Source organism: Pseudoalteromonas sp. 19-MNA-CIBAN-0066 (assembly GCF_040308705.1).
GTDB classification, from domain to species: Bacteria; Pseudomonadota; Gammaproteobacteria; order Enterobacterales; family Alteromonadaceae; genus Pseudoalteromonas; species Pseudoalteromonas nigrifaciens.
Window position 1 is genome coordinate 57,672 of record NZ_JBEONZ010000002.1, and the last position, 115,343, is coordinate 173,014.

At 39.6% G+C, this 115,343-nt stretch carries 108 protein-coding genes and 3 pseudogenes (2 of these 111 cut by a window edge); 60 read left to right on the forward strand and 51 right to left on the reverse strand.

The window, feature by feature from the left end:
• Positions 1-452 carry the final stretch of a lysine-sensitive aspartokinase 3 gene (gene lysC, locus AAEZ18_RS01685; RefSeq protein WP_172459232.1) on the forward strand. Its footprint begins 940 nt before the window's first position, so only the last 452 of its 1,392 coding nucleotides appear in the window; its start codon lies off the left edge, out of view; the stop codon is at positions 450-452.
• Here lysC and AAEZ18_RS01690 read toward each other — a convergent pair.
• Positions 429-1,172: a 4'-phosphopantetheinyl transferase family protein gene (locus tag AAEZ18_RS01690; protein WP_086993429.1), complete on the reverse strand. Its 744-nt coding sequence runs from the start codon at positions 1,170-1,172 to the stop codon at positions 429-431. The two genes, lysC and AAEZ18_RS01690, sit on opposite strands and share 24 nt — an antisense overlap.
• Before the next feature lie 173 nt (positions 1,173-1,345).
• Between AAEZ18_RS01690 and AAEZ18_RS01695 the strand changes: the two genes are divergently transcribed.
• Positions 1,346-2,671: a sodium-dependent transporter gene (locus AAEZ18_RS01695; RefSeq protein WP_011327935.1), complete on the forward strand. Its 1,326-nt coding sequence runs from the start codon at positions 1,346-1,348 to the stop codon at positions 2,669-2,671.
• A gap of 53 nt (positions 2,672-2,724) precedes the next feature.
• Here AAEZ18_RS01695 and AAEZ18_RS01700 read toward each other — a convergent pair whose 3' ends face one another.
• The gene (locus AAEZ18_RS01700; protein WP_350593691.1) at positions 2,725-3,219 is read right to left on the reverse strand and encodes a glutathione peroxidase; all 495 of its coding nucleotides are present in this window, start codon (positions 3,217-3,219) and stop codon (positions 2,725-2,727) included.
• Positions 3,220-3,337: 118 nt separating this feature from the next.
• Here AAEZ18_RS01700 and AAEZ18_RS01705 point away from each other — a divergent pair, with 118 nt between their 5' ends.
• Entirely contained in the window at positions 3,338-4,219 is an 882-nt protein-coding gene (locus AAEZ18_RS01705; protein WP_089368116.1) for an NAD(P)-dependent oxidoreductase, read from the forward strand.
• Between the two features lie 232 nt (positions 4,220-4,451).
• Here AAEZ18_RS01705 and sbcB read toward each other — a convergent pair whose 3' ends face one another.
• Positions 4,452-5,897, reverse strand: coding sequence for an exodeoxyribonuclease I (gene sbcB / locus AAEZ18_RS01710; RefSeq protein WP_086993433.1), 1,446 nt, complete (start codon positions 5,895-5,897; stop codon positions 4,452-4,454).
• Between the two features lie 343 nt (positions 5,898-6,240).
• Here sbcB and AAEZ18_RS01715 point away from each other — a divergent pair, with 343 nt between their 5' ends.
• Positions 6,241-6,648, forward strand: a complete 408-nt coding sequence (locus AAEZ18_RS01715; RefSeq protein ID WP_011327941.1) for a hypothetical protein — start codon at positions 6,241-6,243, stop codon at positions 6,646-6,648.
• Positions 6,649-6,779: 131 nt separating this feature from the next.
• Here AAEZ18_RS01715 and AAEZ18_RS01720 read toward each other — a convergent pair whose 3' ends face one another.
• Entirely contained in the window at positions 6,780-7,949 is a 1,170-nt protein-coding gene (locus AAEZ18_RS01720) for an MFS transporter (protein ID WP_011327942.1), read from the reverse strand.
• Between the two features lie 423 nt (positions 7,950-8,372).
• Entirely contained in the window at positions 8,373-9,320 is a 948-nt protein-coding gene (locus AAEZ18_RS01725) for a sodium-dependent bicarbonate transport family permease (protein ID WP_192531460.1), read from the reverse strand.
• 108 nt (positions 9,321-9,428) lie between these two features.
• Here AAEZ18_RS01725 and AAEZ18_RS01730 point away from each other — a divergent pair, with 108 nt between their 5' ends.
• The 5 genes from AAEZ18_RS01730 to AAEZ18_RS01750 all read left to right on the forward strand — a co-directional run bounded on the left by AAEZ18_RS01730 (position 9,429) and on the right by AAEZ18_RS01750 (position 13,088).
• Positions 9,429-10,382 (forward strand): LysR family transcriptional regulator, encoded by a 954-nt coding sequence (locus AAEZ18_RS01730; RefSeq protein WP_192531461.1) that lies wholly within the window; start codon positions 9,429-9,431, stop codon positions 10,380-10,382.
• A 228-nt stretch (positions 10,383-10,610) separates the two neighbouring features.
• Positions 10,611-11,018 (forward strand): hypothetical protein, encoded by a 408-nt coding sequence (locus AAEZ18_RS01735; RefSeq protein WP_086994199.1) that lies wholly within the window; start codon positions 10,611-10,613, stop codon positions 11,016-11,018.
• 87 nt (positions 11,019-11,105) lie between these two features.
• Positions 11,106-11,609: an Mpo1 family 2-hydroxy fatty acid dioxygenase gene (locus AAEZ18_RS01740; RefSeq protein WP_011327946.1), complete on the forward strand. Its 504-nt coding sequence runs from the start codon at positions 11,106-11,108 to the stop codon at positions 11,607-11,609.
• Between the two features lie 51 nt (positions 11,610-11,660).
• Positions 11,661-12,452, forward strand: coding sequence for an SDR family oxidoreductase (locus tag AAEZ18_RS01745; RefSeq protein WP_350593693.1), 792 nt, complete (start codon positions 11,661-11,663; stop codon positions 12,450-12,452).
• A 42-nt stretch (positions 12,453-12,494) separates the two neighbouring features.
• Entirely contained in the window at positions 12,495-13,088 is a 594-nt protein-coding gene (locus AAEZ18_RS01750) for a DUF2238 domain-containing protein (protein WP_086994238.1), read from the forward strand.
• A 29-nt stretch (positions 13,089-13,117) separates the two neighbouring features.
• On the opposite strand, the gene AAEZ18_RS01755 is transcribed toward AAEZ18_RS01750, so the two are convergent.
• On the reverse strand, positions 13,118-13,540 hold the full coding sequence (locus AAEZ18_RS01755; protein ID WP_176359660.1) for a GNAT family N-acetyltransferase: 423 nt from the start codon (positions 13,538-13,540) through the stop codon (positions 13,118-13,120).
• Between the two features lie 453 nt (positions 13,541-13,993).
• Complete coding sequence (locus AAEZ18_RS01760; RefSeq protein ID WP_041454400.1) at positions 13,994-14,173, reverse strand: DUF6435 family protein; 180 nt, start codon at positions 14,171-14,173, stop codon at positions 13,994-13,996.
• Between the two features lie 227 nt (positions 14,174-14,400).
• Here AAEZ18_RS01760 and AAEZ18_RS01765 point away from each other — a divergent pair, with 227 nt between their 5' ends.
• The 3 genes and pseudogenes from AAEZ18_RS01765 (at position 14,401) to AAEZ18_RS01775 (ending at position 17,726) form a co-directional block, all read left to right on the forward strand.
• Positions 14,401-15,444 (forward strand): flavin reductase family protein, encoded by a 1,044-nt coding sequence (locus AAEZ18_RS01765; RefSeq protein ID WP_350551327.1) that lies wholly within the window; start codon positions 14,401-14,403, stop codon positions 15,442-15,444.
• Positions 15,441-16,500, forward strand: a pseudogene (locus tag AAEZ18_RS01770) (fatty acid desaturase family protein). Before AAEZ18_RS01765 ends, AAEZ18_RS01770 begins: the two are co-directional and overlap by 4 nt.
• A 224-nt stretch (positions 16,501-16,724) precedes the next feature.
• The gene (locus AAEZ18_RS01775; RefSeq protein WP_254910712.1) at positions 16,725-17,726 is read left to right on the forward strand and encodes a branched-chain amino acid aminotransferase; all 1,002 of its coding nucleotides are present in this window, start codon (positions 16,725-16,727) and stop codon (positions 17,724-17,726) included.
• Positions 17,727-17,835: 109 nt separating this feature from the next.
• On the opposite strand, the gene AAEZ18_RS01780 is transcribed toward AAEZ18_RS01775, so the two are convergent.
• Together AAEZ18_RS01780 and AAEZ18_RS01785 are read right to left on the reverse strand one after the other, a co-directional pair.
• The gene (locus AAEZ18_RS01780) at positions 17,836-20,418 is read right to left on the reverse strand and encodes a TonB-dependent receptor plug domain-containing protein (RefSeq protein ID WP_011327954.1); all 2,583 of its coding nucleotides are present in this window, start codon (positions 20,416-20,418) and stop codon (positions 17,836-17,838) included.
• A 217-nt stretch (positions 20,419-20,635) separates the two neighbouring features.
• The gene (locus AAEZ18_RS01785; protein ID WP_058373217.1) at positions 20,636-20,944 is read right to left on the reverse strand and encodes an Mpo1-like protein; all 309 of its coding nucleotides are present in this window, start codon (positions 20,942-20,944) and stop codon (positions 20,636-20,638) included.
• 158 nt (positions 20,945-21,102) lie between these two features.
• On the opposite strand from AAEZ18_RS01785, the gene AAEZ18_RS01790 reads away from it, so the two are divergent.
• On the forward strand, positions 21,103-23,259 hold the full coding sequence (locus AAEZ18_RS01790; RefSeq protein ID WP_350551333.1) for a prolyl oligopeptidase family serine peptidase: 2,157 nt from the start codon (positions 21,103-21,105) through the stop codon (positions 23,257-23,259).
• Positions 23,260-23,349: 90 nt separating this feature from the next.
• Here the strand turns inward: AAEZ18_RS01790 and AAEZ18_RS01795 are convergent, their stop codons facing one another.
• On the reverse strand, positions 23,350-24,642 hold the full coding sequence (locus AAEZ18_RS01795; RefSeq protein ID WP_011327957.1) for an anti-phage deoxyguanosine triphosphatase: 1,293 nt from the start codon (positions 24,640-24,642) through the stop codon (positions 23,350-23,352).
• 186 nt (positions 24,643-24,828) lie between these two features.
• On the opposite strand from AAEZ18_RS01795, the gene AAEZ18_RS01800 reads away from it, so the two are divergent.
• Together AAEZ18_RS01800 and AAEZ18_RS01805 are read left to right on the forward strand one after the other, a co-directional pair.
• Entirely contained in the window at positions 24,829-25,638 is an 810-nt protein-coding gene (locus AAEZ18_RS01800) for a glucosaminidase domain-containing protein (RefSeq protein ID WP_089368164.1), read from the forward strand.
• Positions 25,631-26,299, forward strand: a complete 669-nt coding sequence (locus AAEZ18_RS01805) for a DUF2987 domain-containing protein (protein ID WP_350593787.1) — start codon at positions 25,631-25,633, stop codon at positions 26,297-26,299. Before AAEZ18_RS01800 ends, AAEZ18_RS01805 begins: the two co-directional genes overlap by 8 nt.
• Before the next feature lie 238 nt (positions 26,300-26,537).
• Here AAEZ18_RS01805 and AAEZ18_RS01810 read toward each other — a convergent pair whose 3' ends face one another.
• Together AAEZ18_RS01810 and AAEZ18_RS01815 are read right to left on the reverse strand one after the other, a co-directional pair.
• Positions 26,538-27,716: a GGDEF domain-containing protein gene (locus tag AAEZ18_RS01810; protein ID WP_086994232.1), complete on the reverse strand. Its 1,179-nt coding sequence runs from the start codon at positions 27,714-27,716 to the stop codon at positions 26,538-26,540.
• A 140-nt stretch (positions 27,717-27,856) separates the two neighbouring features.
• Positions 27,857-28,747, reverse strand: a complete 891-nt coding sequence (locus AAEZ18_RS01815) for a TIGR01777 family oxidoreductase (RefSeq protein ID WP_350593696.1) — start codon at positions 28,745-28,747, stop codon at positions 27,857-27,859.
• 172 nt (positions 28,748-28,919) lie between these two features.
• On the opposite strand from AAEZ18_RS01815, the gene AAEZ18_RS01820 reads away from it, so the two are divergent.
• Positions 28,920-29,954, forward strand: coding sequence for an AI-2E family transporter (locus tag AAEZ18_RS01820; RefSeq protein WP_041454403.1), 1,035 nt, complete (start codon positions 28,920-28,922; stop codon positions 29,952-29,954).
• 50 nt (positions 29,955-30,004) lie between these two features.
• Here AAEZ18_RS01820 and AAEZ18_RS01825 read toward each other — a convergent pair whose 3' ends face one another.
• From AAEZ18_RS01825 to AAEZ18_RS01850, 6 genes are all read right to left on the reverse strand, one after another.
• A complete protein-coding gene (locus AAEZ18_RS01825) occupies positions 30,005-31,099 on the reverse strand; it encodes a flavin monoamine oxidase family protein (RefSeq protein ID WP_089368167.1) in 1,095 nt (364 codons plus the stop codon).
• Positions 31,100-31,201: 102 nt separating this feature from the next.
• Positions 31,202-31,612, reverse strand: a complete 411-nt coding sequence (locus tag AAEZ18_RS01830) for a hypothetical protein (protein WP_086995569.1) — start codon at positions 31,610-31,612, stop codon at positions 31,202-31,204.
• Positions 31,599-32,936, reverse strand: coding sequence for an ATP-binding protein (locus tag AAEZ18_RS01835; RefSeq protein ID WP_011327965.1), 1,338 nt, complete (start codon positions 32,934-32,936; stop codon positions 31,599-31,601). Before AAEZ18_RS01835 ends, AAEZ18_RS01830 begins: the two co-directional genes overlap by 14 nt.
• The gene (locus AAEZ18_RS01840) at positions 32,930-33,604 is read right to left on the reverse strand and encodes a response regulator transcription factor (protein ID WP_007375447.1); all 675 of its coding nucleotides are present in this window, start codon (positions 33,602-33,604) and stop codon (positions 32,930-32,932) included. The genes AAEZ18_RS01835 and AAEZ18_RS01840 overlap by 7 nt, the downstream gene beginning before the upstream one ends.
• A 3-nt stretch (positions 33,605-33,607) precedes the next feature.
• Positions 33,608-33,865: a PepSY domain-containing protein gene (locus tag AAEZ18_RS01845; RefSeq protein ID WP_089368168.1), complete on the reverse strand. Its 258-nt coding sequence runs from the start codon at positions 33,863-33,865 to the stop codon at positions 33,608-33,610.
• Positions 33,866-34,024: 159 nt separating this feature from the next.
• Positions 34,025-34,327, reverse strand: a complete 303-nt coding sequence (locus AAEZ18_RS01850) for a YciI family protein (RefSeq protein WP_058373227.1) — start codon at positions 34,325-34,327, stop codon at positions 34,025-34,027.
• A 188-nt stretch (positions 34,328-34,515) separates the two neighbouring features.
• On the opposite strand from AAEZ18_RS01850, the gene AAEZ18_RS01855 reads away from it, so the two are divergent.
• A complete protein-coding gene (locus AAEZ18_RS01855) occupies positions 34,516-35,940 on the forward strand; it encodes a sodium-dependent transporter (protein WP_011327968.1) in 1,425 nt (474 codons plus the stop codon).
• 199 nt (positions 35,941-36,139) lie between these two features.
• Positions 36,140-36,409, forward strand: coding sequence for an HU family DNA-binding protein (locus tag AAEZ18_RS01860; protein ID WP_089368169.1), 270 nt, complete (start codon positions 36,140-36,142; stop codon positions 36,407-36,409).
• Positions 36,410-36,493: 84 nt separating this feature from the next.
• On the opposite strand, the gene trpA is transcribed toward AAEZ18_RS01860, so the two are convergent.
• Genes trpA through AAEZ18_RS01890 form a run of 6 tightly spaced genes read right to left on the reverse strand, consistent with a single transcriptional unit; the run spans position 36,494 to position 43,112 of the window.
• Positions 36,494-37,315, reverse strand: a complete 822-nt coding sequence (gene trpA, locus AAEZ18_RS01865; RefSeq protein ID WP_089368170.1) for a tryptophan synthase subunit alpha — start codon at positions 37,313-37,315, stop codon at positions 36,494-36,496.
• Entirely contained in the window at positions 37,312-38,496 is a 1,185-nt protein-coding gene (trpB, locus tag AAEZ18_RS01870) for a tryptophan synthase subunit beta (protein WP_011327971.1), read from the reverse strand. The genes trpA and trpB overlap by 4 nt, the downstream gene beginning before the upstream one ends.
• A gap of 7 nt (positions 38,497-38,503) precedes the next feature.
• Entirely contained in the window at positions 38,504-39,868 is a 1,365-nt protein-coding gene (gene trpCF, locus AAEZ18_RS01875) for a bifunctional indole-3-glycerol-phosphate synthase TrpC/phosphoribosylanthranilate isomerase TrpF (RefSeq protein ID WP_089368171.1), read from the reverse strand.
• Positions 39,861-40,928: an anthranilate phosphoribosyltransferase gene (trpD, locus tag AAEZ18_RS01880; RefSeq protein ID WP_089368172.1), complete on the reverse strand. Its 1,068-nt coding sequence runs from the start codon at positions 40,926-40,928 to the stop codon at positions 39,861-39,863. Before trpD ends, trpCF begins: the two co-directional genes overlap by 8 nt.
• An 11-nt stretch (positions 40,929-40,939) precedes the next feature.
• Positions 40,940-41,542, reverse strand: a complete 603-nt coding sequence (locus AAEZ18_RS01885; RefSeq protein WP_041454404.1) for an aminodeoxychorismate/anthranilate synthase component II — start codon at positions 41,540-41,542, stop codon at positions 40,940-40,942.
• Between the two features lies 1 nt (position 41,543).
• Entirely contained in the window at positions 41,544-43,112 is a 1,569-nt protein-coding gene (locus tag AAEZ18_RS01890; protein ID WP_011327975.1) for an anthranilate synthase component 1, read from the reverse strand.
• Positions 43,113-43,600: 488 nt separating this feature from the next.
• Between AAEZ18_RS01890 and rnm the strand changes: the two genes are divergently transcribed.
• From rnm to AAEZ18_RS01915, 5 genes are all read left to right on the forward strand, one after another.
• Positions 43,601-44,455: an RNase RNM gene (gene rnm, locus AAEZ18_RS01895; RefSeq protein WP_011327976.1), complete on the forward strand. Its 855-nt coding sequence runs from the start codon at positions 43,601-43,603 to the stop codon at positions 44,453-44,455.
• Positions 44,452-45,072 (forward strand): L-threonylcarbamoyladenylate synthase, encoded by a 621-nt coding sequence (locus AAEZ18_RS01900; protein WP_011327977.1) that lies wholly within the window; start codon positions 44,452-44,454, stop codon positions 45,070-45,072. The genes rnm and AAEZ18_RS01900 overlap by 4 nt, the downstream gene beginning before the upstream one ends.
• Before the next feature lie 96 nt (positions 45,073-45,168).
• Entirely contained in the window at positions 45,169-45,921 is a 753-nt protein-coding gene (locus tag AAEZ18_RS01905; RefSeq protein ID WP_089368950.1) for a segregation and condensation protein A, read from the forward strand.
• A gap of 233 nt (positions 45,922-46,154) precedes the next feature.
• Complete coding sequence (locus tag AAEZ18_RS01910) at positions 46,155-46,709, forward strand: cytochrome b (RefSeq protein ID WP_089368173.1); 555 nt, start codon at positions 46,155-46,157, stop codon at positions 46,707-46,709.
• A 66-nt stretch (positions 46,710-46,775) separates the two neighbouring features.
• The gene (locus tag AAEZ18_RS01915) at positions 46,776-47,354 is read left to right on the forward strand and encodes a YceI family protein (protein WP_011327980.1); all 579 of its coding nucleotides are present in this window, start codon (positions 46,776-46,778) and stop codon (positions 47,352-47,354) included.
• Positions 47,355-47,388: 34 nt separating this feature from the next.
• Here AAEZ18_RS01915 and AAEZ18_RS01920 read toward each other — a convergent pair whose 3' ends face one another.
• Both AAEZ18_RS01920 and AAEZ18_RS01925 read right to left on the reverse strand, forming a co-directional pair.
• Positions 47,389-48,240 carry a transporter substrate-binding domain-containing protein gene (locus AAEZ18_RS01920; protein ID WP_089368174.1) on the reverse strand — a complete coding sequence of 284 codons (852 nt, stop codon included), beginning with the start codon at positions 48,238-48,240 and terminating at the stop codon, positions 47,389-47,391.
• Between the two features lie 137 nt (positions 48,241-48,377).
• Positions 48,378-48,545, reverse strand: coding sequence for a hypothetical protein (locus tag AAEZ18_RS01925; RefSeq protein WP_007375427.1), 168 nt, complete (start codon positions 48,543-48,545; stop codon positions 48,378-48,380).
• 341 nt (positions 48,546-48,886) lie between these two features.
• Between AAEZ18_RS01925 and AAEZ18_RS01930 the strand changes: the two genes are divergently transcribed.
• Complete coding sequence (locus AAEZ18_RS01930; protein WP_231613459.1) at positions 48,887-49,450, forward strand: hypothetical protein; 564 nt, start codon at positions 48,887-48,889, stop codon at positions 49,448-49,450.
• Positions 49,451-49,675: 225 nt separating this feature from the next.
• Positions 49,676-50,926: an NADP-dependent isocitrate dehydrogenase gene (gene icd / locus AAEZ18_RS01935; protein WP_041454683.1), complete on the forward strand. Its 1,251-nt coding sequence runs from the start codon at positions 49,676-49,678 to the stop codon at positions 50,924-50,926.
• A gap of 12 nt (positions 50,927-50,938) precedes the next feature.
• Here icd and AAEZ18_RS01940 read toward each other — a convergent pair whose 3' ends face one another.
• Positions 50,939-51,385, reverse strand: coding sequence for a hypothetical protein (locus AAEZ18_RS01940; protein WP_086995586.1), 447 nt, complete (start codon positions 51,383-51,385; stop codon positions 50,939-50,941).
• Positions 51,386-51,699: 314 nt separating this feature from the next.
• Between AAEZ18_RS01940 and AAEZ18_RS01945 the strand changes: the two genes are divergently transcribed.
• Positions 51,700-52,068: an MliC family protein gene (locus AAEZ18_RS01945; RefSeq protein WP_011327986.1), complete on the forward strand. Its 369-nt coding sequence runs from the start codon at positions 51,700-51,702 to the stop codon at positions 52,066-52,068.
• Positions 52,069-52,180: 112 nt separating this feature from the next.
• On the opposite strand, the gene AAEZ18_RS01950 is transcribed toward AAEZ18_RS01945, so the two are convergent.
• Positions 52,181-53,128 carry a LysR family transcriptional regulator gene (locus tag AAEZ18_RS01950; RefSeq protein ID WP_011327987.1) on the reverse strand — a complete coding sequence of 316 codons (948 nt, stop codon included), beginning with the start codon at positions 53,126-53,128 and terminating at the stop codon, positions 52,181-52,183.
• A 102-nt stretch (positions 53,129-53,230) separates the two neighbouring features.
• Here AAEZ18_RS01950 and aceK point away from each other — a divergent pair, with 102 nt between their 5' ends.
• The 7 genes from aceK (at position 53,231) to AAEZ18_RS01985 (ending at position 59,999) form a co-directional block, all read left to right on the forward strand.
• Positions 53,231-55,009, forward strand: coding sequence for a bifunctional isocitrate dehydrogenase kinase/phosphatase (aceK, locus tag AAEZ18_RS01955; protein WP_350593702.1), 1,779 nt, complete (start codon positions 53,231-53,233; stop codon positions 55,007-55,009).
• Positions 55,010-55,098: 89 nt separating this feature from the next.
• Positions 55,099-56,061, forward strand: a complete 963-nt coding sequence (locus tag AAEZ18_RS01960) for a zinc-binding dehydrogenase (protein WP_086995580.1) — start codon at positions 55,099-55,101, stop codon at positions 56,059-56,061.
• An 82-nt stretch (positions 56,062-56,143) separates the two neighbouring features.
• The gene (locus AAEZ18_RS01965) at positions 56,144-56,395 is read left to right on the forward strand and encodes a DUF2999 domain-containing protein (protein WP_011327990.1); all 252 of its coding nucleotides are present in this window, start codon (positions 56,144-56,146) and stop codon (positions 56,393-56,395) included.
• Positions 56,396-56,536: 141 nt separating this feature from the next.
• Positions 56,537-57,187 (forward strand): signal peptidase I, encoded by a 651-nt coding sequence (gene lepB, locus AAEZ18_RS01970; RefSeq protein WP_338410889.1) that lies wholly within the window; start codon positions 56,537-56,539, stop codon positions 57,185-57,187.
• A 150-nt stretch (positions 57,188-57,337) separates the two neighbouring features.
• Entirely contained in the window at positions 57,338-57,754 is a 417-nt protein-coding gene (locus tag AAEZ18_RS01975) for a thiol-disulfide oxidoreductase DCC family protein (protein WP_338410888.1), read from the forward strand.
• Between the two features lie 52 nt (positions 57,755-57,806).
• Positions 57,807-58,331 (forward strand): DUF2937 family protein, encoded by a 525-nt coding sequence (locus AAEZ18_RS01980; protein ID WP_011327993.1) that lies wholly within the window; start codon positions 57,807-57,809, stop codon positions 58,329-58,331.
• A 111-nt stretch (positions 58,332-58,442) separates the two neighbouring features.
• Positions 58,443-59,999, forward strand: coding sequence for a phospholipase D family protein (locus AAEZ18_RS01985; RefSeq protein ID WP_350593704.1), 1,557 nt, complete (start codon positions 58,443-58,445; stop codon positions 59,997-59,999).
• A gap of 87 nt (positions 60,000-60,086) precedes the next feature.
• Here the strand turns inward: AAEZ18_RS01985 and AAEZ18_RS01990 are convergent, their stop codons facing one another.
• Positions 60,087-60,623 (reverse strand): Tll0287-like domain-containing protein, encoded by a 537-nt coding sequence (locus AAEZ18_RS01990; protein WP_182677093.1) that lies wholly within the window; start codon positions 60,621-60,623, stop codon positions 60,087-60,089.
• Between the two features lie 180 nt (positions 60,624-60,803).
• Here AAEZ18_RS01990 and AAEZ18_RS01995 point away from each other — a divergent pair, with 180 nt between their 5' ends.
• Together AAEZ18_RS01995 and AAEZ18_RS02000 are read left to right on the forward strand one after the other, a co-directional pair.
• Complete coding sequence (locus tag AAEZ18_RS01995) at positions 60,804-60,986, forward strand: hypothetical protein (RefSeq protein WP_011327996.1); 183 nt, start codon at positions 60,804-60,806, stop codon at positions 60,984-60,986.
• Positions 60,987-61,013: 27 nt separating this feature from the next.
• Positions 61,014-61,802, forward strand: coding sequence for a hypothetical protein (locus AAEZ18_RS02000; RefSeq protein WP_011327997.1), 789 nt, complete (start codon positions 61,014-61,016; stop codon positions 61,800-61,802).
• Between the two features lie 78 nt (positions 61,803-61,880).
• Here the strand turns inward: AAEZ18_RS02000 and metG are convergent, their stop codons facing one another.
• Entirely contained in the window at positions 61,881-63,902 is a 2,022-nt protein-coding gene (gene metG, locus AAEZ18_RS02005; protein WP_011327998.1) for a methionine--tRNA ligase, read from the reverse strand.
• 176 nt (positions 63,903-64,078) lie between these two features.
• Here metG and apbC point away from each other — a divergent pair, with 176 nt between their 5' ends.
• Together apbC and dcd are read left to right on the forward strand one after the other, a co-directional pair.
• Positions 64,079-65,155: an iron-sulfur cluster carrier protein ApbC gene (apbC, locus tag AAEZ18_RS02010; protein WP_089368183.1), complete on the forward strand. Its 1,077-nt coding sequence runs from the start codon at positions 64,079-64,081 to the stop codon at positions 65,153-65,155.
• Positions 65,156-65,161: 6 nt separating this feature from the next.
• A complete protein-coding gene (gene dcd / locus AAEZ18_RS02015) occupies positions 65,162-65,746 on the forward strand; it encodes a dCTP deaminase (protein WP_011328000.1) in 585 nt (194 codons plus the stop codon).
• 17 nt (positions 65,747-65,763) lie between these two features.
• On the opposite strand, the gene AAEZ18_RS02020 is transcribed toward dcd, so the two are convergent.
• Together AAEZ18_RS02020 and AAEZ18_RS02025 are read right to left on the reverse strand one after the other, a co-directional pair.
• A complete protein-coding gene (locus AAEZ18_RS02020; RefSeq protein WP_182677101.1) occupies positions 65,764-66,549 on the reverse strand; it encodes a CLCA_X family protein in 786 nt (261 codons plus the stop codon).
• A gap of 32 nt (positions 66,550-66,581) precedes the next feature.
• Complete coding sequence (locus AAEZ18_RS02025) at positions 66,582-67,175, reverse strand: tRNA-uridine aminocarboxypropyltransferase (RefSeq protein ID WP_350593707.1); 594 nt, start codon at positions 67,173-67,175, stop codon at positions 66,582-66,584.
• Positions 67,176-67,312: 137 nt separating this feature from the next.
• Here AAEZ18_RS02025 and AAEZ18_RS02030 point away from each other — a divergent pair, with 137 nt between their 5' ends.
• Both AAEZ18_RS02030 and AAEZ18_RS02035 read left to right on the forward strand, forming a co-directional pair.
• On the forward strand, positions 67,313-67,657 hold the full coding sequence (locus AAEZ18_RS02030) for an Hpt domain-containing protein (RefSeq protein WP_058373251.1): 345 nt from the start codon (positions 67,313-67,315) through the stop codon (positions 67,655-67,657).
• A gap of 130 nt (positions 67,658-67,787) precedes the next feature.
• The gene (locus AAEZ18_RS02035; protein ID WP_011328004.1) at positions 67,788-69,005 is read left to right on the forward strand and encodes a pyridoxal phosphate-dependent aminotransferase; all 1,218 of its coding nucleotides are present in this window, start codon (positions 67,788-67,790) and stop codon (positions 69,003-69,005) included.
• A 71-nt stretch (positions 69,006-69,076) separates the two neighbouring features.
• Here the strand turns inward: AAEZ18_RS02035 and AAEZ18_RS02040 are convergent, their stop codons facing one another.
• From AAEZ18_RS02040 to AAEZ18_RS02055, 4 genes are read right to left on the reverse strand one after another with little or no spacing between them, the layout of a single operon-like run.
• Positions 69,077-69,544, reverse strand: a complete 468-nt coding sequence (locus AAEZ18_RS02040) for an outer membrane lipoprotein (RefSeq protein WP_086994301.1) — start codon at positions 69,542-69,544, stop codon at positions 69,077-69,079.
• Positions 69,545-69,560: 16 nt separating this feature from the next.
• Positions 69,561-70,181, reverse strand: a complete 621-nt coding sequence (lpoB, locus tag AAEZ18_RS02045; RefSeq protein WP_338411403.1) for a penicillin-binding protein activator LpoB — start codon at positions 70,179-70,181, stop codon at positions 69,561-69,563.
• An 11-nt stretch (positions 70,182-70,192) separates the two neighbouring features.
• Entirely contained in the window at positions 70,193-70,618 is a 426-nt protein-coding gene (locus tag AAEZ18_RS02050) for a YcfL family putative periplasmic lipoprotein (protein WP_058373255.1), read from the reverse strand.
• 8 nt (positions 70,619-70,626) lie between these two features.
• Positions 70,627-71,991, reverse strand: coding sequence for a COG3014 family protein (locus AAEZ18_RS02055; RefSeq protein ID WP_089368188.1), 1,365 nt, complete (start codon positions 71,989-71,991; stop codon positions 70,627-70,629).
• A gap of 204 nt (positions 71,992-72,195) precedes the next feature.
• Between AAEZ18_RS02055 and AAEZ18_RS02060 the strand changes: the two genes are divergently transcribed.
• A complete protein-coding gene (locus AAEZ18_RS02060) occupies positions 72,196-73,068 on the forward strand; it encodes a DMT family transporter (RefSeq protein ID WP_089368189.1) in 873 nt (290 codons plus the stop codon).
• On the opposite strand, the gene AAEZ18_RS02065 is transcribed toward AAEZ18_RS02060, so the two are convergent.
• The 5 genes and pseudogenes from AAEZ18_RS02065 to AAEZ18_RS19905 form a co-directional block, all read right to left on the reverse strand.
• Entirely contained in the window at positions 73,065-73,748 is a 684-nt protein-coding gene (locus AAEZ18_RS02065) for a M15 family metallopeptidase (protein WP_350593711.1), read from the reverse strand. The two genes, AAEZ18_RS02060 and AAEZ18_RS02065, sit on opposite strands and share 4 nt — an antisense overlap.
• The gene (gene dapE, locus AAEZ18_RS02070) at positions 73,748-74,878 is read right to left on the reverse strand and encodes a succinyl-diaminopimelate desuccinylase (RefSeq protein ID WP_350593713.1); all 1,131 of its coding nucleotides are present in this window, start codon (positions 74,876-74,878) and stop codon (positions 73,748-73,750) included. Before dapE ends, AAEZ18_RS02065 begins: the two co-directional genes overlap by 1 nt.
• On the reverse strand, positions 74,878-75,222 hold the full coding sequence (locus tag AAEZ18_RS02075) for an ArsC family reductase (protein ID WP_086994314.1): 345 nt from the start codon (positions 75,220-75,222) through the stop codon (positions 74,878-74,880). Before AAEZ18_RS02075 ends, dapE begins: the two co-directional genes overlap by 1 nt.
• Before the next feature lie 4 nt (positions 75,223-75,226).
• Complete coding sequence (locus AAEZ18_RS02080; protein WP_350593715.1) at positions 75,227-75,724, reverse strand: PTS glucose transporter subunit IIA; 498 nt, start codon at positions 75,722-75,724, stop codon at positions 75,227-75,229.
• 3 nt (positions 75,725-75,727) lie between these two features.
• A pseudogene (locus AAEZ18_RS19905) lies at positions 75,728-75,826 on the reverse strand (ACT domain-containing protein); the annotation flags it as partial.
• Positions 75,827-76,262: 436 nt separating this feature from the next.
• Here AAEZ18_RS19905 and yfbV point away from each other — a divergent pair.
• A complete protein-coding gene (gene yfbV, locus AAEZ18_RS02085; RefSeq protein ID WP_011328017.1) occupies positions 76,263-76,709 on the forward strand; it encodes a terminus macrodomain insulation protein YfbV in 447 nt (148 codons plus the stop codon).
• A 13-nt stretch (positions 76,710-76,722) separates the two neighbouring features.
• On the opposite strand, the gene AAEZ18_RS02090 is transcribed toward yfbV, so the two are convergent.
• From AAEZ18_RS02090 to xthA, 3 genes are read right to left on the reverse strand one after another with little or no spacing between them, the layout of a single operon-like run.
• Complete coding sequence (locus AAEZ18_RS02090) at positions 76,723-77,544, reverse strand: putative RNA methyltransferase (RefSeq protein ID WP_350593717.1); 822 nt, start codon at positions 77,542-77,544, stop codon at positions 76,723-76,725.
• On the reverse strand, positions 77,541-78,188 hold the full coding sequence (locus AAEZ18_RS02095) for an energy-coupling factor ABC transporter permease (protein ID WP_041454686.1): 648 nt from the start codon (positions 78,186-78,188) through the stop codon (positions 77,541-77,543). Before AAEZ18_RS02095 ends, AAEZ18_RS02090 begins: the two co-directional genes overlap by 4 nt.
• Positions 78,189-78,192: 4 nt before the next feature.
• A complete protein-coding gene (gene xthA, locus AAEZ18_RS02100) occupies positions 78,193-78,999 on the reverse strand; it encodes an exodeoxyribonuclease III (RefSeq protein WP_011328020.1) in 807 nt (268 codons plus the stop codon).
• Positions 79,000-79,314: 315 nt separating this feature from the next.
• Here xthA and AAEZ18_RS02105 point away from each other — a divergent pair, with 315 nt between their 5' ends.
• The 3 genes from AAEZ18_RS02105 (at position 79,315) to rluB (ending at position 81,448) form a co-directional block, all read left to right on the forward strand.
• A complete protein-coding gene (locus tag AAEZ18_RS02105) occupies positions 79,315-79,836 on the forward strand; it encodes an EF-hand domain-containing protein (RefSeq protein WP_182683281.1) in 522 nt (173 codons plus the stop codon).
• A gap of 152 nt (positions 79,837-79,988) precedes the next feature.
• Positions 79,989-80,579 (forward strand): SMC-Scp complex subunit ScpB, encoded by a 591-nt coding sequence (scpB, locus tag AAEZ18_RS02110; protein WP_182683282.1) that lies wholly within the window; start codon positions 79,989-79,991, stop codon positions 80,577-80,579.
• A complete protein-coding gene (gene rluB, locus AAEZ18_RS02115; protein WP_011328023.1) occupies positions 80,576-81,448 on the forward strand; it encodes a 23S rRNA pseudouridine(2605) synthase RluB in 873 nt (290 codons plus the stop codon). Before scpB ends, rluB begins: the two co-directional genes overlap by 4 nt.
• Positions 81,449-81,520: 72 nt before the next feature.
• Here rluB and AAEZ18_RS02120 read toward each other — a convergent pair whose 3' ends face one another.
• The gene (locus tag AAEZ18_RS02120) at positions 81,521-82,267 is read right to left on the reverse strand and encodes a YciK family oxidoreductase (RefSeq protein ID WP_350593719.1); all 747 of its coding nucleotides are present in this window, start codon (positions 82,265-82,267) and stop codon (positions 81,521-81,523) included.
• A 206-nt stretch (positions 82,268-82,473) separates the two neighbouring features.
• Between AAEZ18_RS02120 and AAEZ18_RS02125 the strand changes: the two genes are divergently transcribed.
• Positions 82,474-84,903, forward strand: a complete 2,430-nt coding sequence (locus tag AAEZ18_RS02125) for a VolA/Pla-1 family phospholipase (RefSeq protein WP_350593721.1) — start codon at positions 82,474-82,476, stop codon at positions 84,901-84,903.
• Positions 84,904-85,003: 100 nt separating this feature from the next.
• On the forward strand, positions 85,004-86,020 hold the full coding sequence (sohB, locus tag AAEZ18_RS02130) for a protease SohB (protein WP_338411346.1): 1,017 nt from the start codon (positions 85,004-85,006) through the stop codon (positions 86,018-86,020).
• An 86-nt stretch (positions 86,021-86,106) separates the two neighbouring features.
• Here the strand turns inward: sohB and AAEZ18_RS02135 are convergent, their stop codons facing one another.
• Positions 86,107-87,438 carry a dicarboxylate/amino acid:cation symporter gene (locus tag AAEZ18_RS02135; protein ID WP_350593723.1) on the reverse strand — a complete coding sequence of 444 codons (1,332 nt, stop codon included), beginning with the start codon at positions 87,436-87,438 and terminating at the stop codon, positions 86,107-86,109.
• A gap of 189 nt (positions 87,439-87,627) precedes the next feature.
• Here AAEZ18_RS02135 and AAEZ18_RS02140 point away from each other — a divergent pair, with 189 nt between their 5' ends.
• Together AAEZ18_RS02140 and topA are read left to right on the forward strand one after the other, a co-directional pair.
• Positions 87,628-92,616, forward strand: a complete 4,989-nt coding sequence (locus AAEZ18_RS02140; RefSeq protein WP_350593726.1) for a beta strand repeat-containing protein — start codon at positions 87,628-87,630, stop codon at positions 92,614-92,616.
• Positions 92,617-92,871: 255 nt separating this feature from the next.
• On the forward strand, positions 92,872-95,589 hold the full coding sequence (topA, locus tag AAEZ18_RS02145) for a type I DNA topoisomerase (protein WP_338411126.1): 2,718 nt from the start codon (positions 92,872-92,874) through the stop codon (positions 95,587-95,589).
• Positions 95,590-95,756: 167 nt separating this feature from the next.
• Here the strand turns inward: topA and AAEZ18_RS02150 are convergent, their stop codons facing one another.
• On the reverse strand, positions 95,757-95,999 hold the full coding sequence (locus tag AAEZ18_RS02150; RefSeq protein WP_016899532.1) for a hypothetical protein: 243 nt from the start codon (positions 95,997-95,999) through the stop codon (positions 95,757-95,759).
• Between the two features lie 243 nt (positions 96,000-96,242).
• Between AAEZ18_RS02150 and AAEZ18_RS02155 the strand changes: the two genes are divergently transcribed.
• Positions 96,243-96,797, forward strand: coding sequence for a TIGR00645 family protein (locus AAEZ18_RS02155; RefSeq protein ID WP_028835834.1), 555 nt, complete (start codon positions 96,243-96,245; stop codon positions 96,795-96,797).
• Between the two features lie 53 nt (positions 96,798-96,850).
• Here the strand turns inward: AAEZ18_RS02155 and AAEZ18_RS02160 are convergent, their stop codons facing one another.
• Positions 96,851-98,491: an alpha-glucosidase family protein gene (locus AAEZ18_RS02160; RefSeq protein WP_350593730.1), complete on the reverse strand. Its 1,641-nt coding sequence runs from the start codon at positions 98,489-98,491 to the stop codon at positions 96,851-96,853.
• A gap of 660 nt (positions 98,492-99,151) precedes the next feature.
• Here AAEZ18_RS02160 and AAEZ18_RS02165 point away from each other — a divergent pair.
• The 10 genes from AAEZ18_RS02165 to AAEZ18_RS02210 all read left to right on the forward strand — a co-directional run bounded on the left by AAEZ18_RS02165 (position 99,152) and on the right by AAEZ18_RS02210 (position 113,607).
• A complete protein-coding gene (locus AAEZ18_RS02165) occupies positions 99,152-101,938 on the forward strand; it encodes a TonB-dependent receptor (RefSeq protein WP_350593789.1) in 2,787 nt (928 codons plus the stop codon).
• A 98-nt stretch (positions 101,939-102,036) separates the two neighbouring features.
• A complete protein-coding gene (locus AAEZ18_RS02170; RefSeq protein ID WP_350593732.1) occupies positions 102,037-103,533 on the forward strand; it encodes a tryptophan halogenase family protein in 1,497 nt (498 codons plus the stop codon).
• On the forward strand, positions 103,534-105,390 hold the full coding sequence (locus AAEZ18_RS02175; protein ID WP_193038410.1) for a glycoside hydrolase family 13 protein: 1,857 nt from the start codon (positions 103,534-103,536) through the stop codon (positions 105,388-105,390).
• 106 nt (positions 105,391-105,496) lie between these two features.
• Positions 105,497-107,365, forward strand: a complete 1,869-nt coding sequence (locus tag AAEZ18_RS02180) for an alpha-amylase family glycosyl hydrolase (protein WP_339686305.1) — start codon at positions 105,497-105,499, stop codon at positions 107,363-107,365.
• On the forward strand, positions 107,358-108,851 hold the full coding sequence (locus AAEZ18_RS02185) for an MFS transporter (protein WP_179806619.1): 1,494 nt from the start codon (positions 107,358-107,360) through the stop codon (positions 108,849-108,851). Before AAEZ18_RS02180 ends, AAEZ18_RS02185 begins: the two co-directional genes overlap by 8 nt.
• Before the next feature lie 171 nt (positions 108,852-109,022).
• On the forward strand, positions 109,023-110,744 hold the full coding sequence (locus AAEZ18_RS02190) for an alpha-amylase family glycosyl hydrolase (protein WP_350593734.1): 1,722 nt from the start codon (positions 109,023-109,025) through the stop codon (positions 110,742-110,744).
• Between the two features lie 776 nt (positions 110,745-111,520).
• Positions 111,521-112,024: a GNAT family N-acetyltransferase gene (locus tag AAEZ18_RS02195; RefSeq protein ID WP_350593737.1), complete on the forward strand. Its 504-nt coding sequence runs from the start codon at positions 111,521-111,523 to the stop codon at positions 112,022-112,024.
• 127 nt (positions 112,025-112,151) lie between these two features.
• The gene (locus AAEZ18_RS02200) at positions 112,152-112,823 is read left to right on the forward strand and encodes a hypothetical protein (RefSeq protein ID WP_350593739.1); all 672 of its coding nucleotides are present in this window, start codon (positions 112,152-112,154) and stop codon (positions 112,821-112,823) included.
• A 130-nt stretch (positions 112,824-112,953) separates the two neighbouring features.
• Positions 112,954-113,175: a hypothetical protein gene (locus AAEZ18_RS02205; protein ID WP_089368207.1), complete on the forward strand. Its 222-nt coding sequence runs from the start codon at positions 112,954-112,956 to the stop codon at positions 113,173-113,175.
• Positions 113,176-113,289: 114 nt separating this feature from the next.
• Positions 113,290-113,607 (forward strand): hypothetical protein, encoded by a 318-nt coding sequence (locus AAEZ18_RS02210; protein ID WP_193038523.1) that lies wholly within the window; start codon positions 113,290-113,292, stop codon positions 113,605-113,607.
• Between the two features lie 32 nt (positions 113,608-113,639).
• Here AAEZ18_RS02210 and AAEZ18_RS19910 read toward each other — a convergent pair.
• Positions 113,640-113,849, reverse strand: a pseudogene (locus AAEZ18_RS19910) (IS110 family transposase); the annotation flags it as partial.
• Between the two features lie 241 nt (positions 113,850-114,090).
• Here AAEZ18_RS19910 and AAEZ18_RS02215 point away from each other — a divergent pair.
• Positions 114,091-114,387 (forward strand): hypothetical protein, encoded by a 297-nt coding sequence (locus AAEZ18_RS02215; RefSeq protein WP_193038524.1) that lies wholly within the window; start codon positions 114,091-114,093, stop codon positions 114,385-114,387.
• A gap of 16 nt (positions 114,388-114,403) precedes the next feature.
• On the opposite strand, the gene AAEZ18_RS02220 is transcribed toward AAEZ18_RS02215, so the two are convergent.
• Both AAEZ18_RS02220 and AAEZ18_RS02225 read right to left on the reverse strand, forming a co-directional pair.
• Positions 114,404-115,021: a trimeric intracellular cation channel family protein gene (locus AAEZ18_RS02220; protein ID WP_089368209.1), complete on the reverse strand. Its 618-nt coding sequence runs from the start codon at positions 115,019-115,021 to the stop codon at positions 114,404-114,406.
• A 293-nt stretch (positions 115,022-115,314) separates the two neighbouring features.
• Positions 115,315-115,343: the 3' portion of a LacI family DNA-binding transcriptional regulator gene (locus AAEZ18_RS02225; protein ID WP_179806613.1), read on the reverse strand. The gene runs 988 nt beyond the window's last position; only the last 29 of its 1,017 coding nucleotides appear in the window; the start codon falls outside the window, past its right edge; its stop codon occupies positions 115,315-115,317.

The following is a 115,343-nucleotide window of genomic DNA, read 5'->3' on the forward strand; positions in this document are numbered from 1 at the left end:
TAACACAACGCAAAAACCAAATATTACTTACTCTTAAAAGCCCAGAAATGCTATTAGCTAGTGGCTTTTTAGCACGAGTGTTTACTATTTTAAGTGAGTTTAATATTTCGGTAGATTTAGTGACCACCTCTGAAATTAGCGTAGCAATAACGCTTGATAACGCGCCTAATGCATCGCGCCCAGAGCTTGATCAGGGGTGTTTAGATAAACTTGCTGAGTTTTGCCATGTATCGGTAGAAAATAACTTAACTTTAGTGGCGCTTATTGGCTCAGAAATACAGTTACGCCAGCATGAAATGAACTTAATGCAGGTATTAAGTGACTTTAATATACGGCTAATTTGCCACGGTGCAAGTAAGCATAACTTGTGCTTTTTGGTCGAGCAAGGCGAATCCGACAACGTAGTGCAAGCTATTCATAGCCGACTATTAGAGAGCGATTGCGCGGCCTAATACAGCTAAATTAATAAGAGAGCACTGCCAGTCAGTGCTTTTTTCACTCACTACACTTATATCAAACTTACCCACCACAGCACTGCTGGCATTAAGCTGTGAGCAAGTTAACTCAGTAAACACATTAGGGCTTAGCAACTTGGCAATAGGGCGGCTAGTGGCTTTAGCGAGCGCTTCTTTTAAGGTCCAAATTCTAAAAAAGTGTTTAGCTTGATCCTCTGCATTGGCAGGCTTGGTGATCAGCGCAATTTCATCGGTATGATAAAAATGCTTTGCGAGCTTTTCAAATGGGCGCTTTGTGCTTATTTTTTCAATATCGAAACCAAACTGGGCTTTTGTAGGGTTAAGTGCAGCGCCAACAAAACCATTAGAATGCGATATACAGGTATTAATAACGGTGTGGCTGTTATTAATGTGTAGCGCTAATTTACTTGTTTGTAGGTTAAACTCTGAACTTATATTACACGGCTTAATGCCCGCCATATTAGGGTGCGAGGTTATAACTAAATACTTAAGTAATAATCGCGTGGCTAAATATTCTTGCTTGGCCGATACACTTTTACGGCGGTTTATTATTTGCAGCTCAAAAGGGCTTAAATAATCAGGCAAATTATATTGGCTTATATCGAGCGTTTTAGCGTCAAACAATAAAATAGGGCTTTTATTGTTACTAAAAGGCTGATTAATTTGCAGGGTGTTTTTAAAGTAAAGTGAACTCATAAACGCTCAAAATAATAATAAATTTAATACCGATTACCTGCTTGTATGCATAAGCTGAACATATAGTGAGCGGTTGTTAGTTGTTGTGCGCGCTAGGTACATTTTTATTACTAAGGCGCGATGAAATATGGTTTAATTCACAACAGCTAAAATAATAACAGATTTGTAGGTGTATGACACAAGTGCGTGATGGTTTTCAAAGTCGACTTGGTTTTGTATTGGCCGCCGCTGGCGCAGCGGTAGGTTTAGGTAATATATGGGGTTTTCCTACGCAGGCTGCTAATCATGGTGGCGGTGCTTTTTTACTGGTTTACTTTATTGTTATATTTTTACTTGCTTTGCCGGCTTTATATACCGAGCTGTATTTAGGGTATTACGCCCAAGCTAATCCGGTAAAAGCACTTAGGCAAGCATGGCAAAATAAAGCCCCTAAAGTAGGCGCGGCTGCAGGTTATATTGGCCTTGGCGGCGCTATTGTAATGCTTAGCTTTTATTCAATAGTGGCGGGGTGGATGCTGTCGTATGCTATTGAACCCGTAACTACATTTTTAGGCTTTAGCGGCGCTAGCGAATTTTTACACAGCGACTCTGCGCTGCGTAATTTTGTGTTTACCCCACTTATGCTTATTTTAACCGCGAGTATTATTTTAAAAGGGGTTAAATCGGGTATTGAAACCTGGTCACGGCGTTTAATGCCGGTGCTACTAGTATTGCTAATTGGTTTAATTATTTATATTGCAACGCTAGATGGTGCAAGTGATGGCTTTGCAGCGTATTTAATACCTGATTTTAGCCAAATACTCGACCCTAACTTAATTATTGCAGCTATGGGGCAAGCCTTTTTCTCCTTATCGCTAGGTGTGGGCTGTATGATGATTTACGGCTCGTATTTAAAACCCGGTGCTAACTTACCAAAACTGACTGCCAGCGTAGCACTACTCGATACCAGTGTGGCCTTTTTAGCTGGTTTACTTATTGTGCCTGCTATTTATGTGGCGCAGCACAACGGCGTAGAAGTATTTAGTAACGGTAAATTAATTGGCGAAGGGCAGCTTATTTTTGCCATTTTACCAGCGTTATTCAGCACCATGGGCGATATTGGCTTATTGGTTGGTTTATTGTTTTTTGTATTAATGTCGATAGCCTCGGTTACTTCTACTATATCAACCACCGAAATTCCGGTGGCGTTTTTAGTCGAAAACCACGGCGTTGATCGCACTAAAGCTACGTGGCTGGTTAGTGGCGTAGTGCTAGTGTTTGCCAGCTTAATAATACTTAATTTTGATTGGTTATTTGGCTTGGTTATTATGGTATTTACCCAGTACCAATTACCGTTAATGGGGCTGTTTTACTTTGTTACAGTGGGCTGGTTATGGCAGCGCGGTAACAAATTACACCAAGCAACTAGCGGCGCGCATTACTGGTTTGCTCAGTACATACGTTTTGTTTGCCCAATATTAATGACCTTGGTATTTGCCAATGTGGCATTTAGTAGTTAAGCATTACTGCACGTTATAAATAAAACGGGAGCTTTTGCTCTCGTTTTGCTTTGTTATCTAGCTGTTAGCAATAACTGATTTTCAATTGCCTGCTTTAATGTTTCTGGCTTGGTGCGCGGCGCATAACGAGAAACAAGTTGGCCTTGCGAATTAATTAAAAATTTAGTGAAGTTCCACTTTATTACTCGTCCTTGCGAAATACCTCTGGTGTGCAGTTTTAAGTAATTAAACAAGGGGTGAGCTTCTGGGCCGTTTACCATTACTTTAGCAAATATTTCAAATGTAGTATTAAATTGCGCTTGATAAAAGCTGTTAATGGCTAAATTATCAAGCGGCTCCTTTTGGCCAAATTGATTGCACGGAAACGCTAAAATGGTAAATCCACTGTTTTTATACTGCTGATACAGTTTTTCTAAAGCGGTTAACTGCGCCGAAAAATGACATTCACTGGCAATATTTACAATAAGTAGCGTTTTGCCTTTTAACTGCTTAAAAGAAAAAAGCGCCTTGGTACAGCATTCTGCATTAAATTGATAAATACTATCCATAGATCACCTACTTAAATTCCTATTAAATAAACTTTATAAAGACTTCATTCGCTTTTTTATCAACCGATTGACATAATCAGGCATGGTTTTTAAGTTATCAGTTTAATAGGTCATTTTTATGTCAATGAAAGTAGCATTTATAGGTTTAGGCGTAATGGGTTACCCAATGGCGGGGCATTTAGCAAAAGCAGGGCACAGTGTGTGCGTTTATAACCGTACTCAAGCTAAAGCTCAAAAGTGGGCTAACGAATTTAGCGGCAGCTTTGCAGCTACTCCACGCGAAGCTGTAAACGATGCCGACATTGTATTTATGTGTGTGGGTAACGACGACGATTTACGCTCGGTAGTATATGGCGAAAATGGAGTATTAGCCGGTATTAAAGCGGGCAGTATTTTGGTCGATCATACCACTACTTCAGCAACAGTGGCACGCGAAGTGGCAGCAAAAGCAGCGTTATTAAAAGTCGACTTTACTGACGCGCCAGTATCGGGAGGCCAAGCTGGCGCCGAAAATGGCGTGCTTACGGTAATGGCTGGTGGCAGCGAAGCTGTATTTGCCAAAGTGCAGCCTGTTATGACGGCATTTAGTCGTTTTAGCCAATTGTTAGGTGGCGTAGGCTCAGGGCAATTATGTAAAATGGTTAATCAAATTTGTATTGCGGGTGCAGTACAGGGCTTAGCCGAAGGCTTACATTTTGCAAAGCAAGCAGGGCTTGATGGTGAAAAAGTAATAGAAACTATTTCTAAAGGCGCAGCCGGTTCGTGGCAAATGGAAAACCGTTACAAAACCATGTGGGCAGGGGAATACGACTTTGGTTTTGCAGTTGATTGGATGCGTAAAGACTTAGGCATAGCGCTTAATGAGGCTAAAAATAACGGCGCAACGCTAGCAATGACAGCCACAGTAGATGGGTACTACGCCGACGTGCAAGCATTAGGCGGTGGCCGCTACGATACATCAAGCTTACTTGCACGCATTGAAGCACAGCATAAAAAATAACGTTTACCTTGAGTATATCGTTGTAGACGCCAAGCTTGCGTGATGTGCAAAGCCCGTAAAGTGATTTATTCACCAAGAGGTTAAGAGGCGCTGCGCTTTTAGAGGAAGTGATAGATCTAAAAAGATCATTGTTGGTTTTATGTCTTCTCATTTACTTAAAACAAAAAACGCGACGCTTTAGTTATAAAGCGTCGCGTTTTTGTATGCGTTGTACCAATAAACTTAAAGCAAGCTACATGCTTTGTGCGTAGTTATATAAGGCTTTTAAAATGGTTAGGTTTTTTTCACTGTCGTCGTGCTCATGGGCTAAATTCTCAAGTGTGATCATAAAGTCTTGAGCGTTAATTGAGGGTTGATCTTCCCCGTGCATTAACTTGTTTTGACAATACTGACGCCATTGATCCAGCTCTTGCTGGTTAAGCGTTTGCGGCCAGTTACGAGCGCGGTATCTAAACAATAAAGTATTAAACTTTTTATTTTCAAAATCGAGTTTTAAATCGGCTAAGTCTTCGGGTTTTGCATCGCGAATAATCGCAAATTTAGCTTTATCTGCATGGCTAGTAAACCCATCGTAAAGTAAATAGTCAACGTTAGTTGTTGCGCTGTAATCGCCTTGTTCGTTAAACACCTCAGTTACTTTATCGCGCAACTCGCTATTGGCTTTTAACACCGCCAAGTTTTTTAAACATTGCTCGCGGTCAATGCCTAAACGCGCTGCATTTTCAGGTAATAACGTTTTAGCAGGTGCTAAAATAGGGCACTTGTTTAAATGCACTAGTTTTAAGCCTACGGGTAATTCGTCTTCAGCTAAATCAATACGCTTGGTATATAAACGTTTACGTAATTGCTCAACACTTAAATCAATAAGTACTTGTGGGCTTTGAGTTAAATCAAAACAAATTACGGCATTTTTATTTACCGGATGAAAGCTCATAGGTGCAACCCAGCTAGTACAGCCTTGCGTTGCTGGAATGCGTGAGCTGGTATGTACGAGCGGGGTCATGTTAAATACATCAACCAACTCAGCTAAGGCTTTTTTACCACGTAAACTAAAAAAGAAGTTATACAGCTTCGGCTGCTTGTCTTTTATTAGTTTAGCCAGTGCAATAGTAGCGGTTACATCGCTTAGTGCATCGTGCGCCGCAGCGTGTTCAATACCGTTGGCAACGGTTAAATGCTCTAACTTAAAGCTTGGGCTACCGTCTTCTTTTAACGGCCATTCAATGCCCTCTGGGCGCAGTGCATAACAAGCACGCACTAAATCAATAATATCCCAACGGCTGTTGTTGTTTTTGTATTCGCGCTCGTACGGATCGTAAAAGTTACGATAAAAGCTATAACGGCTTACTTCGTCATCAAAGCGAATACTGTTATAACCGGCAACACAGGTATTTGGCACACTAAATTGTGCATGAATTTTTGCTATAAATTCAGCCTCAACCAAGCCTTTTTTCATCGCCACTTGTGGCGTAATGCCGGTAATTAAACACGCCTCAGGATGCGGCAAGTAATCCGCCTGCGGTTTACAGTATTCAATAAGCGGCTCACCAATAATATTCAAATCAAGATCGGTACGAACACCCGCAAACTGGCTCGGCTTATCCTTTTGCGGACTAGCCCCCCAAGTCTCGTAGTCGTGCCAGTATATTGTAGGTTGATTTTGCTCTTGATATGCCATGCGTAAAACCTTGAGTAGTTAACTTTAAAGCGCCAAAAATAGCGCCAAGTTACTAAAATTATGAATTATTTAGATTATGGCATATGGGCGGGGGAGTTTATAGTTTTGGGTGAAAAATGATGTGCTTGCTTTTTAAGCATAAGTGAAGCAAAAAGTAAGTAGAGGGGCTACGACAACTAGATAAATTATATGAGAGTAAATTAATGAATCATCACTAGACTAAAGTCTATAGGTTAGTTTTATTCACCTATCGAGTTTATTTTAATCGTTTGTCGATTTTGTGTTAATTCTCTAAAGTTCAGTTGTCGGCAACAAGCACGACTTAACTAATAGGACTATGACCATGAAATTAACACTTATCAAAACTATCGCTCTTAGCTCACTACTTACATGTTCAGCTGCTGCAATGGCTGAGCAAAGTGATTACAAATTAATGGTTATTGAAACCGCAACTGCACCACAGCAGTTGGAGCAATCGTTTAACAGCTGTGCGCTTAACGTTAAGTCAAAAAATTACGCTGAAGCTGAAGCCGTGTGTACACAAGCAATTGCACTATTAAATAATGCACAAGGCTCTAAGTTTAAACTACGCCAGCTTACATCGTACGCGTTAAGTAACCGTGGTGTTGCACGTTTAAAAGCAAATAACGAGACTGCTGCAATCGCTGATTTATACGAGGCAGTGCAGCTTAATAAAAACGCACTTGTATCACATAACTTAACGCGCGCTAAACAAGAGCTATCTTTATAAGAAGCATTAAATAGCAAAGATTAAAAAGGGCGATGCCTTTATAAAGTATTATTATTAATTGTGAACAACAAAAAATGCCGCTCATTTTACTGAGCGGCATTTTTGTATTACTAATTTATGTGGTTGCTAGCTTAGCCTGCAACGGGTGTACTGCCTGTTGGAATGTCTTTCATGCTTTTAATTAGCATGTAAATACAGGTGGTGGCTAAGCAGCCGCCTAAATAAAGTAAAATACCATCGCTTGCATCAGAGAAGTTAGCTGCAAGCATTGGGCCTAGCACAGAGCCTAAGCTGTAGCTTAAAAGCATGATTTCGGTTGCTGATACAATTTTAGCCATAGGCAAAGAGTCGCAGGCGAGCGTAATGGCAATAGGATAAAGTGCAAAGCTTGCTGCCCCTAACACTAAATAGCTAACAACTAAGCCGCTAAAGCTGGTTGCTTGCAATATACCTAACACACTTGCTGCACCTAAAAAGCAAAACATTGCCATGAGTAAGTTTTTACCCATACGAGTAGATAAGTAACTTACAAGTGGCTGTACTAACATGCCGCCAAGAATAATAATTGCCATTAACAAACCTGTATATTGAGCTTGCTCGCTTTGTGCTGCGATATATACAGGCATTAATCCGTAAATTGGCCCCAGTAATAACCCCGACGCTAAGCAACCTAATATTGCTGGGCGGCTAAGGGTTTTAATTTCTTTTAATGGCAGTTTTTGTAGTTCTTGGCTATCTGGTTGGCCTGATGTAATTAATAACGGTGCTAAAATTGCTAGCAATAATAAACCAACTACAAATAAGTAGGGCACAGCACCTACCGTGCCTAGCGGTGCTATAGCAAGTTGGCCTACTGCGCTGCCGCCATAAAGCGAGGTCATGTAAAGGCCTAAACGTTTAGCACGAGCTTTAGGCGTGTTGGTCATTAATAACCACGATTCAACCACCACAAATACACCTGCAACGGCCATACCGGCAACAAAACGCGCCATTAACCAAACCCCAGCTTTAGGCATAACTAGCTGAGCAAGAACACTTAAAATTAATAAACTAAGAAATAAAATAAAAGCAAACCTGTGGCCTATTTTTACTACTATGCGTTCAATGCATGTAGCGCCAATAAGTAAGCCAAAATAAAATACACTCGCTAGCCATGGGGCAAGATCTACATCGAGTTTAAATGCCGATAGCGATAGCGGGATCAGGCTCATTAAAAAGCCAGAAGCTATAGCAAAAAAAGACAAACCGATAACAGGTGCTAACGGGTTATTTGACTTGCTAGTAGCAACGAATTCTATCATTAGAATTATCCGATTTTAAGGTCATAAATAAACGCTGTTTACCGACTCTGTTTTAAGGCGATTATTTAATGTTGGTTGATTTTGCGGCGAATGTAGGACTCTTTTGAAAGGAAGTAAAGTGATTTTTTATTAATCAATGAAAATAAATTTTTAACTGCACAATTACGTAAAATAAGCGCACAATTGCGACGTGTTTGTGTTTTAAACGTATTAAAATTGTATGGTTTTTGTTATTTTATTTGCTTGGTTTAATGCGATAAGAGCAATAAATTTAAGCTATTGAGCAAACCATTAGTAAGTGTTTTTAAGTTATAAACAGTTGCGGCACAACAAATAAAAGTAACAGCCTTTAAAACGATTACTTTTATGTGTTGTAAACGAGCGGTTTTAATTTATGCAGCCGAGTTAAAACTAAACGTTTGATTACTGCATTAGCAGCGCTAATTGATGATACAAACCAATACCTATTAAAACATTAAACGGAAAGGTAATACCTAAAGAGCACAGCATAGCAAGGCCAATATTCGCTTCTGGAATAGCGGCTTTTATGGCTGCAGGCGCTGCAATGTATGAGGCACTGGCAACTAGGCTCCCTAAAACTACAATTGAACCCATTTCCAGGTGTAAAAGTGTACCGACTGCTACGCCAAGCGTGCCCAAAAATAAAGGGGTAATAATAGCAAATAAAGCTAACTTCCAATGATGCCAAGGCACAGGGCGCAAAGTTTGCGCTGCGGTTAAACCCATTTCAAGTAAAAATAATGCCAGTACAACCTTAAAGCCGTTAGTTAATAAGCTGGTAACTTGGCTACCTTGTTGCGTGCCGTACATTATGCCAATAATTACACCGCCAACGAGTAAAATAACGCTTTTATTGGTTAGCGCTTCGTGCCAAACCGCTTTTAAAGACAGCTTTTTAGCTGTCGCACTTTCTTTATTAAATTTTCTATATATTAGCAGGCCAACAATAATGGCCGGCAGCTCTAGCATCACTAAATATAAAGTTACTTCAGCGCCTACAACCAAACTAGACGACTCTGCGTAGGCAAGCGCAACAGCAAATGTACCCGCACTAACAGAGCCATAATGCGCCGCAATACTGGCACTATTAGCATGAGAAAGTGTAATAACGTACTTTAAAATAGGGTACAGCATTAAAGGAATAAGCCCCCCAAGCAGCATAATGGCCCCCATTTCAGGGAGTAGTTGCCAATTTAAATTACCGTGTAAAACCATACCGCCTTTTAAACCAATAGTAAGCATTAGCAGTAAGCTTAGGGTTTCGTAAGTGGCTTTGGGTATAGCAAGATCAGAGTGTATAAGTCCGGCGATTAAACCTAATATAAAAAACATAACAACAATATCGGGCACGGTGTTTCCTAGCTATAAAATTAAGTGGCGCTATTGTAGAGAAAACTTTGTATAGTAAATAATAAAATGAACAGTGGTTATATATAGATAGCTATCTATGAGGTGGGTATGGATTTAAGGCATATATCGTTTAGATTACTAGAAGTATTTATGAGTGTAGTAAAAACCCGCTCGTTAAGTGAAACAGCAAGGCAGCTTTATTTAACGCAACCTACTGTTTCACTTCAAATAAAGCGCTTACAAGAAGAAATAGGAGAGCCACTAATAACTATGCAACAGCAAAAGTTACAGGTAACCGAGGCTGGCCTTGAGCTATTTAGAACCTGCAAGCAGGTGTTTGCTCATTTTGAAGATTACCAAGATTTTTTAGCCGAATTACGTGGAGGCGAGCGAGGCCGATGTAAAATTGCCATGGTAAATACGGCGCAATATATTTTGCCTAAATTACTCGGCCCATATAGTAATTTGCATCCGCATGTAGAGTTACCGCTGGAAATAGGCAATCGCGAAGAGGTATTAGCTCGCTTTGAGCGTGGAGAAGACGACATTTACGTTTTTAGCCACCCACCATCGTTAGAGCAAGCCCAAGCTGCTCGGTTTTTACATAATCCATTAGAATTTATAGTGCCTAATAATCATCCTCTATTGAATAAAAAAAACGTAACGTTGGCGGACTTAATGTCATATCGATTTTTACTGCGTGAAAATGGTTCTGCCACACGTATGCTATTTGAAAGTGAGCTACAAAGTAGGGGCTTAGTACTTAGCGACGGCGTTAAAATGGCGAGTAACGAAGCCATACGGGTTGCAGTATCGTCGGGTATGGGAATTAGCTTGCTGTCGCATCATGTTTTACCAAAAGGTGATAATAGCTATACAAAACTGCATGTGATCGACACCGATATAGCCAGCCAATGGTACTTTGTAATGCGTACCGACAGACACATTTCGCACGCAGCGCGCAGCTTTTTAAAGTTTGCCCAAGCTAATTTAGAGCACTACCTTGATACTAAATGGGTACGCAATGAACTCCATAGATTACATTTAGAACCTAAAACTTAAATTAAATAAGCAGTCGTTATGTTGCAATATAACTACTTATAATAGTTATATTGCTATCAATACATGGTTATAAAAACACCCATAATACTTAGCTCTAACTATTTATTATTTTGCTTTTATTTTAAATAAAGCTAAGTAAGGTTTAAGTTTAGATTTTGTTAGGGCTTTTTTACTTAGTTGGAACTAAAATTGCTGCATAGCTTGTAACGCAACAATGGATTTGAGCTAATGACAACAATAACGTTTAAAAATCAATACAGTAACTATAACTCCTCTAGTGTAACTAAAGCGGCAAGCCCAAGCGAAGTTGCGGCAATCAATCCCCCCATTGATGAAAAAGCAGGTGATGTTAAAGGCATAAACTCAGCCCCTAAAGAGCAATCATTTTTAGAAAAAGCCCAAGAAGCGCTTGTTTATCAGCGTTTAGGTGTAAATAAAGACAAAATAGACGAGCTAAAAGCGGCAATAGAGGAGCTGACTAAAGAGTTACAAGCGCAAGGCGCTGATCTTGATGTAATTGCAGATAAAATTAACGAACTTGAAAAAATGCTTGAGCAAGAATACCAACAAGGGCGCGATCGAATGGATATGAAACCTCAGCATGAGCCGGGGAAAATAATTTTTGCACTTATTTAATTTACATAATATTGAATAGTTTACATTGTTATTGTGCTTACTTTTGCTAAGGTAAAAACTTATAACAAAAATAAACAAGGATTACTAATGAAAACCCTGCAGCAGCAACTAGGTAACTACGGGCTTTATCACCGCTCAAAACGCAATGTACTCACCCACCTGTTAGGCATTCCGCTCATTGTATTTGCCGTATTGTGCTTATTGGCGCGCATTCAGATCCCGTTGGGAGGCCTTGTTATAGATGGCGGACAACTTATTGTATTTGTATCAGTTGTGTATTATTTAATGTTGAGTGTGTCGTTGGGTCTTATTATGGCTGTGCTATTAACTATATTACTTGTGGGCGCGCAACCTATTGCAGCCATGGCATTTACGCCTTGGTTAACGATTAGTGTAGGGCTGTTTGTATTTGGTTGGATTTTACAGTTTGCTGGCCATTATTTTGAAGGTAAAAAACCCGCGTTTATAGATGATATATCGGGGCTTATTATTGGCCCTTTGTATGTTACTGCAGAGCTATTATTTATGTTGGGCTGTTATAAAAAGCTAGAGCAGCAAGTAACCGATATTGCCGGCCCAACCAAGCCATAAACACAATAACTAACGTGCTGTAACTAAAGCATAAAAATACGGTAACAAAGTATGAATTATAATAATAAAACAGTGTGGATCACCGGTGCGTCATCGGGCATAGGTAAGGAGCTGGCAATACAGTTTGCAGAGCTAGGTGCTAGCGTTATTTTATCGGCGCGTAATGTTGAAAAACTGACAGCGCTTAAGGCTGAACTAAAAGGAGAAGGGCATTTAATATTGCCACTCGATTTAGCAAAGCCCGAAGAAGTATTAAGTAAAGTTACCGCGGCAATAAATGAGTTGCCCGCAATCGATATTTTAATTAATAACGGTGGCATATCGCAGCGTAGCTTATTTTTAGAAAACGACTTTAAAGTGTACCGCCAATTAATGGAGGTTAACTATTTTGGTTTAGTGGCATTAACTAAAGCGGTACTGCCCTCTATGGTTGCAAGAAAAAGTGGCTCGGTTGTGGCTATAAGTAGTGTGGCAGGAAAGGTAGGCTCTAAACTAAGAACCGGTTACTCAGGCGCTAAATTTGCTGTGGTGGGGTTTATGGATTGCCTGCGCGCAGAAGTAAAAGAGCATAACATTCATTGTTTAACAATTTGCCCAGGTTTTATAAAAACCGCGATTGCGCACAACTCATTAAACCCGCAAGGTGTTGCACAAAATAAATCTGAGCAAGCTATAGAAAATGGCATGGATGTTAAAGTAGCCGCATCAAAAATGATTAACGCTATTAATAGCAAAAAAGATGAAGTGATTGTTGGCCAAGGCTTAAGTGGTTGGGCTCCTACCATTAAACGCTTTTTTCCGCGTTTATTTAACCGTTTAACAGCTAAAGTTAACTTTAAATAATACCAAAATTCAAGAAAGCTATAGTTGAGTGTAAAAATGATAATAAAGTATATATGGCTCGGATTATTTTTTAGCGTGCTGATCTGGTCGGGTATAAACCCAAAAGATCAATTTACTTGGTTTTTAGAAGTGCTACCAGCCATTATTGGTGTGGTAATTATGCTTGGCACCTATAAACAATTTAAGTTAACCCCTATTTTATATTGGTTTATTTTAGCGCATTGTATTGTGTTGATGGTAGGCGGCCATTACACCTATGCTGAAGTACCGCTATTCGATAATTTATTTGGCAGTGAGCGCAATAACTACGACAAAGTAGGGCATTTTTTTCAGGGCTTTGTACCTGCATTACTAGCACGCGAAATTTTACTGCGTAAAAATGTAGTTAATGGCAAAGGGTGGCTCATTACGTTTATTATTTCGATATGCTTAGCCTTTAGTGCTTTTTATGAGCTACTAGAGTGGTGGGTGGCATTGTTGAGCGGCGAAAATGCCGAAGCATTTTTAGGCACCCAAGGTTATATTTGGGATACCCAATCAGATATGGGATTAGCACTATTAGGTGCTATTTGCTCGCTGTTAGTACTTTCTAAAGTACACGACAAGCAGCTAAAAAGCGTTAAAGATTATGGATGAGTTATTATGCTTAGGCTTTATAGCGCTTGTTAATAGATCTTTCGTGACATATAGAAAAACCGGTCTTCTTCTTTGTCTATTACGAAGCCATTTCTCGTATACAGATGATACGCAGGGCTAATTTTAAAAACTCGTAGTCTAAGTAAATTAACACCAGCTTTAATCGCTAATCGTTCGCACTCTGCTAGAGCAGCTGCCCCAATTCCCTTATTTTGAAATTTCTCACTAACCTGTATATCTCGGATATAACATCCTTCATTATCAAAGGCTAAACGAATTGCGCCAACGAGCGAAGTATTATAAAGAATATCCCAATTTTCTAAGTCTACAATTTGCTCTTGTATATTAGATTGTTCCCAGCAAACCGAATAATATTCATAGTATGAACGCATATTTTTATATGTAATATCTGCCGATGCATAAAGATCGACTGTTGCTTGATATGAAATCACTGCAAATCTCCCTGCTTTAATTACTTATATGGATAATGAGTCCCACTTTTTGAGTTATCACACCCCAAAATAGCGTGTATTATATTGTTCAATAATTTCACTTAAAAACGTCTATGTAAACAATTGTTTATGCGGGGTATAAAATAAGTTTTACTGTTATGCCTAAAACAACTTTTAATAAGGTTATAGGGCAAAATATAAATACGGTTTTAATGCGCAGTAGTTGTCGCTTAATAATTTATTTGGTTTTATTGAGTGGGATTTATTTAGTAGTTAAGTTTTTAAGTGGTTTTTTTGGGGTGGGGAGGCTGATTAATACTTATTTGCTGCTTTTACTTGAAAGTAATCAGAAAATACCACAACGGTATAAAAAGAAAGTTTAAATTTATGAGTTATTTTACTAAACGCTGCCCGGTGTTTTTAATGCAAAGAGCCGCGTTTAACTATATGCATTTACTTAGCTTTTTTAGCCTCAAGAGTTTCTATTTCACTCCAAATTTTTTCGGCCTCGGCGCTTAACATAGCGTAGCTTTTAATATCGCCTTTACGCTGTGCCTGCATGCCTTGCTCTAATTTTGCGTCGTACTCTTTGCGTAGTTTTTTGCTTGGATCTGATTTAAATATCGAAAACATGCTTACTCTCTTAATTACTTTTAATGTATTTGCTTGATTGAGTATACATACGATGCCGCGTGGAAAATCGATTATTAAAGTATAAATTAGTCCTGCAGCTAAATATTGAATAATTACTCTAACAGGGTTGAAATCACAAATATTGAGCGTACACTTGTGCGCTGAAAGTTTGGGCGCACACGTGTAAGCCCAAAGTGTTTTGAATCGCAATAGAGAATTAAGTGCTTATGATCACGCAAATATTAGATCAATTTTCAAAATGGTTTTTACATCATCAAAGTTTTGCCAGTTATATAGAGCCAATTATGCAGGTGTTTAAACCCGCATGGCGCGCAGGGCAATATAGAGCCCAAGTAGTTGACGCAGTTACCCTTAATGGCAATTTTTTAAGTGTGCAACTTAAACCAAGTAAGCAATGGCCTAAGCATACTGCTGGGCAGCATATAAGTTTAACCCTTGAAATTAACGGGCGATTATTAACGCGTGTTTTTACTGTGGCTTCAAGCGCTCAGCAATTTAAAAATACAGGGTTAGTGCGTTTACTAATCAAAACAAATCCACAAGGGCGTTTTACAAGTTTACTAAATAACACCTTAAAAGCGGGTTTGTGGTGCAGTATTTCTGCGCCAAATGGCGACTTTGTATTTAAAAACACACATACACCGGCCACTTTTATTGCTGGTGGGTCGGGCATTACCCCCATGCTGGCTATGCTTGATGATTACCTAAGCCAAACCACGCAAAAGGTGTTGTTAGTGTATTACGCAAAAGTAACTGAGCATCAATGTGTTGATGAGCTGAGTGAACTGGCGGCGCAGTTTGCGCATTTTTCGTTTTTATTATTAACGCGCGAGCAATCAAGCGATATAACCTGCAATATTAAACCATGGGAAAACCCCGATATTTATTGCTGTGGCCCTGCAGCCTTTATGCAAACGGTGAGTGACTTTGCTAAAAAGCATGATTTAAATTACTACCAAGAGGCATTTGGTTTAGCGTTGCCGCGCTTAAAAGACGACAGCCAATTTAATGTAAAAATTAACAGTGGCGCGCATGTGGTATTGGGCAACGATGTTTTGCTAACTCAGTTTGAAGAAAAAAAGCTACCCGTTAAACGTGGTTGCGGCATTGGTATTTGCCATCAGTGCCAATGTATTAAAAAGTCGGGCGTGGTACGCAATTTAAAAACCGGTGAATTAAGTGATAGCGGCGAGCAGTTAATTCAACTTTGCGTAAGCCAAGCGGTAAGTGATTTGGAGCTACAATTATGAAAACCATTAACTTTGAGCAATTAGAAAAAGAATTAAATGCCATAAAAATGGATACCCTTGGCAAAGTAGGCCAGCAAGATGCTGATTATATTCGCGCTGTTGTACGTAAACAGCGAGTATGCGAATGGAGCGGGCGTATTTTACTTATGCTTGGTTTTATTGTGCCATTACTGTGGGTTGTGGGTTGTGGGTGTGCTGTTACTCGCCCTTGCTAAAATTTTAGATAATATGGAAATTGGCCACAATGTAATGCATGGCCAGTACGATTGGATGAACGACAAGCAACTTAATTCACAAAACTATGAATGGGACATAGCCTGCGATGGACAAAGTTGGCACCGAGTGCATAACTTTGAGCACCACACATACACCAATATTATAGGTAAAGACCGCGATTTTGGTTATGGCTTATTAAGGTTAAGTGACGATTTTAAATGGCGTTTAAAAAACACGTGGCAATTTATAACCTATTTAAATTTAAGTGTGTTGTTTCAATGGGGAGTGTCGTATCACGAACTGGCAGGCGAGCGCGTGTTTATAGGTAAAAAGAAGCCACACCGCGATGGTGCCGTATTGCATAGCACCTTAAAACAGCGCTTTTTTAGTAAAGGCGCGCGCCAATTAATTAAAGATTATGTGATATTTCCGTTACTTGCTGGGCCATTATTTTTGTGGGTATTAGCGGGTAACTTAGTAGCAAATTTAATTCGTAACTTATGGACGTCGACCATAATATTTTGTGGTCACTTTACTGAGCAAACCCATACTTTTAAAGAACAAGACTGTGTAAACGAAAGCCAAGGGCAGTGGTATTACCGCCAAGTATTGGGCTCGTCAAATATTAAAGGGCCGCGTTGGTTTCATGTATTAACCGGGCATTTGAGTTTTCAAATTGAGCATCACTTGTTTCCAGATATGCCTTCGTCGCGTTATCAAGAAGTGGCACCGCAAGTACAAGCAGTATTGCAAAAACAAGGCATTGCCTACAATACGGGAGGGTTTTTTAGTCAATATGCCTCGGTGTTAAAGCGTATATTTCGGTATTCTTTTAAATAATGATTAATAAAGTAGCTGTAACGGTAATGCCTGCATTAAATAATCGGTTAGCGTAAAGGCGTTAGCTGATTATTGCATTAAAGTGTTGAAAATGGCTTTTTTGATTAAATAACCATCACTACATGCAAAAAATTCTTCTAATTAATTAAAAAACAGGCTGTTTTGCTATGGTTAAGTAGTAGTTGGTTGTCATACAATGGAGAAAAATAGACCACACAAGAGAGATTAAAATGGCCGCATTTGGTACTGTGTTTATGCCGCAGATGATTCAAGCTCGTTTTTCTGATAATAAATGGAGCGAAAGCTCAATTGTCCCTTCTGATAAGCTTGAACTGCATCCTGGCGCTCACGTTTTACATTATTCAAGCACATGTTTTGAAGGCTTAAAAGCCTTTCGCCATGAAGATGGCTCAGTCTATATTTTTAGAATGGATGCAAACATTGCGCGCATGCAGCAGAGTTCTGAATTGCTTAGTTTACCAAGTGTTGATGGCGAGATGCTAAAAACCATGATTATTGATATTGTGCGCCAATACGCAGATGAAACGCCTTTACCACCGGGATCTATGTATATTCGCCCAACGCATATTGGTACTGAGGCCGCAATTGGTAAAGCCGCTGCGCCTTCAATGAGTTCATTGCTATATACCTTGTTATCGCCAGTAGGTGATTACTTTAGTGGCGGTGCAACGGCACTGCGCGTATTACTTGAAGAAGATGGTATGCGCTGTGCGCCGCACATGGGCATGATAAAAAGTGGTGGCAACTACGCCAGTGCACTAGGACCAATTTCAGCAGCACGTACTAAGCATCAGGCTGATCAAATTTTATTTTGTCCAGGTGGCGACGTACAAGAAACCGGTGCAGCTAACTTTATTTTAATTGATGGCAACGAAATTATTACTAAAGCGCTCGATAGCACATTTTTACATGGTGTTACCCGTAATAGTATTTTAACCATAGCTAAAGACTTAGGTATGACGGTAAGCGAGCGTAACTTTAGTGTTACTGAGCTTTTAGAGCGCGCAGCTAAACCGGGCACTGAAGCAGCACTTTCGGGTACTGCGGCAGTATTAACACCAGTGGGCACGTTTATTCATAATGATAAAGAATACCAAGTTGGTAACGGCGAAGCTGGCCCAACTACGGCGCGCCTGCGCCAAGCATTGAACGATATTCAATGGGGTAAAACTGCAGATACACACGGTTGGTTAACTAAAATTTAGTTTTTAATTTAACCCACTAAAAAGCCACCTAATTAACTTTAATTAGGTGGCTTTTGTATTTTTGCTATTTAATTAGCGCTTAGGTTAAATAGCTTTAAACCTTAGCGGATTAAAATCTCATTTCTATTTTGCCGTAAACGTAGCGGCCATTAAAACCAAATGGCGAAAAGCTTGAGTACGAAAATAAGCGTGAGAATGTAGTTACGTCATCAACTAGGTCGCGGGTTGGATCTGGGTATACATCAAAAATATTATTAGCACCTAAGCTTACCGATACATTGTCAGTTACTGCGTAGGCTACATCTAAATCGGTGATCCATTTAGGTTTTAAAACTTCGTTACGCTGTGCAATATCCGATGGATCTTGGGTTTCGCCGTAGCGAGTATTTCGTAAGGTGGCGCGCCAATCATCCATAGTCCAAACCGCGCTTAAGTTATATTTATTACGCGGGGTACTTACTTCAAAGCGACGTAGTTCGTTACCAGAAAATAAGTTGTCTTGATCAAACCCAGCGCCTTGCAGCTCTGCAGGTGGGGCAATAATGTCTGTTACTTGGTTTTTGCCATAGTTAAAGCCTAAATTAAATGCTACATCGCCGTAGTTATCTGTAATTAGGTTATATGATGCAACCACATCAACACCGCGAGTTTTACTATCAATAGCGTTTAAGAAAAATCGTCCTTGATTAGCCCCTGTACCTTCGAGTAAATCGGCAATAGCAGCGCCAGATAAGTTATTCGACAGTACAATACGGTCATCAATAAGTATTTGATAGTAATCTACCGATAAGCTGAAATTAAAGTCGGTTGACCAAGTAAAGCCTATTCCATAGTTGGTGGCTTCTTCGGCATCTAGGCCAGGTGATCCGAGTGCTTTTGCAACGTTACTGCTGGGTGCAAAAGTACCGGTTTGTGTGGGTTCACCATCAACAAATACAGTAGCAACTGAAGTAAAATGTTGTTGCTGTAGCGAAGGCGCTCTAAAACCGGTTGATACTGAGGCGCGCAGCGCTAAATCTTCGGTTAGTGTATAACGTGTGGCAATTTTACCGTTTAAGGTATCACCAAAGTCAGAGTAATCTTCGTAACGCGCTGCAACGGTTAAGTTCCAGTTGTCGGTAATGTAGGCTTCTAAATCTACGTATAAGCTTACATTATGGCGGCTGTTATCGCTTGCCGATTCAGGGGTAAAACCAGGGAACACTTGCGAGCCTGCTGAACCAAATGGGCCGTTCACTGGATCGGTTACTGCACCACCAGGGCCAAATGTGCCTTGGGCATAAGAGGCTTCTTCGCCTGCTTGAATTTCGTAGCCTTCGCGGCGGTACTCAGCACCTACAGCAATGTTTAAGCCGCTGGCTAAAAAGTCGACATCAACCTCGCGGCTAAAATCAACATTAAGCGTAAGTTGGTCGTAGGTAAGTGTACCGGCATCAAAACGTGTTTGGCTGCTTGGCCCATACGAGGTATTTACGCTATCTATTACACCAAATTCAAAGTCATCTAGCCCGTATACGGCAGATACATCGTAATTCCACTCACTCACAAAGCCTTTAACGCCCAATGCGAGAGAAAAGTCATTTATATCAGAGGTGATAACCGGTAAAAAGCCGTCGGGGTAAATTTCGGTGACGTTACGATCATCTTGCGCGCGGCGGTAAAAACCTCCACCTTCGCCTTCACGTTTACTATAAGAGCCAAAAGAATACAGTTCAGCGTTATTTGTTAGCTCATATCCTGCGTTATAAAAAACAGAAAAGTCTTCTACATTACCATTACCAAAATTATGATTGTAGCGATCCCAGGTTAACTCGCGTGGATCGAGTGCGCCATTTACGGAGCCATCATCTAAACGAGCGTAGTTTTCACGTTGGTCGTAGTCAGAGCGATTGGTTGAATGACGATCGCGATATTCGGTAGATATATTTAAAAAACCATTATCGCCTAGCTCAAACCCCATATTGCCTTGCAGTGTTAACGTTTGGCCATCGGTTAATGAACGGTCGCTCCCTTCGTTAAAGGCTAAATTACCATTGGCATCTTCTGATACCGATTTAAGTTCAGGCACGCCATCCATTTCGGTCATGTTTGCGCCATATATAGCCGATACAGAACCGCCACTACTGGCACTTTTAAGTACAATATTAATAACACCGGCTATTGCGTCGGATCCATACTGCGCAGCAGCGCCATCACGCAGTACCTCAATTCGGGCAATAGCATTGGCCGGAATAGCATTTAAATCAACCGATGATGAGCCTCGACCCGTTGAGCCATTTAAATTAAGTAGCGCATTACTATGGCGACGCTTACCATTAACAAGCACTAAGGTATGATCGGGTGCTAAACCACGCAGTTGAGCTGGGCGTACATGGTCACTACCATCGGTAAGTGATGCTTGCGGAAAGTTAAAGCTAGGCAGTAAGCTACTAAGCAGGGCGTTGGTTTCGGTTTGGCCTGAGTTTTTAAGCGAATCGGCACCAATAATATCAATTGGAACTGGGCTGTCCTCTACAGTTCGGCCTAGTCGGCGCGAGCCAATAACACTAATTTGTTCAATATTTGCCTCGGCTTGGGTGTCTTGCTCAGCAGCAGATGCGTACATAGAGCCCAGTAATGCCGCCGATACGCTTAGCGCGCACACAGTGAGTGGCGTTGATTTTTGCAGTTTTAATAATAATTTATTATTCATGTTGATTCCCTCATTCAAAAACGCAGTAAATTAGTTCAGTTAAATTTGCAGTAACAATTGAGCTAATTAAAATTACAGCTTTTAACATATACCCAAGCAGCAAAGGCAGTCAATTGAATAACATTCAATAAACATAATGTTTACTTTAAAGTGAGGGGTTAATAATAGAAATTTATTTTATTAGCTATAACTCACTACATTGTTTACTAGATATAACTCACCACTTTATTTTTCCAATGAGCATATCTTTAAACATAACCCAGTCGCCCCACAAACTGTAAAAAGGGTGCTTGAAGGTAGCGGGTCTGTTTTTTTCAAAAAAGAAATGCCCAACCCAGGCAAAACCATAGCCAATTACAGGTAACAACCACAATAAACGGTATTGCGATTTAAGCACCGCTACGCCAATAACAAAAAGTACTAAAGTGCTGCCAATAAAGTGCAAGCGTCGGCACGTAATATTGCGATGCTCTGTTAAGTAGTAGGGGTAAAATGCTTTAAAGCTATTAAATTTAGGGCTGGGCATGTACTGCTCTTATTTATTAATGCTGTGTAATCTTATTAAAGCCTAAGTTTACACTTGTTTACAGCGACAAGTGGTATTGAACGTATCTAGCTAGACAAACTTGCTTAAAGTTAATAACTTAGGCCTACTATTAAAAATCAATAATAATGGAACGATAAATGTTTAAACAAACCCTAGCATGTGCTGTTCTTGTAGCACTTAGCGGCTGCTCAGAGCCAACAAATACCGTCACTAATAAAGAAGCTAAAGCACCCATGAGCCAAGCAAATTCAGTAAACTACCCTGTAACTAAAAAGGGTAATGTAGTAGATAACTACTTTGGCGAAACACTGGCCGACCCATATCGCTGGTTAGAAGATGATATGAGCGCAGAGACTGCCAGCTGGGTTAAAGCACAAAACAAGGTAACCTTTTCGTATTTAGAGCAAATTCCTTATCGCGATAAGTTAAAGCAACGTCTTGAAAAGTTAATGAACTACGAAAAAATAGGCGCTCCCTTTACCGAGGGCGATTACACCTACTTTTATAAAAACGATGGCCTGCAAAACCAGTATGTTTTATATCGCAGTAAAGAGGGTGGTGACGTTGAGGTGTTTTTAGATCCAAACACGTTTAGCGACGATGGCACTACGTCTATGTCGGGGTTGTCGTTTTCAAAAGATGGCTCATTACTCGCGTATCAAATATCTCAAGGCGGCAGTGATTGGCGCAAAATTATTATTATAGACACACAAACTAAAGAGCAAGTGGAGCAGGCTTTAGTTGATGTGAAATTTAGTGGCATAGACTGGTTAGGCAACGAGGGTTTTTACTATTCTAGCTACGATAAACCTGAAGGCAGTGAGTTGTCGGCTAAAACCGATCAGCATAAAGTGTACTATCACACCTTAGGATCTGATCAAGCAACCGATAAACTGGTATTTGGCGCAACCGATGAGCAAAAACATCGTTATGTAGGAGCAGATGTAACGCATGATGGCCGTTATTTACTTATTTCTGCCAGTACTTCTACTTCGGGTAATAAGCTATTTATTAAAGACTTAACTCAAAAAGACAGCGAGTTTGTGACTATTGTAGGAAACACTGACTCAGATACATCGGTTATTGATAACGAAGGTAGTAAGCTGTTTTTAGTGACTAACTTAAATGCCCCAAATCAAAAAGTAGTGACGGTAGATGCAGCTGATCCTGGCCCGCAAAACTGGCAAGACTTTATTCCCGAAACCAAAAATGTATTAAAACTTACTAAAGGCGGCGATACCTTTTTTGCAAATTACATGGTTGATGCTATTTCAAAAGTGAAACAGTACAACAAAAAGGGAGAGCTAATTCGCGATATTACCTTGCCGGGTGTGGGCACAGCGGGTGGCTTTAGTGGCAAAAAAGAGCAAACAACGCTGTATTACTCTTTTACCAATTACAAAACCCCAGGAACGACCTATACGTTTGATGTAACTACAGGGGAGTCGGGTGTTTATCGTAAATCTGGGGTTGATTTTAATAGTGACGATTACACCTCTGAGCAAGTGTTTTATAACTCAAAAGACGGCACTAAAGTACCTATGATAATTACCTACAAAAACGGTATAAAGTTAGATGGTTCAAACCCAACTATTTTATATGGTTATGGTGGTTTTAATATTAGCTTAACGCCAAGCTTTAGCCCAACCACTGCCGCTTGGCTTGAACAAGGCGGTGTGTATGCGGTCGCCAATATTCGCGGTGGTGGTGAGTACGGGAAAGAGTGGCACAATGCGGGCACTAAATTACAAAAACAAAATGTATTTGATGATTTTATTGCCGCAGCTGAGTATTTACAAAGCAAAAAGTACACATCTAAACAGCGCTTAGCTCTGCGTGGCGGCTCAAATGGTGGCTTATTGGTAGGCGCAGTTATGACCCAGCGACCTGATTTATTTCAAGTGGCGCTGCCGGCTGTAGGCGTACTCGATATGCTGCGTTACCATACATTTACTGCAGGCGCCGGCTGGGCGTACGATTATGGAACCAGTGAGCAAAGCAAAGAAATGTTTACTTACATAAAAAACTACTCACCGCTGCATAATGTAAAAGCGGGCATAGAATACCCTGCAACTATGATAACAACAGGGGATCATGACGATAGAGTAGTGCCTTCGCACTCATTTAAATTTGCTGCGCAGTTACAAGCTAAACAAGCGGGTACAAACCCTACGCTTATTCGTATTGAAACAAACGCCGGACATGGTGCAGGCACACCAACGAGTAAAATTATTGATTTGTACGCCGATATGTATGGCTTTACGCTTTATAACATGGGAGTTAAGTCACTTTAATTACGACTTTTTCAAAGTGAAGTAACCACAAAAAAAAACCGAGTAAATAAACTTACTCGGTTTTTTTATTAATGGTTTAAAAGCCACTCATTATTGAACAGGTGAAAACAGCCGTTGATAGGTTTTATAGGCGTATTCATCACTCATACCACTGAGGTAATCGCAAATAATACGCATACCTTGGTTTTGTTTTTGCGCCTCTATGTACTGGGCTTGCGTGGTTTCGGGCAATAACCGCAGCGGATCGCTGGCAAAAGCGGTAAATAATTCAATCAGTAGGTTTTGCCCTTTAAACTCAATTTGTTGCATTTTAGGGTTGCGAATTAAGCGCTGAAACACAAAGTGTTTAAGTATTTGCAGTACACTCTCGTACTGAGTTTCTAGCTTGGCTGTGTATTTTAAAATAGGGCATTCGAACGCTTCGTTTTGCACATCTAAATGAATATGAATGATAAAGGTATTAACCAGTTCGCCTATGGCATCTTTGCGCTCAAAATCATGCTTTGAAAACAGTCGTAAAGTGAGTGATTCAAGCATATCGTTTAACCAGCTAAAGTTAAGCGCCTGCAGTTGTGGTAAAGCATGGGTTTGCCAATCATCAAGAGTAAGTACTTTGGTGGCTATGGCATCTTCTAGGTCGTGTACCGCATAGGCTATATCGTCGGCGTGCTCCATTATGGCGCTATCGAGCGACTTATAGCTGGTTTTAGCGCGGTACTTATCTATTGCCGTGTGGTTACTTAACAAGCTTTTATCGTTTTGACTCAAGGGCTCTACTATCCAATTGAATATAGCCGCATCGTCGTTATATAAGCCTTTAGCTGGTCGCCAATCGTCTGCTTTAATAAATGCACGCTCAGGGTTTGCTTTAGGGATAGTGTGCCAAAGCTTATTTATAAATGCAGGGTATTTTATAAAGCCCAATAAGGTGCGGCGGGTAAGGTTCATACCATGGCCGTCGCTGTATGGTTCAAGCTTGGCAACAATACGCAGCGTTTGCGCGTTGCCTTCAAAACCACCGTGATCGCGCATCATATAATTAAGTGCAATTTCGCCGCCATGACCAAACGGCGGGTGGCCAATGTCGTGGGCTAAGCATAGGGTTTCTAGTAATCCGGTTGACGGAAAATGGCTAAAGTCGCTGTGTTGTACTTTTAAATGGCGCAGTATGCCGGTGCCAATTTGCGACACTTCTAATGAGTGAGTAAGGCGAGTACGGTAAAAGTCGTTTAAGCCAATACCCATAATTTGGGTTTTAGCTTGCAGACGCCTAAACGCAGCAGCATGAATAATACGTGAGCGATCAACCTGCCACGGTGAGCGATTATCATTAGGGCGGTGTTTATATTGTTCTATAATTCGGCTTTGCCACTGTTTGTCCATACTACTGACTCGTAATTAGTTAATAACGTTAGAATATACCCATGAACTATAAATTGCGAGTGCACACGTTGTACGGTATTTGCGCAGTTAGTGAAAGTTCGCCTTTATAAAGTGGCTTAGGTATAATAACGCTTCGTATGTATGTGCATTACCCATACATAATTTAAAGTTTTATTGAGAGAGTACATGTTAAAAAACATTATAAAGTTTATATTAGCCGCACTTTTTATTTGGGCACTGGCGTTTCCTTTTTTACAAAGTGACGAGAGTGGTTCAGATGAACAAACAAGTTCAGAGCAATCTAAAAAGCAAAAGAAAAAAGAAAAACCGCTGCACAGTGTAACGCTACCAAAGTTTTCTGAGTTTGCGGATGTAAAAGATAAAAAGCGGGCATTTTTTAACTTTATTAAACCGCATGTAGAAGCCGAAAATAAAAAGATTTTACAACAACGCGCTAATTTAGAAATTGCTCGAATGATGCTTGAAAACGACTTACCGTTAGATGAAAAACAAAGCAATGATATTGTTAAAATATTAAAGTCGTACGACCTACCCACAACAATAGATAGCTTTACGCTTAAACAAGCACTTCGCCGTGTAGACGTGATCCCTAAAGAACTAGCCCTAATGCAAGCTGCTAATGAGTCTGCGTGGGGAACATCGCGATTTGCACGTATTGGCCTGAACTTTTTTGGCCAGTGGTGTTATTCAAAAGGCTGCGGTATGGTCCCTGGTAGACGCGATACCGGTGCTGCACATGAAGTGGCTGCGTTTAAGTCGGTGCGTGCTGCGGTTAGTTCTTACTTTAAAAATATAAACACCCATAATGCTTATAAAGAGCTGCGATCTATTCGCGAAAACCTACGCTTAGAACAACAACCCATAGCAGCAACATTATTAACTCAGGGTTTAATGTCGTATTCAGAGCGTGGTGAAGCGTATATAGAAGAGCTAAACACTATGATTAACCAAAATAGAGCCTACTTTGATGAATAAAAGTGTATTAAATATAATGACAGCACTGTCGTTAACACTACTGAGTGTTACCGCATTAAATGCCTCTGCTAGAGAGTTTGTAATGTCGTACGATGGCTTTTACGATCGCTTAAAAGTGGTTAATAAAGGTGATTTTCAATATGCGCGAGTTAATTTTTATATTAGCGATATTGGCACTAACGAAGCCTGTGCAATTAAAAGTGGCACAATTTTAACCGAAAATAACGAATACCCGCTCAATTACACCGAACAAGCGCAATTATTACTGCCTTTTGATAAGCAACTTGATACAGATAAAGCGGTTATTGTGGTGCAACCGCAAAATCCGGTACATGACTGTCAGTTAAAATTACAAATAGAAGCGAATGAACTTGAAGGTTTAAGCTTTACTAAACAGTCGTTATTTACTATATACACTGAACTTGACGAACTGTTGGCTGATTTATCGGGATTTTTTGTTAGCAAATTAATGTGGTTTTTATTACCAGAACAAAAAGGCGTAGTTGTTACCTTTAAAAAGCCAATGCATTTTGATGATGAAAGCATTGAGTGTAAAAAATCAGTGTGCTATTTCGCTGTTGCAGACAATTGGCAAGACGATACCAAAGAATTAGCTGATATAGCAGATGTTATAAAAGTAACACCTTGGATAACTAAATAAATATAATTTTATAAAAAATTATTTAAAGCGGCTTTTGCCGCTTTTTTATTTAGTAACCTTAACTCTGGTTAAGAGATTTACTAACGTATTGAATCATAGTTATATTTAGCTTTAGCTTTCTTTTCTCTAGCCAGAGATTTTCAGTGAATTCAACGCAGTTAGCGCTGAAAATAGCTGCTTGAGATAGGTTTATTATCCGCAGTTGAGGTTATTTAGTAACCTTAACTCTGGTTAAGTATTATATTGCGGACGTGTTGGCTTGCGAGAAGAGGGTGTGATCGTATTGGCTAACTACTTTGTCGCGGCCTGTTTCTTTTGCAAGGTATAGGTGTTTGTCGGCGTGTAATAATAGCTCTTTTAAATTTAGCTGGTTAATAGTGGTACTACTAACACCGGCACTAACAGACAGAGGAATGGATTGATCATTACAATAAAATGGTTGCTGACGAATATTAAAGCTTAATTGCTCTGCCAAGGTATTTGCTTGCTCAAGCGTATAACCATTAAGCAATACTGCAAACTCTTCTCCCCCAATTCGCGCTGTTATGCCAATATTCATAAATAATTGGCTGATATGTTGCGCTATCCATTTTAATGCTTGGTCGCCTACATCATGGCCATATTTATCGTTTACACGCTTAAAAAAATCTATATCTAACATAATTAAAGCAAGGGTATGATTTTTATCGGCTGTATTGGCTTTAATGTTTTTACAGGTAGAGAAAAATCCGCGGCGATTTAATAATTGCGTTAACGAATCATTGTTTGCCAAGTTAATCAGCTTAGATTCTGAATTTGCAAAAATAATAAAAGGCAAAATTAAAGCACAGAGTGTGGTAATAAAAAGGTGCGCTATTAATAGTATGTGTAACTGGGGCTTAAAGTCATCATTATTTGAGGTTATAAAGGGGAGCAACAATAAAATAACTTGTCCTAACATCACTAAGCTATGTGTTACTAAGCCTATTATAAGTAATCGTTGCTGTAATTTAGCAACGCAGTGTGTTTTTAATAAAATAAAAGCGCCGTATAAAAATAAAATGGCAACAATAAAGCTTGTTAATATTTGGCTTAAAACATGATTGTATACAAACACGAGTAATAAAGCGCACAAGCCATAAAGGTAAGCCAAAGGCGTTAAGTTTATTACAGCTTTGTTGTTAAACTTATTTAAGCCGATTACAAGTAATAGTGGGCTCAGTATAATAAATAGGTTTGCAAGGTAGTGAGTTAGCCATGGGAGGTTTAGCTCTTCTTTAAAGCTCACAAGTAAAATAGCAGTGGCAAACGAGATACAAGCACCACCAAATAACAAAAAGCTAGTTGTTTTTTTGTGCAGGTAAAAAGAAATAAACAGTATACCTATCAGTAAGTTGAAAATAAAAGATAGGCTAGTTATAGTTGGTAAGTGCAGCATGTTGTAAGTACTCTTAAATATAAAGTGGCAGAGCAATTCGCTGCGTCCGTGTATTATATACTGTTATAAAATTTAAAAAATCGTTGTAAAGCATTGTATTTATAACTAAATAAGTATTTATAAATGCTGAATGACTGTGCTTATACTAAACTCTCTAATGCCGAATCAATATCAGAAAAATGAAATCGGTAGTTATGCTCTAATGCTTTTTGGGGGAAAACATATTGTCCGGTAATGAGCAGATCAGCCATTTCGCCCATTAACAGCTTTAACACAAGCGCTGGCATAGGAATTAGAGCTGGTCGAGATAACGCCTTACCTAAACTTTTGCTAAATACTTTACTACTTACAGGGTTTGGTGCCGTTGCATTAATAGGCCCAGTCATATTTTTATGTTTTATAATAAATAATATTAACTGCGTCATATCGTCAATATGGATCCACGACATACCTTGCTCGCCATTGGCAATAGGGCCGCCTAAACAGAGCTTAAACGCCGGTAGCATTTTGCTCAAAGCACCGCCTTTTTTTGCTAATACTATACCTGTGCGCAGTAAACACACCCGGGTACTAGTTGATTGAGCTGCTAATGCTGCGTTTTCCCAGTCTTTACAAAGCTGGTGGCTAAACTCATCGTGGGGTTTATTATTTTCTTCATCAATTGGGGTAATGCCTTGGCGACCATAAAAACCAACAGCGCTGCCTGATATAAACGTATGCGGTGGGGTATTGGATGCAGCGATTGCTGCAGATATTTGTTTTGTTAGCTCAATGCGGCTATCGCGAATAATCGATTTTTGCTTATCACTCCAGCGTTTATTTACAATGGGCTCACCTGCGAGGTTAATTACTACATCAATATTATTAAAATCAACCGCTTCTATGTTAGTAACTGCATTTATTTTATGCCCTAAAAGTACGTTTGCTTTTGTGGGGTTACGGCTTAGCACAGTAACACAATGATGATGGGTTAAAAAAGGACAAAGGTGTTGGCCAATTAAGCCAGTAGCTCCAGTAATAAAAATATGCATAACACAGCCTTATTTTTTAATTGCTAGCAAGTGTTTAAAATTTATACTCGCTAGTGCTTGGTTTTGCAAATTTATACGTGTAATGCAGTTTTATGATCACTTAGTAAATATTTCATTTTATTAGCTTTTGCCTTACACTAAAGCCTAATAAAAAATAATAAGGATCATAATATTGGCAAGTTTAACAGGGGTAAATAAAAGCTTAATTATTTTTGCTGCACTAGTTATTGTGCTCGCAGGGATCAAGTCGGCCAGCGCTATTATTATTCCCTTTATTTTAGCGGCATTTATTGCAATTATTTGCAGCCCGCTAATTAAATTTTTTGCTCGCTATCGTATTCCTAAAGGCATTGCTGTTATTTTTGTGGTGCTTATTATTGTAGGGCTAGGAGTCAGCCTTGGCGGCTTGGTAGGGCAGTCAGTTAACGATTTTTCGCAGCAACTTCCGCAGTTTAAAGTTAAATTAAAAGAAGAGTTTGTTTGGCTGGTTGATATAGCGTCGCAGTACAATATTTTAATTAATAAAGACCAAATATTATCTATGTTTGATCCTGGTAAAATGGTTGATGTCGCCACCAATATGCTCACCGGCTTAGGTGGAGTAATGGCGAATATGTTTTTAATTATTTTAACCGTGGTTTTTATGCTATTTGAAGGGCCGTCACTTAATCATAAAATACATTCGGCGCTTAACGATCCTGATAAAAAAATGAAACAAATTAATCGCTTTTTAGACTCAATTAACTCTTATTTAGCCATTAAAACCTTAGTAAGCTTAGGAACGGGTATATTAGCTGCTTCTTTACTGTGGTTTTTAGATGTCGATTATTTTGTATTGTGGGGTGTATTAGCCTTTATGTTTAATTACATTCCAAATATCGGTTCAATTATTGCTGCTGTACCTGCGGTATTATTGGCACTTATAACGCAAGGCCCTTTAGTTGCTGGTTTAGTGGGAGCCGGATATTTAGTTATTAATACTGTGATGGGTAATATAGTAGAGCCTAAATTTTTAGGTAAAGGGCTGGGGCTTTCTACCTTAGTGGTGTTTTTGTCTTTGATATTTTGGGGCTGGTTATTAGGCTCTGTAGGTATGTTGCTGTCGGTACCTTTAACTATGATAGTTAAAATAGGGCTTGAGGCAAGTGACGAAGGCCGCTGGGTGGCAACATTACTAGGTACAGGCGAAGAGCTTACTGAAAACTAATTTATAGCAAAGTAGTATATTACTTTGCTATAAGCATAACTTTACGGCTATTAAACTTTTAAAGCATTAATAGCCGTATCTGCTGCGTTTATTGCACCTTCTAAATATCCAGCCTCTTGCTGCGCAAATTCACTGCCAACAAAATGAATATTTAAGTTAGCTAACTGTGAGCTTAGCCCCGAGTAGTTAAACTCTGGGTGTTGTGAAGGCCCTGTTTTATCATTTTCATTTGCTACATAGGGGTCAGCTGCCCAGTCTTTAATAAAATACCCCGTTGCCGCGTATACTTCATCGCCATAAAAATAAGCAAGTTGCTTTATACACGCTTGTTTTAATTGCTCAGTGCTTACTGTACTGCGCGTTGAATAAGGTACACCAATAAAGCCAAATAGGGCGGGGTGGCCATTATGACTGGCGCTTGCATCGTGAACTTCTACTAATGGCCCAACACGGCTAAAGCATTGCCCAGATAAGTTTTTATCACGCCAAAAAGCATGTTCAAAAGTTGCTATAAATTTAGCTTGGCCTGCCATCCATGTAGGCACTGCAGTTAAGCGATTTATAAGTGTTTGGTCAGCCCAAAGATCAGGAGTTAAGTGTTGGGTTATCATACGTGGGGGGAGCGCTGCAATTAGTTGCTTTGCGCTAAATTGCTTAACTTTGCCATTGTGGTTAGCGGTTATATGCCAGGTATTTTGTTGTTTATGTAATTTAACGACGTGATGCTCTGTTAGGATTGAAGCCGGATTAAGCTGCTCATACAAGGCTTTAATTAAGCTGTACATGCCGCCTGTTAATCTTAGTAGGTGCATTTCGCCTGCACCTGCTATTTGTTGTGGCTTTAGCGTTTGCGCTGCCTGATATAACACATCGCCTTGTGTATATTGTGCAAATACAGGTAAGCATAATAACGAGATAAGTTGTTGAATTTTAGGTTGATGATCAAAAATCCAAGTAGGGCCTAAATCAAAGCTAATAGCACTATTGTGAGTGTCATGTGCTGCTTCAATTCGCCCGCCTAACTGTGGTTTTGCTTCTAATAATAGGTAGGGAATATTGCGTTGCTGTAGCAGGTATGCACTATATAACCCAGCTAAGCCGCCGCCAATAATAATAACGGGTTCATTTGTAGTGGATTTGCTCATAGTAAGCTTTTATACCTTTGTGGTTTGCATTGTAAGGCGCTGGACTATTTATTAGTATCGCTACTTATGTCGATATCAATAGCGCAGCACTTATTTTGAATATTAAAGAGGCCGCTTTAAGTCTAAAGTAAATTGCTCTACTAGTGATAGCTCGCAGGTTTTATAGGTTATTGCGGCGCTCAAAGCGTTAGGTAACTTTAATGAGTAGCGCCACTGGCAACTATGCTTAATATAATTTTCGTTACTGGCAATGCTTTTTATAAACAGCTGTAAAATTTGCGTATTGCCAGTTTCAAATTCTAATTTGTTTAACTCAAATTTGCGCTTTTGGATCCAAGTATTTTGTAGTTGTTTAGCTGTATTTAACTGATCATCTAGGCACTGAATGTAACGCTTAGTAACCTCTGGTGTTGCTTGAGCAGGTAATTTGCATGTTTGCTGGGCAAAGCTTACCGAGCTAAAAAATAATAAAGTTAAGCTTAATAAATAAATTATAAGGTTACTTTTTTTCATGGTAATTAAACTCTAGCATAAACTTGGCTCCGCCTAATTGCTCAGACTTAGAAATTGTGAGTAAGCCACGATACGACTTAACTAAGTCAGATACGATTGCCATACCCACACCATGGCCGCTTTCGTAGGTATCTAAGCGTGTGCCTCTGGTAAGCAGAGATTCGCGTTTGTCTTGTGGTACACCTGGGCCGTCGTCGCTAATACTAATACACAGGGTTTTACCTTGCGCTACTTTAATGGTTACTTGCGAGCGACATGCTTTACAGGCGTTATCAATTAAATTACCAAGTAATTCCATTAGGTCGGTTTTATCACCTAAAAAGTAATCTTTTTTACCTACTTTACAGTCAAAAATAATATCTTTATCGCGGTATACTTTACCCATTGCGCTTAAAATAGAGTCTAAAACAGGTTTAATAACGGTTTGTTTTTTCCAAGTGTCGGAAGCACCTGTAGCAGCACGCTTTAATTGATGCTCGATCATCACATTGATGCGATCTAGTTGTTCTTGTGCATCGGCATCATTTGCCAATGGACTCGACTTTAGTACTGCCAATGGTGTTTTAAGTGCGTGGGCTAAGTCGCTTAATGACGCTCTGTAGCGCTCTTTTTGGCGTTGTTGCGACTCAAGTAATAAGTTTAAATCAGCTTTTATTGTTTGTAACTCTACTGGGTACAAGCCTTTTATTTCTTGTATATCACCAGACTCTATCGCTTTAATTTCTTTATCTAGGCGCTGTAGTGGGCGGGCACTCCAAATAAAACCAATTGCCATTAACCCAGCAATTGCTATTCCCATTATAAACATCCAGTCAACCAGTGTTTGTTTAAAGCCATCCATAAGCTTTACTAACGCGTCGTTACGTTTGAGTAAAATAAAGCGTGCTTGCTCAGACTGATCAATATTATTGAGAATAACGGTTAAGCTTAATTGCCAATAGCTGGTGTTATTATACTCCACACGCCTAAAGTCAGCGGCGCCGGCTTTGGGCTCAATATATTCTGGCGTAAAATTAACATTCACCGCCGACTCAGAATACCAAATAGGTACATCATCGCGGTATATCATTGCGTAGGTATCTGAATTTAAATTATTAAGCTCGGGGGTTAAAATAGTGCTGGGCATAATAATGCCGCGCTCTGTAAAGTCGACTTCAGAAATTAGGGAGTACAGATGGGCTTCGAGGTTTTTTTCTGTTGCATCAACCAAAGAGGCATAATAAGCGGTGCCTATAGAGTAAAACAAAATAGGCAGAGCGACTAACAAAACAAAGACAAGGATAAATCCTTGCCTTATTTTTAACGATATTTGCGGTGCTACCACTGGCTTTTAAGCCTGTAGCCGCGTCCTCGTAGTGTTTCTACAGGATTTAGTACGCCTTCAGGATCTAATTTTTTACGTAAACGCAGTACAAATACTTCAATTACGTTCGAATCAAGGTCAAAGTCTTGGTCGTAAATATGCTCAGTAAGCTCTGATTTAGAAATTACCTTTTGCGGATTAACCATGAGGTATTCTAGTACTTTGTATTCGTATGCAGTTAAGCTTAACTCTTTATCGTCAACCCACACTTGCTGCGAGCGAGTATGAATTTTAATTGGTCCTGCTGTCATTTCTGGGTTTGCTTTACCTGCGCTGCGGCGAATTAGTGCATTACAACGGGCAATTAGCTCCTCAACATGAAATGGTTTTGTTAGGTAGTCATCTGCACCGGCATCTAAGCCTTCTACTTTGTCTTGCCAACGATCGCGCGCTGTTAGTATTAAAATAGGAATGGTAATGCCTTGGGCACGGGCTTTATTAATAAGCTCAATCCCGTCTATTTTAGGTAAACCTAAGTCAACCACAGCCATGTCTAAAGGGTACTCAGTGATATGAAAAAGACCCGCTTCACCATCGTGGCATAAATCTACGCTGTAACGTTCTTTTTCTAGAGCATTACGCAGGTTATCTGCTAAGTGTAAATCATCTTCTATAACTAAAATTCGCATCAATCAATCCTTTTTCACTTCGCCAGTTTTTTTATTTATTTTTAAATCTACGACGTGGCCGTCAGATTTTAAAATTCGTACAGTATAAAAATTTATTTTTTCGGTAATTTTTAATGTCGTACCGTCAGTGGTTTCTTTTGCAAGTACTACCGCTTTCTTTTTGCTTATCTCAACGCTATTAACCTTGGTTATTGTATTAGCTTGCAGCGTATTAGCAAAACAAATACAAGCGAAAAAGTTGAGGGTTAATAATACGCGCATGACGGGACTCCTAGATCAGACCTACTCAGTTTAATAAACTGAGTTACCAAAATTCAATTAAATACTTAATAAGAATTTTACGGCAACAGTTTAATAATTAACGAGTGAACAAACCCTGAATTTTATAGTGAGATCATTCAAGGTTAAGTACATGTGTTATTAAGCAGGGAATACTTTTTTATATGGTTTAACAATTGAGTTTTCATATACGCCAGCCGCAACATAAGGGTCGGCTGCTGCCCATTCTCGGGCGGCCTCTAAAGAGTCAAACTGAGCAATTACTAGTGAACCGGTAAAACCTGCATCACTTGGGTCTTCATTATCGATAGCCGGAAGCGGGCCTGCAGTCAGTAAACGGTTTTGCGAATCAAGTTCACTTAAGCGTGCAAGGTGCGCTGGTCGGGCCTCTTTACGCAGTGCTAAGCTGTTTTCAACATCGATTGAATAAATCATGTACAACATAAAGAATCTCATAAAATTTGTTAAATTTAGTTAAGTGTATACTAGCATAGCGTTGAAAAATGGTGAATTAAAAGTGTTTACAGCTTTGTTTACAGTGAGAATATTTTTTTACTGTGTAATTGCTTGAAAAGCGCTGTGTAACACTGTTAGAGTCCCATGGATAAGATAAATAATAACAAGGTTTATACATGAGTGAAAATAGAGAGCACTTTAGCTCCCGCCTAGGGTTTATATTAGCAGCGGCGGGCTCTGCTGTGGGCATTGGTAATTTAGTGGGCTTTCCTGTTTCTGCAACAAAAAACGGTGGTGGCGCATTTTTGCTCGTCTATGCCTTGTTTGTCGCATTTATTTGTTTACCCGTAATGATGGCTGAAATGGCCATGGGCCGTAAAGCGCAAAAAGATCCCCTAGGTTCATACAAAATATTGGGTAACAATGACACAAAATGGAAGTTGGCTGGCTTTTTAGCTGTATTTACTCCTTTTATGATAGCGGTTTTTTATATGGTTATTACCGTATGGATTTTTGGCTATTTAACGCAAACCGCACTTGGTAATTTAGATTCGTTGGCAAACCCTGGACACTTTGGGTTGTTTATTAATAGCTACACAGTATTTGCTTATATGGCAGCTGTGGTACTTGTTGTTAACTTAATTTTGTTAGGTGGCGTAAAGCAAGGAATAGAAAAAGCGGCTAAATTTTTAATGCCGGCATTATTCGTCATGTTAATTGTGTTAGTGGGTTATGTATTAACGCTAGATAACGCGATGGCAGGTGTTAAGTATTATATTATTCCTGATTTTTCTAAAATGAATGCCAGTGTGTTAAATGGTGCGTTAGCGCAAGCATTTTTCTCATTATCGCTTGGTATGGGTATTTTAATGACGTATGCGTCTTATATATCTAAAAAGGACGACATTGTAGGCAGTGCAAAAATGGTCGCGATTACCGACTCATTAGTTGCGTTTGTTGCAGGTTTAATGGTGTTACCGGCTATTTTTAGCTTTGATCCAAATACAGACCCAGCAACGCTTTCTGATTCATCAGTATCGATGATATTTGTATACCTTCCTAAAATATTGTTAGCACTGCAACATGATATTGGTTACTTTGGTGCATCGGCAGTGGCATTCTTATTCTTTTTATTAGTATTTTTTGCTGCAATTACATCACTCGTTTCTATTGTAGAAGTACCTACAGCAACATTAAGCGATCGCAAAGGCATAAGCCGTAAAAAAGCATTGGGTATTTTAACCTTAGCCACAGGCGTACTTACAATCTTATGTACTATGTCGTTTGGTATGGTAGATAGCTTAACGTCGTTTACGGGTTACGGCGGTGAAAGTAAAAGCTTTTTTGATGTAGTTTACGATGTATTTTACGACACCATTTTACCGCTTAACGGTTTAATGGTGTGTTTATTTGTAATGTACCGCTGGAAAAAAGCAAATTTAAGTAAAGAGTTGAGCATAGGCTCGCCTAATTATGCAGGCAGCTTTATGGAAAAATATGTTAACTTTTCGCTTTCAACGTTTATTCCAATTATTTTAGCGACTATATTTATAAACACAGTTGCAACTAAGTTTTTTGGATTGAAATTATTTGGTTTTTAAAAACTGATTAATATTAATTAAGCCGCGTATTTCGCGGCTTTTTTATGTCTGAAATAAATGTACAGCGAATATTAATTGTATTAACGCTGCAGGGTTGACTTGCGTCCTTGTAAGCCTTAGCCTCCCTGACTTTATTTTATATTATGGTTAAATTCCCACGCTTAATTAATTTCATTATGCGTGTATTTAGGAGTATTCAATGAATAAAGCACAACTAGTTACCGCTATGGCTCAAAAAAGTGAGTTAACTAAAAAAGACGCACAAGCAGCACTTACCAGTTTACAAAAAGTAATTACTAAGTCGCTAGCAGAAGGGGATCAAGTTCAAATAAACGGTTTTGGTACTTTTGCATTAAGCTATTACCCAGCACGCACTGGGCGTAATCCACAAACCGGTGCTAGTATTGAAATTGAAGGGGCTAATAAAGCGGTGTTTAAGGCTTCTAAAACGTTAAAAGATGTTCTTTAATTTTATTCTCCATTAAACACTTTATTTATAAAAACAAAAAAGGGCATTTTAAAAATGCCCTTTTTTAATTTCCGTTGTAGTTTATTAAAGCGCTGTAGCAGCTTTCATTTTAGTTACAAAGGCTTTTAATTGTGTGGTCATGGTGGGTAAATCATCAAGGTTTGCTTCGATAATTTTAACCACTGCCGAGCCCGAAATAGCCCCCGCAGCACCGGCATTTAATGCGGCTTTTACATCATCAGGCGTTGAAATACCAAAACCTAATAGTGCTGGTGCGCTATGGTATTCTTTTAATTTAGTTACAATGTTGCCCGCTGGCATTTGCGCTTTTTCGTCAGTGCCGGTAACTCCCGCACGCGACAGTAAATAGGTGTAACCTCTGCCATACGATGCGCATGCACGAAGCGTGTCGTCATCAGCATTAGGGGTGGCAATAAAGATAGGGTCTACACCGTTTGCCATGGCTGCCTTTCTAAATGTTTTTGACTCATGCAGTGGCACATCGGCCACTAAAATAGAGTCTACGCCGGCGGCTTTAGCATCTTTATAAAAGGTGTCTATACCGCGCTTAAAAACTAAGTTTGAATACAGTAATAAACCAATTGGAATATCTGCATTGTACTGGCGTATTTGTTTAATAATATCAAAGCAGTCTTGGGTGTTAATGTGTACATTAAGGGCGCGAATATTTGCTTTTTGAATGACTGGTCCATCTGCGATTGGATCTGAAAACGGAATACCTAACTCTAGGGCGTCGGCGCCACCATCAATTAAACTTTTAATAATAGCAATACTTTGCTCTTTACCGGGGTCGCCAATAGTTACAAAGGGTACAAATGCCCCGTGTTTTTGCTCATTTAGGGCTGCAAACATTTTACCGTAGCGATCTGTTTTTACTTGGCTCATATTTGACCTCCTTGCGACAATACATTGTGAACGTGGGCTAAGTCTTTATCGCCTCGGCCACTTAAATTAACCACTATAATGCTTTCATCAGTTAGCGCTTCTGCATATTTAAGTGCATAAGCGAGGGCGTGGCTAGATTCGAGCGCCGGAATAATACCTTCATTTTTGGCAAGCGACTGAAAAGCGTCTAGTGCTTCGGTGTCGGTAATGGCTACATATTGTGCACGACCTGTTTCGTGTAAAAATGCATGTTGCGGCCCAACAGCTGGGTAATCAAGGCCGGCAGATACAGAATACGACTCTTCTATTTGGCCGTCGTCATTTTGCATAATATAGGTGTAAGTACCGTGCAATATACCTTTAGTGCCTTTACAAATAGTAGCACCGTGCTCGTGTGTATCTAAACCTTTACCAGCAGGCTCAACACCAATGAGCTTTACACTTGGCTCGTTAATAAAATCACTAAACATACCAATGGCATTAGAACCGCCGCCAACACAGGCAATAACGGCATCAGGTAGGCGACCTTCAGCTTTTAGCACTTGTTGTTTTGCTTCTTCACCAATAATTTTTTGGTATTCACGCACAATAGTTGGGAATGGGTGTGGGCCCGCTGCAGTACCAAGTAGGTAGTGCGCATCTTGATAATTTGCTGACCAGTCACGTAGTGCTTCGTTTACAGCATCTTTTAATGTGCCTGAACCCGCTGTTACCGGAATCACAGTCGCGCCCATTAGCTCCATTCTAAATACGTTTGGTTGCTGGCGTTCAACGTCTTTTGCACCCATGTAAATACGGCATTTTAAACCCAGCAGAGCACAAGCAAGTGCTGTAGCAACACCATGTTGGCCTGCACCTGTTTCGGCAATAACCTCTGTTTTACCCATACGTTTAGTTAATAACGCTTGGCCAAGTACTTGGTTAGTTTTGTGCGCGCCACCGTGCAGTAAATCTTCACGCTTTAAATACAGTTTAACCTTTGGGTTTTTAATTAAATTACGCGTTAAAGTAAGTGGCGTAGGGCGACCCGCATACTCGTTAAGTAATTTTGAAAGCTCAGCCTGAAACTGTGGATCTTTTTGTGCTTTGTTAAATTCGTTTTCTAACTGCTTAAGCGCAGGGACAAGTAGCTCGGGTACAAACATACCGCCAAACTCGCCAAAATAAGCTGGATTTTTCATTTTAACCTCAATAATTTCTAATACTTGTAAATGCGTTTTGTAATTTGTTAGGGCACTTTTTACCCGGAGACTGTTCCACTCCAGAATTAAGGTCTAGCCCTAAGGCGCCTTGAAAAAGTGCCTCTTTAATGTTCTCAGGATTTAAGCCTCCAGCAAGCATAAAGGGGGTGGTGGCATCACGTAGCACCGACCAATCAAATGTTTTACCTGTACCGCCAGCTTGGGTGTTGCTGTGGGTGTCGTACAAAATGCGATCAACACCATGTACTGGAGTCGGCAATGCATCTTTTATTGCCTGTGCTTTCCAAATTTCGCAGTCGCTAGGTAGTTGTGTACGCAAGGTGGTAATGTAATCGTCACTTTCTTGACCGTGTAATTGCACTGCCGCCAATTTTAACACACTTGCGTACTGGGCTACTTGCTCTATAGGCGCATCTACAAATACCCCAACAAAGTTAAGCGGTGCACTTTGGCTAAGCTCTATGGCGCAGTCTAAGTCGACATAACGAGGCGACTTAGAATGAAAAATTAACCCGCCATATACGGCGCCACTTTCATACGCTGCAAGCGCATCTTGGCTGCGCGTTAAGCCACATACTTTGTTATCGCCTAATATAACTCTTTTGCAGGCTTGTTCTAAATCGCGTTCGCTCATAAGTGAGCTGCCAATTAAAAAGCCATCGCAAAGTGGCGCTAATCGTTTTACGTCTTGGTGGGTGTAAATACCCGACTCCGAAATAACGACTTTATTAGCCGGAATAAGTTTACGTAGCTTTTCGGTGGTGGCTAAATCTGTACTTAAATCGCGTAAGTCTCGGTTGTTAATGCCAATTATTTTAGCATCAAGGGCAAGCGCACGGTGTACTTCTGCTTCGTTACTTACCTCAGTTAGCACCGACATATTTAACGAGTCAGCAACGCTATGCAATGCTTTATAGCTTTCATCGTCAAGTACTGAGAGCATTAATAATATAGCGTCGCCGCCATAAATACGCGCCATATATACTTGATACTCGTCTATAAAAAAATCTTTGCAAATAAGAGGTTGCTCTACTTGGCTACGTACAAACTCTAAGTAATCAAAGCTACCTTGAAAATACTTGGTGTCGGTTAGCACGCTCATACAGCTGGCATACTTTTTATAAACCGAGGTTATTTCTGTTAAATTAAAAGGTTCTCTAATAAGCCCTTTAGACGGCGATGCTTTTTTACATTCTAAAATAAACTGAATGCCAGGGGCTGCAAGTGCTTTATAAAAGCTGCGAGTTGTTGGCACCGCAAGGTGCTTAAAGCTATCTAGTGGGCGAGCGGCTTTGCGCTCAATTAGTTCTAATTTTTTATCAGCAACAATTTTGTCTAATACATTAGCCATTACTTACCTCAATAATTGCATTTAGTGTGTTCATGGCTTGCCCTGAACTTAATAACGTGTGTACTTGTTGTGCGCCGTCTTTTAGCGATTGCGCTTTACCACTTAGGTATAACAGTGCGGCCACATTAACAATAATAGCGGCATTATGCGCTTCATCACCCTTACCTTGCAAAATAGCAAGAGAGACATTAGCGTTGTATTGTGGGCCTTCACCGGTTAGTTGTTCAAGTGAATAGTTTGCAAGGTCAAAGTCACTTGGGTTAAGCGTATACTCGCTAATGTTGCCATTATTTAGCTCAACCACAGTAGTTGGGCCGTGCAGAGCAATTTCGTCGGTGCCAGAGCCATGTACTATCATTGCGCGCTTGGTGCCTAGGGTTCTTAATGTTTGTGCCATAGGTAGGCATAAATTGGGGTTGTATACCCCGAGTAACTGTACTTCAGGCGCCGCTGGATTTACCAAAGGCCCTAAAATATTAAAAATAGTGCGTGTTTTAAGGGCAGTACGTACTCCCATTGCGTGGCGTACGCCTGGGTGGTACTGAGGTGCAAACAAAAAAGTAAAGCCTGTTTGTTCTAAGCAATTTGCCGCTTGTGCTGGCGTCATTTCAATATTGATGCCCAATGCTTTGAGCAAATCGGCAGAGCCTGAGTTACTCGAGACACTGCGATTACCGTGTTTTACCATATTAATACCTGCCGCGGCTGCAACAATAGCAGCGGTAGTGCTAATATTAATTGTATTAGAGCCATCGCCACCGGTGCCGCAGCAATCAGCAAGTTGGTTACGGGTAGTATTAAAGGCGAGCGCATTTTCTCGCATAGACGCCGCAGCGCCAGCTATTTCATCGCTGATTTCGCCTTTTGATTTTAACGCTATAAGCAGTGCGCTAAGCTCAATATCACTCATGTTACCTTGCATTATTTCATCAAACAGCGCTTTAGATTGCGTGTAGCTTAATGATTGGTTGCTTATCAGTTGCTCAATTGCAGTTTGAATGCTCGCATTGTGCATATTAGCACTGAGAACATTAATGTTTTGCTTGGTTTGTATACTCATTATGTTCTCCTTTATTGGCTAGCGGTTAAGTAGGCAATGCTTTGCTGTAATAGCTGCGCGCCGTTTGGGGTTAAAATAGACTCAGGATGAAACTGATACCCTAAAACATTGTCATCATGATGATAAATAGCCATAGGAATATCTTGGTATTGGGCAATTACTGCAATATTATCAGGCACTTTAGTGGCCATTAAAGAGTGATAACGCGCTACGGGCATAGTGCTGCCCATACCGTTAAATACTGGGTGTTCACCTAAATCAATTATTGACGATTTGCCGTGTACGGTTTCCCCAGCATGGCCAATTACGCCGCCATAACTTTGGGTTAAAGCTTGCTGGCCTAAACAAATACCCAGCATAGGGAAGTGACCTTTGGTAAGCGCTATTAAATCCATTAAGCAGCCTGCATTACTTGGTGTGCCAGGGCCTGGGGAAAGTACTAATAGCACTTGGCCTTGTTCTTGGCGCATTTTATTAAAAATAACCTCAGCGCTAATATTGTTTCTGTAAACAACCAGTTCACAGCCAAGCATAGTTAGCTCGTCAACTAAGTTATAGGTAAACGAGTCAAAGTTATCTAAAAAGTAAATTTTAATTGGGTGTTGCTGGCTCATGTTAACCCGCCTCGAAAGTAGATTTAATAGCGGTAATAACCGCTTGTGCTTTAGCACGGGTTTCGTTTGCTTCTGACTGCGGATCTGAATCAAATACCACTCCGGCTCCGGCTTGCACGTAAGCAATATTATTTTTTACAAAAGCTGAGCGAATAACAATGCAGGTATCCATAGCGCCATCACCGGTTAAATAACCTACAGCGCCACCGTAGCTACCACGGCGTTTACCTTCGGTTTGGCGCACAAGTTCTGCAGCGCGTACTTTTGGTGCACCAACTAAGGTTCCCATGTTCATACATGCTTGGTATGCGTGTAGTGCATCAAGCTCTGGCTTTAGCGTGCCGACAACGCGCGACACTAAATGCATTACTTGAGAGTAGCGGTCTACTTTTAATAGCTCTTTTGCAAAGCGCGTACCGGCTACGCTAATACGGGCAACATCGTTACGGGCTAAATCAACTAGCATTAAATGCTCAGCGCGCTCTTTTTGATCGTTTCTCAGCTCAAGCTCGATGCGGCTATCTAAGTCTAGATTTATTTGACCATTCGCAAATTTGCCACGCGCTCGAGTACCTGCAATTGGATACACTTCGACCTGTTTTGATGCCACAGTGTATTTAAGTGCTGACTCGGGTGATGCACCAAATAAAGCAAAGTCTTCGTCGCGCATATAAAACATATACGGGCTGGGGTTTTGCTGTTTAAGTTTGCTGTAAGCATGAAGTGGATCGGGGCAAGGCAGCGAGAAAGTACGCGAAGGCACAACCTGAAATATATCGCCATCTACAATATTCTTTTTAAGCTTAATTACTTGTTCGCAGTAAGTTTCGTCGCTTATATCAATAGCAACATCGCATTCGCCGCTTTGCATCTTGGCGCTAAATTGTGCAGCGTTATCGCATAAGGTATTTAAGCGCTCTAACTCTTTACCTACTTCAAAGCAGTTTGCATGTACGTCGGGGCCATTAAATACATTACCAATAAGTTCTGTGGTTTGTTTTTGATGATCAATTACCACTAGTGTTTCGGCTAAATAAAATACGTAATCGGGGCAGGTGTTTTCGCCGTCTGGCACATCACTTAACTGTTCAAAATTGGCTACCATATCGTAGGCAAATACACCGCCTAAAAAAACCGAAAAAGGATTGTTGGTGGTGCTTTTAATACTGTTAATACAGGTGCGCAGTGCACTGAATGCATTATCGGCAACCAACTTACTCGCTTCGTCAATATCATTGTTTGAGCTTAAGTACGCAAGCGTTAATGTTGTCTCGTTTAGAGTGGCTTCGCAGCTTTTTACATTGGTTTGTAAATAGCTTAGTAGCTGTTGCCCATTATTTGATTGCGCTGTAATCGTTACGGTTTTACCCTGGCATACAATACGCAGTGCGCAATCAACTAAAATTAAACTTTTAACACTGTCTTTAGACTCAATTTCAGCCGACTCAAGCAGTAGCGAATTTGGCTTATCAAGTGCGCTATATAGTGCAAGCGGGCTACTAATATAGTCGCGTACTTGCGTAATGCTGGTTACTTCACCTGGTGTGGTAGTTATGTGACTAAAAATCAAACCTCATTCCCTCAAAAAAATAAAACCCCGCAATGCTGTGCAATGCGGGGTTTAAATAACGATATCTAAATTACAAACAGATCATTACCGTCCCGCTAAATTAAGCGCCACCAACGATGTGTAAGAGTAAGATTGTTATTCATGTTTTTTAGCCTCTAATGCTTTTTATTTTTTCCAGTCGTTACTGGTTAAAAAGATACGTTTAAATAATAATTATAAAATTTAGTGATAAAAAAACCCGCACAGTTGCGGGTTTTGAATATTTGTTAGACACGACAATTCATCACCCGGAAATTACGAGTGCCACCACCAAATAGTGTTTAAAGTAGAATTGTTCATTATTGTTAATGCTTATAGTGTCTTTAAGTGGCTACAGTAAAACGTATCATATGCTTTGATGTCAAGTGTTTATTTAAAAACAATTTAGTTAAAAAACTTGTTATACTAATTACCGATACTTTCCACACTTAATTTTAAGTAGTTTTCTTTTGATAAAATATGATTTACATAGCCATACAACACATTCCGATGGGCAGCTAAGCGTTGCAGAGCTATTGCATCGTGCTGTTGATAAAAATATAGATGTGTTTGCTATTACAGATCACGATACTGTGGCGGCCATAAAGCCTGCTCAGCATATTATTGATACCGAAAACCTACCATTATCGCTGATCACTGGAGTTGAAATATCAACCCGCTGGGAAAGCTTTGAAATTCATATTGTGGGGTTAAATATTGATACTGAAAATTCAGACCTAACGGCTTTATTGCTAGAGCAACAGCAAAAACGCGAAACTCGCGCGTTAGAAATAGGTACACGCCTAGCTAAAAATGGCTTTGATGATATTTACGAGCAAGCAAAAGAGCTTGCAAAAGATGCGCAAATTACTCGCGCGCATTTTGCTCGCGCTTTAATAGCACGCGGTGTTGCAAAAAACTTTCCCGGGGTATTTAAAAAATACTTAGGGCGCGGAAAAACCGGTTATGTACCAAGTAGTTGGTGCGATATGAAAACGGCTATTAAGGCGATTCATGCCGCTGGTGGAGTGGCGGTTTTAGCTCACCCTAGCAGTTATCAAATGTCTAATAAATGGCTACGCAAATTATTGGTTGAGTTTAAATCTGTTGGCGGAGACGCAATGGAAGTTGCTCAGCCTCAGCAAGCACCAAGTGATCGTCAATTTTTAGGCGAGTTGAGCCGTGAGTATGATTTGTTGTGTTCACAAGGGTCTGATTTTCATTTTCCGACAAGCTACTTAGAGCTTGGTAAAAATCTATACTTACCTAAGGATTGCCGCGGCGTTTGGCAAGCTTGGGAAAAGCAAGAAGGAGCAGCAACATGAGTCAACTATTTCATATTCATCCAGAGAATCCACAATCAAGGTTAATTCAACAAGCTGCCGATATAATTAAGCAAGGCGGCGTTGTTGTTTACCCTACAGATTCGGGGTACGCCATAGGGTGTAATATTGGTAATAAACAAGCAAAAGAGCGTATTGAGCGTATTCGTGGCATAGAAAAACACCATAACTTTACCTTAGTGTGCCGCGATTTATCTGAGCTTTCTACGTATGCACGCGTAGATAATCAAACCTTTAGATTAATAAAAAACAATACTCCTGGGCCTTATACTTTTATTTTTAAAGGCACTAAAGAAGTACCAAAACGTTTATTAAACGACAAGAAAAAAACCATAGGTATACGCGTTATAGCGCATCCTATTGCGTGTGCATTGCTAGAGGAACTTGGCGAGCCACTCATGTCGTGTTCACTTATTTTGCCAGGTGAAGAATACACTGAGTCAGATCCAGATGAAATTATTGAGCGATTAGATAAACACGTAGATTTAATTATCCATGGTGGTTATTTAGCAGAGCAAGCAACCACAGTGGTTGATTTATCTGAAGATGAAGTGCAAATTTTGCGTGTTGGCTGTGGTGATACTAGTCCGTTTGAGTAAAAAATAGTGAACGAAGAAAACACCAAACCAATAAGCACCCCCATTGAAAAGCCAGTGCAGCAAAAGCTGCCACTGGCTTTTTTACATGGTAAAGCCATGGTCGATAAACCGTCTGATTTATATATTCCGCCAGATGCGCTGGAAATTATTTTAGAAACGTTTGAAGGGCCGCTCGATTTATTGCTGTATTTAATAAAAAAACACAAGCTTGATGTTCTCGAATTGTCTATTTTTAGTATTACAGAGCAATACATGAGTTATGTTGAAATGATGACTGAGTTTCAACTCGAACTTGCGGGCGAGTATTTAGTGATGGCAGCCTTATTGGCGCAAATAAAATCTCGTTTACTGTTGCCCGTACACAAAGAGCTAGAAGAAGAGGAAGATCCTCGTGCAGAGCTTATTAAACGTTTGCAAGAATACGAGCAATTTAAAAAAGCCGCCGAAAACTTAGACGAAATTCCGCGGGTGGGTCGTGATATTTTTGTAGCCCATGCTGCTATGCCGGTGGCTGAAAATATCACTGAGCAGCTTCCTGAAGTGCAACTTAAAGATTTACTTTTTGCCCTGAGCGATATAATGGCGCGCGCTAAAACACTAGAACATCACTTAATTAGCGCCGAAGTACTTTCTACCCGTGAACGCATGAGCCAAATATTGCAGCAGTTATCACATACTCAATCGGCTTTACCATTTAGTGCGCTTTTTACTGTTAATGAAGGGCGAAGCGGTGCAGTGGTGAGCTTTATCGCTATACTTGAGCTGGTAAAAGAAGGGTTAATTACCTGCTTGCAAGTGACATCAGATAGCCTTATTTATGTGAGCCTCAGTAAAAAATCGACTCAATAGTTATTAATAAGCACTCAAAAACAACCTCTTTTAATAACGATTACAATTAACAATAGTTATTAAAAAGCTCCGCATGCAAGTCTTATAATTCTCTACTTATTACCTACTAGTTAATAAAATTGGCTGCGTAAACATACTTCTGTGCGTATATGCACGTAAAGTGTTTGTAAATGTTATTCCTATTTATGCTCTTGCGCGATATTGTAGGTGTAATAACATAAAGGAATAAAGACATGTTTAAAAACTCGCCTGCATCTTACGGGCTTATTGCGATTATTTTACATTGGCTAATGGCATTAACTATCTTTGGTTTATTTGGCCTTGGCTTGTACATGGTAGAACTTACCTACTACGATAGTTGGTATAAAGGCTCATTAGACTTGCATAAAAGCATAGGTTTGACTTTAGCTGCGGTGTTTTTGTTTAGAATTTTATGGCGCTCTTTTTCGACTCAACCTAAGCCACTGGGTACTAACAAAACAATGAACCAAATAGCGCACACTGCCCATATTATTATGTACATTATTTTGGCGGTTATTGTTGTAGCAGGCTATTTAATTTCTACCGCAGATGGGCGAGCTATCGAAGTGTTTACGTTATTCGATGTGCCAGCAATAAACTTTACATTTGACGGACAAGCCGATATTGCTGGGGAAGTGCATTATTACGCAGCCTGCACTTTAATTGGTTTTGCTGTACTGCATGCACTAGGTGCATTAAAACACCATTTTATAGATAAAGATAAAACATTAATTCGAATGATTAAACCAATTAACGCTAAAAATTAATAGCTAACCTGAACTCAGATTAGCTATTAATGTTAACGGGTATTTACCAATAAAAGGATGATTACAATGAAAAAACTACTATTAAGTACCGCGGTATCAGGCGCTATGCTGCTATCGGCAAGTGCTGTAAACGCTGCTGATTATGTGATTGATACACAAGGCGCACACGCGTTTGTAAATTTTAAAATAAAGCATTTAGGCTATAGTTGGTTACATGGTCGCTTTAATACCTTTGACGGTACATTTAGTTATGATGCAAAAACACCAAACGCATCACAGATCACGGTAAACATTGATACCACGAGTTTAGATTCTAACCATGCAGAGCGCGATAAGCACTTACGAGGTAAAGATTTTTTAAATGTTAGTAAATACCCAACGGCAACGTTTAAAAGTACCAGCGTAAAGTTTGATGACGACGATTCTGGTGAAGTGACGGGTGAGTTTACTTTGCATGGCGTTACTAAAACCATTACCTTTGAAATAGATAAAGTAGGCGAAGGTAAAGATCCATGGGGTGGTCATCGTGTAGGTTTTGAAGGCGAAACTAGCCTTAAGTTAGCTGATTATGGCATTGACTACAATTTAGGCCCTGCATCAACTCATGTTGATATTGGTTTATCTATTGAAGGTATTCGTCAGTAATATCTGAAGTAAGCACTTCGATAAAAACGCCACATTATGTGGCGTTTTTTGTTTCTGCTATGCGTGTTTTAAGCTTTATTTTTAAATGCGCAGGTAACCAGCGCATTAATATTTGCGTATAAGCTTGGGTTTGTTTAATTATTTTTAGTTGTTCATTTAACAAAGCAATGTGTTTGGCACCTTGCTGGTTTTTAGTGCAACCTATATAGCCATAACTTAACTCAGGTGACTCTAGAAGGGGTCGCTGTGTTAGGTTTTTATCAAAATTCATAGATTTAGCTAAATAGTAGTGCTCGCTTGGGTAACCTAATAACAAATCAATGCGTTTTAAATTAAGCATATAAGTAAGGCTTGCTAAGCTATCTCGGGTAGGTCTAATAATTAAATTTATATCGGGTGTGGTATTAATAAGTGTGTCTATTTCGTTACCGTAAGAGCGGCTCATAGAAATACCTAAAGTTAACTTATCAGCCGTAATTAAAGAGGCTAACGACACCGCTTTATCAGCAGGTAGCTTAAGTGCTCTACTGAGCTTAATATGCATAGCTACTGCAGGAGAAAGGCCAGTAGTAGAGCTTTCATCAGTAAAGTAAATGCGCTCTTCTCTAAAACTATTTTTATACAGTGACAAAGCACACGTATTGGCTGAGGTATTGGAGAGTTCTTGGATAACTCTGCCCGAAGGAATGAGTATTCTATTAAAAGTAATATTGGGGAGTTGTTTTTCGAGTAAAGAAATAATGCTTTCGTCGCGACCTTGGTGTTTGTTTTCTCCATTTAAAATGTAGTAGGGTGCAAAGTCATGCGTTAACCAGTTAATGGTGTTAGCAATAACTGGTGAGCTGAATAAGCTAAGTATAAAAACAACTAAAAATGCGCGGAGCATTACAAAAATTACCTACTATTATTCTATTAACCTTAAGTGTAGCTAATAAAGTGATAAAAAGTAAAATGCCAGCAACAAGGCTGGCATTTAATTTTGATTATTGCGCTAATAAGTAGGCAAATTATAATCAGTGTAGGTTAGCTGGCTTTTAGCCATTTAACAAATTGACGCGCATCGCTTGCTTTTTGAAACAATGCATTTTTTAAACCTTGTGTATCACTAAAAATTACACGATGTTTGTTTACTGAAATTGACTGCACTGGATGTGCAATTTGGATCATAGACCCGTTATATTTATAAGACATAATAAAACTCACTTTATTCTTGTTATTTATTCTGCGCTATTTTTTATAGCTATATGCAGTTAATAAATTAACGATGTTGTGTTTAGCTTCATTACAGTGTTGACGATCTTTATGACACTTTTGCGATGATAATAAAATCATCTCGGTATTATTTAAGGGGTTCTCGCCGTACAATAACTTAGCTTTTGAATATACGTTTTGCGGGGCTTACTGGATCAGGGTAAATGGTTAACCGCGGTGGTTTATTTAAACCAGAGAGGGAAGGTAACCCAGTTGTATTTTATATGCAAGCTTTTTGTTATATTATTTATGACAGCCACTATCAATAACTTAAAAGGGAAATGATGCAATACCTAGTTATCAGCGATATTTACGGTAAAACACCTTGTTTACAGCAATTAGCTAAGCACTTTAATGCTGAAAACCAAATAGTTGATCCCTATAATGGAGTTCATCAAGCCCTTGAAAATGAAGAGGAATACTATAAGTTATTTATTAAACACTGTGGCCATGACGAATATGCAGCCAAGCTCGAAGAATATTTTAATAAATTAAGCAAACCCACTATTTGTATTGCATTTAGTGCCGGTGCTAGCGCTGCATGGCGGGCACAAGCGAGTACTACAACTACACATCTTAAAAAAGTAATTGCTTTTTATCCTACGCAAATACGTAATTATTTAAATATAGATGCTATTCATCCATGTGAATTCATTTTCCCTGGGTTTGAACCGCACTTTAATGTAGATGAATTAATAACTAATTTATCGGCCAAAAACAATGTGCGCTGTTTAAAAACACTATACCTGCATGGCTTTATGAATCAGCAGTCACAAAATTTTAGTGAATATGGTTACCAATATTTTTATAAAGTTATAAAAACAGCGAATAGCGAAGCGCATTAAAAATGCCCGGCTGCAAATAATAAGTGCGTATAAAAACCACTAAGATTACTTTTACAGTTTTAATTATTATAAGCTGCGCCAATTCAAAAACTCATTTATTAACAGCTATAAAATGGCAAGTTCTGACTATTCATTACTGTAATAGTCGCTATAAAAAGCAACTGCAGACACGCTTAATTTAACATGCTTTAATCGAGGGTAATGTACTTTTGATGGATGTTAGCTTTGCAGTATCAACATATTAATGTGCCCGAACAGGGGCAAAGCATAAAAATAGCAAAAAATGGCCAATGGCAAATTCCGTTGCAACCTATTATTGCTTACATTGATGGTGATGGTGTAGGCCAAGATGTGATGCCTGTAATGCGAAAAGTGGTTGATAGCGCGATAGCGCATTGTTACCAAGCAAAGCGAAAAATTCATTGGATGCAGGTATACAATGGTGAGCAAGCAGCCAAACTATATGATGGTGATTGGTTTCCACAAGAAACAATAAATGCAGTAAGAGAATGTAAAATAGCGATTAAGGGGCCATTAACGACTCCTTTGGGTGGTGGTTTTCGCTCGCTTAACGTTGCACTTAGACAAGAAATGGATTTATTTGTCAATATGCGCACTATAAAAGGCTTTAGTGCATTGCCATCGCCGTTAAAAAATCCTTATTTAACTAATATCACTGTGTTGCGCGATAGCAGTGAGGATGTTTACTCGGGTATAGAGTGGCAAGCTGGTAGTGTTGAAAGCGAAAAAGTACTCGATTTTTTATGCGAAGAAATGGGGGTTACGCGTTTAAGGTTTACCCAAGAATGCGGAATTGGCATTAAAAACATTTCTAAAGAAGGCTCAGAGCGCCTAGTACGTTACGCAATTAATTACGCGCTAAAAAATAACAGCGAATCGCTGACTTTAGTGCACAAAGGTAATGTGCTTAAATTTACTGATGGTGCATTTAAACGCTGGGGCTTTGCACTCGCTAAGCGTGAATACCAAGCCATTGATGATGAAAACGGCCGTTGGTTACATATTCCACGACAAGGGCAGCCACCACTTATAATTAAAGAAGTTATAGCCGATAACATGTTACAGCAGTGTTTAATGCACCCAGAGCAATTTGATGTAGTTGCAACGACTAATCAAAATGGTGACTTTTTAGCAGATATGCTTAGCGCACAAGTAGGTGGAGTAGGCATAATGCCGGCGGCTAATTTAAATAATGAGGTAGCATTTTTTGAACCCACGCACGGTACATTTGCGCGTATTGCTGGGCAAAATAAAGCGAATCCGAGCAGCAGCATTTTAAGTGCGGTATTAATGCTTAAGTTTATGCAGTGGCATGAGGCGGCTAATTTAATAGAAAATGCCTTAGAGCGCACGTTAGCGGCGGGAGAGGTTACGTTTGATTTACTATCTGAGCCTCATAACTCGATGCCCTTAAGTTGTACAGATTTTGCACTTAGGGTCATCGAGCACTTTTAAACAACACCATTATTAGGCTGCAGATACGTTAACAAGGTTTACGCGATGCGTACATGCACGATTAGTTAACTGCGCAGCACGATGATAAATAGCATGTGCATCTTGGTCGGTATTAAATGTGCCGCTAAGCGTATCCATTAACGCAACTACAATAATGGCTGGAACTTGGCAGCAATGCTCATCCAGAACAGCTTCTGTTGTTTGCGAGTCTACATTGCAATAAGGGTGGTTATTATGCTGATAAGCATTAAGCAATGTTTGCACATCTAAAACATCATCCGCATTATGTTTAGTTTTACGACAAGTACAGCCAAATTCATCTACTAAAGTGGCAAGTACCTGATAAATATCATCGCTTGGCATCGCCGCTAGTGGTGCTAACTGCTGCTCAATAAATTGATGAAAATGGCTATTAATAAACAATCCGTCTTGTTGGGTGAAGCTTGATGAAGTTTGCATAATTATTACTCTTAGTTAGTTGGCTTAACTTCACTCTAGCGCTAACTCTAGTATTAATAAAATTGTTGTTTTCAATAACTGATATTGATTATATCAATACTGTTAAATTACGACGAATTTTAGTGTGTTTAGCAAGGCTACATTAAGCCTAATTAGCTTACAGTAGCCACAGTTGTTAATTTTACAAACTAGATACAGAGGCTTAACCACACTGGTATAAGTATCTATTATTAGTAAGTTAACAGATAACACTTAACAATAACCTTGTTACACAGGCAATGGTTTAACCACTAACTAACAATAAAGAGACTGCTATGAAAATTTTTGCTCCTGCTATTATTATCACCACATTAATGCTTTCGGCTTGTGGTAATGAGCCACAAGACAACAGCCACACCGACGTAAAAAACACGGCACAAACAGCGGTAATAGTGCATAACTATCAGTGTGAAAGTGGTAATACAATGGCGGTAACTTACCCCTCTACAGACACTGCAACAGTTGACTATTTAGGTACAGAATACGAAATGAAGATTGCTGTGTCGGCCAGTGGTGCGCGCTATATGAATGACAAGTACGAGTTTTGGACTAAAGCATCAGGTACTGGCTCTGAAGGCACGCTGTTTAGCCATATGCAAGATGGTAGCACGGGTGATGCAATTGAAACATGTACAGCGCTATAAGCCTTATTAATACGCATTAAAGCCTAAGTTTAGGCGAATTTAACGAGTAATTTGCAACACCTACTGTGCAAGTTACTCGTTGTAAATTTTATATACCTTTGCACTAGTATTACTACCTGTCGGCAATTGTTTTTGCAAATTCCAGTAGTTCTCTGCGTAACCATTGGTGCGCCGATGCATGATGCAACAATGGGCTCCAGATCATTTTTACCTCAATAGGTACAATTTGAAAAGGTACTGGGCTGATAACCAAGTTAGTATGCGTAGTTAACAGCTTAGCTTGGCGACGTGGTAATGTAGCAATTAACTTATCTGACTGGCACAGTAAACTGGCAATCATGTAATGGCGTGTAAAAACGCGTATTTTTCGAGTTTGTTCTAATTGCCACAGTGCTTCGTCTACCCATCCTAACTTTTGCTTACCAGATTTATTAGTAACAGCGGGCTCAGGCCCCCAACCTGCACGGTTTACCCAAATATGTTCGCTTTTTAAGTAATCTTCTAGGCTCGACTGTTGTAAAAATTGATTATTGGGGTGCGTTAAACAACAATAGTTATCGCGCCAAACCGTAGCTTGGTGAAACGATCGTGGTAGGCCATTAAAGCGGTTAATTGCTAAATCTATGGTGCCTTTTTCCATATCTTGCAGATTTACATCACTTGGGCTGAGTATATCAAAGTTTATTCCTGGGTTTTTACTCAACTGCTCAGTTATAAAAGGGGCGATTAACGTCGACTCTAAATAATCGTTTGCCATAATTCTAAACGTTACTTTGGCACTTGTCGGATCGAATAGCTCAGTGGGCTGAGTAATTTCTTCAGCCATTTTAAGTAATAACTCTATTTCGGGCTTTAGTGCCAGCGCTTTTGCTGTGGGCGCCATAGAGCCTGAAGCCCGCACCAAAAGCGGGTCGTCAAATAAGTCACGCAGCCGCTTTAACGCATTACTCATAGCAGGTTGGGTAAGTGCGAGTTTATTAGCCGCTTTAGAAACACTTTTTTCGTCTATTAGTACGTTTAGGTACACAAGCAAGTTGAGATCGACATTTCTTATATTCATTTAATCAATCTTATTTATTTACTGTATTAATTATCTAAATTAAAGCCTGCTTGCTAAGGTGTAAACAACTAAAAAATAATAGCCGTAATAAGCCTAGTAAATATGCCAGATATAATAACGAATAAACTGCAAAATAGTACAGTGCAAGATGTGATTGCGACTAAGTTAGCGCGCGCCGTTTTTGCTGGGTTTGAAGCTATGTTTGCCACCTTTTTAAATATAACCTTAGGCGCACAAAGCCGCTTTGAACAGCGACAATATCACGAGGTACAAAGTGCTATGCGCGAGCGTTTACAAGTGTATGAGCGCCAAGTTAAAAGTGTAAGTGAAGCGGTAAAGGTTATTGCCTACGCGGAGTTAAGTTGTCCACAGACCTGGCAATTAGCTAAAAATATTTATGGCAACATGGTAAAAAATCATGAAAACGAGCCAATAGCGCATACTTTTTTTAATTCTACCTTTGGTGCTATTTGGGACGATAAAAAAATACGTACTGTGCATTTATTTGTATTAAAAGCTAAATATCGTACTCAACCTCGACCATACGACAGCTTAGTTAAACGTATTTCATTGCAGCATGGTTTTAATAGCGCAATAAAAACGCTGATCACTAATCAGGTTTTTAGAGTGCCATTTAGTAATTTAAACCAAGATGTTGCCACCCTGCAGGCTACTTTAACGCAAGGTGCTAAGCAACAATGTCGACAAGTTTATGAGTTAATAAACTTAAACGACGGCTATATAGAATATGCATATTCACATTTTTATAGAAACAAAGCCTGTTACTTAATAGGCCGATGCATTGCTAAAAATGGCGATAATATGCCCTTTGCTATTGCCATTTTAAATACCCCCAAGGGGCTTAAAATTGATGCGGTAATGATGGGCGCCGACCAACTAAGTTTACTATTTGGATTTGCGCGCACGTATTTTATGGTCGATACCGACCAACCAGCGCGTTATGTAGATTACTTAAGTGTACTTATGCCGCATAAACAGCGCTTTGAGCTATTTAATGCGATTGGCTTTATAAAACATGCCAAAACAGAGTTTTATCGTTATAAAGTCGATACCACTAAAAATAGCCCCGCGAGCTTTAAGTATGTGGCTGCGCCAGGTACACCGGGTATGGTAATGCTAGTGTTTACTATTGCTGGCTCAGACCATGTTTATAAAGTAATTAAAGATAAATTTAGCGCACCAAAAACCGCCACTAAAGCGCAAGTAAAAGAAAAATACAACTTTGTAAAACAAGCCGATAGAGTAGGGCGACTGGTAGATACGCATGAGTTTAGGTATTTAGCGTTTGATTTGAGCCGCTTTAGCGAGCAGTTGCTGCAACAAATGAAAGAGCACATTGGGTCCAGTTTAATTATTTCGGGCAAGGCGCTTATTTTAAAACATGTTTATGTTGAGCGAAAAATGACCCCGCTTAATTTATATATAAATGATTGCGACAGCAAAGCACTTGCACAAGTGATGCTAGATTACGGCAGAGCAATTAAAGACTTAGCCGGTGCTAATATTTTCCCTGGGGATATGCTGATGAAAAACTTTGGTGTTACGCGCTGGGGGCGGGTAGTATTTTATGATTATGACGAAATTTGCCCACTTACCGATTGCAACTTTAGAGAAGTGCCGCAAACGCAAAATGCGCTAGAAGAGCTAAGTTCAGACTCGTATTTTGATATAGAGCCAAATGATATTTTTCCGAGTCAATTTAAAGTGTTTTTTAGTGCTAATGAATTGGCATTTAATGCTTTTAATAGTCATCACAGCGATTTATTTAACGCCCAGTTTTGGCAAACGTGCCAACAACAGGTACAACAAGGCTATTTACCCGACGTGTATCCATATAAACAAAGTTGGCGCTTTAAATAAGGTGTTTTGATCCCCATATATAAATTACATTAATTTAGTTATGCAACGTTTAGTAATAGCGTTTAGTTATATAAAGCTTAGGAGTGGCAATGAAATACATTTCTCATGAAGATGGCATACTTGCATTTAGTGAAACCAATAAACCGGTTTTAAAGAGCCATGAAGTACTGGTAAAAGTAGCCGCCATTGGTGTAAATCGCGCCGATTGTATGCAACGCCAAGGTAAGTATCCGGCGCCAAAAGATGACAGCCAAATATTAGGATTAGAGTGCGCAGGCATCGTTTGCGATATTGGTGGTAAAGTTGATAAAATTTGGCTTAATAAACGCGTTTTTGCTTTATGTGCTGGTGGTGCTTACAGTGAATATGTTGCGGTTGATGCCAAACAGCTAATGGAGTTACCAGATGACGTGTCTATGAGAGAGGGCGCTGCAATAAGTGAAGTATATTTAACAGCATTTGGTGCTTTGTTTGAATTAGGTAAATTACAAGCTGGGCAAACGGCGTTAATTCATGCAGGTGCAAGCGGTGTGGGTGGTGCTGCAATTCAAATGGCTAAAAGCGCAGGGGCAACTGTGGTTATAACCGCAGGTTCAGATGAAAAATGTGCACATGCCAAAGCACTGGGCGCCGATCATGCTATAAACTATAAAACCACTGATTTTGTAGAATATATGAAGGCTAATAACCTAACGGCTAACACAATTGTAGATCCTGTTTCGGGTAGTTATTTAAACAAAAATGCGGCTGTTGCGGCTATGGATTGCCAAATTGTAATGCTGGCATTTTTAGATGGTCGTTTTGCTGAAGTTGATTTTGCCCGTTTACTGCAAAAACGTATCTCGTTTCATGCATCAACACTTAGAAACCGTAGTATAGAGTTTAAACGCGCATTAAGAGATGATTTTGTAGCGCGTTTTTATAGCGATATTGCAAGTAAAAGCTACGATTTTAATTTATATAAAGTGCTACCTTGGAGCCAAGCAAGCGAGGCTCATGCTATTTTAGAGCGCAATGAAAACGCCGGTAAAGTAGTGTTAAGTGTAGAATAAACCAGTAGTGTAATGTATAGGCATTGTTTATGTCTCTGGTAGTCAATATAATTTAGTTATAACACACATAATAAGGTTAATAATGAATCCAATTATCGCCACTTTAAAAGATCATAATGTTAGCGACGAGCAAATAGCCGAGCTATTTGAAGCATTAACGCAAAACCCAATGATGGCAATGGCCATGGTGCAACAACTTGGTATACCACCTGAAAAACTACAGCAACTAATGGCAGTAGTGATGACTCAACCGCACTTAATTAAAGAAGCGACAGACGAGTTAGGTTTAGACTTTTCGAAAGTACAAGCCGCAAAAGATAAGTTAAATCAGTAATCCCTCCGTACTTTTAACCAAGGTATAACCTTATACCTTGGTACTTTAGCTCACCTTAAACATGTTTTGTTACATTAGCAATTGAACTGCTATTGATTTTTAGCGTCTTAGTTTTAGTCGATAAAATGGTGGGAATATTGTATGAAAACACTGATTAAGTTTTGGAAAAATAACCGTTCATTAATCATATTTATTGCGTTAATGAGCGTATTTAGAAGTGCAGTTGCCGATTGGTACGAAGTACCTACAGGCTCTATGCGGCCCACCATTGAAGTAGGCGACAGAGTTTTAACAAATAAAATGGCTTACGACTTACGCTTACCCTTTACGCATATACCACTAATGAAGTTAGGCGACCCACAAGCAGGTGATATCATAGTATTTGATTCAAAAAAAGCTGATAACCGCTTAATAAAGCGGGTAATAGGCGTACCTGGCGATACTGTGTCACTTGAGGATAACGAGCTTATTATTAATGGTAAAAAGCTTAACTATGCTAGTTTGCACAGTAATTTAGGTTCACTTGATAAAATTGAAAACTTAAACGGTCATAAACACTCAATAAGAGTAGCCAATAGAGCGTCGCGATTAGCAGGGTTTGATAAAATCACAATCCCGAATAATTACTATTTAGCCATGGGTGATAACCGCGATAACAGTGCCGATTCTCGCGTAATAGGCTTGATCCCGCGTAGCGAAATGTTAGGTAAAGCAGAGCGAGTAATTGTATCGCTTGATTACGATAACTATTATTTACCGCGAACTGATCGATTATTAAAAGCGCTGGAATAAGCGTGTTTGTATTTTAGCAGCTAAATAAAAACCCGGGTTATACCATTGAGTTGTATTGCATAAAGTAATAAAACGAATGTAAATTGATGGTAATTATAGTAGCTTGATATTCCTGCTATTTTTTAACACCTGTTCAGCAGAGTCAATAATATGAGCTTAAAGACTAAAAAATCGCCTATATTACTGTTCGATGGCGTATGCAATTTATGCACAGGCTCGGTACGCTTTGTGATTGAGCATGATCCATATAAAAAATTTCGCTTTGCGTCATTGCAGTCAACTGTAGCAAAAAACTTACTTAAGCAGCAGGGAAGTGAAGCTACAAGTAAGCTGGGTTCTGTGGTGCTTATTGACGATAGTGGCATTTGGTTTAAGTCAACAGCGGCACTTCGTACTGCTGGGCAGTTATCGGGTTTATGGCCGTTGTTGCAAGTGTTACTCATAATACCTCGGCCATTACGAGATTGGGGTTATGATTTTATTGGTGCTAGACGTTATAAGTGGTTTGGGCGTACAAATGCTTGTTGGTTGCCAGCAGCGGACATAAGTGATCGCTTTTTAGATTAAATTTATAAATAGACTTTTAACTTTAATACGCAAATGCTAAGGGGAATTAATCATGATAGTAAGAATATTTGATAAGCTAACCTTTGCTGTTGCGTTAATTATAGCGTTGCAAGTACCGCAACTTACGGATCATTATCAGCAACATTTAGCGGGCTTGTATCAGGCAACAAAATGGCAAGTTGATGGTTATAAAGCCACCGCCCAAATGCATGCATTTCCCAGTGTTAAAGCAATGATTGATAGACACTTACGCAATAGCGAGCCAAGTGTTAAAACTGATGCACAACAAAAGCTGTTAACCCTTGATTTATTTGCAGATTTAGAAGGTGGAATGACTATATTTAAACAGGGTAACTTTTTTGAAAAACTAATTTATATGTTTACTCCCACCCGTTTCGGTATATTAAAAAATACTATTGATAACTTTAAATTAGGCATACCGCTTACTTTTACCGGTATTGCGTTTGGGCTAGTATTTGGTTTTTTATTAAATCAATTAATTATGCTACCTTTTACAATTTACTCAGTTAAAAAAAGGGCAAGTAAAGTTAACACTATCGAGAAACCAGCCCAATAATAGTATAATTATTTAAATCACCTATATAACTAGGCTCACATATTATGAGAACTGATAGCATTTATGCGATATTTATCGGCAATTTCCCTTTGTTTATTTATGGTTATAAGCATGCTTTTTGGCTGCGCTAGTTATCCTAAGGTTCAAGCCGAACCTAGCTATACATTTAGCAAAACGCAAAATACTAGCTTAGCTAAAGGCATAGCATTAGAGGCGAGTAAACACCCTGCGAGCTCAGGGTTCTATCTACTTGGTGATGGCCTTGATGCATTTGCAACTAGGCTGTTATTAATAGAAAAAGCCGAAATGTCTATTGATGTGCAGTATTACTTATTTCATAACGATACTACGGCCAAAATATTCACTCATTACTTACTTCGTGCAGCCGATAGAGGCGTGCGGGTACGCATGTTACTAGATGACTTTGGCCACGAAAGCCAAGACGCTTTATTTAGTGCCTTGGTGCAACACCCTAATGTGTCAGTACGGTTATTTAATCCGTTTTCAAATCGCACTTTACCTTATGTTGATTTTTTAACTAATTTTAAACAGATCAATAGGCGCATGCATAACAAGTCGTTTATTGTTGATAATCAGGCGGCTATTATTGGTGGCCGTAATATTGGAGATACTTATTTTTCTGCCAATATTTACACTAACTTTTCTGATTTAGATGTACTTGGCGTGGGGGAATTTGCCCCGCGTGTGGCCACTGCATTTGATTTATATTGGAATCATTCACTCTCGGTAGCGATTAAATATATAGCGCCTGCATCGAGTGCAGCTAAACTAGAACAAGTACGAAAACAACTCGCTAAAATATATACTAGTGAGCAAAGTAAAGCCTATCTACGGCGTTTAGAGTCACTGGATATTATTGATAATTTGCTACGCGGACAGCTAGCACTTTACTGGGCAAACTCTGAATTAGTATACGATCATCCTGATAAAATAATGAATGTGAGTGATGATAATACCGGTTATATGGCCCCAGCATTAAGTAATTTACTTAATGATGCACATAGTGAAGCATTAATTGTTTCACCTTATTTTATTCCCGGTGATGCAGGCGTTGCAAGCTTAAAACGTTGGATTAATACCGGTGCTAATGTGACCATTTTAACCAATTCGCTCTCGGCCAACGACGTACCCGTTGTGCACGCCGGCTATGCAAACTATCGTGAGTCACTTATAGAGGCGGGCGTTAAATTATGGGAGTTACGCGCTACAGTAAAACCTAAGTCTAAGCCTAAAATTAAATCTAAAGATAAAACAAAACATAAAAAAATCACCGATTTAGCTGGTTCATCAAAAGCGAGCTTACATGCTAAAACAATGATTTTTGATCGTAATACGCTTTTTGTTGGCTCAATGAACTTAGATCCACGTTCAATTAATTTAAATACCGAAATAGGTGTTGTAATTTACAGTGACAAAATGGCAAGCACAGCAGCAGATATATTTTTAGAAGAGTTACCTCGCCATGCATGGCGATTAGATGTCACTAAAACTGAGAATTGGTGGGGTTTTAATCACGACTTACTGTGGTTAGATGAATCAATTACACCCACTAAAGTGGTAAGTAAAAACTCTGAGCCAGAGGCCAGCACCTGGGTACGTTTTCAGGCTTGGTTATTTGGCTACCTGCCTGTAGAACACTTACTTTAATATGTGTTAAATAAGGCAGTAACCCCAATATTAATACTTAACCAGCACTCAGGGTAAGAGGTTTAACAGTTTGAATAATAATAGTATTTAAGGGTGCTTTTTTACAACAAAAGCGCCTCGTATATCGCCCAAATTAAAACCAGTCGCTTTATCGCTTGGATAAAGCTCAGTTAATTTGTTTTTTACTTCAGGCTTTAATTCACTACCATGGCAGGCTAAGCAAGCTTGCCCAGTAGGAATTGCTTTGACTAAATACCAAGCATCGGCTTTTTGTTCTTGATGTTCAATATTTGCTATAGGTTCGCCATTTTCTTTACGCTGCTCAAAATCGAGCAGTATTGAATTTAACCACTCGTTAGCTTGGTTATTAGGATTGCGCACTTTTAATGATGTACGACTAATTTCCCACTCTTTAGCACTGTGTTGTAGTGCAATAGCTGGCGCACTGATATTACATACTTCAATTGCTGCAACAGGCCCGCTCGCTTTCATGGTACTTACTAAAACATTTTTTAAATCAGTTGAAAATGCTTTAACAGTGCTGCGAGCAAAGTATGCATCGTCGCTATTAGCTAATACGCTTGATGAAACAACCAAGCTGGTAAATAATAAAATAGAGCGCATAATACACCTTTGTACATTAGAGGATTCTAATGTACAGCTGAGCAATAATTTATTCAAGCTTTTCTATCGCTAATTATCCGGATATCTGGTTAATTTAAGTACTGTATAAATTATAGCTGCAAAGAGCTTAGCTAAATGATGATAAACCCAAAATATAAATTACATAAAAGGTAGCTAATAATGACAACTAAAAATGATGACAGTGCTAAATATGCATTATCGCAGCAAAGTAAACCGCTTGATGATCCGCTAGAAGCAATTAAAAGCATGCGTTTAGAGCAGTTGGCCGTATGTAAGCTAAAAGCAGAAAAAGAGATGCAAACTATGAAAGCAGAATCTACCCCTGACAAAAATAAACAATAACGTAAAGCAACTTAGTGGATTTGTTTTATGAATAAACACATTACGCTTTCGTTTTTAGCTTGGTTAGCGGCTCTTTTTGTGGGAGCTGCAGGTATATATGGTTTATGGCCTTCACCACAGAGTAAAGTGCTTTTAGCTATTGAAATAATAACCTTAATTATTTTGTTATTTAATAGCGCCAGTATTACCTGCTGGGTATATAAACACACTAAAAACAAACAACAACGTTATATTGCCTTATTATGTATAGCCTCCTTAGTGCTATGCATTTGTGGAGACGTGGTAAATTTTAATTTAAATAATCAATATTACCGTTATAACGAGGTAATTAAGCACGACTATTTAGCTGACTCTGTATGGTTTTTTGTACCCGGATACAGCTTACTCTTTATTGCTGTGTTGTTGGCGAGCCGTAGTTTAGTTATGTATCCATTATATTATGTGGCTGCTTATTTAGGGGGCACGCTATTAATATCGCTGCTTTGTTTTTATTTTATGCATATTCCAGAGGCAGGTTATTATGTACTGCTATTAACCGGGCTTCATAGTTTTGTTATAACCAGTGTGGGATTAATGAGTTTAGTGCTGCTTAATACATATTGCGGGTTAAACGCACCTTTGGGAGTATGGCTGGTTAGTTTAGGGTTAGTATTAGCGGCAATTGCCGATGCATTAATTGGTTTATATTGGATTTATGGGAACAGCGGTGAAGGGTACTTTCCACAAATTAGGTATATAAATTGGATAATTTATATTAGCTCGCAATGCTTAGTTATTCATTTAGCTAAAATAAATATAACCTACAAGCTGGGTTAATAAAAAAGCCGCTAATAAATTCAGCGGCTTTTTACATTAACAAAAATATTAACGCAAATATAAATTTATAAGCAAAGCTTACATTACACGCATGCCAGGCTCTGAGCCGTCGTCTGGGTTAAGAATGTAAATCTCTTTACCGCCAGGCCCTGCAGCTAATACCATGCCTTCTGACATACCAAAACGCATTTTTCGTGGTTTAAGGTTAGCAACCATAACAGTAAGCTTACCTTCAATATCCTCTGGAGCGTAAGCCGATTTGATACCCGCAAACACTTGGCGCGTTTCGCCGCCTAAATCAAGTGTTAGCTTAAGTAGTTTATCGGCGCCTTCTACGTGCTCAGCTTTAGCAATTTTTGCTACGCGTAAGTCTACTTTTGCAAAGTCGTCAAATTCAATTTCATCACAAATTGGCTCTTTAGCCAGTGGGCTATTAGGGTCAATGGTCACTTTTGATTCTAAGCTTTCTTTTGACTCCTCAACCATTTTATTTACTTTGTCCATTTCTACACGTTGCATTAACGGTTTAAATTTATTGATTGGGTGGCTTACTAATGCATTTTGCACGCCGTCCCATGCAAGGTCGTCATTTAAGAATGCTTCTACGTTATCGGCCATTTCAGGCAGTACAGGCTTTAAGTAGGTAATTAACACGCGGAATAAGTTAAGCCCTAATGAGCAAACTTCGTGCGCTTCTTGTTGTTTAGTTTCGTCTTTAATGAGTACCCAAGGTGCTGCGGCATCTATAAATTGGTTTGCTTTGTCGGCAAGCGCCATTATTTCACGAATTGCACGGCTAAACTCACGGTTTTCGTAATGGGCTGTAATGCTTGGTGCAGCTGCTTGAAATTCTTTAAGCAACTGGGGTTGCATAACGGTTGCGCTTAGCTTGCCATCAAACTTTTTAGTAATAAAGCCTGCACAACGGCTTGCTATATTTACTACTTTACCTACTAGGTCTGAGTTTACGCGTTGCGCAAAGTCCTCTAGGTTTAAATCAAGATCAACAATGCCGCCGCTTAATTTTGCCGCGTAATAGTAACGTAAATATTCTGGGTTTAAATTATCTAAATAAGTACGTGCTTTAATAAACGTGCCTTTCGATTTAGACATTTTTTCGCCATTTACGGTAACAAAACCGTGGGCAAATACGTTAGTTGGCTTTCTAAAGTTAGCGCCTTCTAACATTGCTGGCCAAAATAAACTATGAAAATAAATAATGTCTTTACCAATAAAGTGGTAAAGCTCAGCGTCTGAATCTGCAGCCCAAAAAGCATCAAAGTCGATACCTTTTTTATCACACAGGTTTTTAAAGCTGGCCATATAACCAATAGGCGCATCTAACCAAACGTAGAAGTATTTACCTGGTGCGTTTGGTATTTCAAAACCAAAGTAAGGCGCATCACGGCTAATATCCCACTGTTGCAGGCCATCAGTAAACCATTCATCAAGCTTGTTAGCCATTTCTTGCTGAATAGTACCCGAGTGTAACCACTCTTTTAACATGCCTTCAAATGCTGGCAGATCAAAAAAGTAATGCTCAGAGTCTTTTAAAATAGGCTCAGCACCAGACATAACCGAGCGCGGGTTAATTAAATCTGTAGGACTATATGTTGCACCACATGAGTCGCAGTTGTCGCCATTTTGATTTTCAGACTTACAGGTTGGGCACGTACCGGTTACAAAGCGATCGGGTAAAAATATGCCTTTTTCTGGGTCGAATAACTGCGAAATAGTGTGCCTTTTAATATGCCCTGCATCGTTTAGGCGATTATAAATAAGCTCACTCAGCTCTTTGTTTTCTTGGCTGTGGGTACTGTGATAATTATCAAACTTAATATTAAAGTCGGCAAAGTCGCGTTGACGCTCAATACTTACTTTTTCTACCGCTTCTTCAGGCGTGATCCCTTGCTTTTGCGCGTTAAGCATAATAGGCGTGCCATGGGCATCGTCGGCGCAAACATAATAGGCTTCGTGGCCTTGTAGTTTTTGAAAACGTGACCAAATATCAGTTTGAATATATTCCAATAAATGACCTAAGTGAGTAGGGCCATTTGCATAAGGTAATGCGCTGGTAATCAGGATCTTTCGCTGTGCCATAATCATTCCGAATTGACGGTTCCTATTAAGGAACGGATGAAAATCATTAATTTATTTACAAGCTAAGCGCTAACAACGCAACAGCTTGTGGATTTGTATTAATTGACTGGTGTTAATGCCCTGAATGTTACATAATTCCGAGGCACTTTTCATCAAAGAAACGTTATTTAATTACTATGTTTGGACTGTCGAAACTATTCTCTTCTAAATCGGTGCAAAAACAACCGATCTTTGCTGCTTTAGCCGCGTATCGTAGTGCCGCTTTTGCTGTGGGTATTGATGAAAGCTTCATTAAGAATATCACCCAAAACGACGATAAATCGCTCACTATTACTTTAATTTTGCCATTTGCTGCACAGTCGGAAATGCCAATGGTGGCAGAGCATGTTACTAACGCTCTCAAGGTGGCAGTAACTGTGTCGGCCACGGTAGAGCTTAAAGAGCCTGCAAAATTTAAAACAATTAAACATATTGTGCTTATTGCTTCAGGTAAAGGCGGGGTGGGTAAATCGACTACTGCTGTTAATTTAGCAGGCGCGCTGCACAGCGAAGGCGCAAAAGTTGGTATTTTAGATGCCGACATTTATGGCCCGTCAATCCCTATGCTTTTAGGCTTGGTAGGCGCAGAGCCCATCACTAAAGATAACAAACAGTTACAGCCTTTTGATGCAAACGGTATTAAAGCACAATCAATCGGCTTTTTAGTACCCAGCGATGACGCCACTGTATGGCGCGGGCCTATGGCATCGGGGGCGCTTAGCCAGCTACTAAATGAAACTGATTGGGGCGAGCTTGACTACCTTATAGTTGATATGCCACCAGGTACGGGTGACATTCAACTTACTATGAGCCAAAAAGTACCGGCAAGTGGCACAGTAATTGTTACCACACCCCAAGATTTAGCCTTAGCCGATGCGCAAAAAGGCATCGCCATGTTTAATAAAGTAAACGTGCCAGTGCTGGGCTTAATTGAAAATATGAGCCATTACATTTGCAGCCACTGCGGCGAGGCAAACCACGTATTTGGTAAAGATGGCGCACAAAAACTAGCACACAAGCACGGCGTTCCTGTGCTATCACATATTCCGCTTGCAATAGATATTCGAGAATACTCTGAGCAGGGCAAACTTATTGCTTGCGATAACACGGCAGCAATAAGCAAAACTTACAGCGCAGCAGCGCGGCTTATAGCCAGCACGCTTTACTATCAACAGCATCACAACTCGGTAGAGATTGTGATTACGGATGATTAATACACCATGAGACTTTCAGATACACATATTAAAGAATACCTAAACGATGGCCGTATTGTTATTGAGCCTGCACCTACAGATGAGATGATTTCGGGTGTTACTGCCGACTTACGCTTAGGTAATAAATTTAGAACTTTTCATGCACATACAGCAGCATATGTAGATTTAAGTGGCCCTAAAGATCAGCTCAATAAAGCCATGGAGTCAATCATGAGCGACGAAATTGTGCTAGATGAAGGCGAAGCATTTTTTTTACACCCAGGCGAGCTTGCACTGGCTATTACCTATGAAAAAGTAACACTGCCAGCAGACATTGTAGGCTGGCTAGATGGACGTTCATCGCTGGCACGATTAGGTTTAATGGTGCATGTAACCGCGCATCGAATTGATCCCGGTTGGAGTGGTAATATTGTTTTAGAGTTTTATAACTCAGGTAAACTCCCTTTAGCACTAAGACCTATGATGAAAATTGGTGCTATGAGTTTTGAAACACTTACAGGCCCTTGTGCTAATCCTTACAATACGCGTAAAGATGCTAAGTACAAAGATCAAAACAGTGCCGTAGCAAGTCGTATTAGCGATGACAGGTAATGATTAAATAAAGCACTTTACTCATCTAACTTATGAAGCGCATAACCCAGTAATTCAAAATATTGGTTAAGCGCTTTATTTGCAGCGTTAATGTGCTCATCATCTGGGTATATTAAATCACTACTTTTTAGCCCACTGACTAAAAAGCTATTTTTTATATGCGGGTGGCTGGCTATACAGGCTTCAAAGCAACGCGCTGCTAGCTCCTCGGGCATACTCATGTAATTCATATTTTTTGCTTTATCGTATTCAATGCACGTTTGTACAAATCGGTTTGCAGCAATGCCCTGTGCATCTAAAAACACGTTTTTGTAAAAGTCATTAAGCGTATTATTGAGCGGATGCGATAAATTAGGCGTGTTTGATAACCACAGTTTAGACGCAAAACCAAAGCGTGGTTTTGCTGCAAATAAATGCTCACTTATATGATGATCAAAAGCATGAAACCATTCATGGGCGAGCGCACCACCGCCGGCATTTTTTGCAAGTGCAAGCGTTTGGCTAGCTGCATTATAATGCGCTTGTACATGCTTTTGTCCGCCAGCACCAAACGCAAAATTGAGTTTACCGCGCAGGCCAATTGCTTTAGGTGGTAAGTGCAGTATTTGTGCTAAGTCGGCAAGCGCATCATAAATTAAATTTGCACTAATGTAGCGCTCTTCTTTGTTTACCCATTTACCTACCACCATAGATCTAAAACCGAAAGTGTCTCTTATATCGCTAAAATCAACTTGATCGTCAAAACGATAATCGGGACCTTGACGGCTAAAGCCGCGTTTTAATCTATTTTGATAGTTACGCATCGCTAATATCATTTATAAAAACTAATCATAAATTATAAGTAACGTGCTTTTACGTGAGCAGGCATGTGTTGGGTTTGTTTTTGTATTAATTCATCAAGTAAATTATAAAGTGGGGCAGGGTTTAACTGTTCAATAAGCTGTAAGCTATGTGCAACGGCCTCAAGCGTTGACAAGCTATCTGCGCGGGGAGCTTTACGTATTGTGTAACGATTTTTAGGTAAATTAGCAAAGCTTACACTTTGAAACCGCTGCAGTAGCGAGCTTAGCTGTAAAATTTTATAGGCTTTTTTCCATGTACCATCAATAACAATTAAGTGCGTAATAGGCAGTAGTGTGTTTAGCGCGTCGTTATTATCTAAATTTATAGCCTGCTCATTAGGGTAAAGTAAAACGGTTGAGCTGGCAGGTAGGGCACGAAGCTGCGCAAAGTCGTTATTACTTTCGCCTTTGATTATTTGGCAATCAGCTAGGCATAAATTTAATAATTTAGCCGTGTTTTTTGTTACTTTTTCTTCACTAGGGTGCTGTAAAATAATTACTTTTACTTTATTGTTAATAGAGGTTACAGCACTGCAAATACAAGTATTAAGTGCGAACAAACAAAAATTACACAGTGGGCGAGCCATTTAAACTACTTTTGGTGAAGGTACATTATGAGTAATTATACATTTATAAGGTAATTAAGTTGGATTTTTTTACGCTTAGCTATAGAGTGTTATAGATTAAGGTTAATTAAGTATAGATTGTTTTTAAGGGTTAAAATATGACAGAAGTAAGTATTAACGAAGCAGCATTAGAGAGTATGGAATCGTTATTAGGTGAGCAATTTGCAGCTACTCTCGACTTTTGTTGTGTGGAATTTGAGCGCTTAGGCTCAGAAGTGTTGGCCACAATAGGACAAGACAAAGAAGCGTCGGTGCGCCACGCTCATAGTTTAAAGTCGAATGCGGCTCAATTTGGTGCCGATAGCTTGGCCGCGGTAGCGGGTGAAATTGAACAAAGTTTAAATAACGATAACTTAGCTCAAGCCACTGCTGCATCAGCGCAGTTAATGACGCAAGTGACGCAATCTCAAACGCTATTAAATAACTGGTTGGCATCACGTTAAGCAGATAAGTAAAGGCGTAGGTTTAGGCATTAAACATGAATTTATTTCAGTATTAAGTTACTAAATTGACTAGTGTTTTACGTCTTTACTAAGTTATTCTAAGGGTTATTCGTGCCCTTTAGAGGTAGTAATGTCAGAAATTAAAATGAGTCATAAATTAGACGGTGTCTGTTATGACATTCGCGGCCCTGTTTTAGTCCAAGCTAAAAAAATGGAAGACGAAGGCCAAAAAGTTTTAAAGCTAAACATTGGTAATCCGGCTGCGTTTGGCTTTGATATGCCAGAAGATATGCACCGCGATATTATTCGCAATTTATATTCAGCCCAAGGTTATTGTGATTCTAAAGGGCTTTATTCGGCGCGGGTGGCTATTTATCAGCATTATCAACAACGCGGTTTATATAATTTAGATGTAGATAACATTTATATTGGCAATGGCGTTAGCGAACTGATTCAAATGGTTACGCAGGCATTGTTAAATAATGACGATGAAGTGCTGATCCCCGCTCCCGATTACCCTCTGTGGACCGCTGCAGTTAAGCTCTCTGGTGGCAATCCGGTGCATTATTTATGTGATGAAGAGCAAGATTGGTTTCCGGATATTGCTGATATAAAAAGTAAAATCACCTCTAAAACCAAAGCATTAGTATTGATCAATCCAAATAACCCGACAGGGGCTGTGTATAGCGATGATTTACTGCAGCAGTTAATTGACATAGCGCGTGAGCACAAGTTACTACTGTTAAGTGATGAAATTTACGAAAAGATTTTATACGACGGCATTACGCATAGCTCAATTGGTGCACTGTGCGACGATGTACCTATTATTACCTTTAACGGTTTAGCAAAAACGTACCGTGCTGCTGGCCTAAGAATGGGCTGGATGGTGTTAAGTGGGCGTACGTCGGTTATGAGTGACTTACGCAAAGGCCTAGAAATTTTATCATCTATGCGTTTGTGCGCTAACGTACCTGCTCAATATGCCATTCAACAAGCATTGGGCGGAGTACAATCAATCGACAACCTAATTAATCCAGGCGGGCGTTTGTATGTACAGCGTGATATAGCGTGGCGCGGGCTCAATGCAATAGAGGGTATTAGCTGCGTAAAACCAAAAGGTGCCTTATATGCTTTTGCTAAAGTAGATACCGCGCGCTTTAATATTAAAAGCGATGAGCAAATGATGTTTGATTTACTCAAAGCTGAAAAAATATTACTGGTGCATGGGCGTGCATTTAACTGGCCTGAGCCTGATCATTTTAGATTGGTGTTTTTACCCAACAAAGATGATTTAACGGATGCGATGACTAAAATGCAGCGCTTTTTTAAAGATTACCGACAAGCCTAACTTTTAAAACACACAAAAAACGAGCCAATTTAGGCTCGTTTTTACTTATGCTAAAGTTAATATAATTGCTATTAATAGGCTTTATCAACACGTACGCTGTTATCGTTTAAATACACCAGCCTTACACTATCGCCTTTGCTAAAGCGCATTGATTGGTCTTGATTTTGAACCACCATAAATTGATCGCCATTTTCAACTTGTATTAATAACTCTACTAAACGAGTTTGTTGGTAATGGCTTTTTTGCTGTTGATTATGCGCTACATTGCCGCCTATCACTGAGCCCAAAATAGTAGCAACGGTACGCCCGCTGCCACCGCCAAACTGATTACCAACAACGCCGCCAAGCAAAGCGCCGCCAAATGTTTTCCAACCATTGCTTTGATCTTGTACTAGCTCTTGCTCAGTAATATTACGCACTGATTGCACATCGCCAAATAGCACTTGTTGTACTGCTACTGCTTTATTGCGCTCGTAATTAGCCAATGCAGGTGCGCTAATTGTAAGTAATGTACACATTAATACAGTAATCGCTTTCATAATTAACTCCTATTGACTACCAGCCAAAGGTTGATTTTTCTTTCGTTTTACGAATTTCTGTTTCGTCAGCCCATTCAACTAAGCCACTTTCCATATCCATTAAACGCATGGTAAATTTATAGTATACGTCTGATTTGTCAGCATTGGATTTAACTATGCTTGATAAGTTGCCGTACAGCATATACTGCGCACCAATTTGTTTACCAAATGCCATAGCAGTCGTGGGGTTAACTAATGCATCTTCGTTTTGAAATTTAAGCTGCTCACGTATAGCTTCAACTCGGGTCATATCAACAAATCTAAATTTTCCGCTACGCAGTAACTGAGTTGAAATAGAGTCGGTGATTGATTCGGTATCAATGTGCTCGCTGGTTTTGTTTTTAATTCTTTCAACAAATACCACAGGGCGTTTATTGGCGGTCATGGTGCCAACAACCGGAGAGCTTAATAGTGAATCGGTCATTTGGCTGGCTACTTTTTGTAAATCGGTAGAGCCAAAGTTAATGTCAGTGGTTTCTACGGCTTGTGCGTCGCCATAACTAACTACCGCTTTATTTGCACAACCACTTAATACTAATACACTTAAACCAATAAGCGCGTAAGTTGAAGCTGTTTTGAATTTTTTACGTATGATCATTGTTATTTCCTTTATTCTTTAAATTCTTGCGCATCGGTAGACACTTCTCTTACTGCTAATGAGAAGGTAACTGCATCTGGGCTGGGTGCTAGCCCTGGTAATTGTGTTTGTGCAAAGCCAAATAAGGTAATTGCTTGCCAAGGGGAGTGATTACCCTTAATAACAAAGCCGTCTTTGTCGTACCAATTAAATTGATACTGTAAGTATTGCGACTTTTTATATTGGCTTGCTAAGGTAACTACCACGTCAGTTAATTGGTTTGTTTGACGTGTTTTTACGTCACTAATAGCTAGTTTCTCACCAAGCTCTGGGTTATCAACACGTAGTTGCTGATTAAATGTTTTATTACCTTGCTCAATTGCTATACCCGATGTGTCTGGTTTGCCAGCACAGGCACTGAGTATTAAAACCGCAAATAATGGCATTATGTATCTCATAATCGCTCCTAGAGTTGTACTACATGATAATTAAAGTAGTTATTTATAGAGGTTAGATAAATTAAGGTTAACCTTTGCTTACTAACGGTAAAATTTATTGGCGCTTGCGTGCCTATGGTTAATGAATGCGCGCCGCTGTTTAAGCTACTTCGCGCCACACTTATTTGATTTGGTAGCGTGAGCCAACTGCGTGTATCGGCTTGCTCAGAGGCTAAGTTATAAATGTTCGCAATTATATTCCCTACGTCTCCGGTGCTACGAGCCAGTTCGGCTCGTACTTTTTCTTTGGCGACTAAACGCAGTATTTGCCGCGCTATTCTGGCAGGTATTTGATCTTCTAACGTTTTAGCAGCCAGTGATTCTATGTGCACTAGCGGGCTTAATACTAAGTTTTGGGCATTAATACTGATGTTATTAATGCTACGAACATAGGCGTTGTCTTTATAAACTGGCATAGCTAAGCTATAAAAACGTGCATTACCGCCAGAGGTAAAAATAGGTAAACGTAATTTAAATTCGTGTTGCTTAGGCACTAAGCCTTGTTCAAATAATATAACTACTTCGCCTTGTTCAGACGGTATATTTGCTGCCTCACCAAAGCGCTTTTTAAACTCACTTAGGTCTTGATCAAAGCCTTGTTTTTTAGCAAGGCGAAGTACATCACGTTGCAAATAAATATTGTTGGGTTGTATTTCGAGTGCTTTTTTATAGTCAATGTAGGCATCATCATACTGTTTACTGCTTTGGTACAATAAAGCGGATAAATAAAAAGTATAAGCATTTTGAAAGCCATTTTTAACGTCTCGGGTAACCTTACTCATACTTGGATAATGCTGCTGCGCTTCTTTTGTAGCGGAATCTAGCGCTGCCTGATTTTGAATAAGTGCGTCTACTTGTACTTTATTAGCCCGCCTAACTTCAACTAATGCACCTTCAACATCATTTTTATATACGTAATTAAGCGCTTTATAACTATGCAGCATGCTCATTTCATAAGGGGCGGGTATATAAGTAATAGCCGAGTCGTTGGTAAATAAAGCATTACTTTGTTCAAGCCCACTACTGAGCTGAACTTTGGCAGCCTCGCGCTTGTTTTGTACTTGTTGATAAACGTTTTCAAATTGGCTTTGCGCATCGGTTTGCATATTAGCTAAGTCGGCAAGGCGCGCTTGCTCTAATTGATTAAGTAAGTAGCTACTGTGCATACTACTATTTTTAGCAATAAGCGACTGCGCTTGCGCTATGTTGTTACTCTCTATTGCTTGTCTTACAGGGGATACTTGAGTCGCATAGTCATTAAATAGATCGCTAAATCCTATGGTACTACAACCACTTAAAATAAAACAAAAACTAAATATTAAGCTACGGCGCACTGAGCACTCCTTTAAATTTACTTAATAAGATTAACATACACTCATTAAAAAAATATGTGAAATATTGTAAAAAAGCGTAGCATAACTGCCGAGCAGTGAACGAAGCGTTAATCGTATTAATATTGTAATGTTATTATAATAACTAAATCTAAAAATCATTAAATTAGCAGTGTTAACTGTACTTATTTTAGCTAAGGATTGTTTTTGAAAACAACGTTGTACACTTTAAGTGCTTTAATTGCGTTTGCCGCTAACTCTTTATTGTGCAGAATGGCGCTCGCACAAGGGTATATAGATGCATGGAACTTTACTGTTATTCGCTTACTTAGCGGGGCTGTATGTTTAGCCATTATTATGCTGCTTTATACTAATACTACAAAACGTAACGGTACGTTTAATAGCGAAATATTAAAAGATACAGGAAGTTGGCGAAGTAGTATTAGTTTGCTTGTTTATGCATTGTGTTTTTCTATCGCGTATATAGAGCTTGATACCGGCACTGGTGCACTTATTTTATTTTCCGCGGTACAACTTACTATGATTGGCTGGGGAATTTATAAAAAAGAGCAATTGAGTCTATTACAATGGTTGGCATTTATAAGCGCTTTTGCCGGTTTTGTTTATTTAATGTTGCCCTCTGCAGCAATACCTTCATTATTTGGAGCGACCCTTATGGCCATTAGTGGCATAGCGTGGGGTGTGTATAGTATACGAGGCAAAGCTTGTATATCACCACTGAGAACCTCTGCATTTAACTTTATTCGCAGCTTAGTTGCTTTGCCTATATTGCTAATAATAGGTATGGGTTATATAAAAAGTATCCGCATAGAAGGAGTGTTACTTGCATGTGCCAGTGGCGCAATAGCTTCAGGTATTGGTTACAGTATTTGGTATACGGCAATGCCAAAATTAAAAAGCACCCAAGCAGCAGTGGTGCAGCTATGTGTACCTGTGCTTGCTGCCATTGCGGGCGTGGTGTTTTTATCTGAGCAGTTAACCGTGCAATTTATAGTTGCCAGCAGTGTTATTTTGGGGGCAGTGCTGGTATTTACGCTCAATAAAAAACAGCCCTGTTAAACAGGGCTAACGTTTATTATAAAGCGCTCATAAAGCATGGGTAAGTTGGCTAAAATAGCCTCTTTGGCTAATAGGTCACTATTACTTATACACTCATGCAGTACTTGCAGACTAAGCATATTAACCAGTAATTGCGACTGCTTAATATGGCTAATATGCCAAAGCTCGGGGGCTACACCACCTAAGTCATGCTGATAAGGCCGATAAAACCCAAATAGTGCTAAGTTAGCATCTAGCCAGTCGCTCAGTGGAGCAAATGGGCCGCTTTGTTGATATTCATCGGGCGTGAGTTGCAACTGGTAATCATCACTCACTGCCGCTTTATCAAACACATCTAAATCGGTCCCTAAATGATGCCTACTTGCGCCAGGCAGTGCAGAGTAGAGCATAATGGCAATACATTTATCTATATCGCTTAAGTTATCTAATTCAACAACTTGCTGTTGTTTATTATAAACAGGGCGTGCACCTGAAAATTTAGCGTTAAAAATAGCCGCTTGGCGGTTAAAGTCACGAAAGCTGGAAGCTATTGTAAGCTCAAACCCTGCTGCTTTGGCGGCACTTTGCAGTGCTAAAAAATCATTAACAATATTGCAGTGCAAACGATGATTTTGTATTTGGGTTAAATGTGTATCACTTTTTCCTGTAATACACATTGTGGTTATTTTTTTTGAGTTCATTACGTTAGTAGGTTTTCTAAAATTTGCTCGTAAATATCGCACAGTGCAATTAAGTCATCGGTACTTACACATTCATCTACTTTATGAATAGTGGCATTGCGCGGGCCAAGCTCAATTACTTTAGCGCCGGTTTGAGCAATAAAACGCCCGTCTGATGTACCGCCAGTCGTTTCTAGATTTGTTGTTAAACCGGTTACCGATTTAATTGCCTTTACTGTGGCGTCAACCAGTGGGCCGTGCTCTGTTAAAAACGGTTGGCCGTTTACAATCCAGCTTAATTCATAATTTAAATTATGCTGCTGTAAAATAGCGTTAACGCGTTGTTGTAATTGCGTATGAGTAACTTCAGTACTAAACCTAAAGTTAAACTGTACTTCTAACTCTCCGGGGATCACATTACCGGCCCCAGTGCCGCCATTTATATTTGAAATTTGAAAACTAGTGGCGGGAAAGTACTCGTTACCGTGATCCCATACTGTTTGGCTTAGCTCAGTGAGGGCAGGGGTAGTTAAATGAATAGGGTTTTGCGCTAACTGCGGGTATGCCACATGCCCTTGTATACCTTTAACAGTTAAAAAGCCGGTAAGTGAGCCTCGGCGTCCATTTTTAACTACATCGCCTAATACATCACGAGATGAAGGCTCGCCAACTAAACACATATCTATTTTTTCACCGCGCGCTTCTAGGGTGTCAATTACCCGAGTAGTGCCGTTTATAAATGGGCCTTCTTCATCTGAAGTAATTAAAAAAGAAATAGAGCCTTTATGATCTGGATGCTTTGTTACAAAACGTTCAGTAGCAACCAGCATAGCAGCCAATGAGCCTTTCATATCGGCTGCACCGCGCCCGTGTAATAAACCATTTTCAACTAGGCCAGAAAATGGCGGGTACTGCCAGTTTTTTTCAGGGCCAGTGGGGACTACATCGGTGTGCCCGGCAAAACAAAAATGTGGCGATTGCGTCCCTTTGCGTGCCCAGGTATTTAAGGTGTCGGTAAAAAATAACGATTCGATGTTAAAGCCAACTGCTTGCAATCTATCGTTCATCATTTGTTGGCAGCCAGCATCTTCAGGTGTTACCGACTCGCGTTGTATTAACGCTTGCGCTAGAGCGATTACGTCATCTGTCATTATTTAAAAATCTCATCGTATTGTGCTGCTTTAAAACCTAAGTGGTACTCGTTGTTATTAACCAATACAGGGCGTTTTATCATTGCAGGTTGCTCAACTAATAACGGTATCGCTTTTTCTTTAGTTAAGCTTTGTTTTTCATCATCGCTTAAGGCGCGGTAAGTGGTGCCACGCTTGTTTACAAGCTGCTCCCAATCAAGTTTATCAGCAAAGTTACTAACCATACTCTCGTTTACGCCATCTTTGCGATAGTCATGAAAAGTAAACTCAATGTTGTTATCGGTTAAGTATTTTTTAGCTTTTTTTATAGTGTCGCAATTGCTTATGCCGTAAAGGGTGATCATAAATCTACTTCTTTTTAATAATAGTTAATAAAGTATCGACACCCGCATTTACCTGCGAGTGTGAAAAGTGAAATGTACCTAGGCTGTGGCCATTGAGCAAAATTAAACTTGCTAGCATAGGTGTATCAAGTTCGCGTAAATCAAAATAAGCAAGGCGTTGGCCTTTACTTATTTTGCTACCATTTAACTGAGCTATGTGGGTATGGGTAATGTGTTGCGAGCTCGCAATAGTTAAATTAATCAGTACTTTTAGGCCGTTTTTAGCTTGTAAAATAAATTCGGTGCCGGCATTTTTTGCCTGCAGCAAAGTGCCGTCAAACGGGGCTAATATTTTATGGTTGCTTAGCTGTACCATAATACCTGGGCCTAATGTGCCAAAGCGAAAAAGTGGTTCGGGGTGTTCGTTAAGTGCTATTACTTTTCCTGAAAATGGGCTAGTAATATTAATGGCATGACGAGGTAATTTATTCTGAGCTAAATAATCTATTGTTTGCGGTTTCATAAGTCACTCAAAAATTACGTTATAGCCATCTTTTTTCAAAGCGGTAATAGCTAAATCTACGGTGTGTTTTTTTACTAATATATAATCGGTATCGACTGTACTATGCAATTGTAATGCTTTTTTTGACATTAAAAGCCCGACGAACAGCAATAACTATAAGGTTATAGTATAGATCATTAACCTTAAATTAAAGTAGTAACAGCAACTAAGCTAGTTGTGGTTACGTTAGCAAAAGTGAGGTTAATTATGTTGTCCACATTTTCTGTGGGTAACTGTGGGAATTGTGGCGTATAAGTGGCTTAACGTACTGATTATAATGTTTAAAATTATTAGTTTAGAAAAGATCCATTTAGCACTTAACAGCGTATGTATTAATATTGAGACGAAACCTGTTCAAACAAAAGGCCTTAAAGTATGAGTGATTTTTTACTCGTTTAGTGCGTTTTTATGAAAATTCCATATAAAATAATTTGTGTTACACTATCATGATAACAACCAATGTTATTGGTAGTGTTGATATTATGTATGAGGAGTCATGATGCAAAAAAGTGTGATGTCGCAAGTACAAATAGGGCGTGTGTACGCTAAAAAATGGCCAATGCGAAAAGAATTAGCTCCTTTGTTTGCTGAGTTTAAAGTAATAAAGGCGACAGAGTTGGCGATTACGGTAATGCCAATATTAGCCATGCTAACGTTATTTTTTCAGTTAAATTATCTTGGCTCTGACTTTTTACCGCAAGCAATTGCAAGTGCGCTTTTTTTTATATCGCTCCCTTTACAAGGTTTGTTATGGTTAGGAAAACGAGCGCAAACCGAGTTAGAGCCTGCTATGCAACGTTGGTATAACGAGCTTTATGCTAAAATGGTGGCTAATGGCTATCAAGCACAGCGTAGCGAAAAAAAGCCCCGTTACTTGGAGCTTGAAGAATTACTTAATGATATGTTTGATAAAATGGACAAAACGTTCACTAAAGAGCAATTTTAAGCGCCTGTTGCCTTTATATGTGCGCAACAGCTATGCTTTTATCTCTTGTGAATTGTGTAATATAAAACGATAAGGTGACATTATGTTCACCTTTTTCTTCGAGTGCTAACCAGTGCTCGGGTCTGAACTTCCACGCGAATGGTGTCATCATTATTAAGTTTTTAACGTCGCTAAAGTTTAAGGTAACTTGCTCAGTGATGAGTGTTTGCGATGTTTGTGTAAACATTGCAGGTACTTCTATTTGTGTATGTTCATTAACACTTGAGTAAATATACTCTTTTAACTCTTTTAAATGCTGAGGTCCGGGGCTTGCCACTACGAGTGTTGAACCGGGTTTAGCAAGTCTTGCTAGTTCTTGAGTAAATAATGGTGCGAATACACTGACCAATACATCGGCAAAGTAGCTTTTAAAAGGGGCTTGGCTAATGGATGCCACGCTAAAGTAACAATTGCTGTAGCGTTTTGCCGCATATTTTACCGCCGCCTTCGATATATCAACCCCGTACACAGTGGCTTGGGTATTATTAGCTAAAGCTTGGGTGTAAAACCCTTCACCACACCCTAAATCAATAATATTATTAGCTGCTATATCACTAATAATTTGGCCAAGTTCGTGCTGTAAAAAGGCATAATAGTTGCGCTCTAAAAAAGCGCGCCTAGCTTGCACCATTTCTAATGAGTCACCAGGTTGTTTTGAGTTTTTTTGCTGTACAGGCAATAAATTTACATAGCCTTCTTTTGCAAAGTCAAAACTATGGTTGTTTTCACAGCGAAGCATATTAGCTGTTTTTATTAGTAAGTTGCTACACAGTGGGCAGCTATATTCAAGACTCATGAGCCTAGGTAGTCCTTATCGTAAAAAGTTTTTACCCAATGTGGGCGATAAGTGATCATAATTGTAATAGCCATACCGTTTAACATGGCTTCTGGCAGCCAAATAATAGCGCTTAAGTAAACGTAATTATCTGCTAATTGTTGCCAGCTATATTGACCAATAGCAAGATAAAATAATGCCCCTAAAGCTATTTTTATACAGGCGATAAACCCAGCCGTAATAAACGCACATACAAATATATAAACAAAAAAGTGGCGCGGTAAATACTGATAACTAACAATAAAAGCCAAGTAGCTCAATAAAATAGGAATAAATGCGCCAATAAGCAATTGCACTGGCAGTAACTCAAACTCAATTAAACCAAATGCGGCTAATAGCGCCGTTGCCAGAACACTACTTAAAATAGTTAAACGCCAACCGAGTATAAGTGTAGCTGCAGTAATACCTAAAATATGTAAATCAAGGCCCGTTAAAATACCAGCTTTAATGCGCCATAAAACAGCAAACACCAACGCACATGCAAGTACTCCTGTTTGGCGTATGGGTACATTGTAGAGTGCTTTATAGGTCGCTTTATCAATACTAAATAAGCTTATAGCGATTACAAGGGCCCAAAGTAGCCCTTGCATTGGGAGGCTAAGCATAGGGTTATTTAAATTCAGACCAAATAGGGGCATGATCCGATGGCTTTTCGATGCCACGTAATTCGTAATCTATACCTGTGTCTATACAACGCGCGGCTAGCTCATGTGTTGCAAGTACAACATCAATTCGTAGGCCACGGTTATCTAAAAACCCTTTTGAGCGGTAGTCAAACCACGAGTATTGATCGCTGGTTTCTGGGTTTTGCTCTCTAAAGGTGTCTTTAAAGCCCCAATTAAGTAATGTTGCCAGCCATTCACGCTCTATCGGTTGAAAAGAACATTTACCGGTTTTTAACCAACGTTTAGCATTTACTTCGCCAATACCTATATCTAGGTTGGTAGGTGAAATATTAATATCGCCCATTACAATCACGTCTTCATCAGGGGTATGATTTGTTTGCAGGTGGGTCATTAAATCTTTATAAAACTGACGTTTATACGGGAACTTGGTTTCGTGATTAATGTTTTCACCTTGCGGGAAATAACCATTCATTACCGTTAAATCACGGCCATTGTCTTGCTCTACGGTAACACTGATCATGCGTTTTTGTGATTCTTCAGTATCAGTGGCAAAGCCTTTAAATACCGATTTAGGTTCTTTTTTGCATAACATAGCTACGCCGTAATGGGCTTTTTGGCCATGATAATAAACGTGATATCCCATTTTTTGTACATCTTCTAGTGGGAATGCCTCGTCATGAACTTTAATTTCTTGTAGGCCAATAATATCGGGTTGATGTTTGTCGATAATAGCTTGTAATTGATGAAGACGCGCACGCAGACCATTGATATTGAAAGAAATCACTTTCATAGCATATACCTTAAAATTGGTTCTATATAATGCGTTAAATTATATCAGTAAATACACTTACATAACACGCCCGAAACAAGGAAGTTATTGGCTGAACTTTTAAGTGTAAAAACACTCGCTGTAATGTCCGGTATTACACCAATATTTTGTGCAAAAATTACAAGGCATGAAGCAAAGCTTTCATTACTATAATGCGCTACGTTAGTTTTTTTATTTATGCTTTTGTTGTAACCAATTGATTTTAAGGGGTTAGTGTTTTTGGCATTTAACTTGTATTAGTTAAAGTGACATTAATTAACTACAAGGATACGTCTTATGAAAAAGTTAACATTAGCCTCTACTATTTTAGCAACGTTAAGCTTAGCAGCTTGTGCGTCTAACCAAGGGTTAGACAAAATTGATAGTGACTTTGCAAGTTTAGATAACGATAGTGATGGTTTTATTTCGAAAGTTGAAGCCGATGACGATAATATTTGGCAACACTTTTCAAATATTGATACAAATATGGATAATCAAATAAGTCGCAATGAATTTAATGCGTACATGCAATTAAATACCGGAAAAGTTGCCACAGACAGTGAAGTAAGCGAATCAGCATTTAAAGCGGATATTACTAAATTTGATAAAATACAAAGCAGTTTCTCGAGTTTAGATAACGATAAAAGTGGCTATATTTCGGTTGAAGAAGCAGACGATGATGATATTTCAAATCACTTTGGCTATATGGATGTAAATAAAGACAAGCGTGTTAGCAAACGTGAATTTGTAACTTACATAAAAAAATATGGCAATACAGTCGCTGAAGACGACGCACTTAAAAGCGCCAATAACAGCTAAGCACACCATTTTAAAGTGTGAGGAAGGAGCCAGTGCTGTGCACTGGCTTTTTTTGTGGCTTTGATTTACTAAATTGCTCGATATGTTTTCCTACTTTGCTGTAGTTCTGGCATAATAGTTGGCTGTGTGTGTTTATTAGTTTAAGAGCGTTTATGGTGGGTCGGCGAGTTAGTGATGAGCAATTAATTGAGATCATTGAAGCGGCGATTTTTGTTGCTGACAAACCATTAAGTAAACGTCATCTAAAGGATGTTGTTTTAGCCGATTTAGCAATATCTATGGTGCGTATAAACGATGCAATAATAGCAATACAAACACATTTTCAGACCCGTGGTATTCGTTTGGTAGAAGTAGGCAGTGGTTATCGTTTTCAGGCATGTAGTAGCTTAAGCCCTTGGCTAAGTAATTTATGGCAAGAACGCGCGCCCAAATATTCGCGTGCTTTGCTCGAAACATTATCGCTAATTGCTTATAGGCAGCCAATTACACGCGCCGAAATTGAACAAGTGCGTGGTGTTACTACGGGGTCAAATATTATTAAAACACTACTCGAAAGAGAGTGGGTTAAAGTGGTAGGCCACAAAGAAGTGCCGGGTAAGCCGGCGCTATATGCGACTACTAAACAATTTTTAGATTATTTTTCGATAACAGGTTTAGATAATTTACCTGCCTTGCCAGAGCAACAGCAAAGTAAAATTAACCAGTTATTAAGTGATCCTTCTGTGAGAGAACCATCCGAATGAGTGTTATACAAGGTGAAAAGTTACAAAAAGTCCTAGCCCGTGCTGGCGTAGGCTCACGCCGTGAAATGGAAAAATACATTGATGCAAACCGCGTTAGCGTTAACGGCAAAGTGGCTAAATTAGGCGATCGTGTTGAAGAAACAGATTCAATTCGCGTTGATGGCCATACAGTAAAAATTGAAGAAAAAGCGGATAGAATTTGTCGCGTAATTATGTATAACAAGCCTGAAGGTGAGTTAAGCACGCGTAAAGATCCTGAAGGTCGTCGTACTGTATTTGACCGACTCCCTCGTATTGATGGCGAGCGCTGGATTGCGGTTGGCCGATTAGATATTAATACCGCAGGCTTGATGCTATTTACTAACGATGGTGAATTAGCAAACCGACTCATGCACCCAAGTTACGAAGTTGAACGTGAATACTCAGCCCGTGTATTTGGTGAAGTAACCAAAGAAACCATTAAAAATTTAACCCGTGGTGTTGAACTTGAAGATGGCCCAGCAAAGTTTCTAACGGTTAATCCTATGGGCGGCGAAGGTATAAACCGTTGGTACAATGTAACGCTTAATGAAGGACGTAACCGAGAAGTTCGTCGTTTATGGCAATCACAAGAGGTGGAAGTTTCTCGCCTGATCCGTATTCGTTACGGTAAGTTAGAGCTGGATAAGCGCGTACCACAAGGTGGTTGGATTGAATACGATTTAGACACAGTAAACTATTTACGTAAAACAGTTAAGTTAGGGCGTGAAACACAAACTAAGCTTTCTGTAATGCCTGAAAAACGCAAAGATAAGCGTGCAAAAATAAACCAAATACGTAAAGCAGTTAAAAAGCATAATCAACGTGTTAAACCAACAAAACGTAAATAGCTTATTATTTAGAAATTAAAAAAGCCGCTCAAAATTTTGAGCGGCTTTTTTGTATCTACATTAGAGTAATAGCTATTTTTTTACTTGAGCGTCAAGCGACTCGCCATTCACATTACTCGAATCATCACTCATTAAATATAAGTAAGTAGGCATTAAGTCTTCAGGTGTTGCAAGTTTATCTCGGTCTTCACCAGGATAAGCACTAGCGCGCATTGAAGTGCGTGTAGCACCAGGGTTAATACAATTAATACGTATATTGGTTTTACCTACTTCACATGCCCATGTTTGCATCATGCCCTCTACAGCAAATTTCGAAATAGCATAAGGCCCCCAAAATTCGCGACCTTTACGGCCCACGCCAGATGATGTAAATACTACAGATGCATTTTTAGATTTGCGCAGTACAGGAAACAGCGCTTTAGTGATCATAGCTTGCGCGGTGACATTAACCTTCATTATGTTTTCAAAGGTTGACGAGCAAAAGTGCTCAAGTGGCCCTAACGTGCCTAAAATGCCCGCGTTATTTAATAAGCCATCAAGGCAGCCAAATTGAGACTCTATCGTGGCAGCCAGATCGCGGTAGTTTTGCTTAGTTGCGCCTTTTAAATCCATAGGGACTATTGCCGGTTGTGGATAACCTGCTTTAACAATCTCATCATAAACACATTCTAGTTTATTAGTTGTTTTGCCTAATAAAATAACAATTGCGCCGTATTTAGCGTATGTAATTGCAGCTACTCGGCCAATTCCATCACCTGCGCCGGTGATTAAAATAACTTTATCTTTAAGTGCATTTTCAGCAGCTTGATAGGTGTTCATAAATGTACCCATGGATGAATTTTTTTTGATTTTAACATAGCAAAACATTAAGTAATCGAATTTATTGTAAATTTAGGTGGCGAAAGTAGAAAGTTTACGTTAAGTTTAACTGGTCTAATGTCTCATTAATAAACTGATTACATTGTTTTAACTTAATATACTTAATAAACACACTATAAAAATAAGATATGTGCGGAGCCAACAATATGAAAAAAATGCTACTCTCACTCTCGGTTACAGCTGCTCTTGCAGGTTGTGGCGGCGGAGAAACGCTAGAAGATGTTAAAAACGATTCGGTTACAGTTATCCCAAAGGCGACGGTAAAGTTTGATCCCGCTAATGGGGTTATATCTGTACCCAATGATTTATTAATGAGCGGTACCCAAGATGGTACTTTAAATATTCCTGGGGAGTTAAATGACGCTAATGTGTCAATTCCTCGTGCTGCTTATGCTAACCCTCAACTTGCACTAGGTGCGCTTGATGGCTGGTCTACTCAAGTTCCTTTTAAAATAGATTTAACTTTCCCACCAAATGTAAGCCTAGATGCCACCTCTGCAGGTACACCAGGTTCAGTACGTATTTTTGAAGTAATAATGGGAGCAAGTTTAACAGATGAACAATGCTCACAAGCACCTGCAGGTGCTGCCTGTAAATTAGTAGGTGAACTACAATTTGGTGTGGACTTTATCACCCAAGCATCTGGTGATGCGGTGGCGGTTATTCCACTTAAGCCATTTAAAGCCGGCAGCTCTTATATTAATGTATTAACCACAGAGCTTAAAGACTCACAAGGGCGTGCTATTGAGCCGTCATCTACTTACGCTACAGTAAAACAAGAAGCGCCATTAATTACGCCAGAACAACTATCACTGCAAGGCGTAGTTAATAGCTACGAAAATGTAGTGGTTAGTTCAGGCAATATTACTAAAGATGAGATTATTTTCTCTGCTGCAATGACCATGCAATCGGCAGGGCCTGTGCTTGGTACAATTAAAAAGTTATTAGCAGCGAGCCTGCAAAATCCAAATTTACCGACACCAGCAATTACTGTACCTACTCAGCCAATGGTAAATGTACAGCAAGTATTTCAATCACAAGGTGTTACTGTTAGTGACGCCTTTAAAGGTGTGCAGTATCAAAAAGGTAGCATTATGTTGCCTATGTATTTAGGTACGCCTACAGGTAAAGAAATTAGCGATTTAAACGACACTTATTGGCAAGGCATGTGTGATAACGCAGTTGCTGTATTGGGTTATAAAGCACAAGCAGGTGCTGCATTTCCTACTGATCCAATTAGTGAAAATGACGGCGCATGTGCCGCATTAAGCGGTGGTAAATTACGTGATTTAGGGTTAGATAGCACGCGTCATTTAACCAAATATAATTCAATTCCTAAAGTGCAAAGTATGGCCGATGTGCCAGTGCAAGTGACTAAACCTATTTTGCCTATAATTAATGGTGTGCGCGCAAGTTTACAATTAGCACCTATTGCTATGCCTGAAAGTGGCTGGCCTGTGGTTATTATGCAGCACGGTATTACTACCAATAAAGAAACCATGCTGACATTAACGGCGCAGCTTTCTATTCAGGGTTTTGCCACAATTGCAATTGATCATCCGCGCCATGGCGAGCGAGGAATTGACGTAGATGCAGACGGTAACGATGACTTTAATGCAACCACAGGTTCAGTACTTAGTTATATGAACCTAAGCTCACTGCTTGTTGCCCGTGATAGTTTACGTCAATCAAGCGCCGATTTATTAGGCTTGCGTCTTGGCCTAAACTTTATTAATGATACAAGTATAAACAGTAAAGATGTGAGCTATGTTGGTCACTCACTGGGTTCAATTGTAGCACCGGCGTTTATTGCCCAAGCAAATAGCCCAATGGCTGAAACACTTGACCCACTGTTTAACGTTAATACAGTTGCGCTTGCAAGTGGCGGCGGTGGTATTGCCAGTTTCTTATTAGAATCACCTGCGTTTGGCCCATTTATTCAAGGCTCGGTATTATCACAAGCAGGTACAACCGAAGCCACTGAATTTAATGCATTTTTACAAGGTGATGCAATTTCTAACTGCGGTGTGTTACTACCAAATATGCAAGACTTCCTATCATGTGGTTATACCGAATATGCAACGGCTTTAACTATGGCTGGCGAAACGGGTAAGCTGGCAAATATTAAAGGCGTAATGACTCAATTTGCTTTTGCAGCGCAAACTGCACTAGATAGTGGCGATCCAACTAATTATGCCGCAACCGTTAAAGCACTCGAAACGCCTGTATATATGAACGTGGTAGTGGGCGATGGCGCAGGTAATAAGTCAGATCAAGTTATTCCTCCAAGTGTTGCTAGCAATCCGCTTGCAGGTAGTTTACCACTGGCCAACTTTATGGGCTTAGATACAGTGAGTACATCACAAGCACCTAGTGCCACGCCGTCTAGCTATTTAGTTAAATTTACTAAAGGGCATCATGGTTCAGTATTAACACCAGCGCCTAGCGAAGAGGCGGGTTCGGATGCTGCAGGTAGCTTAGCTGCTAACTCTGAAATGCAATTGCAAATTGCAACTTACTTAGCCGCTCGTGGTCGCTTGTTGTTAATTACAAATAGTGATGTTGTGACCGATTAATAGCTTACAACGCAATTAAGTAACCAAAGCCACTGTTTAGTGGCTTTTTTTTGTTAAAAAGCATGCTAAATTAGCTGAAATTTATAAATGGAGAAAAGTGTTGGAATTTTTATACGAATACGGTTTGTTTTTCGCTAAAACGGTTACTTTTGTTATTGCTATAGCCATTATTTTAATGCTGATAGTTGGTGCGGCAGTTAAGCCAAAAGCTAAAAAGGGTGAAATACAAATAGATAATATATCTGAACAACTAGATAATATTAAACAAAGCTTTTTACACAATACTTTAGGTAAAAAAGAACTTAAAGCACATCAAAAAAAGCTTAAGGCAGACAATAAAAAAAATGACAATAAAGAGCCAAAACCACGATTATATGTGGTTGATTTTATAGGCAGTATGGATGCACATGAAGTAGAGAGTTTAAGAGAGGAAATAACCGCTATTATTTCTATTGCTGATGCGAGCAAAGATAAAGTACTGATTCGTTTAGAAAGTGGTGGCGGAGTAGTGCATGGTTATGGGCTGGCAGCTTCACAGTTACAGCGCATTAAAAATGCAGGTATACCTTTGAGTGTTGCTATAGATAAAGTGGCAGCAAGTGGTGGTTATATGATGGCTTGTGTTGCTGATGAAATTATTGCAGCGCCATTTGCTATTGTAGGCTCGATTGGCGTAATAGCGCAGATACCTAACTTTAATAAAATATTAAAGAAAAACGATGTGGAATTTGAGCAAATAACCGCAGGGGAGTTTAAACGCACCCTTACTTTATTTGGCGAAAATACTGATAAAGCGCGTGAAAAATTTCGTGAAGAAATTGAGCAAACTCATGGTTTATTCAAAACTTTCGTAAGCACACAGCGCCCAAGTTTAGATATAAGCTCAGTGGCTACAGGTGAGCATTGGTTTGCAACTCAAGCGATAGATAAAGGCTTGGTAGACGTAATAAAAACCAGTGATGATGCATTGCTAGAGCAGCAACATGAGCGTCAAATTTATAAGATTAAATATAAGATTAAAAAAGGTTTAAGTGACAAGTTAGCACTTGGTTTTAGTAGTGCAGTTAATAAGGCCGGGGTTAATTTAGTTTCTAAGTTTAAATCATTAAACCCATAAATAGTGGATTACTTTAAGCTTAATTAGCTTTGGCCAATAAAAAACCCTTGAACTAATCAAGGGTTTTTTTAATGCGAAGTTATTTATTAACTCATAGGTTTACTTATGTTTTCTAAATCTTTCGCTGCATTTGGGTCATTATAAATAGACTCATCTAACTGACCTTCAGATTTAGCAACCACACAGGTAACCATACAGTCACCCGTAATATTAACTGCAGTGCGGGTCATATCTAGTAATCTATCTACACCAATAATTATTGCAATACCCTCTACCGGTAGGCCTACTTGATTAAGTACCATTGCTAACATAATTAAGCCAACACCCGGTACGCCGGCCGTGCCAACAGACGCTAACGTAGCCGTTAAAATTACCATTAAGTAATCAGAAATGGTTAAATCAACACTAAACACTTGTGCAATAAATACAGTGGCAACCCCTTGCATAATGGCAGTGCCATCCATGTTTATGGTTGCACCTAGCGGAATAGTAAATGAAGCAACAGAGTTATTAACCCCGAGTTTTTTAGTGGCTGTTTCAAGAGTAATTGGCATAGTTGCACTTGAACTTGAAGTACTAAAACCAAACAAACAAGCGTGTTTCATTTTCTTTAAGAAAATTACAGGGTTTAAACCAGTCAATAGTTTTAATAACAAACTGTAATTTACAAACGCATGTAATAATAATGCAGCAACCACTACAAAAAAGTACTTAGCCAAGCTAACAATTAAGTTTAACTCTATGGTGGTAAATAGCTTTGCCATTAAGAAAAACACCCCGTAAGGCGCCACGTTCATTAATAAAGTAACTAGCTTTAAAATTACCGTATTAAGATCTTCAAAAACCACCGCTACGCGCTTTCCGGCATTACCACTAAGTGCCATAGCAATACCAAACAGTAATGCGAAAACAATAACTTGTAGCATATTACCTTTTGCCATAGCTTCAAAAGGGTTGGTTGGAAACATATCTATAATAACGCGCGCTAAGGTAGGTGCCTCAGATACGTCGTAACTTGCATCTGTTGGCAAGTCAATACCTACGCCAGGGCTAAACAGTAAAGCCAAAGTAATAGCCAGAGTAATAGCTAAGGCTGTGGTAATTAAATATAAACCAATTGATTTACCACCCAAGCTGCCTAATTTTTTAGGATCGCTTAAGCTACATGTGCCACACACTAAAGATACAAATACTAAAGGAACAACCAGCATTTTTAAGCTGGCAATAAATATTTGCCCACCAATGTGAAAAATTCCATCAACAAAAAAAGCTTTAATTGGCAAAGAGAATAACCCAAGTGGTATTAGGTAATCGTCTTCACCAGCTAATATAGCTTGAAATAAAAAGCCTACGGCAATACCTAATGCCATGCCTATCATTATGCGAGTTGTTAAGCTCATTGAACGTATTTTCGACATATTTCCAATCTATTTTTTATAAATTTGGCACAGCCTACCAGCATGTAAATATTTATACAGAAAAATTTATTAATAATTTAAATTTTTTTATCAAAGAAAGTATCAAAAAACTGTGATTTTAGACTAAGTTATAGGTTAATATGAGGTAAACAATACAAAGTTAATAATAATAACGCTAGGGAGAGGTTTATGCCTTTAACACGACTGCTAAGCATTATGATGCTCAGCTTTTTTATCACAGCTTGTGGTGGTGGTGGCTCACTTGAAAAGGAGGGCAGTATAGGTGATGGTAACGGAGGAACAACACCTGATGTACCCACCTACGCCGTTACGCTTCAAGGCTACTCCCAAGAGGATGGCAGTGCATCGAATACTGTTACAGCGGCCTCTGCGCTAGATTTGCGGGCTAAACTTGTTAAAGATGGCGTACCAGTTAGTGGCGCAAGAATTACTTTTACTTTATCAGATGATGTAGGGATATTAAACCCAAACTCTGGCAGCGCTTTAACAAAAGATGATGGTGTTGCGAAGATAGAATTAACCGCAGGCACCGTAAAAGGAGCTGGAGCTGTTACTGCTAGTTATACGGTTGATGGCGAAACATATACTAGTCAGTTTGATTTCGAGTCAGCAGGGGATGCTGATATTAATGATCCAAGCTTATTTTCTTTAGCATTAGAAGGCTATTCAAAGTCAGATGGTAGTAAATCAAATAGAGTGTCTGCAAGTTCAGTAATTGAACTCAAAGCCAAACTTGAAAAAGATGGCTCTGCAGTAACTGGCGCAAGAGTTACTTTTACATTGGCAGATGAAGTTGGTGTATTAAACCCTAGCTCTGGTAGTGCGTTAACAAAAGACGACGGTATTGCAACATTAGATCTTACCGCGGGTACAGTAAAAGGAGCTGGTGTTGTTACTGCTAGTTATACTGTTAACGGCGCTACGTATTCTAGCCAGTTTTCATTCGAGTCTGCAGGGGATGCGGATGGCAGTGGTTCAAATTTATTTACTTTATCATTAGAGGGTTTTTCAAAATCTGATGGTAGTAAATCAAATAGAGTGTCTGCAAACTCAGCTATAGAGCTCAAAGCAAAGCTTGAAAAAGATGGCTCTTCAGTTAATGGTGCAAGAGTTATTTTTACACTGGCAGATGAAGTAGGTGTATTGAACCCTAGCTCTGGTAGTGCATTAACAAAAGGCGATGGTATTGCAACATTAGACCTTACAGCTGGTACAGTAAAAGGAGCTGGTGTTGTTACTGCAAGCTATACAGTTGATGGCGAAACGTATACTAGTCAATTTGCATTCGAGTCTGCAGGAGATGCAGGGGGTAATGATACAAGTTTATTTATTTTATCTTTAGAAGGGTTTTCACAAGCAGACGGAAGTAGATCAAACACTGTTTCTGCAGGTTCGCCTTTAAATTTACATGCAACGTTAACTAAAGAAGGTATTGCTGTTACAGGAGAGCGTATTACTTTCACCTTAGCAGACAGTATCGGCAAGCTAAATCCTACATCAGGAACAGCTATCACAGATAACACTGGTATTGCTAAGATAGAACTTGGTGCAGGAGAGGAAGCCGGAGCAGGTGGAGTCACTGCCAGTTATACAATAAATGGTGTAACGTATAGTGATACATTTTCATTTCAATCTACTGGTGGTCAAGAAGCTTATCAATTGCTTTTAAAAGGGTACTCTAAATTAGACGGTAGTGAATCTAATAGTGTAACCGCTGAGCAGCCATTAGATTTGCATGCGATACTGACTAAAGAAGGTAAGGCAGTTACTGGTGAGCGCGTCGTGTTTAGCTTAGTGGATGATATTGGCAAGCTAAATCCTACATCAGGAACAGCTATTACAGACAATACAGGTATTGCAGTAATAAAGCTTACAGCAGGAGAAAAAGCCGGAGCAGGTGAAGTTACTGCATCGTATACAATCAATGGTGTGAGTTATAAAGATACATTTTCATTTCAATCAAGTGGCGATCAAGTTGCTTATACGTTGAGTATTCAAGGTTATTCAAAAGAAACAGGTGCTCAATCAAATACTGTAACCAGTTTAGAAGCACTAGATTTAAAAGCCACTGTACTTGATGATATTGGTGCTCCTGTAACTGGTAAAAGCGTGACTTTTGCTCTTGATGGAAATATAGGTGCTTTGAATCCAGAATCTGGAAGTGTGTTAACAGATAATTCAGGTGTAGCTCAAATTGAGTTAACCTCTGGTAATGTAGCCGGAGCTTCAAGTGTAGTTGTTCGCTACATCAATCAAGGACAAACTTACTCATCTGAACCATTTGACTTTGAAGCAGTTATTGTTGAAAAAGCACAGCTAACAGTTAATTTAATAGCTTCAGATGGCACAGAAACAAGAATGGTTGATTTTGAACATCCAGCAGTAGCACAAGCAAAGTTATTAGTAGATGGACAACCAAGTGCATATCAATTAATTCAATTTGATTTGTCGGGCTTTGGTAAAATCAATCCATCAAACGGTACCGCAATGACAGATGCTGAAGGTATCGCAAAAGTAGACTTACTAACAGGCATTGAGGCAGGTGCTGGTATAATTTCTGCTACTTATAAGCTTGACGAAAATACTGCATTTGATTCGAATTCTTTCACTTATACATCTAAAGGTGATGCGCCTCCTCCTGGTACATCTAATGATTTCACTATAGATTTAAGTTTACTATCTTCTACAAGAAGAACACAAATAAGTGAAATTAGCGCAGCTGATAGTGGCTTGGTTGTGGCGACTATTTTAGATGTAAACGGCATGCCTGCTGTAGGTAAAGTTGTAACATTTAGCTCAACTTTAGGGAGCTTATTACCGAGTTCTGGTACTGCCTTAACTGATGCAGAGGGAATTGCAAAACTAAATCTTACTTCTGGGACTGTTGAAGGTGCAGGCATTGTTACAGCGCAGTTTGAGGCTGTTGAAGCTAAATTAGGTTTTTATACTCGTGGCGATGCTATCGATCCTAATCAAAGCAGTGCAGATATAAGTTTTAGCATATTAAAAAATTGCCCCTCAGACTTTAAAACAATCAGAAATGTAAGCTCGTGTGAAGAAACTGCCAGTATTTCCGGCGATTCTGCAGGGATTCTTTATATACAGGTAAATAAGAAAGACTCGACTACAGCGCTAGCACAAACGTTAGTTACTGCAACAACTACGATTGGCTCTATATCACCAAGTACAGGTACCGCGATCACTGATGAAAACGGTATCGCTTTGCTAGATATAATCCCTGGGCGAGATGTTGGTGCTGGTGAGATTACCGTATCTGTTTTAAACAGCAGCCTTACTAAAGCATTTCAAATTGCAGCAGTTGATATTGATATTGCTATATCTAGCTCTGTAGCAAGTGGGCAATCTTTAACTGCAGGTTCAACCGCACTCGTTTCAGTAGAAATCACTAAAGACGGTAGCTTGTATACAGCGCCTTTAAATGTTGAGTTTTCATCTGGATGTGTCGACTCTGCCTTAGCTGTAATTGATGAAAAAGTGACGAGTATTGGTGGTTTTGCGCGTTCTACTTATCGACCTTTAACGTGTGTAGGCGGAGATATAATAACAGCCAGTGTAATAACTGGTGGTGATACTGTTTCAGCTAACACAACGATTAATGTATCACCGGCAAATATTGGCTTTATTCAATTTGTTGAGGTTACTAAACCGGTAATATCACTTAAAGGTACGGGCGGAGCAAATCGAAGTGAAATATCAGAAGTGGTCTTTAAGCTTGTTGATGCTAATGGTAACGATCTAGCTTCAAGAACGGTTGACTTTACGTTATCAACGGCTGTGGGTGGTATAACATTAGGAGCCGATTCAGCAATAACAAATGCACTAGGTGAAATTAGAACAACAGTGCAATCTGGTGTTGTTGCAACTCCCGTACGTGTAATTGCATCAATAGAAGAAGATATTGATGGTGACACAGTAACAGTATCTGCGCCATCAGACGTGTTAGTAATTAGTACGGGTATTGCAGATCAAAATAGCTTTTCGTTATCACGTTCTATTTTTAACGTACATGGGCTTAACGTTGATGGCAGCGAGGTGACCGTTAATGCAAGGCTAGCAGATCATTTCAATAACCCTGTACCCGATGGTACCGCTGTAAGCTTTATTACTGAAGGTGGTGTTATAGAGCCAAGTTGCACGACTTCAAATGGCGCTTGCTCTGTAACATGGCGTAGCAGTAACCCTCGTCCATTCACTAATGCTATGTATGAAAATACAATTGCACAGAAGTGTGATAGAGGCTTGCCGTGTCCATTAGGTATTTTGAATAATGACTACAGTGTTGATCTACCTTTAGGCGGCAGAGCAACAGTGCTTGCTTATGCTATAGGTGAAGAAACATTCTCAGATCTAAATGGTAATGGGTACTTCGATAGCCAAGACTTTTTTAGTGAGCTGTTTGATATTCCAGAAGCGTTTATTGATAATAATGAAGACGGCACTTATGGCGGTAAAGATTGTAATGCTCCAGCAGAACATTGTTCGGCAAATAACTCTAAAGGTGATGAATTTGAAGAGTTTATAGACTTTGACAATGATGGGCAGTGGACAACAGGTAATAGTATGTACAATGGCTTATTATGTAGGCCGGAAGATGTTGCTATTAATTTGTGTAGTCGCGACCTAGTTAATGTATTTCAAAACCAAGAAATTGTTATGTCTGGTGATGCCGCGTTTTTCAGAGTTGTTACTTTTGCCAACGATTGCGCTGCAATACCGGGAGTAACAGCGTCTGAAGTGCATGTGAATAGTGACCCTGCAAGCCCGGTGATTCGAAGAGTACCGAATGATTTAACAAGCGCTAAAATGTGTCAAATTTCACAAATAGATTTGACCGAAGCAACCGGTGTTACAAGTGCTGGCGCGACAGTTTATATAGCTGATATTTATAACAATCCATTACCAGCAGAAACAACTGTAAAAATCACTTCAGAAGAAGGGAAGTTATCAGGCACAACTGATTACGTGTTCCCTAATACGACAAGTATCAGACCTATTAACCTGTCGTTTGGCATCTCAAGAGTGTCAGTAGAGGACAAAAATAGTGTTGTAAGTGGTAATTTAACTATTACTGCAACAGCAACATCTGGATTAATTACCTCTACTTCAATAACAATATTACATGACAAAAAACTGTAATTTGATGCTGTTTTAAAAAAATGCCAACCATAAGGTTGGCATTTTTTGTTTCTATTCTATATATTCCCCATCAATTACTCTAAAAACACCTGTTTGTTTAAATTAAACGCAGAAATTGTTCGTTTATTCGCTTAAAACTGAAAAGTTTGTATTAAAAGCTTGTAACAATTAGTGTTTGTAGATATACCTATAAATATTCGTGCCGCTTATGTCGGCTAAACACATTTTAAAAAACTTGGTTAGAAATAGGCAACTATGGGCAAATCGCTAGTAATTGTAGAGTCACCTGCTAAGGCTAAAACAATTAATAAATATTTAGGTAATGACTTCATCGTAAAGTCCAGTATTGGACACGTGCGAGATTTACCTACTTCAGGTTCTGGAAAAAACAAAGTGCCAGCGACTAAAACGCCGGCTGAAGTGCGTAAATTACCACCTGAAGAGAAAGCAGCGTATAAAAAGCAACGAGACTATTCTAACTTAGTCGCGCGTATGGGCATTGACCCTGATAAAGGCTGGGAACCACATTACGAAATACTGCCAGGAAAAGAAAAGGTAGTACAAGAGCTTAAAAAGCTTGCCGAAAACGCTGACCAAATATATCTCGCAACGGATTTGGATAGAGAAGGGGAAGCAATTGCTTGGCACCTTCAAGAAATTATTGGCGGTGAGCCTGCAAAATATAAGCGTGTGGTTTTTAACGAAATTACAAAAAACGCAATTCAGCAAGCATTCGAAACACCTGGTGAGCTTAATACCGATATGGTATATGCACAGCAAACACGTCGTTTTTTAGACCGTGTTGTTGGTTTTATGGTATCTCCCTTACTGTGGGCAAAAGTGGCACGTGGACTTTCGGCTGGACGCGTACAATCGGTAGCAGTGCGCTTACTCGTTGAGCGTGAACGCGAAATTAAAGCGTTTATACCTGAAGAGTTTTGGGATATTCATGCTGACGTTAAAAATGCAGAGTCAGAGTTACGCTTAGAAGTAGCCAAACAAGCAGGCAAGCCATTTAAGCCAGTAAATGAAGCTCAGGCAAGCGCAGCAGTTAAAAGCCTTGAGAATGCAGAATATAAAGTTATAAGCGTTGACGAAAAACCAAGTAAAAGTCGCCCAAGTGCGCCTTTAATCACCTCAACTATGCAACAAGCAGCCAGTACACGTTTAGGCTATGGCGTTAAAAAAACCATGATGCTAGCGCAGCGCTTGTACGAAGGCGGTTACATTACCTATATGCGTACCGACTCAACTAATCTGTCAAAAGATGCGGTTGCTATGTGTCGCGAATATGTAACAGAGCAATTTGGTGAAAAGTACTTACCTAAAGATCCTATTAATTATAGCTCAAAAGGCAATGCACAAGAGGCGCATGAAGCAATTCGTCCATCTAGTGTAACTGTGCTTTCGGGGCATATTGAAGGGGTTGATGCCGATGCTAAAAAACTATATGAGCTAATTTGGCGTCAATTTGTAGCGTGCCAAATGGTACCTGCAGAATACGACTTAACGACATTAACGGTAGCAGCAAATGACTTCCAACTAAAAGCCAAAGGCCGTGTGCTACGCTTTGATGGTTGGACTAAAGTACAGCCTGCTATTCGTAAAAAGAACGAAGAAGATCAGTCTTTACCTGCAGTAACAGTAGGCGAAACATTAACGTTAATTGAACTTGACCCTAAGCAACACTTTACTAAACCGCCAGCGCGTTTTAGCGAAGCGAGTTTAGTAAAAGAGCTTGAAAAACGTGGTATTGGCCGCCCATCTACTTATGCATCTATTATTTCTACTATTCAAGATCGCGGTTATGTACGGGTTGAAAACCGTCGTTTCTTCGCTGAAAAAATGGGTGAAATAGTTACCGACCGCTTAGTAGAAAATTTTGAAGACTTAATGAACTTTGACTTTACTGCCAAAATGGAAGGTCGTTTAGATGATATCGCCGAAGGCAAGCGCATTTGGACCGAAGTACTCGATAAGTTTTATGCCGACTTTTCAACGCAATTAACTGTTGCGAAAGACGAGCCTGAAAATGGCGGAATGCGTCTTAATGAAATGGTCGAAACTGATATTGAATGTCCGACTTGTAGCCGTAAAATGGGTATCCGTACCGCATCTACTGGCGTGTTCTTAGGGTGTACTGGTTATAACTTGCCACCAAAAGAGCGTTGTACAACAACGATGAACTTAGTATCGGGCGATGAAGCAGTTGCCGCAGACAGTGCCGATGCAGAAGATCTTGAAACCGAAACATTAATGCAAATGAAACGTTGCCCAATTTGTGAAACGGCAATGGATTCATACCTAATCGACGAAACCCGTAAATTACATGTATGTGGTAATAACCCAGCATGTAGTGGCCATGTAGTTGAGCAGGGCACGTTTAAAATTAAAGGCTATGACGGGCCTCTTATTGAATGTGATAAGTGTGGCGCGGATATGGAATTAAAATCGGGACGTTTTGGTAAATACTTTGGTTGTAATAACGACGAATGTAAAAACACCCGTAAGTTACTTAAAAATGGCGAAGCTGCGCCGCCAAAAGAAGATCCCGTTCATATTCCTGAATTAGAATGTGAAAAGTCTGAAGCCTATTTTGTATTACGTGACGGTGCTGCAGGTATTTTCTTGGCTGCAAATACCTTCCCTAAATCGCGCGAAACACGTGCGCCTAAGGTTGAAGAGTTACAACGCTTTAGAGACCGTATTTCGCCTAAGTTTTACTACCTAGCTGATGCACCAGCTAAAGATCCTGATGGTAATCTTGCTGTTGTGCGTTACAGTCGTAAGAATAAATCACAGTATGTAATGACTGAGGTTGATGGCAAAGCAACTGGTTGGACGGCACACTACGAAGGTGGTAAATGGGTAGAAGAGGCTAAGAAAAAAGCCGCGCCTAAAAAGAAAGCCGCCGCTAAAAAAGCGCCTGCTAAAAGTAAAGCGAAAGCAAAAGTAAAAAAAGACGATAAATAATTAATTATTCACCGCTTTAAGTAATAAAAAACCGGAACGCACAGCCTGTGACAGTTCCGGTTTTTTTTGTCAAATCAAACCTATCGCAATGGCATTTCTAATCTGATTTTTTACTTTACAGGATTAAAAAATGTAATCAATTTAGGTTCAATTCACTCAATTATTCATTAAATCTTAACAGCAGTGACTTTGTTATAGCCTTCAGATGTTAGTTCATCATTCACACACTTTAAAACATAGTTATAAAGCTCTTCATTGCTTACGTCGTCTTCTTTAGCCCAACTAACACACATTTCTGTGAATTCTTGAATCGTCTCAGCTGAAGCGTCTGTAGCATCGTTTGCCACTGCATTAGCAGCAGATAAAACGAAAAATGGTGCAACGATTAACGCGAGTAATGCTTTATTCATTTTCTTATTCCTAAAAATGGAGTAACAATCGAGTTATGTATTCATACAATGCCTACATAAAACAAGTGTAACCAAGCCAGAACATCTCTGTTGGTATATTGATTTTTAATCGAATATAAAATAAAGGGAAACGAAATATTTTTATCGTCAAGATGAGCGTATCGCGTAAAAGTGTTTAACCTTAACTAATTGTGTTACAGCTAAATTTAGGCTAATGTCGCGTTTTAATTTTTAGGTGTTCTTATGTCAGAGCCACATACAAATAATATAAATAAAAAAATACAACCTGTTCATAAAGTAGAGCATGCTCTTGAGTCGTTTATATTCAAAGGACGCTGGTTATTAGCCCCATTTTTTGTCGGTTTACTATTTGCTGTGGTTTTATTACTAATAAAATTTTTTAAACAGCTGTATTTGATGGGGATCGCAACGTTTACTGCCAGTAATCAAGAGTTGTTGGTGGGTATATTAACTTTGGTTGATACCGCTTTGTTAGCTGGACTTTTATTAATTATTATATTCAGTGGCTACGAAAACTTTGTCTCTAAGCTTAATATCGAAAATCATGAGGACCGTCCCGTATGGATGGGAAAAGTAGGGTTTTCTGGTTTAAAAATGAAACTGATTAGTGCAATAGTCGCCATTTCAGCCGTTGAGCTACTAAAGGTGTTTATAAGCTCTGCATCTCATTCAAATGATGAATTACTCTGGAAAGTGCTGATACACGTGACCTTTGTTGTGTCGGGTGTACTGTTTGCATTTACTGATTACTTAAATAGTAAAACAATTAGCCATTAAAAAATGCTAAAAAAACCCGAGCAGTGCTCGGGTTTTTTATAATAATGTAAATATTAACTGCAGTGGGCGTAATAACAACCAAATGGCTCAACTGTCAGTGTTTCATTATCAAGCTTTGCGTTGTGATGATAAAGGTCGTTATGTTCATTTTCAACACTTGCATTAATAGTAAGTTTTGCTTGTGAAGCACTCAAATTGAATACACACAACATTTTTTCATCGTTTCGAGTACGGTAAAACGCTAAGATTGGCTCTTCGGTTTGTAAAAACTCAATATCACCTTCAAGTAATACCGGCTGGTTTTTACGCCATGCCATAAATTCACGGTACGCATTTAATATTGAGTTTGAATCATTCTCTTGTTCAGCAACTGCTTGCAGCCTATGTTGTTGATCAACAGGTAACCACGGTTTTACTTCACTAAAGCCCGCATTGTGAGCATTGGCATGTGAGCTATCAAGGTTTTCCCAAGGCATTGGGGTACGACAACCATCACGGCCTTTAAAGTTTGGCCAAAACGTAATGCCGTATGGGTCTTGTAAATCTTCAAACGCAACGCTTGCTTCACCGAGCCCGAGTTCTTCACCTTGATACATACACACGCTACCACGTAACGAGGCCAATAGGGCGGTTAACATCTTACATTGCGCAGGGTTTACTTCACCCGTTTCGCTCCAACGGCTTGCAACGCGCTCTACGTCATGGTTACTAAATGCCCAGCAAGGCCAGCCTTCAGTCATACGTTGTTCAAGTGTAGTAACGGTGTTTCTTATATATTCACTTGAGTAGTCATCAGTTAGTAGCTCAAAGCTGTAACCCATGTGCAATTTATCGCCACCGGCGGTGTATTCAGCCATAGTAGCAAGTGAGTCTTCTGATGATATTTCACCCAAAGACACGGTTCCTGGGTATTTATTGAGTAAGGTGCGAATGTCACGCATAAACTCAATGTTTTCTGGCTGTGTGTTGTTGTAGTAGTGATACTGAAACGCGTACGGGTTATCTTCACTAAAACCGCGGCCTTGGCGCTTATCTTTTGGTTTTGCAGGATTGTCGCGTAATTGCGCATCGTGGTAGCAAAAGTTAATTGCATCGAGCCTAAAGCCATCTACACCTTTTTTCAGCCAAAATTCCACGTTATCAAGCACAGCTTGTCTAACATCTGGATTATGAAAGTTTAAATCGGGCTGCTCGGTAAAAAAGTTGTGTAAATAATACTGACCTCGGCGCGGCTCCCACTGCCATGCCGGGCCGCCAAAAATAGATAACCAATTATTAGGTGCTGTACCATCTTCTTTTGACTCAGCCCAAACATACCAATCAGACTTATCATTAGTGGTATTTTCGCGGCTATCTAAAAACCATTGATGTTGATCAGAGGTATGGCTGAGTACTTGGTCAATAATAATTTTAATATCGCGGGCATGCGCTTGTTCAATTAGCGCATCAAAATCGTTTAAATCACCAAATATTGGGTCAATATCTCGGTAGTCGCTAATATCGTAACCAAAGTCTTTCATTGGCGATTTAAAAAAAGGTGAAACCCAAATAGCATCAACACCTAAGCTTTTAATATAATCAATGCGATTAATTATCCCCTTTAAGTCACCAATACCATCATTGTTGCTATCTTGAAAGCTACGCGGATAAACCTGATAAATTACCGCACCTTTGTACCACTGCTGTTGGGCCATGCTTTTCTCCGTCATTGCACACCGTATTTCGATTACGCTAAATATGGTTTGTTAACTCACCATATAATATTTCTAAAACCATACGTGAAGCCCGTGATTTTGTAAAAATACTGCATACGTATGCAGTAAAATACACACTTTTTAAGTATTAAAAAAATCACTAAAAACCAATTAAATATTTTAAATTAGCGAGAAAACAACCTTACCAATTAAGGTTTTTAAATTGATTTATAGGTTAATTCTTATTTTAATCATTATTAACAATGGCTTGAGTTAATCGCCTCTATACTTCATTGGTCTTACCAATTGTACGCCCAACAATAAGCGTATACAGAGCAGGGATCAGCTTAAATATGGTTATTTTTATTCAGTTTAAATTTAACAACATGCTCCTTTTATTGATAAATATAATTACTTAACTAAATTTATTAAGAAATTAATGTAAAGTTATAAAAGGTAATAAAAACAATGATTTATGATGTTTCAGGTTGTTTTTATGTTAATATGATGTCAATGTGCAAGTGTTGAATACGTATGCATAAAGTTGTTAATAAAATGAAGAGAGCGTTAACATTAATCCTGACAACAAAATTAGCTCACTTTGTTTGACTATCACTCAAACAAAGCGAGGATCACACTATGGGTAACGGGAAAAACATCATGTCTATGTTCAAACCAAGTATATTAACGTTGGCATTAACAGCTGCTGGTTTATCAAGCTTTGCTACTGCTGCCGCGCAAGAAAATACAATAAAAAAAGAAGACGTTGAAATCATCGAAGTTAAAGGTTTTCGTGGCAGTTTAGTTGAGTCAATAAACACCAAACGTTTTTCTACACAGGTTGTAGAGTCAATTTCTGCTGAAGATATTGGTAAATTACCAGACTCATCTATTGCAGAATCTATTTCACGCTTACCGGGTTTAACCGCGCAGCGTCTTGATGGCCGAGCAAGTCGTGTAAGTGTGCGTGGCTTTAGCGAAAATGAAAGTGCCACTACCTTTAATGGTCGCGAGCAAGTTTCTATTGGTGACAACCGTGGTGTTGAATTTGACCTGTACCCATCAGAAATAATGAGCGGTGTAACCGTTTATAAAACGCCTAATGCAAGTCTTGATGCAGAAGGTATTGCTGGTGTAATCGACATGCAAACCGTTAAGCCTTTAAGTAAAGGTGAGCGTGTGATCATGTTTAATGGCCAATTAGAGCAAACAGGTTTTGATAAATTAAACCCTGATGGCAACGACAGTGGTTATCGCGGCACAATTTCGTACATTGACCAGTTTGCAGATGACACCATAGGTGTTGCGTTTGCTTATAATAAAATGAGTTCACCAAACCAAGAAAAACGATGGAACTCATGGGGCTACCCTGAATTTGAAGCAGCTGGCGAGCAATATTCTATATTAGGTGGTGCAAAACCTTATGTGCGCTCATCAACACTTGAACGTGATTCAGCAATGTTTGTACTTGAAGCCGCACCAACTGATCGTTTAAACATGACGTTTGATGCGCTTTATGTTGATTTTTCAGATGAGAAGATATTACGTGGTATAGAAGTACCTTTTGCATGGGGCCAAGGCACAATAGATGCTTCAAGCGCTGAAATAGATGAGTCGTCTGGTTTTATCACCAGTGCAGTTACACAAGGGCAACGAGTTGTCGTTCGTAACGATTATGAAGAACGTAATGCTGAGCTAACGCAATTTGGTTTTAACACTAAATACGATATTAATGATTCATGGTCGTTAGAGTTTGATGCCAGTGTATCTGAAGTAAAACGTGAAATTTGGAGTATCGAAAGTTACTCTGGTACAGGGCGTGGCGATGCAAATGGCGTGGCTGATAACATAGGTTATGCCTTTGATGGTGGCAATACTGGCGCGCAATTTAGTCATGAATTAGATTACAGTGATTATGATCTTATTCAATTAGGCGGCCCGTTATCTTGGGGAGCGAGTTCAGCCCTTAACGACAAATACGGTTTAATGGGCACTGCTTATGAAAACACAGCACAAGACGGTTTTATTAATGCCCCAGAAATTAACGATGAACTACAAACATTAAAGCTTGCTGCGAGCAAAGCACTCGAAAATGAGTATTTTAGTAAAGTAAGCTTTGGTGTTTCATATCGGGATCGCGAAAAAAGTAAGTTGTCTGAAGGGTATTACATGACCTTAAAAGACTTCTCGCTTGCCAATCCAGGTATGTTGGCTATTCCTGAGCAATACCGTGAAGGGTCTGCTAGCTTAGACTTTATTGGTATGGGTAACATGGTTGCCTACGATACAAACGGCTTAGTAAACGATGGCTACTACGACCTATTACAAGAAAGCCTTACAAACCAAAAGCACAAAACGCAATCTTGGACTGTTCAAGAAGAAGTAATTGCAGTATTTGCACAGCTAGATATTAACGCAGAAATTGGCTCAATTCCGGTAACGGGTAATATTGGTGCGCGTTATGTACAAACAGATCAATCATCACAAGGCTCTGCTGCTAATACAGTTAATGGCTTAGTTGTTGTAACGCCTACTGATGTTAGCCATGACTATAGCCACTTTTTACCAAGCATAAACTTATCGTTTGCAATTGATGAAGAGCAAACAATACGTTTTGGTGCAGCAAAAACAATTTCGCGCGCACGTCTTGATGAAATGAATGCATCAATAAATGCCACTTACAGCCAAACACAACCAGACGATAACGGTAATTTTTGGAGCATTTCGGGTGGTAATCCAAAGCTTGAGCCTAAAGAAGCAACAGGCTTTGACCTAAGCTACGAAAACTATTTTGATGCAGAAGGTTACTTTGCTGCAGCATTCTTCTACAAAGATATTACGCAATGGATTTTTGATGGTACCTATGATGTAGATATGACAGGTGTTGCAGACCCATCTACAGGTGAAATTCCAGCTACGTCTACCGGCACAGGCTCAGGTAAAGTAAATGGCGGTGAAGGCGACCTTTGGGGTTATGAGCTATCTTTATCATTACCATTTAGCGTATTTCATCCAAGCCTAGAAGGTTTTGGTTTAATTGCTAGCCATACAGGTGTAGAGCAAGACTTGAGTGATCAAAATGGTAACGAATATGAGTTACCAGGCTTATCAGACCAAATCGACAGCTTAACCTTTTATTATGAGCACAGCGGTTTTCAAGCACGTACCAGTATGCGCAAACGTAGTGACTTTAAAGGTGACGTATATGGTTTAGGCTTTGAAACCACTCAAGTTGATATCAAAGGCGAAACAATTTGGGATGCACAATTAGGTTATGACTTTAGCGAAGGCGGTTTTGATAGCTTAGCTGGCTTAAGTGTTACCTTCCAAGTGCAAAATATTACCGAAGAACCTTTTGTATCGCTGCAAGGTGATAACGACCTACAAATACGTGACTACCAAGATTATGGCCGTACATTTTTACTAGGCTTTAGTTATAAACTCTAGTTTTATTTAGCGTTGAAAAGCCCTTGTGATTTGCTTTACAAGGGCTTTTTTATATCACATTCAATACTGGTTTATTCAACAACCATGGTGAAAACTAAATGAATAATAAAATAACAAATGTGGTAATTGCCGGTGGGGGCACTGCAGGATGGATCACGGCAGCCTTATTAAATAAAGTATTGGGTAACGTGATCAACATCACCTTAGTTGAGTCTGATCAAATAGGGGCTATTGGCGTGGGAGAGGCGAGTATTCCGCCAATTTTGCATTTAAATGGCGCGTTGGGAATAAATGAACATGAGTTTATTAATGCCACTCAAGCAACGATTAAATTAGGGATTGAGTTTGAAAACTGGCGCGAGCAAAATCATAAATATATGCATGCCTTTGGTAGCATAGGTAAAGATTTTCCATTTTGTGAGTTTCATCACTTTTGGCTAAAAGCAAAACAGCAAAACCACGCCTCCGACTTGTGGGATTTTTCTGTTAACTACCAAGCGGCAAAAGCAGGTAAATTCGCCCATTTACGTAATTTGCCTAATACCCAATTACCAGGGTTACATTATGCTTATCATTTTGACGCAACCTTATATGCCAAACTGTTAAAAAAACTTGCGCAGCAGCGCGGTGTTAAACGTGTAGAAGGTAAAATAAAAAGCGTGCAGCAGTGTCAGCAGTCAGGTGATATACAAGCATTAACACTTGAGAGTGGCTCAGTAATTAAGGGCGACTTATTTATTGACTGCACTGGGCTAAGTGCATTATTAATTGAAAAAACCTTAAATACAGGCTTTGAAGACTGGTCGCATTGGCTACCTTGCGACAGCGCAGTAGCAGTGCAAAGTGAATCAGCGAATGAGCCAGTACCTTATACTCGCTCTATTGCCCAAAATGCTGGTTGGCAATGGCAAATACCTTTACAGCACAGAGTTGGTAACGGCTTAGTGTTCTCGAGCCGCTATTTAACAGATGATGAAGCAAAGCAGCAATTACTCGCTAATTTGCCCGGCAAAGCAATAACAGAGCCGCGGGTGATCCGTTTTAAAACGGGGCGCCGACGCTTACAATGGCATAAAAATGTAGTTGCTATTGGACCCTCAAGTGGGTTTTTAGAGCCGTTAGAGTCAACCAGTATTCATTTAATTCAAACAGCGGCTATTCGATTAATTAAGTTGTTTCCGCATAATGGGATTAAACACTCGCAAGTAACTACATATAACCTGCAAAGTAAAACCGAAATAGAACGCATACGCGACTTTATAATTTTACATTATAAGCTTACCACCCGCACAGATAGCGCATTTGGGCGTCAATGTCAGCAAATGAGTATTCCCGAAACTCTGCAACAAAAAATAACCTTGTTCAAGCAAACAGGCAAGCTCACTCGAGAAGACGACGGACTTTTTTCCGAGCCAGCGTGGCAGCAAGTAATGATAGGTCAGGGGCTTGAAGCAGATGATTATCACCCATTAGCCAACGCCCTAACTGATGAGCAGCTGCTCGCATTATTTTCTGATTTAAAAGCTTTGATTAACCACACGGTTGAACAACTCCCTTCTCATAGTGAATTTTTATCTAGGATGAAAAATAATTAAATGAAAAAGCTAATTAAAGCACTGTTTGCTACAACATTGTTTACTGCAATACCATTTACTGCAACAAAGGCACAGGCCATGTCTGTATCGCCACAAAATTGGTGGGTTGGCATGCAAAATGAGGCATTGCAACTTATGTTGCATGAGCCAAACATTGCTAAACAACAGTGGCAATTAATCCCCTACAATGGGGTTAAGTTAATCAGTATTAGCAAAACAGATAACCCTAATTATGCGTTTTTAAACCTAAAAATAACGCCGCAAGCAAAGCCTGGTGACTTAGTGTTTACCAGCCCAACGGGTGAGCGCTTTGAATACCCGTTACATACTCGCAGCAGCAACAGTGCCAAGCGTAAAGGCTTTAACAGCCAAGATACCCTTTATTTAATTAACCCAGACCGTTTTGTAAATGGCGATAGCAGTAACGACACCGCAGCAGGCATGTTAGAGGCCGCTGATCCAAAAAGTAAAGGCGGGCGCCACGGTGGCGACTTACAAGGGGTGATCAATGCACTTCCATATTTAAATGATTTAGGGGTAACTCAATTGTGGTTAACCCCAGCGCTTGAAAACAATATGCCAAGCTACTCTTACCATGGTTATGCTATTACTGACTTTTATAATATAGATCCCCGTATGGGCAGTAATGAACTCTACCAAGAGCTGTCAAATAAAGCGCAGCAACAGGGGATTGGTTTAGTGATGGATTTTGTACTTAATCACTTTGGCTCTGAGCATGTGTGGATGAATGACAAGCCAACGTCTGATTGGATTAATTTTAATGGTGAGTTTGCCAATGGTAAACATGCCACTAGTCATGCAAGGCAAACCATTCAAGACCCTCACGCCAGCCAGTTCGATAAACGTCAATTTAGCGATGGCTGGTTTGTAGAAACCATGCCCGATTTAAACCAGCGTCAACCTTTGTTGGCAACCTACCTAATTCAAAACACCATTTGGTGGATTGAGTATGCAAATTTAAGCGGTATTCGAGTAGATACATATTCATACTCAGACAAAGCTTTTTTAGCCAATTGGACCAAAGCAATTATGAGCGAATACCCAGCGTTTAATATTGTTGGTGAAGAGTGGACTACCAATCCAGCAATTGCATCGTATTGGCAAGCGGGCAAAAATAACAGCGACGGTTATACTTCAAGTTTACCCAGTGTGATGGACTTTTCGCTGCAAGAGGCGCTCATTCAAGCTTTAAACGAAGATGAAAGCTGGAACACAGGTTGGGTTAAAGTATACCAATCACTTGCCAATGATTTTTTATACCCTAATCCAAATAACCTTTTAGTATTTGCCGATAACCACGATATGAGCCGTGTTTATACTGAGCTAAAGCAAAATCTAAATAAAACCAAAATGGCGATGACCATGCTGCTTACCACCCGCGGTATTGCACAAATGTATTATGGCACCGAAGTATTACTCGATAACACAGGCAGTAATGACCACGGCGATATTCGTATTGATTTTCCGGGCGGCTTTGCTGGGCAAACAGTTAATGCCTTTACAGGTAAAGGGCTCACAAATGCACAGCGTGATATGCACCAAACCCTACGTACGTTACTTAATTTTAGAAAGCAAAGCCCTGCATTAGGTTATGGCAAGCTAACGCATTTTAGTCCACATCAAGGTATTTACAGTTATGCACGTATAGCCGATGAGCAAATAGTGTTGGTATTTTTGAATAAAAATAAGCAGGCTAAAAATTGGTCATTAGAGTATATGCAAGAGGTGCTTAAGCTGCATACAACAGCAACAAACTTGTTTACTAAGCAGCAAATTAATTTAACTGATGCAATAACATTAGCACCCATGAGCGCCACAGTATTAGTGATAGAGTAAATTGCTTAACTGAATACGTATGCAGCGACTGTCAGTCAGTCGCGCTTCACACTAGTATTAAATTCATAACAAAAACGACAAAGTAGTAGAGTAGACTATGACAATAATGAAGATAATTAAATATAGCCCTTTGTTTTTAGCCAGCAGCATTTACCTAACAGGCTGCTCAGATAGCGAAACACAAGCTAATCAGGTTAATGAGCAATTAACTAAATCTGCAGATGAGATCAGCAAACCAGTTGTATACCAAGTATTCACTCGTTTGTTTGGTAACACCCAAACGGTGAATGTACCTTGGGGCACTAAGGAGCAAAATGGGGTTGGCAAATTTGCCGACTTTAATGACGCCGCATTGCAAGGCATTAAAGATTTAGGCACCACCCATGTTTGGTATACCGGCGTGTTGCATCATGCGCTGGTGGGCGATTATAGCCAATACGGGATAAAACAAGACGACCCTGATGTAGTTAAAGGCCGTGCGGGTTCGCCTTATGCAATAAAAGATTACTACGATGTAAACCCAGATCTTGCAGTAAACCCAGAGCGTCGCTTAGTGGAGTTTTCTGCACTTATTGAGCGCACTCATCAACATGGTATGAAAGTGGTTATTGATATTGTGCCAAACCATGTGGCGCGTAACTATCATTCAATTGCTAGGCCTGCTGGTGTAAAAGACTTTGGCGAGCAAGACGATACCAGCAAAGAATATGCGCGTGATAATAACTTTTATTATGTGCCAGGGCAGTCGTTTCAAGTACCTAGCTCTGATCAATACCAAGTTTTAGGAGGAGATGCACACCCATTAGCCGATGGCTTGTTTAACGAAAGCCCTGCTAAATGGACAGGAAACGGCGCGCGTGCAGCCAAGCCCGATATAAACGACTGGTACGAAACTGTAAAAGTAAACTACGGGGTTAAACCCGATGGCAGTTATGACTTTCCAACCCTACCTGCAAGCTTTGCAACTAAAGATGCCCGAGCGCACTATGAATTTTGGCAAGACAAAAACCTACCTAACAGCTGGTATAAATTTCGCGATATTGCACTATTTTGGTTAGATAAAGGCGTAGATGGCTTTCGCTATGACATGGCCGAAATGGTGCCAGTTGAATTTTGGAGCTTTTTAAATTCGGCAATCAAAATGCAAAACCCTAATGCCTTTTTACTTGCCGAAGTATATAACCCAAAAATGTACCGAGGTTATATTCATCAGGGCAAAATGGATTACTTATACGACAAGGTGGGTTTTTACGACACGCTAAAAGCTATTATGCAAAATAAGCAAGCTGCGAGCACTATTTTTGATGCACAACAGCAAGTTGCCGATATAGAACAGCACATGCTGCACTTTTTAGAAAACCACGACGAGCAACGTATTGCCAGCCCCGATTTTGCAGGTAACGCGCTATGGGGCAAACCAGCCATGGTGGTATCTACGTTAATTAGCCGCTCGCCTAGCTTGTTATATTTTGGCCAAGATGTAGGCGAAGATGGCTCTGAAAACGCCGGGTTTGGCACGCCAACCCGTACCAGTATTTTTGATTATATTGGCGTTCCTGCGCATCAAGCGTGGATGAATAACGGCCAGTTCGATGGTGCTAATTTAACACCTGAGCAAGCTAGCTTACAAAAATACTACAAAGCCATAATGGCGTTAAATAACTTACCTGCGGTAGTGGGCGGTGATATGCACGCTTTAAACGTACAGGGTAGCGACAGGGTTGTTGCGTTTTCACGTAGTTTAGGTCGCCAAGTTATTTTGGTACTAAGCAACTTTAGCGAGCAACAACAAACAATCACTATTAACTTAAATAGCCAAACAACTGCAAATATAGGCGCAAATTCAGCGTTACACGATTTACTCGAAACACATAGCGGTGTGTTAGTGAGCAATAACGATCAAGGTGCAAGTTTTACACTTACCCTTAATGCACTAAGTAGCGCGGTATTAACCAATAAGGTAAATAATGAATAATAATAATAGCAATAAACCTGACCTAAGCTTTTGGCAAATATGGAACATGTGTTTTGGTTTTTTAGGGATTCAATTTGGGTTTGCCCTGCAAAACGGTAACGTTAGTCGTATATTTCAAACGCTTGGTGCCGACATTGATGATATACCTATTTTATGGGTAGCCGCTCCGCTAACGGGGTTAATTGTACAGCCTATTATTGGTTACTGGAGTGATAAAACCTGGGGTAAGTTAGGTCGCCGCCGTCCGTTTTTTTTATATGGTGCAATTTTAACTACACTGTCGTTATTTATAATGCCTAACTCACCAACGCTGTGGGTTGCTGCCGGTATGTTGTGGATTATGGATGCGTCAATTAACGTTACTATGGAACCGTTTCGTGCTTTAGTTGGCGACAACCTACCTAAAAAACAGCGTGCAACAGGTTATGCCATGCAAAGCTTTTTTATCGGCATTGGCGCTGTAGTTGCATCAGCACTACCATGGATGATGGCTAACTGGTTTGGTATTGCCAATACTGCACCGGCTGGGCAAATTCCTGATTCAGTAAAATATTCGTTTTACTTTGGCGCGGTAATTTTACTGGTTGCTGTAGGTTGGAGTATTCTAACCACCAAAGAATACTCGCCAGAGCAACTCGCTGCATTTAATCAACAAGAAGAGCCTGCTTCTCAAAGCCAACCAACAGCTAATATTAACTTTAGCAAAGGGGGCATAATATTTAGTGTTTTAGGCTTAGCCGTTTTAGCCTTGGTAAGCGCCTTAAATTTAGAAAAAGAACTGTATTTATTGGCTGGTGGTTTAGTGAGTTTTGGGGTTGTTCAGTTTATAGCGGCAGCCTTGCAAACTAAACAACTTACATCGGGCGGTTTTTATCAGGTATTAAACGACGTATTTACTATGCCCGAAGCCATGAAGCAGCTGGCGTGGGTGCAGTTTTTTAGCTGGTTTTCGTTATTTGCAATGTGGATTTATACCACTTCAGCGGTAACGGGTTTTCATTACGGCAGCAGCGATACCAGTTCCCCAGCTTATAACAACGGCGCTGACTGGGTAGGTATATTATTTGCCGCGTATAACGGCTTTGCAGCACTTGCTGCAATATGTATTCCGATAATAGTTAAGCGCGTTGGTTTAAAGCTCGCCCATTGTTTTAACCTAATTTTAGGCGCGCTGGGCTTAGCCAGCTTTATTGTTATTAAAGATCCCACCTTACTTATTTGGCCAATGATAGGCATTGGCTTTGCGTGGGCGTCTATTTTATCACTGCCATACGCCATGTTAAGTACCTCGGTGCCGAGCAGTAAAATGGGTGTTTATATGGGCATATTTAACTTTTTTATTGTTATACCCCAGCTGTTAGCCGCCAGCATTTTAGGGCTTATATTACGCCACTTTTTTGAGAATCAACCAATATACGCTTTGTTAATAGGCGCGGTGTCGTTTTTACTGGCAGCCGTTGCCGTATTGCGCGTTAAACAATCTTAATTTTTATAAATAAAAGCAAATTACTGCCTCTACCATTGCATTTTTAAGGCAAGGGCAGAGGCAGCAAAATAACTAACCATTAGGCTAAAACCATTCGCAACATATTACAGTTGCACTTTAATTGAATGGTATACAGCAATTAGCATAAACAACAAAAACAAAGGGGATAAAATGAAAACCTTTACCTTGAGTGCATTAGCACTGGCACTAACATTAACTGGTTGTAAGCCAGCGCCTGCGCCATCAACAAATACTAACACTAATAACGCAGTAACTACTGCGCAAACTAAAGCAGTAGAACAGCCAGCAGATTGGTGGCAAACTGCCATATTTTATCAAATTTGGCCGCGCAGCTTTTACGACAGCAATAACGATGGTCATGGCGACTTTAATGGCATGAGCGCAAAACTCCCATACCTAGAAGAGTTAGGTGTAAATGCACTGTGGTTAACACCTATTTTCGAAGCGCCTTCTTATCATGGCTATGACTTTACAGAGTTTTATAAAGTTGAAAGTGACTATGGCAGCATGGCTGAGTTTGAAGCGTTTATAAAAGCGGCTGATGACAAAGGTATGAAAGTTATACTAGATTTAGTGATCAATCATATATCTAGTCAGCATGATTGGTTTCAACAATCTGAAAAACAACAAGCGCCATTTAGCGACTATTTTGTATGGCGTGACGATATGCCTAAAGCAGGCAGTGGTTGGGGGCATGCTTGGAGCGATAACGACAAGCCAGAAGCCGTATGGCATTGGAGTGAAACGCGTAAGCAATATTATTATGGTGCATTTGGTGCAAGCCAACCCGATTTAAATTTACGCCACCCAGATGTGGCTAATGAAATGAAAAAAATGGCAAAGTTTTGGCTCGACAAAGGCGTAGCAGGATTTAGGCTTGATGCAGTACGCTTTGCTATGGAAGGCGGTGCAAATGCACAAGCCGACACCCAAGAAACGATAGAATATTGGCAAGACTTTAATCAATATATAAAAAGTGTAAATCCACAAGCTTACCTAGTAGGCGAAGCATGGGCCGACCTTCCTATTGCCGCAAAGTACTATGGGGAAGGTAAGGGGCTAGATCAAGGCTTTGACTTTGAAGTAGGCTATAAAATTTTGAGCTTACTTAAAACCGATACCGACACAGATGTGCTCTTTGGTACTATGCCATCTAATGAGCAGCACAAAGGTAAAAATGCACTCATCCTTGATGAAAACCTACAACAACGTAAAGACTCACAAGCACCACTGCACTTTTTTACACCGTTTTTAACTAATCACGATCAAGAACGTGTTGCTTATCAACTTAAAGAGCACGATGGTAAAGCAAAACTAGCTGCGGCCATGTTATTTAGCTCGCCAGGTACGCCGTATATTTACTACGGTGAAGAAATAGGCTTAACGCAGCAGCGCATCGGTGACGATGTTTATAAACGTGCGCCTATGCAGTGGGACAATAGTCATCAAGCGGGCTTTACGCAAAGTGACAATAGTTGGGTTGAAGAAACGGCATTATTTGGTGATGATTTTGCAAACTGGTGGCCAGAGTTTCTTGCTAAGCAACTAGCAGCAGGCGATCGCAGCGTTGCAGCGCAGCAAGCACAACCAAACTCAGTTTGGCGTTTATATCAGCACTTAATCGCAATGAAAAAGCAGCGCCCAGAATTTACTATTAACGGCAGTTACCAGCTAACGCAGCACGACAATGGCATAGTAGAAATAACGCGAGAGTTAAGCGGCAGCAAAAGTGTTTTTGTACTTAACCTAACGGACAAAGCTCAAAGCATCAGCAGTATTACACGCGACGGTTTAACAGCCAGTTGGCAGCACGATCTCAATGGCGATCAACTTGCCGCTTACGGTTTATTGTTACTAAATAACACACTGTAAATAGCATACTTATTATAGGGGTTAACATGCGTTAGCCCCTATTTGTTACTACGCACAGCCCCCCGTTCGCTCTTTGTTGTAATACACAATTAAAAAGAGAAGTTTCACAAAGTCACACATCAGATCACATTAAAGTAAAGCTGTGCATATAAGCACTTACTTGCATTTTGCCCTATAACATTATTAAAAGTCGTTTTGGGATATTTTAACAAAGACAATTTTATAACACACGTAATCACTTGTTTACATTGGAGTTGTTTGGTGCAACTATTGAGCTATGTAATATACGCCGTTTTGGGGTGTTATAAACCCCCATAGTGGTGTTCAATAAGCTGTTATATTTATTTCAAATTAGGAAGCTGTCGTGAGTGGTAATTTAAAGTTAGATATTTTTATTGTTGGTTTAATGCTTATACCAATAATTATTCAATTCGTACCTGTAGTTTCAGGTCTATTCATTAACTCAGAAAAAAAACTCATTTCTCAGTTATTTCATTTCCACCGTCTATTTATATTATTTTTCTGTCAGGCTTTGGTAACAATTTGCTGGGTCAAGTTATTGTAGGTTTAGCTTTTATAGTGTTTTTTTGCACCTACGCTGCAGCATTGTCTTATTTAGTTCAAGCTAATAAAGTGGCTAAATAATAAATATAACAAGAGCCTCAATTCGCTCACAAGCTCGCTCGGACAATTAACAATGGGTTATTGTCGCTGCGCTCAATAATTTTAACCCATTGTTAATCGCCGCTTAGGCAGGCGTTAAGGAGCATAGTCGGGTGCAGTTGATACTTCCAAACCCAGCATACGAAGAAAGCTATAAAGAATATATTCAAGAGCTTGGAGATGAGGTGCGTTACCCATTTCCTCTTGACTTTGATCATAGTGACTTTTCAAAGCTACTGGAGAAATTAGATAGCTTCAAGAATGGCACTGGCCTTCCAGAGGGCTTCGTTCCGGCAACAACATATTGGCTCGTCGAAGATGGCGAATTGATTGGCGTATCCAATTTGCGTCACTATCTTAATGACTGGCTCCGCCACGCAGGTGGGCACATTGGGCTTGGTATACGACCCTCGTATCGAGGAAAGGGCCTGGGAAGCCTGCTGTTGAGATTGTCTGTAGAAAAGGCTGTGGAACTGGGGATCAAAGAAGCACATGTATATTGCCACAAAGGTAATGAGCCCTCTGCCCGGATGATTCGTGCGAATGGTGGAGAATTGGAATCTGAGATTGAAGATGATGGTGAAATTATTCAGAGATATGTGGTCAATGCTCCTTAACAATCGCAAGCAATTCGGCCCTACGGGCCCGGACGTCGCTTCGCTCCGCCGTTGTTGCGGGCGTTAGGCAATCTATTGATGTTAGCGTCAACTTTTCAGGGTGTTAAACTATGTTGTGGAAAGGATTATGAAAGTAATTTTTATTTTTATTCCTGTATTTATAATTGTTTTTGTCCTTAATCAATTTTCTTATGGAGCATGCTTTAAGGGATACTGCCTTGAAGCTGCATTTCCCAAAGTTGCCTTTATATCGCTGGTTATTTCGTTAATCGTTTTTTTTATATCTAAAGAAAACGACGAAAAACCTCAAAAAAGCATTCAAAAAAACAATCCATTCCTCAATCAAGACAAAATTTGTGTTACTCATGAGGCTCCACAAAATACGATTTGTGTTACCCGTAAGGTTCCACAAATGAAAATTAAACTTAAGGGTAAATCGGACAAGCTTAAATATTTTGAGACTTATAAAGAGGCTGCTGTTTTCGCAAAAGAATTGTCAAGTAGTTTAACCACGACAATCAAGCTTGGGGTAAATGGTAATACATTTTTTGTTTATTTACCGATGGGGTATGACGCTCCGCCGATACCGATTGAAAACGAATTAACTTCACCTTCTTATGACGAATATGACGAATATGACGAATACGCTGATATCGAACAATTAAATAATCAGAATGAAATCATTGATGAACTATGGGACTCTGTTGCATCTTTAGCCCGTAGTGATGAAGATGGATGGTATTACGAGGACATCGATCCAGGAATGGAAAACAATGTTATCGATAAGTCATATGAATAATTGCCTAACAAGCTGCTGCACTCGGACTCGATACAGTTGTCGCGGTTTTTGCTAAAAACAAAAGACAGCAAAAACAGCACCAACTTACTCGCCGGTGAGCAGGGCGTTATAAACCACAAGGAGAGTTCATTTGAATATCAATGCTACTTTGTACGGCCAATTTGTAATCATTTTCGCGCTGATCATGGGCGCACTATGCTATTACGTAGCTCGTCGTAAAATGCAAAAGCCAGCGGCTGCGGGTTTACTCGGTGCTGTTTTGTCACTTATTCCAATCTTTAGCGTAATTTATCTATTCATACTGCTGTTTAAAAAAGATGTTGGTTCAGCATCGGCGGCAGTAAGTGAGTAAGGTGGTTTATAACAAGGCCAGTCACGGCGACGTCTTTTCCGCTGCGGCTTCGCGTTCACTACAAAGCCGCGCATGCTGGCGGCGTTAGGTATACAAGCAAACAAGGGTGCATAATTGAATTATTTAAATTGGTTACAAAAGGTATTTCCTAAACTGAAAGATACCCCAAATGAAATTATTATCTCATATGTTGATGAAGCGAAATCTGATACTGAACTTCTTAGAGAGTTTATTAAAGTCTTAGGAGGTTTGCTCTTTATTCTCCCGTTTAACCTATATCTTTATATCTCTGGTATTCAATCATTTACCAGTCCTTTATATTGGTTGCTAGTTATTGTTTCTTTTGGTGTTGGCGGTTTTATTGGACTTTATTGTGAACAAAGATTGATTAAAAGGCGCCTTAAAAAAATAGTGCAGTTAAAGTATACCTAACAACACGCCCTGAGGTGGACGACTAGTAAAATTTAGCTATTAATTGCAAATTTTACTAGTGGTGAGCCTCTGCGTTTTAATGCTGCTAAATACGTCGATTCATCGTAGGGTGTATTCTTTTTACAACACCTAAATACAATCCTTATCCATTTAAATGCCAGCGATTTAATAATGCTTTTATGTGGCTTGCCCTTGGCTTTTTGTTGCTCATAATACGCTTTAGCCCAAAACGGATAACTAATAAAAAGCCAGTTCTCTCAACAGCTAGCCTCATGAAAATGAGGGGGTACTTTAAAAAATCCAATTAAAACACCAATTAAAACAACCAATTAAAACAATACCTAGCTCTCACTTTAGATTCTGCATAAAATAACGTAATAAATTGAACCAAAATAGGAACTCGGCTATGGTTTGTTTATTAATAAAAACAAATAAAAAACGATTTTATCTACAGGCTCGTTATGTGAAAAGGGATTTTTAATAATGGCACTTTTTTATATTTCACTCGGAGCTGTTTTCTTTTTAATAGCTATCGCCTGGTTTGGGTTTGTAGCTTTATATTCTCAAGTAGAAAATTCAGGATTCGGTTTTGGTTTTATTATGGGGGTATTTCCTACGTTACTTAGCATGTTGCTTATAGTGCCTAGTACGCTGTATAGAACTGTTTTTGTATTTACGCAAAAGCCAAAGCAAACAATGAAAGCTAAAGTTACTTTAGCAATTGGGCTGCTAATCACCTTACTTTATAGTGGTGCCATTATTAAGTTAGCTTTCACATAATAACATGCAATATTAGTTACTTAGCGGGTTCTAATAAACTAAACACAGGTAAGCGCCATTTAAAGCGTACCGATGCCATACGTATTAAGTATCCTGTAACTAAGCTAACAATAATACTTATATTGTCATCAATATTATAGTGATGCAGTGCTAGGTATAAACACGCCACAATAAGTGAAACACTGGCATACAGCTCGTGGTGTAATACCAATGGCGCTTGACGACATATTAAATCACGTAACAAACCACCAAATACGCCAGTAACTATGGCTGCAACTACGCAAATACCATAGTGTAAACCCATATTTAGCCCGACTTGGCAGCCAATAATACTAAAAGCAGCTAGGCCAAGGGCATCTAAGCGCATAAATATGCCTTTAAACTTAACTACCCATTTAGCCAACCAAGTGGTGATAATACCGGCCATACAGGTAATTAATAAATACTCTGGATTTTGTACCCACGTAAGCGGGTAGTTACCTAGTAAAATATCTCGAACGCTACCACCACCTATGGCGGTGGCACTGGCTACCAAGCTAACGCCAAACCAGTCCATTTTCATTCGGCCAGCGCTTAGCGCTCCGGTCATGGCTTCTGCTGTAATACCAATAATAAAAACAATACTTAATAGCATGAGATAGTCACTTGAAATTTACACTTATAATAAAGGCGTGATTGTATAGATAAAATAGCAAAATAACGAGTGAGAAATCACGCTAAAAACGCTTACTTCAGATAAGAAAAACTAATACGAAACTCATGCGTAAATAGGCTGTTAAATTGGGGTGAACCTTTGGGGTAGATGTAAAAGATGAAGGACAATAGGCCGCAAATAATAAAATAAGTTACTTTGAATTTTAAGCCGTTATTGCCCTAGAGCCACTTTATATTGTTGGGTAGTATTTAAAAGCAAGGTAATGCAGGCTGTTAACTTGAGCCTCGGGCAATTAATATTG

Bases quoted from the DNA above. Each gene is read 5' to 3' on its own strand.
- AAEZ18_RS01690 (WP_086993429.1), bottom strand. From the start codon at position 1,172: ATGAGTTCACTTTACTTTAAAAACACCCTGCAAATTAATCAGCCTTTT.
- AAEZ18_RS01695 (WP_011327935.1), top strand. From the start codon at position 1,346: ATGACACAAGTGCGTGATGGTTTTCAAAGTCGACTTGGTTTTGTATTG.
- AAEZ18_RS01700 (WP_350593691.1), bottom strand. From the start codon at position 3,219: ATGGATAGTATTTATCAATTTAATGCAGAATGCTGTACCAAGGCGCTT.
- AAEZ18_RS01705 (WP_089368116.1), top strand. From the start codon at position 3,338: ATGTCAATGAAAGTAGCATTTATAGGTTTAGGCGTAATGGGTTACCCA.
- sbcB (WP_086993433.1), bottom strand. From the start codon at position 5,897: ATGGCATATCAAGAGCAAAATCAACCTACAATATACTGGCACGACTAC.
- AAEZ18_RS01715 (WP_011327941.1), top strand. From the start codon at position 6,241: ATGAAATTAACACTTATCAAAACTATCGCTCTTAGCTCACTACTTACA.
- AAEZ18_RS01720 (WP_011327942.1), bottom strand. From the start codon at position 7,949: ATGATAGAATTCGTTGCTACTAGCAAGTCAAATAACCCGTTAGCACCT.
- AAEZ18_RS01730 (WP_192531461.1), top strand. From the start codon at position 9,429: ATGGATTTAAGGCATATATCGTTTAGATTACTAGAAGTATTTATGAGT.
- AAEZ18_RS01735 (WP_086994199.1), top strand. From the start codon at position 10,611: ATGACAACAATAACGTTTAAAAATCAATACAGTAACTATAACTCCTCT.
- AAEZ18_RS01740 (WP_011327946.1), top strand. From the start codon at position 11,106: ATGAAAACCCTGCAGCAGCAACTAGGTAACTACGGGCTTTATCACCGC.
- AAEZ18_RS01745 (WP_350593693.1), top strand. From the start codon at position 11,661: ATGAATTATAATAATAAAACAGTGTGGATCACCGGTGCGTCATCGGGC.
- AAEZ18_RS01760 (WP_041454400.1), bottom strand. From the start codon at position 14,173: ATGTTTTCGATATTTAAATCAGATCCAAGCAAAAAACTACGCAAAGAG.
- AAEZ18_RS01765 (WP_350551327.1), top strand. From the start codon at position 14,401: ATGATCACGCAAATATTAGATCAATTTTCAAAATGGTTTTTACATCAT.
- AAEZ18_RS01780 (WP_011327954.1), bottom strand. From the start codon at position 20,418: ATGAATAATAAATTATTATTAAAACTGCAAAAATCAACGCCACTCACT.
- AAEZ18_RS01785 (WP_058373217.1), bottom strand. From the start codon at position 20,944: ATGCCCAGCCCTAAATTTAATAGCTTTAAAGCATTTTACCCCTACTAC.
- AAEZ18_RS01790 (WP_350551333.1), top strand. From the start codon at position 21,103: ATGTTTAAACAAACCCTAGCATGTGCTGTTCTTGTAGCACTTAGCGGC.
- AAEZ18_RS01795 (WP_011327957.1), bottom strand. From the start codon at position 24,642: ATGGACAAACAGTGGCAAAGCCGAATTATAGAACAATATAAACACCGC.
- AAEZ18_RS01800 (WP_089368164.1), top strand. From the start codon at position 24,829: ATGTTAAAAAACATTATAAAGTTTATATTAGCCGCACTTTTTATTTGG.
- AAEZ18_RS01805 (WP_350593787.1), top strand. From the start codon at position 25,631: ATGAATAAAAGTGTATTAAATATAATGACAGCACTGTCGTTAACACTA.
- AAEZ18_RS01810 (WP_086994232.1), bottom strand. From the start codon at position 27,716: ATGCTGCACTTACCAACTATAACTAGCCTATCTTTTATTTTCAACTTA.
- AAEZ18_RS01815 (WP_350593696.1), bottom strand. From the start codon at position 28,747: ATGCATATTTTTATTACTGGAGCTACTGGCTTAATTGGCCAACACCTT.
- AAEZ18_RS01825 (WP_089368167.1), bottom strand. From the start codon at position 31,099: ATGAGCAAATCCACTACAAATGAACCCGTTATTATTATTGGCGGCGGC.
- AAEZ18_RS01830 (WP_086995569.1), bottom strand. From the start codon at position 31,612: ATGAAAAAAAGTAACCTTATAATTTATTTATTAAGCTTAACTTTATTA.
- AAEZ18_RS01840 (WP_007375447.1), bottom strand. From the start codon at position 33,604: ATGCGAATTTTAGTTATAGAAGATGATTTACACTTAGCAGATAACCTG.
- AAEZ18_RS01845 (WP_089368168.1), bottom strand. From the start codon at position 33,865: ATGCGCGTATTATTAACCCTCAACTTTTTCGCTTGTATTTGTTTTGCT.
- AAEZ18_RS01850 (WP_058373227.1), bottom strand. From the start codon at position 34,327: ATGTTGTACATGATTTATTCAATCGATGTTGAAAACAGCTTAGCACTG.
- AAEZ18_RS01855 (WP_011327968.1), top strand. From the start codon at position 34,516: ATGAGTGAAAATAGAGAGCACTTTAGCTCCCGCCTAGGGTTTATATTA.
- AAEZ18_RS01860 (WP_089368169.1), top strand. From the start codon at position 36,140: ATGAATAAAGCACAACTAGTTACCGCTATGGCTCAAAAAAGTGAGTTA.
- trpA (WP_089368170.1), bottom strand. From the start codon at position 37,315: ATGAGCCAAGTAAAAACAGATCGCTACGGTAAAATGTTTGCAGCCCTA.
- trpB (WP_011327971.1), bottom strand. From the start codon at position 38,496: ATGAAAAATCCAGCTTATTTTGGCGAGTTTGGCGGTATGTTTGTACCC.
- trpCF (WP_089368171.1), bottom strand. From the start codon at position 39,868: ATGGCTAATGTATTAGACAAAATTGTTGCTGATAAAAAATTAGAACTA.
- trpD (WP_089368172.1), bottom strand. From the start codon at position 40,928: ATGAGTATACAAACCAAGCAAAACATTAATGTTCTCAGTGCTAATATG.
- AAEZ18_RS01885 (WP_041454404.1), bottom strand. From the start codon at position 41,542: ATGAGCCAGCAACACCCAATTAAAATTTACTTTTTAGATAACTTTGAC.
- AAEZ18_RS01900 (WP_011327977.1), top strand. From the start codon at position 44,452: ATGAGTCAACTATTTCATATTCATCCAGAGAATCCACAATCAAGGTTA.
- AAEZ18_RS01905 (WP_089368950.1), top strand. From the start codon at position 45,169: ATGGTCGATAAACCGTCTGATTTATATATTCCGCCAGATGCGCTGGAA.
- AAEZ18_RS01910 (WP_089368173.1), top strand. From the start codon at position 46,155: ATGTTTAAAAACTCGCCTGCATCTTACGGGCTTATTGCGATTATTTTA.
- AAEZ18_RS01915 (WP_011327980.1), top strand. From the start codon at position 46,776: ATGAAAAAACTACTATTAAGTACCGCGGTATCAGGCGCTATGCTGCTA.
- AAEZ18_RS01920 (WP_089368174.1), bottom strand. From the start codon at position 48,240: ATGCTCCGCGCATTTTTAGTTGTTTTTATACTTAGCTTATTCAGCTCA.
- AAEZ18_RS01925 (WP_007375427.1), bottom strand. From the start codon at position 48,545: ATGTCTTATAAATATAACGGGTCTATGATCCAAATTGCACATCCAGTG.
- AAEZ18_RS01930 (WP_231613459.1), top strand. From the start codon at position 48,887: ATGATGCAATACCTAGTTATCAGCGATATTTACGGTAAAACACCTTGT.
- AAEZ18_RS01940 (WP_086995586.1), bottom strand. From the start codon at position 51,385: ATGCAAACTTCATCAAGCTTCACCCAACAAGACGGATTGTTTATTAAT.
- AAEZ18_RS01945 (WP_011327986.1), top strand. From the start codon at position 51,700: ATGAAAATTTTTGCTCCTGCTATTATTATCACCACATTAATGCTTTCG.
- AAEZ18_RS01950 (WP_011327987.1), bottom strand. From the start codon at position 53,128: ATGAATATAAGAAATGTCGATCTCAACTTGCTTGTGTACCTAAACGTA.
- aceK (WP_350593702.1), top strand. From the start codon at position 53,231: ATGCCAGATATAATAACGAATAAACTGCAAAATAGTACAGTGCAAGAT.
- AAEZ18_RS01960 (WP_086995580.1), top strand. From the start codon at position 55,099: ATGAAATACATTTCTCATGAAGATGGCATACTTGCATTTAGTGAAACC.
- AAEZ18_RS01965 (WP_011327990.1), top strand. From the start codon at position 56,144: ATGAATCCAATTATCGCCACTTTAAAAGATCATAATGTTAGCGACGAG.
- lepB (WP_338410889.1), top strand. From the start codon at position 56,537: ATGAAAACACTGATTAAGTTTTGGAAAAATAACCGTTCATTAATCATA.
- AAEZ18_RS01975 (WP_338410888.1), top strand. From the start codon at position 57,338: ATGAGCTTAAAGACTAAAAAATCGCCTATATTACTGTTCGATGGCGTA.
- AAEZ18_RS01980 (WP_011327993.1), top strand. From the start codon at position 57,807: ATGATAGTAAGAATATTTGATAAGCTAACCTTTGCTGTTGCGTTAATT.
- AAEZ18_RS01985 (WP_350593704.1), top strand. From the start codon at position 58,443: ATGCTTTTTGGCTGCGCTAGTTATCCTAAGGTTCAAGCCGAACCTAGC.
- AAEZ18_RS01990 (WP_182677093.1), bottom strand. From the start codon at position 60,623: ATGCGCTCTATTTTATTATTTACCAGCTTGGTTGTTTCATCAAGCGTA.
- AAEZ18_RS01995 (WP_011327996.1), top strand. From the start codon at position 60,804: ATGACAACTAAAAATGATGACAGTGCTAAATATGCATTATCGCAGCAA.
- AAEZ18_RS02000 (WP_011327997.1), top strand. From the start codon at position 61,014: ATGAATAAACACATTACGCTTTCGTTTTTAGCTTGGTTAGCGGCTCTT.
- metG (WP_011327998.1), bottom strand. From the start codon at position 63,902: ATGGCACAGCGAAAGATCCTGATTACCAGCGCATTACCTTATGCAAAT.
- apbC (WP_089368183.1), top strand. From the start codon at position 64,079: ATGTTTGGACTGTCGAAACTATTCTCTTCTAAATCGGTGCAAAAACAA.
- dcd (WP_011328000.1), top strand. From the start codon at position 65,162: ATGAGACTTTCAGATACACATATTAAAGAATACCTAAACGATGGCCGT.
- AAEZ18_RS02020 (WP_182677101.1), bottom strand. From the start codon at position 66,549: ATGCGTAACTATCAAAATAGATTAAAACGCGGCTTTAGCCGTCAAGGT.
- AAEZ18_RS02025 (WP_350593707.1), bottom strand. From the start codon at position 67,175: ATGGCTCGCCCACTGTGTAATTTTTGTTTGTTCGCACTTAATACTTGT.
- AAEZ18_RS02030 (WP_058373251.1), top strand. From the start codon at position 67,313: ATGACAGAAGTAAGTATTAACGAAGCAGCATTAGAGAGTATGGAATCG.
- AAEZ18_RS02035 (WP_011328004.1), top strand. From the start codon at position 67,788: ATGTCAGAAATTAAAATGAGTCATAAATTAGACGGTGTCTGTTATGAC.
- AAEZ18_RS02040 (WP_086994301.1), bottom strand. From the start codon at position 69,544: ATGAAAGCGATTACTGTATTAATGTGTACATTACTTACAATTAGCGCA.
- lpoB (WP_338411403.1), bottom strand. From the start codon at position 70,181: ATGATCATACGTAAAAAATTCAAAACAGCTTCAACTTACGCGCTTATT.
- AAEZ18_RS02050 (WP_058373255.1), bottom strand. From the start codon at position 70,618: ATGAGATACATAATGCCATTATTTGCGGTTTTAATACTCAGTGCCTGT.
- AAEZ18_RS02065 (WP_350593711.1), bottom strand. From the start codon at position 73,748: ATGAACTCAAAAAAAATAACCACAATGTGTATTACAGGAAAAAGTGAT.
- dapE (WP_350593713.1), bottom strand. From the start codon at position 74,878: ATGACAGATGACGTAATCGCTCTAGCGCAAGCGTTAATACAACGCGAG.
- AAEZ18_RS02075 (WP_086994314.1), bottom strand. From the start codon at position 75,222: ATGATCACCCTTTACGGCATAAGCAATTGCGACACTATAAAAAAAGCT.
- AAEZ18_RS02080 (WP_350593715.1), bottom strand. From the start codon at position 75,724: ATGAAACCGCAAACAATAGATTATTTAGCTCAGAATAAATTACCTCGT.
- yfbV (WP_011328017.1), top strand. From the start codon at position 76,263: ATGCAAAAAAGTGTGATGTCGCAAGTACAAATAGGGCGTGTGTACGCT.
- AAEZ18_RS02090 (WP_350593717.1), bottom strand. From the start codon at position 77,544: ATGAGTCTTGAATATAGCTGCCCACTGTGTAGCAACTTACTAATAAAA.
- AAEZ18_RS02095 (WP_041454686.1), bottom strand. From the start codon at position 78,188: ATGCTTAGCCTCCCAATGCAAGGGCTACTTTGGGCCCTTGTAATCGCT.
- xthA (WP_011328020.1), bottom strand. From the start codon at position 78,999: ATGAAAGTGATTTCTTTCAATATCAATGGTCTGCGTGCGCGTCTTCAT.
- AAEZ18_RS02105 (WP_182683281.1), top strand. From the start codon at position 79,315: ATGAAAAAGTTAACATTAGCCTCTACTATTTTAGCAACGTTAAGCTTA.
- scpB (WP_182683282.1), top strand. From the start codon at position 79,989: ATGGTGGGTCGGCGAGTTAGTGATGAGCAATTAATTGAGATCATTGAA.
- rluB (WP_011328023.1), top strand. From the start codon at position 80,576: ATGAGTGTTATACAAGGTGAAAAGTTACAAAAAGTCCTAGCCCGTGCT.
- AAEZ18_RS02120 (WP_350593719.1), bottom strand. From the start codon at position 82,267: ATGAACACCTATCAAGCTGCTGAAAATGCACTTAAAGATAAAGTTATT.
- AAEZ18_RS02125 (WP_350593721.1), top strand. From the start codon at position 82,474: ATGAAAAAAATGCTACTCTCACTCTCGGTTACAGCTGCTCTTGCAGGT.
- AAEZ18_RS02135 (WP_350593723.1), bottom strand. From the start codon at position 87,438: ATGTCGAAAATACGTTCAATGAGCTTAACAACTCGCATAATGATAGGC.
- AAEZ18_RS02140 (WP_350593726.1), top strand. From the start codon at position 87,628: ATGCCTTTAACACGACTGCTAAGCATTATGATGCTCAGCTTTTTTATC.
- topA (WP_338411126.1), top strand. From the start codon at position 92,872: ATGGGCAAATCGCTAGTAATTGTAGAGTCACCTGCTAAGGCTAAAACA.
- AAEZ18_RS02150 (WP_016899532.1), bottom strand. From the start codon at position 95,999: ATGAATAAAGCATTACTCGCGTTAATCGTTGCACCATTTTTCGTTTTA.
- AAEZ18_RS02155 (WP_028835834.1), top strand. From the start codon at position 96,243: ATGTCAGAGCCACATACAAATAATATAAATAAAAAAATACAACCTGTT.
- AAEZ18_RS02160 (WP_350593730.1), bottom strand. From the start codon at position 98,491: ATGGCCCAACAGCAGTGGTACAAAGGTGCGGTAATTTATCAGGTTTAT.
- AAEZ18_RS02165 (WP_350593789.1), top strand. From the start codon at position 99,152: ATGTCTATGTTCAAACCAAGTATATTAACGTTGGCATTAACAGCTGCT.
- AAEZ18_RS02170 (WP_350593732.1), top strand. From the start codon at position 102,037: ATGAATAATAAAATAACAAATGTGGTAATTGCCGGTGGGGGCACTGCA.
- AAEZ18_RS02175 (WP_193038410.1), top strand. From the start codon at position 103,534: ATGAAAAAGCTAATTAAAGCACTGTTTGCTACAACATTGTTTACTGCA.
- AAEZ18_RS02180 (WP_339686305.1), top strand. From the start codon at position 105,497: ATGAAGATAATTAAATATAGCCCTTTGTTTTTAGCCAGCAGCATTTAC.
- AAEZ18_RS02185 (WP_179806619.1), top strand. From the start codon at position 107,358: ATGAATAATAATAATAGCAATAAACCTGACCTAAGCTTTTGGCAAATA.
- AAEZ18_RS02190 (WP_350593734.1), top strand. From the start codon at position 109,023: ATGAAAACCTTTACCTTGAGTGCATTAGCACTGGCACTAACATTAACT.
- AAEZ18_RS02200 (WP_350593739.1), top strand. From the start codon at position 112,152: ATGAAAGTAATTTTTATTTTTATTCCTGTATTTATAATTGTTTTTGTC.
- AAEZ18_RS02215 (WP_193038524.1), top strand. From the start codon at position 114,091: ATGGCACTTTTTTATATTTCACTCGGAGCTGTTTTCTTTTTAATAGCT.
- AAEZ18_RS02220 (WP_089368209.1), bottom strand. From the start codon at position 115,021: ATGCTATTAAGTATTGTTTTTATTATTGGTATTACAGCAGAAGCCATG.